Raw genomic sequence first — 115,343 nt, 5'->3', positions numbered from 1 at the left:
CCCAATGCTTGCCGAATGTTTTTATTTAGCAAATGAACGTGTTGTTGCTGAAAGAAAACACAGTGACAAATACCAGGAAATGAGTTGCGTTGCTACTGTTGCACTGGCCGATATATCGACTAACCAGTTTTACTACGCGCATGTGGGCGATACCCGGCTATATTTATTCCGTGATGGTTCGTTAGTTAAAATATCTCATGATCAGTCGTTCGTAGGTTTTCTTGAAGAATCCGGTCGTTTATCTGAACAAGCTGCGATGGAACATCCCCGCAGAAACGAGATTAACAAGGCCCTGGGATTTGAAAGTAACCTAGATCAACATGCTGATTATATTGAAATCGGCCAATCGCCTTTCCTGCCGGGCGACCTGTTGCTTTTATGCAGCGATGGTTTGTCGGACATGTTGAGCAGCACTGAAATGATCTCCATTTTAAGTCGTTCCGGTTCCTTAAAAGAGAAAACCAGGTTACTTATTGACATGGCCAATGAAAAAGGAGGCCGGGATAATGTTACCGTAGTATTGGTGCAAAACGATAAAACACCACAACAGTATGCCGCAAATAAAGTAACGGAAAGCGTTGCTAAACCGCAACCAGTAGTAAAACAATTAGAACAACCCGCGACAGGTGCACCAGTTCATCGAAAAAGAAATAATATTGCTGCTGTGATTTTCGCTATCCTGGCATTAATATTCCTGGCTACCAGCATTTATTTATATCGGTTACCGCCGGTTGTTAAAATAATTGTGCCAGCCAAAAAGATCCTCAGCCAAGCGGAAATTAAATTGCAGCAAATAATAAACAATGCAAAAGGACAATCAATTATACTTACAGATACTTCCTTTGCCGGTCCGATTATTATTAATCAGCCTATCAGGATTGATAAGGACTCATTAGTACTTAAAGCAAAAGGGAATATTATACTGCAATGCGATACCGGTTATAATGGCCCCGCTATTATCTTATCTTCAAAATGCAGGCACATTGTGTTGGATAGCTTATCATTCAGCGGTTTTACTACCGGGGTTGATGTAACAGGAAACGTATTGTCGCTTAAAAACGTGCGGTTCAATAATTGCAAATCAGCAATTCGCCAATCTTTTACACTGGCAGATAAAAAATACTTTAGCGGCCAGCTACCTGTACTATCATTAAAGGCTGATTCATTACCTGTTAAAACCAAATAGACCGATGGCGCAAGCAACACCAACATCAGTGTCACGAAAAAAGGAGCGTTTGTTCCTTTTGCTGGTGAGCGTACTTTTGGGCCTGCTGTTCCTGCGTTTATACCAGGTTAGCCAGGATAGTTTTGCCGATGTAGATAAACGCCTGCAGGATGGCACAATGGTTAACCTGAATGCAAGGGGCGCTGCGGGCAACTTTAAACAACTGCTGCAAAAAGGCTTTTACTTTGACGACCCGAAGGATATAGAACTTATCGGGAACGTTGTTGACAAGCAAATGACCGGTACAACGTTTGATAACATTGGCGATCTGAATAAATCAAAATATAATATTGATGCAGATGAAGCCTTTACTGCCGGTGGCCAATCATTTAAAGACAGAGTTTTAGTATCCCGTGCCTTATTAGGTTATACCGGTGCCGATTCCTTGCGATTTTTACAGGAGAAAAATAGTCCTCCGCAATTGCCGGAGCAAACAGATATAGGTTTAAGCGGCTATAGCATAAGTGGGGAAGTACATGATAAAAGATCGCCAGTTGCGAGTGTCTTGGTACGATTGCAAATGGTTATTCCGCAGGATAGTACATTCAACGATGAGGAAACGGATCAAACTAAAATAAAAAAAATAACTGGTAATGGCTATCAGTTAACCTACGTTGCCGATGCGCAGGGGCAAAATCACCTGCAAACTATTATTGCGTATGCCCGCACAGGTTCAAATGGCGAATATGCATTTCACGATCTGCCTGCAGGTAAAGCATTTGTTATATTGCCGCTACAGCCCGGTTACCAGTTTGGCCGGTCAATGGGTACCGAAAGTTTGGATAAAGACCAGGATTTTAATTTCAGCCGTTCACCACATACCGTCAGGCTGTTATCAACCAAAGATTTCAATATCCTAAAAAAAGAAAAAGCGCTCATCGTTCGCACGCCGGCCGAATTTAACTTTTGGTATATAATTATAGTCGTGGGTTTTTTCCTATGTTTTTTCATTATGCACGGCTTTTTAAGCCTGAAGTTTCCTGCCACCGACCAGGTCATACTGCCGTTAATAATGATACTTACCGGCATTTCGTTTTTAATGCTGCTTAGCATACAGGATCCTTTACGCGACCGTTTTTTTGCTAAAGAGTCACTTATATATTTAGTGCTTGGGTTTGTAATCATGGCCATATTGTTATCCTGCAATATCAGGCGGTTTAATGCCGATTCAGGTGTTTATAGATTGTTTCTGTTTAAGAAAGATCCTAAAGCAGCAAACGGCTGGCCTTGGATAATCCTTGCAATGGCTTTATTGATGCTCACCATTCTTTTTGGTTCAGGTCCTGAAGGTAGTGGGGTTAAAGTGAATCTGTTCGGCTTTCAGCCCAGCGAGATCGTGAAATACCTCGTAATTATTTTCCTGGCGGGATTCTTTGCGATCAACGAAAAATTTATCAGTGAATACGCCACCTGGCAAAAACGATGGTCGTTTTTTTCATTTGCATTGATAGCTATAGGTGCAACGCTTTTCCTGTTCCTTATGCTGGGCGATATGGGGCCCGCGATTATTATTTGTTTCACTTTCATTATTCTCTTTTCATTTTCGCGCGGTGATTTCATCTCAATGGCAATAGCAGTGGTGTTTTATGTGCTGCTTACCTGGCTATTTAAAAATGTTTGGTTATCTACCTTAATTACAACTATAATGTTGGTTGTAGTTATGTTTAAAGGCCGGCGGTTAAGTGAATCTGCTATTATGGCGCTGATCATCATATCCGGATTTTTAACTATCGATAAAATACCGCATCTGAATAAGCTCATTCCGGGCCCGGTAGAGCGTTTGTCGGACCGTAAAGCGATATGGGAAGATGCCTGGAATAACGAAGTTTACGGCGGTGACCAGGTAGCCAACGGTTTATGGGCCATGTCGGGTGGGGGAATCACAGGGCAGGGTGTAGGCCGGGGCTTTGCAAAAACTATCCCCGAGGCACATACAGATATGATATTGCCTGCCATTGGCGAAGAGTTTGGCTGGACAGGCATAGTTGCTATATTTTTATTATTCCTGTTATACCTGCACCGATCCATAATTATTGGCCGGCGAACAGGCACCCCTTTTCTCTTTTATTTGTGCTCGGGTATAGGTATTTGCACATTCATCCAATTTTTATTAATAGCGGGCGGTTCTACCGGGGCGTTACCATTATCGGGAGTAGCATTACCATTTGAAAGCTACGGCGGCTCGTCTCTTGTCGCTAACTTTTTAGCCGCCGGATTTTTATTGTCGGCATCAAGGGTTAAGGGGACGGCTGTACAAATGTCGTTTATTACCAAACAACAGGATCATAACCTGGTGCCTGCTTTATTGGCTGCATGTATAGGTATCATATTGCTGGTAGTTAATATATCAAGTTACTTGTTTCAAAGCAATAAATGGATAGTTAAGCCTGCTTTAGTAGCAGATAAAAGCGGTGCTCGTATGTTTAGTTATAATCCGCGTATAGCTATACTAATGAATAAACTGCAGGCCGGTACGCTCTATGATAGAGCCGGGCGCATACTGGCAACCAGTGATCCCTCATTGATCAAAAAACAACAAAATATACTAAATGAAGCAGGTGCAAGCCAATATGATCTGGATTCGGCCATGCACAAACGGCTTACACGATATTATCCGTTTGATGCGCAAATGTTCTTTTGGACAGGTGATGCTAATACAGGTATTTTTAACGGTAGCATAAACGGTTATTTTGCCGAATATGAACATGCCGCTGAATTGCGTGGCTTTCAAATGCCGGTAACTGATTATAATGTACGGGCCAGTCGTTATCAGGAGGATCGCTTTTTGCCAAGGGGCATAAAGGAAATGTCGGTACAAAAACGGGATTACAGTGCGCTGGCGTCCTTGCTTATTGCAGGTATTAACAGTGATGAAGTAACAGAGTTCAAAAAGCGCAACCGTGATGTACAGCTGTCGGTAGATGCGGAATTGCAAACTGATATACAGCAAAGCATGGCTGCGGATACATCACTTGCGGATAACCGTGTATCGGTAGTAGTGATGGAAGCCGCAACCGGTGATGTGCTGGCCTCCGCTGTATACCCCTTGCCACCAATACATAATTACGACCAGTTGACCATGCCTGTCACCGAACAAAATAAGCTGTCACAATGGATGACGACCAGTGACCTTGGCTTTACTTATGCCACACAGCCAGGCTCAACGGCCAAGGTGCTTACCGCCATGGCATCATTTAATAAACTGGGTATGGCTGCAAATGATGTTAAGTTTAATGTAAGCATGGCTGAGCGTATCAGAACAAAAGGTGTGGAACCGGATGAAACCGGGTTAATCACCCTTGAGCGTGCTATCGCCAAGTCTAATAACGTATACTTTATTAAGTTGGCTAACCAGGAACACCTGGAAGAACAGATGGGCGATCTTTATTTAAAAACGGGAATGTTCCTGCATGGGGTTGGTGGTTATTTTTATACCAAAGCGCCCGATAATGTACAGCAGGAAGAAAAATGGAAGGACTTATGGCGCAAAACAGAATTTAACACCAAACCAAAGTATGATCCTGATAATATCCACCGCACCCGTGCTAAAGGGATATCGGGCATGGCATGGGGGCAGGGCGCATTAATTGCTACACCTGCCGCGGTTGCAAGGATGGTATCGGGTGTTGCCAATAACGGGCTATTGTTGGCCAACAGGTTTGTGCTAAAGGCGGATGGTATCCCGCAGCCTGTAAAATCAGGTATAAAACTGGCTAATGATCCGCAGTATGCGGCCATTATTACTAAATACATGATTGAGCAGAGTGCACCTAAAGCTGAGATTTTAGGCATAAGCGTTGCTGGAAAAACAGGTACACCCGAACGTATCTGGAAACAGCAAAGTATAAATGATGGTTGGTATGTATTTTTTGCGCCTATGGCAAAAGGTACGGGTAATTTAGTGGTTTGTATACGCATCGAGTCTACAAGGGGATCATCAGATGCGGTGCACCTTGCGGGGCGCGATATTATACCATTATTGTTAAAAAAGGATTATATAAAAAGTATTGCAGATAATTGATTTTACCATGTTTGATTTATTTAAGAAGAATGAAAATAAAGGCCCGCAGGATGTAAAAAGTCTGCGCGATGCATTGCTTCGTTTTATAAAGGCCGAATTACAAAAAGCAGAAGGGGGAGAGGGCAGCCACATTAAAGGAGTTAATCTGTTTATCACTGCCAACGGTAATGAAAAACATATTTACGAAGCCGCGGTTTATGCTGGGGAACAAGACAAGTTTAAGCAGGAGATTCAAAAGATAGCGGACGACTACGCCCTTGAACTACCGGCAAACTGGGCATTGGAGATCACCTTTGACGAACCGGTTCCGGACGAGGCTTTAAAATCAAAAGAATTGGATGCTGCCTTATTTATCCGCACAAAAGATCATACGCTGCTCAAAACCGGTTCTGCCTATATTACTATACTAAATGGTGAGGCGGAACAGGCGGGCTATCAAATTACTTCTGATGATGGTAAGATCAATATTGGCAGGGAGAGAAGGGCACAGGTGGCCGGTGGGTTCTTTCGTACCAACCATATTGCTTTTCCCGGTGATAGCGCTAACCCAGGCAATAAATTTATTAGCAGGCAACATGCGCATATTGAATGGGATAATGAGAAAGGATGCTTTATGCTTTACGCCGATGAGGGAGGAGTGCCCCCGGGTAATAAAATTAAGGTTAAAACATTAAAGGATGATAACCTGATCAAACTACATTCGACTGAAATAGGCCATAGTTTGACCGGCGGGGATCAAATTATATTAGGCGACTCAGCCGTACTGGAGTTTAATTATCATCCTGTAAATCACTAAATGCTTAAACAGTTTAAGCATATTGCCGCGAAACTGCTTTATGAAAGTTGGAAACTGTGAGCGAGATAGTTATCTTAGTTTGATGAATTCGCTTATCCGGAAAATATGTTTCCTGTTCCTTTCATTGGTCTTTTCCGGTGCGTCTATTTATGCCATGAAAACAGTTCCTTCAACCACAGTCGATATTTCTACCCTTAATGGTTACCTGTCGAGAACGATTAATATTGCTTTTACTTTTGATGCACCGAAAGAAGGTGCATGGGGGCACACCTTAGCGGCCAGTGATTTTAAACTGATAAAAGCGGCCGGTTTTACCGCGGTAAGGCTTCCAATCCAATGGGTAGCCAGAATGGATACCGTGGCTCCGTATACAATAGACCCGCAATTCTTAGCACGGATAGACTGGGCCATCAGCGAAGCATTAAAAAATCATTTGGCTATTGTACTGGATAACCATTTGGATGCACAATTGATGAAGGAACCAGCGGTTTTTCATGAGCGGTTCCTGAGCCTGTGGAAGCAGTTGTCGACTCACTACAGTCATAAACCACAGCAGGTGATGTTTGAAGTTATGGCAGAGCCGCACGAACAGCTCGATGCGATTTGGAACGATTATTTTAAGGAGGCGCTGGCAATTATCCGGGAAAGCAATCCGACCCGCCCGGTTATCGTGGGCCCACCATTTTATAACCTGGTATACAAACTAAATGATCTGCATTTGCCGCAGGACGATTACCTGATCCTGACGGTTCATTATTATGATCCTATTCAGTTCACCATGCAGGGAGAGGATTGGTTTCCTATGGGCAAACCACGCGAGTGGATCGGGACCCAATGGCTGGGGACCGAACAGGAGAAGCGGGTGATCAGCCATGCGATGGATGCCGTTTCAGATTGGGCAAAAAAGCAGGGGCGACCGGTGTTTTTAGGCGAATTCGGTGCCGGCGATCATGCAGATACGGTTTCCAAGGCACGTTATTTTAGCTGTATCAGAGAACAGGCGGAACTGCACGGTTTTTCATGGGGCATTTTTAATTTCGCAGTGAAATTCAGCCTATACGACCAGAAGGAGAAAACCTGGCATCAAGGTTTGTTAACGGCTTTGATACCTACTGGTAAACGATGATTGGATGGTTTAATAAGTTAAGCCTTAATGGTTTCAATCTCTTGAACAAGTAGTCATAATTCGAGTGGCTTCATATTTCCCAACGAGATTCAAACACAAAAAGTACCTCGGTCGTACAGAAACATAGTATCTAAAGATTGCCTAAAATAAAAACCGCCTATAACGCAATTAGAAGCGGTTTTTGAAATTCCGTGACCCCAAAAAGTACAGATGTCGAACTCTTTTATTGAGGATGTAAAGAAAATTGCTGCGTTAAGGGAAAAATCAATACAATGATGTTACACCGCAAATATGTCCCCCGGAATTTCTATTCAATAAATTTCACACCAATTTTCGGGCGCTTTCAGCTATAGGTTCGTCATTAAAGCTGGCAAAGTTCATTTGTACATATCCATCATCGTCAAACTGAAAAACCTGCACACCGTAACTTCTGTACCATTGTCCGGCAGTATTGTGCCATTCACATTCAAACCTTACAGCCATCCTGCTTTTAAGGGCACCCCACAGATCCAGCTTTAGTTTAAAACTTAATTGCTGTTGCCATTTATTGTTCAGGAATTGTTTAATTTCCTCACGTCCGTTCAAAAATTCTGTACCATAACGAACTTCAGCATCAGGAGCATAACCAGTTATTACTTTTTCAGGATCGAGCGTGTTCCATTCGTTTTCTATGATCTGTAATTTTTGTGCCGCATTCTCCATATCCCATGGTGGCAGCGGAAATCTTTGTTCTGTTTTCATGGTACAAATGTCATTATATGCAGGACTGGATACCATGGATAAACCGTGTTTTGACATGGACAAATGCAATAAGCAATTATGAAATCGTTATAATTTAATTTCAGCTGATCAGTAACCTTTTTAATGAGAATTAGGCGTTTCCGCGATCAAATCCAACAGTATCTCTGAAAAACTGTGGAGATATAGCCACATTACTTTTAAAAAAACGGCTAAAATAAAACTCGTCATTAAAACCCAGTTCATAGGCAATCGATTTAACAGGCTCAGACGTTAGGTATAACTGTCTTTTTGCTTCAATAATTATTCTGTCAGCAATAAGGTTTGACAATGTCTTATTAAAATAAGTTTTACTTAGCCTGTTTAGGGCTGCTGTGGAAATGTTTAGTAATTCGGCATAATCACCAGGACTGTGAAGTGATTTAAAATGTTCATCGATGGCATCTTTCAAACTATTTAAAATAACCGGCGCCTTTTTGCTTGATACCGCTTCTAAATGCCTTTGTTCAATTTTGATCCGGGAAGCGTTGATGAGCAATATTTTTAAATAGGATATCAATACCTCGGGTTGCGAAGGGCCCGGGCGTTCCATTTCAACTTTAAGCCCGGTTATGATAGTTAACAAATACTGCGCTTCATCAACAGTTAAATTGATGACCGGCGACTCATAAATGTTATTAAAAAGAACGCCATTGCAAGAAACTTCGTTCCGGTGCTTATGAAGACAAAAAAACTCAGGATGAAAATTAACCATAATCCCTTTGAAACCCTTTTTGCATTGGATCTTAAATGGCTGGTAAAGAGAAAAGCACATGAGGCTATTTTCTTTAAAACTGTATTCCGAAATATCGGCTATCAGACTTCCTTTACCCGCTAAAATCAAAATCACAGAAAAATAATTATACTTCTTTAAACTATTGAAATATTCATCGCTCCCGAACGGAAAAACTTTAAACACCAAAGACTTACTTTGAGGATTAAACAGTTCTAATGCGTTGTCGTTCATTATAAATTTGTTTAAAATAAAAAAGGCGCAAATCAAACTATAGAATCTCTATGATTAACAAACGTATTGTTTTCATTTTGATTGAAATAAAAACAGCCTTTAGATGTGTCTAAAGGCTGTTTTGAGGTATGGTGACCCGGGAGGGGTTCGAACCCTCGACCCACTGATTAAGAGTCAGTTGCTCTACCGGCTGAGCTACCGAGTCATATTTTTTACGGGTTGCAAATATATAGCAATTTATTAAAATGGCTAATATATTTTATTAATATGATGCCAGTACATTAAAACCAATACCAGCAATGCCTATTTTTTCCCAATTGGCCTGACTTGTTTCTCTTGAAATTATGTTACCGCTTAATACACTTGCCGAAAACATAACCCCTTGTCCTTTACTGTTTTCTATCCACTCAAGGCTTACAAAAAATTTATCTTCAACATAAATGTGGTAGGGCTCAAGGTCGACAGTTATCTTTTCCTGTCCTTTTTTTACCGTGACAAAAATATTTTGGTGCTGCAAAATAGTATCTGGTTTGCCGCTTTTAACGTTGTAAAAGTTGAGCCGTAGTTTTACTGAATCGGTTGCGGGATGGGCAAGCGATGTATTAAATTGTTTAAGGTGAGTGGGTGCCCGTTTTATCCTGATAATGGCGCCTATTTCATTGCCTAGCGCGCTGCTTGTAAAACCAACATCAGTTGTTTTTGATTGGGTTGTATTGCCTAATATGCTTTGTTTGGGTTTGCGGCTGTAAACCTTAACTTCTTTAAGCTGACGATTATCCGGCGATAACGAAATAACTTTAGTCCCGTTATAATTCCTGATAAAATCACTTACCAGGAATGTTTTTGGAACATAACCGATCATTGAAATTCTCAGGCTATCAGCATTGTTATTATTAAGCGTAAGCTTAAAATAGCCATTATTGTCTGTTACAGTGCCGGTAGCTTTACCAATTAGGCCAATATTTACATATTGCAGCTTTTCACTGGTTTTGGCATCATTAATAGAGCCTTCAATTACCTGTGCATGGGCACAGGCAAATCGTAGTACAACCAGAACGGCAATAAATAATATTTTTTTCAAGATTGATCTAGGCTAAGGCATATAACTCGTCTCGTTGTTTTTGTACGGCATCACTGTTAATGTACTCGTCATAATCCATTAGTTTATCAATATAACCGCCAGGGGTTAATTCAATAATACGGTTAGCCACGGTTTCAACCAGTTCATGATCCCGTGAGGTAAAGAGGATAGTTCCCCTATAGTCTTTCATGCCGTTATTAAGCGCTGTGATCGATTCCAGATCAAGGTGGTTGGTTGGTTCATCAAAAATCAACAGGTTGGCTTGTTGCAGCATCATACGGCTAAACATACAACGCATTTTTTCACCACCTGATAGTACATTACTCTTTTTCAACACCTCTTCGCCAGAGAATAGCATGCGACCTAAGAATCCACGGATAAACTGATCATCCTTTTCGCCAGGAGAATATTCACGTAGCCAGTCTATCAGATTTTCATTCTTTCCTTTAAAATAATCCGTATTATCCATTGGAATATCAGCCATATTAATGGTAACACCCCATTTAAATGTGCCCTTATCTGCTGTATCGCGACCTGCTAAAATATCATAGAATGCTGTTGTAGCTAAGCTATTTTGTGAGATAACGGCAATCTTATCTCCTTTATTTGCTGTGAAACTAATATTGGCAAATAAGAGCTCGCCATTAAGCGTTTTTGAAAGATTCTCAACCTGTAATATCTGGTCTCCGGCTTCACGGCCCTGGTTGTTGAATATAATGCCCGGATATTTACGGTTTGATGGCTGTATTTCGTCAAGGTTGATCTTATCCAAAGCTTTTTTACGACTGGTGGCTTGTTTTGATTTGGATGCGTTAGCGCTAAATCTGCGGATAAATTCCTGCAATTCTTTAACCCGGTCCTCAGTCTTTTTATTCTGATCTGAACGCTGTTTTAATGCCAGCTGACTTGATTCATACCAGAATGAATAGTTGCCGGTATAAATGGTCATTTTTGAGAAGTCGATATCAACTACATGGGTACAAACGGTATCTAAAAAGTGCCTGTCGTGCGATACTACCAGTACAATAGCCTCATAGGTCGATAAAAAGTCTTCGAGCCAGCTTACAGTATGTATGTCAAGGTCGTTGGTAGGCTCATCGAGTAATAATATATCGGGGTTGCCAAAAAGTGCCTGTGCTAATAAAACACGTACCTTTTGGGTGTTATCCAGTTCCTTAACCAGTTTATAGTGATATTCTTCTTTGATACCTAGATTGCTCAATAGGGTAGCGGCATTACTTTCGGCGTTCCAGCCATCCATTTCGGCAAAAAGATTTTCAAGCTCACCCGCGCGTTCGCCATCTGCGTCTGTAAAATCTTCTTTCAGGTAGATGGCATCTTTCTCCTTCATTACGGCATACATTTCTTTATGCCCCATCATTACGGTTTCAAGTACCGAATATTCGTCAAAAGCATAGTGATTCTGGCTTAATACCGCCATACGTTCGCCGGGAGTAAAACTTACTGAACCACTGGTAGGGTCAATTTCGCCTGAAAGTATTTTTAAGAAAGTTGATTTCCCTGCGCCATTAGCACCAATAATACCATAACAGTTACCCTGGGTAAATTTCAGGTTAACGTCTTCAAATAATGTTCGTTTGCCGTAGCGTAGGGATAGATTGGATACCGTTATCATGCTGCACCTTATATTTTGTGCAAAAATACGGTAAATTTTACAATTAAACCCTGTAGCTGGCATTATTGCTTATACAGCATCAAATGCCCGATATTTCCCCAATAATATTCCCATGAGGAGTAACATGAGGAGTAAGTTCCTCGTAAATATTTTAGTGCCTGTAAACTAAATGCTTTTTTTTGTCGTTACTGATACATAATTAAGTAAAATTAGCCTTGTTGTGTATCTTTTGGAACAGACTTTGACTTACAATTATTAAACAATTAAACTTTAGAGAAGAAGAGCAAAGTTATGGGAACACTAATTTTAGGCTTAATTATTATCAACGCATTTTTGGTAATAGCCCACGCCATTAATAAACAAAGAAAAGGTACTTACTAAGTATTGAATTTTAATTCAATATACTAAGCAGGTTTGCTGTTTCATCGTCAGCCAGTTTTTGTAACGGGCCCGATGCAACCATTTTCATCATCATATTTAAATCCGCAGCAATGGTGAAGTGTACTTCGGTATAATTTTCATTGCCGGATAAAATCCATTTAAGTTCAAGATCAAACGGGGGCTTTTCAGCAGGGATTATTCTTATAGCTGTGTCAGGGGTACGCTCTTCAATTTTCAGCGCCAGTTTTATCATATTCCTGATAGTAAATCTTGCCTCATCCACAGTCGACGACCAGTCTGAGATATCATCAGGCATTAATTGCTGATGATTATTCATATCAGCCAAAAATTGGTAAACAGTATTTGTTGGTTTATTTATAGAAACGGTACTCTCGAAGGTAGACATATTTTTCAGTTTGCAGTTATCAGTATTCAGCTTGCATTACATTATTAGATGGCCAGGTTACTGTAAAACTGCAAACTGCCCACTGCAAACTGAATTATCTTCCCCATTCAGATGGGTTTTCACGCCATTTTTTTAGCATATCTACATCATCAGTACTAACATACTGGTGCTGTTCAGCATATTTTATTAAAGCGCTATAGTTTGATAATGTAACAAATGGACATTTTGCTTCAGTAAAATTCTCTGTCGCTACATCAAATTGGTAGGTGAATATAGCGGCAAGCCCGGCTACGTGGTAGCCTGCCTCGCGTAAAGCTGCAACAGCCTGTAAGCTGCTTTTGCCTGTCGATATCAGATCTTCAATTACTACAACCCTTTTACCAGTTACAACATCACCCTCAATAAGGCTGCCTGTGCCGTGTTCCTTTGGTTTTGAGCGTACATAAATAAATGGCAAGCCTAATTCCTGTGCAATTAATACTCCTTGTGGTATGCCTGCAGTAGCTACACCGGCAATACAGCCAACAGCGCCAAACTTTTCCTGAATTAACTGTGTTAACTGCTGACGGATGTAGGTGCGTACAGTTGGATGTGACAGTGTTATGCGATTATCACAATAAATTGGCGATTTCCAGCCTGATGCCCATGTAAATGGATTATTAGGTTGTAATTTAATTGCTTTAATTTGCAGCAGGAATTCGGCCACTTGCTGTTCGGCCTCACTATTATTAAACATGGCTCAAAAATACAGAATTTATATTAATGAAAAGGTAATCCTGCTCACAGAATCGGAACCTAAGAAAGTAGAAAGTTATGAACGCCTTGATGCTGAGACTTTTGACTTGAAAATTATATACACCTGGATACTTAAACATCATAGTAATCTTTTTTATATTTTATGCGATGATGCTAAGGTTTTCCTTAAAAGTGTAGTAAATAACACTACACTTATTGAGGCCGCAGGTGGACTTGTTAAGAACGAAAATGGTGATTATCTGTTCATTTACCGTAATAATAAATGGGATCTGCCTAAGGGTAAAATAGAGAAAGATGAGAAAGTGAAAGTTGCCGCTGTGCGCGAGGTGGAAGAGGAGTGTGGTATAAGAGTAAGCAAGCTTGGTAAAAAAATATGCAATACTTATCATGTTTATATCAGCAGGGAAGAGGTAGTGTTAAAAAAGACCTACTGGTTCAGCATGAAATATAAAGGGGCAGGTAGATTAAAACCACAGATAGAAGAAGGCATAACGGATGTACGCTGGTTCAGGAAACATCATATTGATGCTATCCTGATGAATACCTTCCCATCAATATTAGATGTGCTGGTTGAAAAGGACCTGATTAAAGATAAGCCAGTGCCTCTTTCGGAATAAACTGGGCAACATCGCCATTGTACCGCATAATTTCACGTACAATGGTTGAGCTAATGGATGAGTACCCCGGTTTACTTACAATAAAAATGCTTTCTATCTCAGGCACCAGCGAGTGGTTCATTTGTGCTATGGCTTTTTCGTATTCAAAATCTGACACGGTACGAATGCCGCGAATCATATAATCGGCACCAATGGATTTGCAGAAATTTACGGTTAAGCCCTCATAAGCTACGATATGAATTTTGGGCTCGTTCTCAAAAACAGCACGCAGCATTTTCTCACGGGTTTCCACACTTAAAAAACCTGATTTGGAGCTGTTGACGCCTATGCCGATATAAATCTTATCGAACAAGCCGATCGATCTTTTTACAATATCAACATGTGCCTTGGTAACGGGATCAAACGAGCCCGGGAAAAGAGCAATTTTCATATATAACGTATGAGGTTGTTACTGCAAATATAAAAGAAACCGGGAATCTGACAATGTTAAACCATAATGTCATTTCGACCGGAGGGAGGAATCTTCTACAGCATACATTAACGCGGTTAATCCATCGCAGAAGATCTCTCACTATCGTTCGAGATGACATCTGCATTACTGGTTCACTTGAAAAAACGAAAACGACGAATGCCCATATTTTCGTTGCTCGGTAAAAGCCGGGTGATTACTCAGGTTTTGTAAAGATTGGTGCTCAACAATAAGTAAACCGCCTGGCAGCAACAGGTTCTTCTCAAATATGATCTTGGGTAGCTCGGGGATCTGGTTCATATCATACGGTGGATCAGCGAATATGAGGTCATATTGCTCGGTTTCCAGTTGCAGATATTTCAATACATCAGCCTTAAATGTTTTTATCTGCGTTAGCTTATGCTGGCGGGCGGTATCTTTCAGGTAATTGATGCAGTGAATGCTGCGGTCTATCGAAACAACTTCGGCAGCACCCCGCGATGCAAACTCCAGCGATATATTACCCGTTCCGCTGAAAAGGTCGAGCACTTTGATGCCTTCGAATTCAATTTTATTGAGCAGGATGTTAAATAGAGCCTCTTTAGCCAGATCGGTAGTAGGGCGAACAGGTAAATTTTTAGGCGGATTTAATCGCAGCCCCTTTAAAACACCTCCGATGATGCGCATAACGATAAAGCTATAAGTGGCAGTATTTTATGGGGTTTAACTTCAGCTGGATAATCCAGTAAGTTAAAGTCGTTAAGTTCAACAGTTTTGAAAAAATCAGCAAGGCGGATTGCATTACGATCATCCAACTCGATATCGCCGCTTAAAATCAAGTTTAAATTTTGAGGTTGAAGATCGAGTTCTTTAGCAGCAAGCGCTACATAATAAACCAGTTCATCCGGGTTAAAGAAATTGAACCTGTTAAAGAAGCGAACTTTATCACCTATACAATACAATACCTCAACTAAGTTCAGGTTATCTATATTTAAATATAAATTATTAGGCTGCGGATTATAATTGGCTATGGCGGTTATCCAGCCTTTAGCCAAAAAAACAGGATTTTCGAGACTATATGGCTCTGCCCTGTTAATTAACGATTCATCAACTTTATAAATGATGTGATTTTCGTTGTCCAATGGTTGTGCAATTACTTTCTCGTGGGATTGTACATCTAAAAAACGTGCAAGATCAGCCACTCGGTCTTTACTATATAAAAGTGTAGGCACAAGGGTGAAGCCGGTGGAAGGCAGGCCGGTTACGATCTGCCTGAAATTATAATTTAAAAGGTCGTGATTATGCCCGGGCTCGTGTAAAACATCCAGACTGCAATCAATTCCCATAGCAACCAGCCTGTTTTTATGAACAATGGCATATGAGAATGTATCCGGGTACATTTGCAGTACTAAAATATAATTATCAGTAACCTGGTACAGGTGTATATCTTTATCCCGGTAGTAGTTAATATTTTCGCTCATGCTCTTGAACAAAAGTAATATTTTTTAGCAACACTAATTTCACGAATTTAGGAAACACGAAATAGCATTAATTTAACTGGTATGATAGTTTTAATTAGTGCTATTCGTATTAATTCGCTTAATTAGTGTACTTAATTATGTCGTCAGCAGATCATATCCTCAAAGCATTCCCTCATGAACCAACTGCCCAGCAGATGGAGCTGTTTGGTAAACTACATGATTTTATTGTGAGCGATAACGGCGAAGAGTGCTTTATATTAAAGGGTTACGCCGGTACGGGTAAAACCACCATAGTAAGTGCTTTGGTGAAAGCTTTGCGCAATTACAACTACAAATATGTATTGCTGGCACCTACTGGCCGGGCGGCAAAAGTGATCAGCAGTTATTCGGGGCGCAAGGCTTTTACTATTCATAAGCGTATCTATCGTAAAAAATCGGCTTTAAATGTAGATGAATCTTTTTTACCGGGCGATAATATGGCTACTGATACCATATTTATAATTGATGAGGCATCTATGATCTCGGATGAGATCAGCGGAAACAACCGGGATACGCTACTGCACGACCTCGTGAAATACGTTTATAATGAAAAGAATTGTAAGCTATTACTGGTAGGCGACACAGCTCAGTTGCCGCCGGTTGGTTCAGATGAAAGTCCCGCGCTTGATCCAGAGCTGATGAAGGCGCAGTTTGGCTTAACCGTTTTTAGTTACGAACTTACGGATGTGTTGCGCCAGCAAAAGGATTCGGGCATATTGTTTAACGTTACCCGTGTGCGGGATATCATCAGGCAGGAAGAGATCAGCAATCCTCAGATCATCACCAAGGGTTATAAGGATGTGTTCAGAATGGGGAGTGACAAGCTGGAAGAGGGGCTGAACTATGCCTACAATAAATATGGCGATGAAAATACGCTCATTATTTGCCGCTCCAACAAGAATGCTAATTTATACAACCGGCAGATCCGTGGGCGCATATTATGGCGCGAGGAAGAACTTACCGGCGGCGACCAGGTGATGGTGGTTAAGAATAATTATTTCTGGTTGCAGGATCAAGAGGAGGGCAGCACCGGCTTTATTGCCAATGGCGATATTGCCCGAATACGCAAGGTGCGCAAGTTTGAGGAGATTTATGGTTTTCGCTTCGCGGATGTGCAGCTGGAATTTACTGATTATGCTGAAGACCCGGTACTGGATTGCAAGATCATGCTGGATACACTTTATTCAGAAGCCCCGGCTCTGCAGCCTACAGATCAGAAACGCTTTTATTTAGAAGTGATGAAAGATTATGAGCACATCACCAACAAGCGCCAAAAACACGAGGAGTTAAAGTTAAACCCATACTACAATGCATTGCAAATAAAATTTGCCTATGCCATTACTTGTCATAAAGCACAGGGCGGCCAATGGGATGCCGTTTTTGTTGACCAGGGTTACCTGACTGATGAAATGGTGAATATGGATTTTCTGCGCTGGTTTTACACCGCCTGTACGCGGGCCACCAAGGAGCTATTTTTAGTAAACTTTAACGATAAGTTTTACCATGCGAAGAGGGAGGTGGAGTTTTAATCCAAGCAACGTGGGAGAGGTGTCATGCTGAGCGCGAGTCGAAGCATGAGCGTAAAGGCCTGCCCACACACTTCGACTAGCGCTCAGTGTGACACCCTTTGTTTAATGAGATAAGGAAATAATTTGCACATTTGCATATAAGCACATCTGCACATCAAAATACGCACATAAATAAACATGCATCTATTATATCCCGCTTTTTTATTTGCATTGGTTTTACTGGCTATTCCTGTTTTGGTGCACCTGTTCAATTTTCGCAAATACCAGAAAGTGTATTTCAGTAATGTACAGTTTTTAAAGGAAATAAACGAGCAGCAGTCATCCCGCAGGAATTTAAAGGAACGGCTCATACTTGCAGCACGATTATTGGCTCTTTTCTTTTTGGTACTTGCTTTTACCCGGCCGTATATCAGTAATCAGCATACAGAAAATGCGGGCTCACAGCAGGTGGTGAGTGTTTTTGTTGATAATTCATACTCCATGCAAACCCTTAATAGCGAGGGTACATTACTTGATGAAGCCAAACGCCGTGCAAAGGAGATCGCATCAGCTTATGGGATAAACGACCGGTTTCAATTACTTACGCAGGATTTTGAGGGGAAACATCAGCGTTTATTGAACCGGGATGAGTTTAATGATGCGGTGGATGTGGTAAAGATCAGTCCGCAAAGCAGGAGTTTACAGCAGATTATAAACAGACAACAAAGTTTGTTGGGGATGCAGCCGAATGCATTACGATCTATCTATATTATATCTGATTTTCAAAAAAATATAACCGGATCGCAGGCTCTTAAGATAGATACGGGTACACACACCAGCCTGGTACAGCTTAAAGCAAGCAGCCTCCCCAATGTAGCTGTGGATTCTGTTGCTTTATTAAGCGCTGTACACCGCCCGGGCGAAAGTGAGAAGTTAGTAGTGCGTCTGCACAATTATGCTGATGAAAAAGCCGAAAAGATCCCCCTTAAGGTATTGATCAACGGCGAGCAAAAGGCTTTGGGGAGTTATACCATTGCACCACGATCTGCACAAAATGATACGTTGTCGTTCTCGGGTTTACAGGCTGGCTGGCAACGCGGCGAGATCACATTACAGGATAACCCGGTTACGTTTGATAACCAGTTTTATTTCAGCTTTAATGTAAAACAGCAAATGCCTGTTTTATTGATAGATGATGGTATTGCCAATACTTATTTAAAGGCGGTTTTCGCTTCCGACCCATTTTTTAATGCACAACGGGTGCCTGCAGGGAATGTAGATTATGCAGGGTTAAATGCCTATCCGCTTATTGTGTTGAGCGATATTAAATCCATATCAACCGGACTGGCGCAGCAATTAAAGTCTTATGTTAGTAAAGGCGGTACTTTGGTGGTTTTCCCCGCTGTTGATGCGGACTTGTCCAGCTATCATTCCTTATTACAGCCGGTGAATGCCGCTTATCCTGAAAAATTAATTACAGAAGCCACGAAAGTTACGGCTATCAACCTGCAAAACCAGGTGTTCAAAAATATCTTCGATTCTTTTCCTCAAAATCCGGATCTGCCGGTAGTGAAAAAATATTATCAGTTAAGCGCGTCATCCGGCAGGAATGAAAACCTGATGCAATTACCGGGCGGGCAATCTTTTTGGGAAGATAATGCCAGCGGCAAAGGGAAAGTATATGTAGCAGCAGTACCGCTAGATGAGGATTTCAGTAATCTACAGCACCATGCGCTCTTTTTACCGGTAATGTTCCGCATAGCCTTGCTTAGCGGGCACGATCAGCCCTTGTTTTACACACTGGGGCACGATGAAACTATTGAAATAGCACCTGTACAAACCAATGAAAAGCAATTGTTAAAGTTGGTTAAGGGTCAGGTGAGCATTATCCCCGATGTTCGCCAGCAGGAGGGAAGTACCTTGCTTTATATAGCAGACCAGGTAAATGAATCCGGTACTTATGATCTGAAAAAACAGGATAGTAGTCTCGCCGTACTGGACTTTAATGATAACAGGAGCGAATCGGATCTGAGCTATTATAACAAGGCTGATCTGGCTAAAATATTACCTAAAACTGCTGATATATTGCAGAGTAGCAAAGCCTCATTAAAAGGCGAGATAAGTGAATTAAATATTGGCTTACAATTATGGAAACTTTGTATAATTTTGGCATTGATATTTCTGGCTGCTGAAATATTGCTTGTGAGGTACTATAAGCCTGTTAAACAAGTAGTTCAGTAATCAGTATAGATCAAAATAAAACCACTCTTAAAGCTGCGCAAATGAATTTGCTTATCAAATCCGCGACAATTATTGATCCCAATTCTCCATTTCATCAAAAAGTTGCCGATATCCTGATTGAAAAAGGGCATATCAGCTCCATTGCATCAAATATAGATGCCGATGTGGAAACTGTTGATGCGAAAGGCAAATATGTATCCCCCGGTTTTTTTGATCTGAACTGCAACATTGGGGAATTAGGACTAGAAACCAAGGAAGACCTGCAAACCGGTACAAAGGCAGCAATGGCAGGTGGTTTTACCGGCCTGGCTTTAATGCCCAATACCCAGCCACCCGTACATTCAAAAGCCGAAGTGGAATACCTGCTTAACCGCGCTAAAAATAACCTGGTTGATGTTTACCCGATGGGCACCATCTCGCACAAACGTGATGGCAAGGACCTGGCCGAAATGTATGATATGTTCCTGAGTGGCGCAAAAGCCTTTACCGATGGAAACCGCCCGGTACAGGATGCGGGTTTAATGGAACGTGCTTTACTTTACACGCAAGGTTTCGACGCGCTGATACTTTCATATCCTGAAGACACAGCCATAGCCGGCAAAGCAAAGGTACACGAGGGGGAAGTAAGCACGTTATTGGGAATGAAAGGTATTCCATCATTAGCTGAAGAACTGATGATAGCCCGCGATCTTTACCTGGCTGAATATACTGGCTCGAAGATCCACTTCAGCACTATTTCAACCGAGCGCTCTGTTGAATTAATAAAAGAAGCTAAGCGCAAAGGCTTAAAGGTAACCTGCGATGTTGCCGCGCATCATTTGCTCTTAACAGATGAGGCTTTAACGGGCTTTGACAGCCAGTATAAAGTAAAACCCCCACTACGTACCCAAAAGGATGTGAAAGCGCTTATAAAGGGCTTAAAAGACGGTACAATTGACGCTATAGTATCACAACATACACCGCACGAAGTTGAATTTAAAGATGTAGAGTTTGAAGTAGCTGAATTTGGTATGATAGCTCTGCAAACTGCTTTTTCAACTGCATTATCAACCGGACTGGATATTAACCTCCTGGTAGAAAAATTAGCAATAAACCCGCGTACAATATTAAATGTTGAACCTGCAGTAATAGCGGAAGGCAGCAAAGCAAACCTAACCTTATTTGATGTGGATGCTGAATGGGAATATACCCGGAAAAACAACCAGTCGAAATCTTATAATTCTCCCTTTATAGGGCAGAATTTAAAAGGTAAAGTAATGTTAGTATATAACAACAATCACCTTTTTAAAACCAAAACAACATGATCGATTCAAAAATTGAAATAGCGATAGGAGATGCTCTGGTAGCGTTTTCTGAATATAACAGCTTTGATGCAACACAACTTACCGAAGTTTTTGGTGAAGTTTTTGAATCAGACGAAGACTTTTTAACCAAGGTTGATGAACTGGACGAGGTTTTTGATGATAATCCCGAAATTGAAGTTTTGCGCGAGGTGTTTTTCGACCTGTTGCTCATCAACTTTTTCAGTGCTGATGTAAAGAAACTGGAAGATGACTACCTGGAAACTGCAGAATGGGAAGATATTGAAGAACAAACATTGGATAGGGGAACCGAATTGCTAAATCTGCTGCTCTATCTTAATGAGTGCGAAGACGAGGATATTGAACCCGAACTGGAAGATTATCTGAAAGAATTTTTACTGGTTGATGAGGATGAGTTTCAGGATGAATATCGTATTTACGAGCCCGTTATTGCTAACCAGATATTGATTGATAGTCCGCCTGCAGAGATCAACAAAGTGGCCCTAAGCTTGCCCGAAGATTCGGAAGTAAAAGAGCTTTTTTACCCGATGATGTGCTTCTTTCAAAATATTGAATCAACTGAAGAAAGTAGAAAAAATATTGCCGATCATGCTGTAAGTCCGGATTTTGATATGGCAGTTTATGATATATTACAAGCGTTTAATTAATTGATATGCCAGAAGAAAGTATTGATAGCCGGGTTAGAAAAGGTGGTTTAATAAGGGGTTTGATTTTAGGTTTTATCGTATTGGCGCTATCCATAGTTTCATTTTACTTTATAACATCTGCCAGCACAACCCCCGTTATGGCATTAGTGGTGCTTTATGGATTTTCAACCATTATACCGCTTGCTGCTGCTATTTATTTTGCATTTAATTTAAGAAGTACGGTTGGCGGGTACCTCACTTTTAAGCAGGCGGTAACGGGTGCTTTTGTTATGGTACTTACCAGTTATGTTTTGTTAGTTATTGGCAGGGACCTGGCGTTTGTTAAATTGGCTGAGCCTGATATGGCCCCAAAAACGGAAACTGCCATGCTGAAAAACTCTGCAGATATGTACAAGCAACAGGGTATACCACAAGCAAAGATCGATATAAAGATAGCTGAGATGAGAAAACAATTTGGGGATGGGCAGGGGACAAGTGTTGGCGGTATAGTAACAAATTTTGTTGAGAATATTATACTTTTATTTGTACTGGCTATATTAATTGGGGCGATCAGTAAAAAAGAATCACCAACTTATCTAAAGGCATAACAGACCCGCATTTTATGAATTAAAAGGGCCGTTCAACTTGAATGGCCCTTTTTGCTTTTTTACTGCATAATATTTTGTGTAACAATAAATTGAAATATCTATCTTTAAAAATAAACAAACCAATTCACATGGAAACCAAATTACCAAGTTCAAATCAAACAGCCTTTAAATGGGCTATAATTTATGTTATTATTTCTATAGTAATAACGTATACATTCCAGTTTTTAAATATTGATCAAAGTTCATCAGCTAAATATTTGGGATATATCCCTTTTATTGCCTTTATGTTTTTGGCGCAAAAAGAGTATAAAGATCAGCATGGGGGGTACATTACATTTAGTGAGGGGCTTGCAACCGGATTTAAATATGCCGTTATATCAGGCATAATAATGGCGATATTTATATACATATATTTGACCTTTTTAAGTCCACAAATTTTTGATCAGGCATTAAGCACCCAACGGGATGCAATGGTACAAAAAGGAATGTCAAGCGATCAGATTGACAAAGCGATGGATATTGCAAAAAGATTAGGACCAATGATCGGTGCTGTAGTTTTAGCTATTTTAACAGCTATTATTGGTGTGGTACTGGCCTTAATAGGCGCTGCCATATTTAAAAATGAAAAACCACCCTTTGATATCAATGACGAAACCACTTATGTTGACCCCGCAGTTTAGCTCTACATACCTATAAAGCAAAAGGCCCGTTCATTGAACGGGCCTTTCTTGTTTTATCTTGTGTAAGACTTATTTTTTTAACTCCCCATTGTCATCCTGAACGATAGTGAAGGATCTTCTTCACCGTGCAGGGCGGATATGCAAGTCGAAGAAGATTTTTCCGCTGTCATCCTGTGGAAAAAGACTTACAAAGTTTTAAAAACTTCGTAAGTCTGGTTTTTAGTTGTTAATGTTTAACAATCTGTTTTACAATATCGTTACCAAAAACAAATACCATTAAGGTTACCAATAATACAAAGCCAACTATTTGAGCACGTTCTAAAAATTTATCGCTTAGTGGTTTGCCCTTTATCATCTCTATAAGTAAAAATAAAGAATGACCGCCATCCAGTGCCGGGATAGGTAACAGGTTTGTAAACGCCAATACCATTGACAACAGGCCTACGAGGCTCCAGAAACGCACCCAGTTTATCTGACTGCCGAACATGGTTGCTATAGCTACCGGGCCGCTAACGGCTTTATTGAACTTTACATCGCCTTTAAATACTTTGCCTAATCCCTTAGCATCATCAGTAAATGTGCCCCATGCTTTTGAAGCACCTACAGGTAATGAACCAAAAAAACCATAATTTACCGTATCCTGTTTAGGGAAATCTATTTTGGGTGCAAAACCAATTGTGCCCTCAGGTGTCACCTGTGCGGTAAGTTGTTTTAACTCCCCATGGCGTTTTACTGATAATTGTATCTTGCTGTTTTTATCAAGCAATAGTTGTGACTGCAGTTCATCAAAAAATGCAATAGTATGATTGTTTATTGCAACAATACTATCACCTTTCAGTAATCCGGACTTTTGCGCGTTACTGCCAGCTACTACAGAATCGACAGCGAAAGTGGTTCTTGGTACCCTGCTGATAAATTGATCTATGCCGTGATCAGACAAGTCATTCAAAATCCCCGCAGGGACAGGGATATCTAATTTTTGTGTGCCGCGTAATACGTTCAATACAGAGCGGTTAAGCAATACATCGGTACTGGTAAGATCTTCAAAACGTTTAACAGGGATACCATTAACTGCATAGATCACATCGCCGGCTTTCAAGCCCATTTTTTCGCCAACGGTACCGGGTACAATACCATATTTCAAGCTGTCGTTAGGGGTGTAGGTTTCGCCATACTTTACAGTCAGCATCCAGAATATAAATATGCCTAGTACAATGTTAACTGTAATACCCGCAAGCATTACGATTAAACGCTGCCATGCCGGTTTCGAACGGAACTCCCATGGTTGCGGCGGACCTGCCAGTTGCTCGGTATCCATTGATTCATCAATCATACCGGCAATTTTTACGTAGCCACCTAAAGGCAGCCATCCTACACCATATTCAACACCTTTATAGTTAAATTTAAACAGACTAAAGTTCCAGGCATCAAAAAACAGGTAGAATTTTTCTACCTTAATTCCGAATGCCCTTGCAGCTAAAAAATGGCCCAGTTCATGTAAAATCACTAAAATCGAAAGTCCCAGTATTAACTGGCCAACCATTATTACTATACTCATTATTGTTTTATATCAAATTGTAATGCCTTTAACGGCATTTGTTTTATTAAATTTTGTGCAAAGATGCGTGTTTCTTTATCAGTATTCAAATAGTCGTCGAGCGTTGGATTAGCTTTATGCTCTATCTTTTGCATACAAGTTTCAATGATCTCGCTCATGGCTAAAAAACCAATACTGTTATTCAAAAAACCACTAACCGCTATTTCATTAGCCGCATTTATGATACAAGGCATGTTTCCACCCTTGTTCAACGCATCAAACGCTAACGCAAGATTACGAAAAGTTTTTATATCCGGTTTTTCAAACGTAAGGTTAGGGTAACTAGTAAAGTCGAAACGCTTAAAATTGTTTTGTAAACGATTAGGATAAGCAAAAGCGTACTGTATAGGCAGCTTCATATCAGGCAAACCCATCTGTGCTTTTATAGAGCCATCCTGAAACTGAACCATAGAATGGATGATTGATTGTGGGTGTACGATCACATCAATCTGATCGGCATCCAAACCAAATAACCATCTGGCCTCAATAACTTCCAGTCCCTTGTTCATTAATGATGCCGAGTCGATAGTTATTTTGGCACCCATTACCCAGTTAGGGTGTTTTAAGGCATCTTCGCGCAATACTTTAGCCAGAAAATCAAGATCTTTCCCCCTGAACGGGCCACCGGAAGCAGTTAGTATTATCTTTTCAATAGAGTTATTTTCCTCACCTGCAAGGCATTGGAATATTGCTGAGTGCTCAGAATCTACTGGTAGCAGCTTAACGTTATGTTTGGTAGCCAGGTCGGTTATTAATTCACCGGCAACAACCAATGTTTCTTTATTGGCTAACGCGATGTCTTTACCCGCTTTTATAGCAGCGATGGTAGGTTCCAGGCCCGAAAAGCCAACCATAGCCGTTAAAACCATGTTGATCTCGGGATGGGTAACCATATCAGTAATAGCTTCAACACCGGCTAATACCTGTACATCGGTATTAGCAAGCGCGTCTTTTATATACTGGTATTTGTTTTTATTGCAGATGATTACATAAACCGGGTTAAATTGCAGGGCTTGTGCTATAAGCAGATCGGCATTATTTTGGGCCGTTAACACATAAGCCCTGAAAAGGTCAGGATTTCTGCCGATAACATCCAGCGCCTGCGTACCTATGCTGCCGGTTGAACCAAGAATAGCTATGTTTTTAATATTCAAACTCAAAGTTTAATGTTTATATCTTATCAAGTACGCCCTTATATCCTGTCGTAATATATTTTCTATTATCTTTCTTGTCACCAGGTAACGGTCATCCGCCTTTACATCAGTGTATTCATACCAATATACGTTTTCATTTAGCGGGAATATATTTGGGGGTAATACATCCAATTGCGCCACCTCTTTTAAATATAATTCAGGGTTCTTCCTGTCGCTTTTAAATGGTGTGGCCCTGTGAGTGTTAATATAATAAAAGCCCAAATTTGCCTTCTGCGAAAATACGTTTATACGTAAAATTCTATCATTGGGTAACTTATAATTATAATTTATTTTTAGCGATGTATAACCCGCCTTATACATTTCATCTTTTATAATAGGTATTACATCATCGGGCCTTAGCCAGTTCATATTAACAATCCCACCCTTTAAAGGCGGTTTTGTGTTTTCAGCCATGTGATCGTAATAATTATTGCCGTCTATTTTGGTTGCTGAATTTGTTTGGGCAGATACCGACAAGGGTGAAATAAAAAGAAAGTAATAAAAAATAAAAACTCTCATACTATCATTTGATATAACTGCTTAGCCCATCCACAATTTTGCGGTCATTTGCTAGTCTCGGAACTTTATTCTGACCGCCCAATTTTCCCTGCGAACGCATATAGTTTATAAAGGTATCTTTTTTCAAGCTTCTGATCACCAAAGGTTGCAAAATGTTGCCCTCAATAAGGTCAAAGTAGTAAATATTTTTCTTTTGTAAGGCTTTATCCACTTTTTGCCTGAATGCTTCAAGATCATTCGGCTCGTTGCCAAACTCAATAAACCATTCATGATAGGGGAGTTCTCCCGGCGCCGGGTTAACCTGTGGTGCAACCGTAAACTCTACCACATCAATCCCTTCCTCTTTTGCAATGCTCATTAATGAATGTTCAACTTCTTCGCCTATCACATGTTCGCCAAAGGCAGATATAAAATGCTTTATGCGGCCGGTAACCAAAATTTTATACGGGTCTTTTGAAATAAATTTCACCGTATCGCCTAAACTATAGCCCCATAAACCGGCATTGGTGTTTAATATGAGCGCATAGTTTTTATTTAGTTCGATATCTTTTAAGCTGATACGTGTCGGGCTATCATTAAAAAACTCATCAACTGGAATAAATTCATAAAATATGCCTGAATTAACCTGCAGCAACAAACCCTTGTCTTTCTGCGAATCCTGGAAAGCGATGAAGCCTTCAGATGCCGGATAGGTTTCTATAGAATCAATCGCAAAGCCGATACTTTCCTCAATACGTGCGCGGTAGGGTTCGTAGTTTACTCCTCCATATACAAACAGCTTAAAATTAGGGAAGATGTCCTTTATCTTTTTGCCGCCACTTTTAGCTGTAAGCCTGTCGAAATACATTTGGCACCAGGGTGGTATGCCCGATATAAGGCGCATATCCTCGTTTATGGTTTCATCAACAATAGCATCCACTTTTTGCTCCCAATCCTCAATACAATTTACGTTGTAGCTGGGCATACGGTTCTTTTGCAGGTATGTTGGTATATGATGCGCTACAATACCCGATAAGCGTCCCGTATCAAGTCCGCTTTTTTTGCTTAGCACTGGACTGCCTTGTAAAAAGATAAGTTTACCATCTAAAAAATCAGCATTACCGGTTTCATAAACATAGCTCAGCAAGGCATTCCGGGCCGAATCAATATGGCCAGGCATGCTTTCTTTAGAGATGGGGATATATTTTACACCTGATGTAGTGCCCGAAGTTTTGGTAAGGTATAAGGGTTTACCGGGCCACAGCACATTCTCCTCACCATTGGTTACACGCTCAATATAAGGGCGGAGTTCCTCATAATCGCGTACCGGTATATGCTTTTTAAAATCATCATAGTTATTGATCTGTTCAAAGTGATGTGCCTGGCCAAAGGCGGTATTTTTAGCCTGATCAATAAGTTTTAGGAAAGTTTTATGCTGCAATTCAACCGCGTTTTTGCGGATGTTGTTCAGTTGTTTATTAACCAGTTTAGCGTATAATTTGCTCAGTACAGCTTTCAGCCCCATAATCAGTTCGTTTCAGCAAAATCATCATCCACATCAAGGTGACTGTAAACCAGTTTACGATAAGCCACAACCAGTATAATATTTACAAATGGTATTACAAATATTACACCTATAAGTGTTAGGGATGCCAGGAAAAATAATAATTCTACCAGGACAAATAATAGGAAATACTTTAAAAAATTACCCTTTATAAGATAATAACTTTGATTAACTGATTCAAACGGGCCAGAGCTATCATCTACAATAAAGCACGTACAAATGGGAAGTATAAAAAGGAAGAAGAATTCAAAAAATATACCTATACAAATACCTAAAATATTTTTAGTGAATTCATTATTTACTCCTTCAATTAAATGTTGTAAGAAAACCGACAGTGCGCTAACTAATATCAATAAAATGAGGTAGCTGAAGAGCATTTTGATCCTTGGTATGATCTCTTTAAAATCAAAATCATAATACTCTTTATCCATCAGCTTGAAAATAAGTTTTATGTAGCTTAGGAATAAAAAACTTACACTAACAAAGAGGACCGTAATGCCGATGGATGCCAATAAGCTATCGGTGAAAACATAGTATACAACAAAGCCTAGTATGAATACGATAAAAAAGGCAATCAGTGAAAAGATGGCTACAACAGCGAAGTTTTTCTTTAAAACACTCCACGATGTTTTAAGCGTTTCAACAACTGAAAATTCATGATACATATATACTGTTTATGATTTCTTTAATACTATACGCTTCCAAAAATCCTGCATGAAACCCAAGCCATAAGCAGTAAGTTGTATAAAGGCAGCTATGATGCTCAAAAATGCAATTTTTGCCGACTTGTTTTTCCACCACGAGTGAAAAAATATTAACAAAATAAATATAGCAAATATAACATTACATAAAACCGCTATGGGCCAGCAAAATACGTTAGCTATTATTGTAAATATAATATATAATGTAAAAACGGCGGGAAAAAAATGCACTGCCTTTAACCCTTTCGGGAAGAATTTATAAACGTTAATGCGCGCCCTGCCGAAAAAATGCAGTTGTTTGTAAAATTGCAAAAAGTTAGTGCGCCTTTTATGATATACTTTAGCATCAGGTATTAGCCCAATTTCAAAACCCATGGAATGTATGCGGATACTGTATTCAATATCCTCGCCCAGGCGGGTTATAATAAAGCCGCCAGCCTTTTCCCATACCTGGCGGGATATACCCATATTAAAGCTGCGCGGATGAAACTGGCCTATCCCTTTTTTATTGCCACGTATACCTCCGGTGGTAAAAGGGGAGGTCATGGAGTAGCTGATAGCTTTTTGGGTAGCGGTGAATGATGGGTGCGCATCATCGGGACCGCCATAAGCATCCAGCCAGTTGGTTGCAAGGCTATCATTTACTATTTGCAAATAATCAGCCGGTATGAGGCAGTCTGAATCAAAAACTACAAAATAATCACCTTTTGCACGTTCGAAACCGAAATTGCGGGTAAAACCCTGGCCTTCATTAGCTTTTACAAAGTATTTAATATCTAGTTTATCAGTAAAGCTTTGTACAATTTCGGCAGCATCATTTACCGAGCCATCCTCAATCACTAAAACTTCAAATTGCTTGTACATTTGCAGCGTAAGCGTTTCCAGCAATTCTTTGATCTCCTGAGGGCGGTTGTATAATGGAATGATGATGGAAAAAAACATTCTTATTTTGTGATGTGCAGATGTGCAAGTATGCAGATGTGCAAATTGTTTGTATTATTAAAATTAGAAATGGTAAAGTGCTTTTAGCATCTGCACATTTGCACATCCGCATATCTGCACATTTAAATGGTTTCCTCAACCTGGTATCTGTTGCGTTCGCTGGCGCTGCGGGCTACCAGTTCGGCAACAAAGCCGGTTAAAAATAATTGCGATCCTAATATGATGGCTACAAGCGCTATATAAAATAATGGCTGGGCAGTTACATCCCGGCTGTATTTTAAATGCATTTCTATATCATACAGCTTTTCAAATATCAGCCATAGGGCAATAATCGTTCCTGTTAAAAAGCTCAATACACCCATGGTGCCAAAAAAGTGCATAGGGCGCTTGCCAAATTTGCCAACAAAGAATATAGATAGCAGATCTAAAAAGCCATTTACAAAACGGCTCATCCCGAATTTGGTTTTGCCGTATTTGCGTGCACGGTGCTCAACTACCTGTTCTCCAATTTTGGTAAAGCCAGCCCATTTAGCTAAAACGGGTATATAGCGGTGCATTTCGCCATAAACCTCAATATTTTTTACTACTGTGCTGCGGTAAGCTTTCAATCCGCAGTTAAAATCGTGCAGGTTATGTATGCCCGACATGCTGCGCGTAGCAGCGTTAAACAATTTGGTAGGGATGGTTTTGCTTATCGGGTCGTACCGCTTAGCTTTCCAGCCCGATATCAGGTCGTATTTTTCTTCGGTTATACGGCGGTATAATTCAGGTATTTCATCGGGGCTATCCTGCAGGTCGGCATCCATGGTGATAATAACATCGCCTTTGGTAGCATCAAAGCCAGTATTTAAGGCAGCCGACTTACCATAATTACGCCTGAATTTTATGCCTTTGATGTATGGATTATTAAGCTGCAGTTTTTTGATCATATCCCATGATCCATCCTTGCTGCCATCATCCACCAGGATGATCTCATAAGTAAAATGATTTTCATCCATTACACGGCTTATCCATGAGGTTAGCTCTGGTAATGATTCTACTTCATCATATAAAGGTACTACAACTGATATATCCATGTATAGTGAATGCAATTGGAGCAATATTTGTTATAGCTACTCCAAGCCGCTGCAAAAATATAAAAAATACTAATGCTTTGCGATGGTGCGTTATTTAATAAAACCAGTATAAAAAAACACGCCTAAATATATTTTTATATATTTATCGCCTTATAAATCTAATAAATGAACTATTGTAGAATAGCTATGGTGCTTTTAATGTGTGCCTGCATACATAGCGTTAATGCCCAGAACACCGAAGAAGTAACAACTAAATATGATCAGTATAAAGTATTTACGCCTACCTTTTACCCTGATAAAGGGAACGAGTACAGAACCGCCAGCGGTGCGCCCGGATCAAAATACTGGCAAAATCGTGCCGATTATAAACTTAATGTAACGCTTGATACAGCTAATCATAGGGTTAGTGGTACTGATATAATAACTTATACCAATAACAGTCCGGATGGGCTATCATTTTTGTGGTTGCAAGTAGATCAGAATATTTATCGTGAAGACTCGCGTGGTACGGCAACAACCTTGCCCGGTGGTCGCTTTACCAATAAAAATTTTACTAATGGCGACGAGATAAAAGCTGTTTACGTTATAAAAAACGGCAAAGCCGAAAAAGTCGATTACTTGGTTACAGATACCCGGATGCAGATAAAGCTAAAGGATACCCTACGATCAGGCGGCAGCAAAATACAGGTGAAAATAGAATATGCTTTTACTGTACCTGAGTATGGTACCGACAGGATGGGCCGTATGCTTGCCCATGATGGCTGGATATACGAAATAGCCCAATGGTACCCCCGCATGGAGGTTTATGACGATGTTACCGGCTGGAATGTAATCCCATATATGGGTGGTTCTGAATTCTATTTAGATTATGGCGATTTTGATTTTACCATTACCGCTCCGGCAAGCCTTGTAGTGGTAGGTTCAGGTGAGTTACTTAACCCAACTGAGGTATTAACCCCAAAAATTATCAGTCGTTTGGATGCTGCTAAAAACAGTGATAAAACCGTATTTATTAAAGCTGCGGGCGATGTTAATGATAAGGCATCCTATCCGAATAAGCCATCTTTAACCTGGCATTTTTTCTGTAAAAACTCGCGCGATGTATCATGGGCTGCATCAAGGGCATTTATATGGGATGCCGCGCGTATTAATTTACCGGGTGGTAAAAAAGCATTGGCACAATCAGTTTATCCTGAAGAATCTGTTGGGCAGAATGCGTGGAGTCGTTCCACCGAATATACCAAAGCTGCTATTGAATTATACTCAAATAAATGGTTCCCTTACACTTATCCTGTTGCTACAAACGTTGCAGGCAATGTAAGCGGTATGGAGTACCCGGGAATTGTATTTTGTGGCTCTGACACTAAGAATGGTGAACTGTGGGATGTTACCAATCACGAGTTTGGCCATAACTGGTTCCCAATGATAGTAGGATCAAATGAACGCAAATATGCCTGGATGGACGAAGGTTTCAATACCTTTTTAAACGAGGTTGATACCAAAGTTTTTAACAACGGGGAATATTATAAGAAACCAGATGAACAAAAGGCTGCACCCGGCATGTTTTCACCAGATGCGAATACGATAATGACATTGCCTGATGTTACGCCGGATGAGTTTTCCGGAATGTCAGAATATGAAAAACCTGCCCTGGCCTTAACCATATTACGCGAGCAGATATTGGGTGAAGAGCGTTTTGATTATGCTTTTCAGACCTACATTAAACGCTGGGCATTTAAGCATCCTACGCCATGGGATTTTTTCCATACGATGGATAACGCAGCAGGAGAGGACCTCAGCTGGTTTTGGAACGAGTGGTTCTTTACCACGTGGAAATTAGACCAGGCCATAAAAGGGATAGATTATATAAACGGGAACCCTGCCGAAGGGGCAACCATAACCATTGATAACCTGGAAGAAATGGCCATGCCGGTAACCATTGCTGTAAAAGAAGAGAATGGCAAAACAGGTATTGTAAAATTACCTGCCGAAATATGGCAAAAAGGCAACGAGTGGACTTTTTCTTATAAATCAACCTCAAAAATAATATCGGCGGTAATAGATCCTGATCATACTTTGCCTGATATTAACCCCGATAACAATGCTTACAGCGGTTTGGCTGTTCCTGATGGTACGACAGCTAAAAATGTAGTTAAGAAATACCTTGATGCCATAGGTGGCGAAGATAAACTGGCAGCCATTAAAAGAATAAAAATAACTGCTGTTGCCAGCATACAGGGTTTGGATCTGCAACAAACGGATACCTATAGAGCTCCTAATACATTTTCACAAGAAGTTATAGTGCCTAATTATGATAACAGTGTTTTTTCTCATATCGACATTAATGGCGATAGTGTATTAGCCAGTGAGAAAGATACCCGCCTGCAACTTGGTAGCATTGATAAAAGCATTCTGAAAGAAAAGCATAAAATATTCCCCGAGCTGGATTACAATAAACCGGGTTATAGTTTGCAGTTAGCACCAATGCTGCAAATACTCAATAACCAGTTTGTCTACATGGTAACAGTTACCACACCGGTAGGCGTGAGGATAAAAAATTACTACGATCAGAAAACCGGTTTCAAATTGAAGTCAGAAGTAGCTGTTCCGGGCAATACACCTACTGGTTTTGAAGATTACCGCGAGGTGAAGGATGGAATTATGATCCCGTATACTGAACAAACACAGTCATTTGGTCAACCGATTGATTTTAAGGTGAAGAATGCGGAGATAAATTAGTTTTAGACTATCTATAATATTCGATTATATAGCGATGGGTTTCAAATCCATCGCTATTTTTTTGCTTTACACGTTCGGGTAACTCAATAGCCTAGATATCGCTCCAATTTGATAGATCGGACAAGATAGGCAGTAATGCCTCGCCTTTGGCTGTTAGTTGATATTCTACCTTAACAGGCACTTCGGCAATGATATTTTTGATGATCAGTCCGGATGCTTCAAGCTCCTTTATTTGCTTGCCCAGTGTTTGATCAGATATAGAATGCAAAGCAATCTTTAATAAACTAAACCTGTTTGTATTTTCTGATATGTGTATAATTATCAAGGCTTTCCATCTGCCTGATATGATATCAAGGGCACCATTTATTCTGCAAGATTTTAACAGGAAAGCTTTATTCACGGCATTTGAAGACGTTTCTTTGATCATTTTATATGGTACTCCCTTTTTTGTGAGTTACTCCCAATAAGAGGAGTAAAGGTTATTTTGTTTATGAAGCTATAATTTTGACGCTTTACAAATTTATACTTATAGCGCTATGAAAGCAATAATATTGAATGGTTTTGGCGATGTATCTAACTTCAGTTTAGCTGAGATTGATGTGCCTGTGATAAAAGATGACGAAGTTCTGATTCAATTAAAGGCCGCGGCCTTTAACCCCATAGATTACCAGATGCGGCTTGGCTTACGGGAGAGCAGGATCATGAAATCTCCTGTTTTAGGCAGAGAGCTTTCAGGGGTCATTGTTGAAATTGGCAAAAATGTGATAGGATATCATGTTGGTGATGAAATAATCGCGGCTTCAGGCAGCAGGGGATCAAATGGTAGCTATGCTGAGTTTATGGCATTGAACAGTAGTTTTATAGCACATAAGCCAGCCAATATTAGTTTTGAAGCAGCCGCAGCAATACCCTCAGCAGGATTAACGGCCTGGCAGTGTTTTAACAGGATGCCTATTGAAACTAATAGCAGCGTTTTTATATCAGGAGGAGCAGGAGCGGTTGGGCGTTTCCTGATAAAATTACTGCTGATAAACGGTTGCACAAATATTGTAACAACGGCAGGGAGTGAACAAAGCATTAATGCACTTATTGCGCTTGGACTTAAATCCTCACAAATTATAGACTATAAGAAAGATAACATGGAGCAAAATATTTTAAATGCCAATAATGGTCGCGGGTTTGATTTTGCTGTCGAAATTGTGGGTGGTGTACTAGCCGAAACAGCAGCTAATGTGCTTGATATTAATGGTACCTATGTTGATGTTACGTTTTTAGGAACAGAATTAACGCGTGAAACATTATTTGATAAAGGCTGTGTTATAATTAATATAGCCAACTATGCACAAGCCGCAAAGAATGCTAATTGGTATGGACAGACATTAAATGAACTAACTGATTTAATCAGGCAAAATAAGATGTCGCCACCAGAAATTAACAGGGTAGGTGATCTTAGCGTTGAAACCGTGCGGTTGGCCCATACACTGATGGAAACAAACCAGATTTTCGGTAAAAAATTAGTGATGTCGATCTGATAGTTTACTCGTATCTCAAAGCCTCGATAGGATCAAGTCGTGATGCTTTTTGTGCAGGATAGTAGCCGAAAAAAATCCCTGTAAGCGCACAAACTACAAAGGATAGTACTACTGATGATTGAGATATAATGGTAGGCCAGCCAAGTATCAATGTTACCAGCCGGCATGATATTATCCCTAAGCACACACCTATAACGCCGCCTGTTATACTAATCAATACTGCTTCAGCTAAAAACTGGAGCAGTATATCTTTACCTCTGGCACCTATAGACATGCGCAGACCGATCTCACGTGTACGTTCGGTTACTGATACATACATGATGTTCATGATACCTATACCGCCAATAACCAATGATATACCGGCAATTACTGTAAGTAGAACGGTAAGCAAACTACTGGTTGAGCTCAAGGTGTTGATCAGCTCAGCCTGGGTACGCACCTGGAAATCATTATCCTCGCTAGCCGTTAAACGGTGGGAGGTGCGCAAAATATTGGTCATTTCAGTTACCGCGGCATCAGTTACCTGTTCATTGGCTGCCGACGCGTAAATATTCTGGTAATAAATAGTAGCCAAAATCCTTTTTTGTACAGTGGTATAAGGCGCTATCAATATATCATCCTGATCCTGACCAAAAGCGTTTTGACCTTTGGGGTTTAATATACCGATGATCTGGAAAGGGATATTACCAAAACGGATCACTTTACCAATAGGATTTGTATTTGGGAACAGGTTATCAATTACAGTTTGTCCTATCAGGCATACTTTGGCCGATGTTTGTACATCCTGCTCGGTAAAGGCGATACCATCTTTTAAGGTCAGCTTTCTGATGTCAAGATAAGCAGGATCAACTCCCTGCATACTGGTAGGCCAGTTCATTGCGCCATTAATAGCCTGGCCTTTGGCTGTCACCGATGGTGAAACATCAGTAATGTATTGCGCGTCACGTTTTAAGGCGACTATATCCTTACTAGTGAGGGTCTGGAAGCTGGAGCCTGAAATTTTCACACCGCCATTTAAATTACTGGCAGGCATCACGGTTATCATGTTCGACCCCATGTTGGAGAGCGAATCATGTATGCTTTGCTTTGAGCCCTGCCCAATAGCCACCATAGCAATAACCGAAGCCACACCCATAATAATACCGAGCATGGTTAAAAATGCCCTCAGCTTATTACGCTGCAACGCCCTTAATGCTATCAGTATCAGGTTATAGAAACTCATATTTCAATATTAATAATCATCAGTAACCGGTAAATTATCCAACACTTCACGTGCCGAGCGGATGTTTTCATTCGGGGTGTCTTTTTGTATGATCCCATCGCGCAGCAAAATGGTACGGCTGCTGAATGAGGCTATATCCGGCTCATGGGTTACAAATACTATGGTTTTACCCTGGGTTCTATTCAGTTCCTGCATCAGCGCCATAATCTCGTATGAAGTACGACTGTCAAGGTTTCCGGTTGCTTCATCGGCAAGTATCATAACCGGCTCGTTTACCAATGCCCGCGCTATGGCCACACGCTGCTGCTGCCCGCCCGAAAGCTGACTGGGCGTGTGATCGTGCCTGTCGGCCAGTTTAACAGCTTCTAATGCATGTATAGCACGTTTTTTCCGTTCTTCTGAACTGATCTCTTTATTATATAATAAAGGCAATTCTACATTCTCCAATGCAGTAGTGCGCGGCAACAAGTTATAAGCCTGAAATACGAAGCCAATTTTATGGTTGCGCAATTGGGCAAGCTCATCACGCGATAGTTTCTTTATATCCACGCCATCCAGTAAATAATCACCGATGGAGGGTTTATCCAAGCAGCCTAAAATGTTCAGCAAGGTTGTCTTTCCCGAGCCGCTGCTGCCCATAATGGTAACAAACTCACCGGCCTCAACCGTAAAGCTGATGCCTTTAAGCGCGCGCACGGTTTCAACGCCCATAACAAACTCGCGTTTAAGCTCGCGTATTTCCAAGATTCTTTTGCTCATCGGCCTTTGCCTCCTCCACCACGTTTTGGTAAAAACGGACTGCCGGTTGATGCAGCCGGCGTTGCTGATACACTTCCGGAAAGCGCTATGCCGGTTATTACATTATCGGTAGTATCTAAACCTTTGAATACCTCAACATGTGTATTATCATTTAAGCCGATCAAAATATGTTTATAGGTTATCGTTTTGCCTTTCAGCAGCCATACAACGGCGCCTTGTTTTGGAATGGCACCAACGCTATCCTTCCGGCTTTTTACGGTATGGGTAACCTCGGCAGAATTACCTCCTGCGCCGCTTTTCTTGCCCTTACCTGTATGTGGGACTTTACCTACAATGGTATAATCCTTCATTAATGATGAATCCGGGGTGAATTGCAGTGCTTTGGCTGGTATGAGCATAGCGTTATTTACTTCTTTTGTATAGATGATGATGTTGGCCGTCATGCCCGGCTTTAATTTCATATCCGCATTTGGCGCATTAATAATTGTGGTGTAGGTAACTACGTTGGCTGATACATTCGGGCGCAGCCTAATATCTTCAACAGTGCCTGCAAACTGATCGTTTATAAAGGCATCAACAGTAAATGAAACGCGCTGGCTTTTGCTTACATCGCCAATGTCAGCTTCGTCTACATTAGCCTCAACCTGCATTTTTGTAATGTCTTTAGCTATGGTAAACAGGGTAGGTGTGCTGAATGACGCTGCAACCGTTTGCCCTACACTTATGCTTCTGTTTAGCACAACGCCATCAATAGGAGAATAAATATCAGCATAAGATAAATTCTTTTGAGCCGACCGTACCGTTGCCGCAGCAGCATCAACATTTGCTTTTGCTGATGAGTAGGCTGATACGGCGGAATCGTAATCAGCTTTGCTGATGGCATCTGTTTTAAAAAGCAGGTTCTGGCGGTTATAGTTGTTTTTTTGCAAGACCAGCTGACTTTGTGCATTCAGCAGGTTGCCCTTGTTTTGATCAAGCGCTGCCTGTAACAAGGTTTTATCAAGTGAAGCTATCAATTGCCCTTTTTTAACTTTTGAGTTGAAATCAACATATAAATACTGCAATGTGCCCGATACCTGGGTGCCCACACTTACGGTATCAACCGGTTCAATTTTGCCGGTAGCCGTTACGCTGGTTGATATGTAGCCGTAAGTTGGTTTTTCCGCTTGCAATACCACAGGCACATCGGGTTTTCTTATAAAAAAGAACCAGATCAGTAATAGCGCTAAGGCTATTCCTGCTATGATCAATATTTTTTTGTAATTACTTTTCATGATGGCCTGAGGTTATAATTTAATCGGGATACCCTTATAGAAATCATATATTTTTAATGTTAATATCACATTGTACTTAGCCTGCACAAAGGCCTGCTGCGATTGTATGAACAGGTTTTTTTGTAACAGAAAATCAACAATGCTGGCAACGCCCACCTTTAACTGTTCGCTGGCAATACGGTAGCTTTCCTGGTTGTATTTGTATTCAACCTCGGCGGCATCGTACTGGCTTTTTGCATTTTGGAAATTCAGATAGGCCCGCTCTACGGTTTGTGATAGTACTATTTTTGTATCGCTAAGGGTAAGATCTGCCTGCTCAACATTTATCTTGGCCTCTTCAACCTGGGTTTTAACAACCCGTTTAGTGAAAATGGGTATAGATAAGGTAAGCCCTATATCCTGGTAAAAGTTACTGTTCAGTTGTGAAAAATAACCTGCCTGATTGCCACTAACATAACCTGATGATAAACCTGCTCCGGCAACCAAACTTGGTAAATAACCCGCTTGTGCTATTTTAACGCCATACTGCGCAATTTGTACACCCAATTGGCTGTTCTTTACTTCGGGGCGATTCTTTAATGCGATATCCTCAGCTTCGCGAAGCGGGGAGGCGGTAGTATCATCAGGGGCGATGCTATCTGGTTTGAAAATATCAAAGTGGCTATCTGTTGGTAAAAGTAAAAGTTGTTTCAGGGTTAGCAGGTCGCCGCGCTCGGTGTTTTGCTGGTTAACTAAGGTATATTGATCGGCTGCTTGCTGAGCCTGTAATTGTATCAGATCCTTACGGGCCACACTGCCTACGTTGTACCGTTGTTGCTCAAGCTTGGTTTGTGCTATTGATGTGTTTACCAGATCGGTATCATAGATGAGATTTTCCTTATCGAGCAGTATAGCTAAATAAGCTTGTGTAATTTGCAGTGTAATATCATTTTCCTGCTGTACAATGGCATAATTGGCTTGCTGAACGGATAGATTAGCCTGTGAAATGGTATTGGTGATAGCGTTGCCATTATATAAGGTTAAGTTAGAGTTTAAACCATACGAGCCCTGTGTAGTAAAGCGTGAACCAAGTGTTCCATTATAAGAAGTTACATTGTTGCCATGCGCGAATGTTTCACTGGCCGAAGCGGAAAGATTTGGTAAACGTGCTGCTTTTGCTAATAAATACTGCTGCTGACTGGTTTGCTGGTTAAGGCGGATACTGTTGATCTGGATATTGTTCTTTTTGGCGTAATCAATACATTTAACCAGGTCCCATTGTATGGTTTTGCCAACCAAAGTGCTGTCCTGTGCATAAATATTAAAACAACCAAAAAGTAATAGCGGGAGCAGTATTATGTTTTTTGTTTTGAATAGCATATTCTGTATCGATATCGGCACGGTTTAATATTATTGCTATGATGGTTAATGCAGTTTAAGCATAAATGTTTGATTTATAGCAGATATTTCTTGTAATATTTTAATTACCCAGCCTTAAATCAGCCTTATTAATGCCTGAAAGCTAGTTTTTAATACTATTTAATACGCTATTTCTTTTATTCATTTTTTAAGACTAGCGAATGCATTTGTTATATTTAGGACCTGATTAATGATTATGCTTAAACCTATACTTATCTTATTCTTCGGATTATTTATTTTTCAAAGTGCGAGGGCGCAGAAGCAGGATACTTTGTTGTATTATGTGAAGAACTCAGGCGCAGTAACACCTAATAAGGACAGTGCGGATTACTTTATATTTATTATGCCGCTCGATAGCGCTACTAAATTATATCCAGTTAATGAATACTATCCTAATGGGAAGCCTAAACTGATTGGACTATCACAAACTAGGCATTACAATGCACTTATTTTTGAAGGCTCATGTATTAGTTTTTTTAGTAATGGAAAAAAACAAAGCATAGTTAACTACACTGATAATTCGCCAGGCGAGACAACTAGATATTATCCAAATGGTAAACTTTATACTATAGAAAAATACGATGCTATAAAACTCCATTCTCTATTAACTGAATGCAGAGATTCTACTGGCAATATTTTAACTGATAATGGAAATGGGAAATGGATAGAGTTTGATAAGGATATTAAAAATGAAGTAGAGGAAGGACAGGTTAAAAATAGTCTTCAAGATGGGGAGTGGCATGAGATTATTAACGGAGTTGCTAAATATGTTATTGTTTATAAGCAAGGTGTATTCGTTTCTACAACAGATACAAGCAGGCGAAGTGGGGAGGGGATATTTATTGCTGTAGATAAAGAGCCAGAATATAAAAACGGTGGACTACCTGGTTTGTATGCATTTTTGGGTAAAACTATTAATTATCCACCTGATGCAAAACGAAATGGTATTCAAGGAAAAGTGCTCATTACATTTGTTGTCGAAAAAGATGGTAGTCTAAGCGATGTTAAAGCCTTAAGGTCACCTGATAAAAGTTTAGCAGATGAAGCAATTAGAGCCGTTATGTTATCACCCAAATGGATACCAGGAATGCAAGGTGTCAGGCCTGTCAGAGTGCAATATACTATACCAGTATCTTTTAGATTATAAAGATAGTACCTCAAAACGAAAAACGGCTTCCTTTTGAGAAGCCGTTTTTTATTATAGTTAGATATAACTCTTAAATTACTCCGGTATCACTCAATACCTGGTTCATGTTTCTAACAGCATCAGCGCTTTTGTTGAACTCTGACTGCTCGCTGTCGCTCAGTTTAAAGTCGACGATTTTTTCCCAGCCGTTTTTACCTAATATAACAGGTACAACTAATGAGATATCTTTCTGGCCATATTCGCCATCAAGGGCAACACCGCATGAAAGTAATTTTTTCTGGTCGCGTACAATGGCTTCAACCATAAATGCAGTACCTGCACCCGGTGCGTACCATGCTGATGTACCAATAAGGCCGGTTAATGTAGCACCGCCAACCATAGTAGCTTTAACAATTTTATCCTGTTGCTCCTGGCTCAGGAACTGTGTAACCGGAATGCTATTCCAGGTAGCATGTTTAATCAATGGGATCATGGTAGTATCACCGTGACCGCCAATAACTACCGCGTTCAGGTCGGCAGGAGAGCAGCCTAATTCCTGACTCAGGTAGTATTTAAACCTTGATGAATCAAGCGCGCCACCCATACCTAAGATACGGTTTTTAGGTAAGCCTGAAGTTTTCAGGGTTAAGTAGTTCATGGTATCCATCGGGTTTGAAACCACAATGATAATGGTATTTGGTGAATGCTTTAAAATGCTTTCAGTAACAGTTTTTACAATACCTGCGTTAACACCGATCAGTTCTTCACGGGTCATGCCCGGTTTGCGCGGCAGACCAGAGGTGATTACTACAACTTCTGAATCTGCAGTTGCTGCATAATCATTGGTAACACCTTTTATTTTGGTATCAAAACCCAGCAGGGCCGATGTTTGCATCATATCGATAGCCTTGCCTTCAGCAAAACCTTCGCGGATGTCTAATAAAATAAGTTCTTCAGCTAATTCTTTTCTTGCGATGTTATCAGCGCAAGTAGCGCCAACGGCTCCGGCACCAACTACTGTGATTTTCATATGTATTATTTAATTTATTATAGATGGAAACATTTGTTGCATGGTATAAGCAATAGTATAAGATATTGCTGTTTTGATCTGTCTTTGAAATAGAAATTTAAAAACAGGGCAATTTTAAGAAAATTTTATAACAGGAGCTTTAATTAAATTAAAATATAACAATGTGCGGATGGTAGTTGGCGATTTGCAGTTAAACCAGTAGGATGAAAAAGTTCTATTCAATTGAGGTTAAGGGTAAAAAAGCTGCAAATTGCTAATAATCAACTGTAAACTAAACTTGCTCTTTTACTTAATTATATTAATTTTTTCGACAAGATTTAACACATTTTTAACGTTTTGATTTTTCTGTGGTATGATATTGAGCTTTTACGCAGATAAAATGCCTCTTTTTGAAAAAAAATATAATTTTTTAATATTTTTATGATGGAATTTGTAAAAATAATTTAAATTCGCCTTCATAATTGAATTTAATATCAGAAAAACTATTTTTTGGACCAATCATTAGAAAATAATTAAAAATGGCAGCAGCAAAATTAGAGTACATCTGGCTTGATGGCTACAAACCAACACAGAGCCTCCGCAGTAAAACAAAAATTGAAAAAGATTTTAGTGGTAAATTAGAAGATTGTCCGCTTTGGAGTTTTGATGGTTCATCAACCGAGCAAGCACCAGGTGGTTCTTCAGATTGTATATTAAAACCGGTTTTTATTGCTATTGACCCTCAAAGAAAAGATGGCTATTTAGTAATGTGCGAAGTACTTGATTCAACAGGTGCACCACACGAATCAAACGGCCGTGCTTTGATCCAGGATGATGATAACGATTTCTGGTTCGGTTTTGAGCAGGAATACTTTTTATGGGACCCAGAAACCAACAAACCGCTTGGTTTCCCTGCATCTGGTTACCCAGCGCCACAAGGCCCATACTATTGCTCAGTAGGTGCTAAAAACGCTTACGGTAGAGATATCGTTGAAGAGCACTTAGACGCTTGTTTAGAGGCTGGTTTAAATGTTGAAGGTATCAACGCTGAAGTTGCTGCTGGTCAATGGGAATTCCAGATCTTCGCTAAAGGCGCTAAAGAAGCTGGTGACCAAATCTGGGTTGCACGTTATTTATTAGAAAGAATAGGCGAAAGCTATGATGTTGCCATCAACTGGCATTGCAAACCATTAGGTCAGCTTGACTGGAATGGTTCAGGTATGCATGCTAACTTCTCAAACACTACATTGAGAACTGCAGGTAAAAAAGAAATCTATGATGTAATCTTAGAGGCTTTCCGTCCCGTTGTTGCTGAGCATATCGCAGTTTACGGAGCTGACAACGATCAGCGTTTAACAGGTAAACACGAAACCGCTTCAATCCATGATTATAGCTATGGTGTATCTGACCGTGGTGCATCTATCCGTATCCCGCTGTACACTGTACAAAAAGGATGGAACGGTTACTTAGAAGATCGTCGCCCTAACTCAGCTGCCGATCCATACAAAGTAGCTGCTGTGATCATTAAAACTGTTAAATCAGCAAAAGTTTAATACCTCAATAAAATTTGAATATGAATCCTCCTGGTGTAAACCGGGAGGATTTTTTGTTTATAGCTGTCGGTGGGGACACCGACAGAAGGGAGAAATGGGCTTTCTCATAAAAAAGTAAGTCATGCTGAACTTGTTTCAGCACCTCACAGCACAAGCGGATTGAATGGAGTAGACCCAGCAAGTGGGATCCCGAAACAAGTTCGGGATGACGGTATGGTTATTTATGATCTATACTTCAAATAATCTCCCGACTCAATCAAAACCAATCCCTCAACCGGCAGATTATATAAATACACCCAGCAATCAATGGAACCTTCAGCAGTTTCGATCTCCATCATCTCACGTATAAATAAATTGGGCTGCTGCTGATCATCGCCAAAACCTTCATAATCATCAAGCTGTTTTAATACGGTTGGGTTATGAATCAGAACTATATCGCCATAAATATAACTACGGGAATTACTATCAGCTACTGCTCCCGGATATTCACCAATATCATACAAACGACCTTTTAATTTTCCTTTACCATAGAAATTGCAATTATTAGTCAGATAAGTAGCAAATGAATTACCTGCATTTAATAACGTTCCGTATACAAATAAATAATTGCCTGTTTGTTTCATTAAAAATAATCTGCTACGACAAAGATATCGTATCAACTTAGAGACGCAATATTTTGCGTTTCATTACGTCTCAATCCTGGGCAGTGAATTAATAAGACGCAAAATATTGCGTCTCTACACTTATTATTTATTAAGATGCTTAACTTGCCATTGAAAAATATCTACGCCTTATGAATGAAGATCAGATCATAACCTATTTAAAAGAGAACGATATACAGAAAATAAAATTCGCGTTTGCTGATACCGATGGCATATTACGGGGGAAAGTTATCCATCATAAAAAATTTATCGATGGCATGCGCAATGGTTACGGCTTTTGCGATGTGGTTTTTGGTTGGGACAGCAGCGATGGTACCTATGATAATGTTGAGGTTACAGGCTGGCACACCGGTTATCCCGATCAGCAATGCCGTATTGATCTTTCTACTTTTCGTACTGTGCCATGGCAGGATAATATCCCGTTCTTCTTAGCCGATTTTAGCAAAGCAGATGGGAATGATTTGGCAGTTGATACCCGTAGTTTGTTAAAACGTATTGCCAAAGATTGTGAAAGTATGGGTTATCATCCTGAATTTTCGCAGGAGTTTGAGTGGTTCAATTTTAAGGAGACGCCACAATCATTACAGGAAAAAGACTTTACAAAGCTGCAAACCCTTACGCCGGGCATGTTTGGCTATTCCATCTTGCGTATATCACAACAGAGCGAATTTTATTACGACCTGTTTAATCTGTTAATGCAGTTTAATATCCCATTGGAAGGGTTGCATACAGAAACCGGTCCGGGAGTATACGAAGCGGCTATTCTGCATGACCATGTGGTTAGCGCAGCTGATAAAGCGGTACTGTTTAAAACCGCAGTAAAGGAAATTGCCTATAAGCATGGTATAATGGCATCTTTCATGGCTAAATGGACCGAAACCCTGCCGGGTTGCAGCGGCCACATTCATCAAAGCTTATGGAGCAAAGATAAAAGCGAAAACCTATTTTATAGCGCCGATGAAACCAATAATATGAGTGATCTGCTTAAACATTACCTTGCAGGTCAGCTACATTGTATGCCATATATTTTGCCTATGTACGCGCCTACGGTAAACAGCTACAAACGTTTAGTTGAAGGTGCCTGGGCGCCAACAACCGTAACCTGGGGATTGGATAACCGTACTACAGCATTGCGCGTTCTGAATACATCAGCTGCCTATACCCGCTTGGAGACTCGTATCCCCGGCTCTGATACAAACCCATATCTGGCTATGTCTGCAGCGCTGGCATCAGGTTTATATGGAATTAAGAATAAGCTTGAATTAAATATTGAGCCTACCATCGGTAATGGCTATCAGGATACTAAAAATGGCAGGTTAGCATCTAACCTGCATGATGCTGCCATGCTCATGAAAAATTCATCCATCGCCAAAGAATTATTCGGCGAAGCCTTTGTTGAGCACTATACCCAAACCCGTCTTTGGGAACACCGTCAGTTTGCTAAAAGTGTTACTGATTGGGAATTGAAGAGATATTTTGAGATAATATAAGAGAACCAGGATTAAACGGATTTATTTGATTTTAGGATGATTGCTTTTTATAATGGCTGATGGCTTGGTTAATGATGCATTGACACATAAGATTATTGGATGTGCAATGCGGGTTCATACAACTTTAGGTAGCGGTTTTCAGGAGCTAATCTATCAACGGGCGATGGAACTTGAATTGTCCTTTGAAACTATTGTTTTTGTTCTAAAAAGGAGATGCCGATTTATTATCGGGATGTAAAGATAGGCATGCGCAGAGTCGATTTATTTATAGAAAATTTGATAATGGTTGAACTCAAGGCAATAATTCAACTTGAAGATGTACATTTGGCGCAGGCAATAAACTATCTTGAAGCATACAATATGCAAACAGGATTGCTTATAAATTTGGGAGCCAGTCATTAACTTTCAAACGCCTATATAACAAAAAGTATAAACCAATTTAATAAACAGGTAAAACGGAAGTATATACATCATGTAAATCAAATAAATCTGTTGAATCCTGGTTCACTATGGACTATTCATTTATAATAAAAAAAGCGTGGGAAGGATATGATGCTTCAAAAACGATAAAAAGTATTGAAGATATCAGTGCGATGGTTTCAACAAACCATGTATACCGTGTAACATTTGATGATGATGATATTATCATCGCCAAGCTTTCAAACTTTGGCAAGTATGAGCATTTTAAGGAAGATCACCGTATCATCCATAGTCTCTCCAACAACCTGCTTTATCCTTTTGAAAATCTGTTGGCAAAATCGCTGCTAAAAAATAACCGGGTTTACATCTATCGGCATAAACATGCCCGAACTGATGTATGGGTGGTGTTCTATAACCCAACTCGTATTATGGACCGCTTGCCAAGTCGGCTGGATGAGCACCATATCCGCAAATTAGGGCAGCAGATAGGCAAGTTTCATAAAGCCTGCTCACGGATCAAGAACGTATTGCCAAAGTCATCAAAAACATTGCGGACTGATATTTATGCTTTGCAGCAACAGTTGGAAGTAAATGAAAAACACTTCGGCACAGCTATGCAGGCTGATTTTTTGAAATATCACTGTGATCTGTTCCTCAAAAATCGGTCAAACTATAATTTGAAATCTTTTGAGATCATCCCTGTTTTTATCGACTGGAATATAGGGAATTTCTCGGTAGGGCCAAATTTGGAGCTTTATTCCCGTTGGGACTATGATTGGTTTAGGATGAGTTACCGGATGCTTGATTTTTACTTTTTAAGCAGGGTAGTATCTGATATCGGTGATAAAACCGTATTCAGCTATGTGATCAATACCATGATGGAGGATAGGTTCATCCTGTTTTTAGAAGAATACCATAAGGTAAACCCGCTAACTGCTGATGAGATTCGCTTTTTAAAGGAGAGTTATCGTTTTTTTATTCTAAATTATGTGATAAAGGATGGCAAATACTTTTTTAATGAGCAATATGCCAAAAAATTACAAGCCGAGGCATTTGACATTTATTTGCCATCGGTCGACAGGGATTTTGATGCCGAAAAGATCATATCAGCCTTAAATTTAAAATAACGCACTTAACAATAAGCCCATGCAGCGTATAGATAATTTCAAATCCATCATCGATAAATATAAAGTAGTTTTCTTTGACGCTTTTGGGGTGCTTAAAAACTATGAAGGCTTATTGCCAGGTATCGAAAGGACTTTTGCTTACCTGGAAGAACAGGGTAAGGAATACTATATAGTTACCAATGATGCCTCGCGCAGCCCGGTAGAGCTGGCAGAAAGCTACCATAGGGGCGGCTTGAAGTTTATTAATCCCAACAGGATCGTATCATCGGGGATGCTTACCAAGGAATATCTTGATCTTAAGGTAAAAGAGGGCATAGTAGCTTATTTAGGCACGAGAAATTCTGCACATTATATTGAAAGCTCGGGTTTAAAAACATTGCCGGTAAGCGAAATAAACGAAAGCAATATTGATAAGGTAAACGCCCTGGCTTTTTTGGATGATGAAGGTTTCGATTGGTCGAAAGATCTGAATAAAACCGTGAACCTGATACGTAAACGTACTATTCCGGTTATTGTAGCCAATACCGATCGTGCTTATCCGCTTACAATAAGCGATGTATCCATTGCTATTGGTGGTATTGCAGCAATGATTGAAAGTGTTGTAGGTAAGCAGTTTATAAGATTCGGCAAGCCGGATTCGCAAATGTTCATGTTCGCCTATGATCTTGTACGTGCACAGAGGCCGGTAAGCAAAAGCGAAATTGTAATGGTAGGCGATACATTGAATACGGATATATTAGGCGGTAATAAATTCGGATTGGATACGGTATTGGTGTTATCAGGTAATACATTATCAAAAAATCTGGATACCGTAATAACGGCTACCGGTATTGTTCCCACTTACATCTGCGAAAGTGCGGTGATCGATAACGATGGCCTGGGTTTTTAATTTAAACAATTATTTTACAGGCGTCAATATTATCTTTGGTAGCCTGTAATCATCTTCATCTAACATAAATCTATAATTATGACATATACTGCCGGGCACGCGCAATTACCACTTGCCACAGCCTTTGAAAAAACGATTGACGGTAAACAAACGCATTTATACCTATTAAAAAATAAAGCCGGTGCTGAAGCTGCAATTACTAATTACGGCGGTCGCATAGTGAGCATACTGGTGCCCGATAAAACTGGTAAGCTGGTAGATGTTGTAGAAGGCTTTGAAAGTGTAGAGCGCTTCGAAAAATCAGCTGAACGTTATTATGGAGCGCTTATAGGCCCTTTCGCAAATCGTATAGCTAACGGTAAATTTACCTTAGAGGGACAAGAGTACGCGCTTGTTACCAACAACGGCACCAATACATTGCATGGTGGCAAGCCGGGTTTTGAATCGGCAGTGTGGGATGGAGTACTGAGTGATTCATCAACACTGGAACTTACTTACTTGGCGAAAGATATGGAAGCAGGTTTCCCCGGTAATGTGCATGTTAAGGTTATTTACCGTTTAACAGATGATAATGGTTTAACAATACATTACGAAGCCACTACGGATAAAACCACGGTGATAAATTTAACCAGTCACCCGTATTTTAACTTAAATGGGATTGGTAATGGTACTATCCTGGATCATGTAGTACAAATAAATGCTGATGCTTACACTCCGGTAAATTCTAAGTTAATACCGATAGGGGAATTAGAAGCTGTTAAAGGCACGCCATTTGATTTTAATCAACCTGCAAAAATTGGTGCAAGAATAGGTGACGATAACGTGCAATTAAAAGAGGGTAACGGCTATGATCATAATTATGTGTTGAACAAACATCATGATAAAACACCGGTAGCTATTGCCATTGGCGATAAAACAGGTATTGAAATGAGCGTGTTTACCACAGAACCAGGTATGCAGTTTTATACAGGTAATTTTATGCAGGGTAAAAACGTGATGAAATATGGCCATACGGATGATTGCAGAACTGCATTTGCTATGGAAACTCAACATTATCCTGATTCGCCTAACCAGCCAAATTTTCCTTCAACAATCTTGAAACCGGGAGCGGTTTATAAAAGTTATTGCGAATACAGGTTTGCGGTTGTGAAATAAGGCTAATTTTAAGTATATTAAATCCCGGTAATAGCTTTTGCCGGGATTTTTGTATTTAAATACATTTTACAGACTTTGCTGTGAAAGGTATTGCCTAATTTTACGACAAACCTCAACTTAAGAGGTTGAAGTTTGTTAAGTATAGATATTATTTAAACATTTACCAGCTTGCTAATAGATAATCACGGCAGACCCATTAATTACCTTCGCCTGGCTGTAACAGACAGGTGTAACCTGCGCTGCTTTTACTGTATGCCCGAGGATGGCTTGAATTGGCTATCTCGAAAGGAATTAATGAGCTATGAGGAGATGCTGCGTGCCTGCACTTTGCTGGTAAGTATGGGCATTCAAAAAATACGCATTACTGGAGGCGAGCCATTTGTACGCAAGGATATTATGTCGCTTTTGACTTCAATTTCTGAGCTAAACGGACTGGATGAGTTAAGCCTGACTACAAATGGCGTGCTTACAGCACCTCACGTAGCGCAGCTGAAAAATATTGGAGTAAAATCGGTAAACCTGAGTCTGGATACATTGGATGCCGGCAGATTTTTCGCAATTACACGCCGGGATGAGTTTGCAGCAGTAATGACAACCTTGGATGAATTACTAAAGCACGACATCGAAGTAAAAATAAATGCCGTGGTAATGGATGGCAAAAACACACAGGATATTATACCGTTAGTTGAGCTTACCAAAGAACTGCCTGTGAGTGTTCGATTTATTGAAGAAATGCCTTTTAATGGCGATGGGCATATTTATACTGGTTTAAATTGGGATTACATCCGTATACTGGACGCGATAAAAGATCATTTTCCGGAGATTAAGAAAATGGAGGACCCTGCATACTCTACTGCGTATAATTATCATATACCGGGGCATATGGGGAGTGTGGGGATAATTGCGGCTTACTCCCGTACTTTTTGCGGTACTTGTAACCGGATTCGTATCACACCACAGGGCACATTAAAAAATTGCCTGTATGATAATGGCGTTTTAAATGTGAAAGATTTAATACGGGAAGGAAAAAGTGATGAAGATATAAAAGAAAGCCTGTTAAATGCGTTTAATAACAGGGTGAAGGATGGATGGGAAGCAGAAAGCTTAGTGAGCACAGGTATACATGAATCAATGGCCACAATTGGCGGATAAAAAATAATAACACATGATAACCGTAGAAGAAGCCGAAAAAATAATACAGGCAGAGCTAAGAGATTATGGTGTAGAGATTATGTCATTTGAGCTTACTTTAGGCAGGGTATTAGCCGAAAATATTAAAGCAGATCGTGATCTGCCGCCGTTTAACCGCGTTACCATGGATGGGGTAGCGGTTAATTATAATGCTATTGAAAATGGGGTTAGCTCCTTTCATATTAAAGCGACACAAGCAGCAGGCGACCCTCCGGCAGAGGTGCATGAGGCAGATCATTGTATTGAGATTATGACCGGCGCGGCATTACCATCATCAGTTGATACGGTGATAAGGTATGAGGATCTGGAGATAAGGGCTGGTTTAGCTAGTGTTTTGGTTAGCCATAACCACATAAAGAAAGGCCAGAACATACATTTTCAGGGTCGCGATAAGAAGCAGCATGAAATTGTTGCTAAATCCGGGCAGATCATATCCCCGGCAATAATTAGTCTGGTTGCATCGGTTGGGGAAACTGAATTAAGGGTAAAGAAATTACCCAGAGTTGTAGTTATTTCCTCCGGCGATGAATTGGTTGAGGTTGAGCAAACACCATTAGTTTACCAGATCAGGAGATCAAATAATTACACTGTAAAAGCTGTTTTACAACAGCATGGTATTGAAGCTGCTATGCTGCATATTCCGGATGATCCGGAGATCACAAAAAAGCTCATTCAGCAATGTTTGCTTAATTATGATGTGATATTGCTTAGCGGCGGTATATCCATGGGTAAGTTTGATTATATCCCCAAGGCGCTGGAAGAATTAAATGTTCAGCAACTTTTTCATAAGGTAGAGCAAAGGCCTGGTAAGCCACTCTGGTTTGGTAAGCATGAAAATGGGGTAGTGGTATTTGCCTTCCCGGGCAATCCGGTAGCTACTTTTATGTGCCTGCATCGGTATTTTCTAACCTGGCTACAGGCAACACTTGGTTTAAAGCCACAAGTTCCCGTATATGCCGTGTTGGATAGAGATTTTAACTTTCTACCATCGTTGAAATATTTTTTACAGGTACATCTGCAGGTAAACGAAAGCGGACAATTAACGGCTATACCCATTGAAGGGAATGGGTCAGGTGATTTTGCTAACTTAGCTGATACCAATGCTTTTATGGAACTGCCTTTAGAGAAAAATCATTTTGCAAAAGGTGAAATTTACGAGGTGTGGATGTTTAAAGGTTTATTTTAATATGAGCGAGAAAATTTTAACCCATCTGGATGAACAAGGGCGCGCTACTATGGTAGACGTTAGCGGGAAAGTTATTTCACAACGTACTGCTACAGCTCAAAGCATAGTTTCATTACCTGATGAGGTTTTAGCTCAGCTGGAGAATGGAGATCTTAAAACTAAAAAAGGCTCGGTATTTCAAACAGCTGTTATCGCAGGCATCATGGCGGCAAAAAAAACCGGCGATCTGATACCGCTCTGCCACCCACTGGGTTTAGATAATTGTAAAATTGATATCCAACTAAATGATGATAACGATGTTGTTATTAATTGTACCGCAACTATCACAGCTAAAACAGGGGTGGAGATGGAAGCCTTGGTAGGTGCATCAATTGCAGCTTTAACAATTTATGATATGTGTAAGGCCCTGAGCCATGATATAGTAATTAAGGAAACCAAACTGATAGCAAAAACAGGAGGTAAACGTGATTTCAAAAGGTCATAGAAAACATGCGGATCTCGCACGGCCATTAAATGGAAACTTTGGGCGTAATGAGTGGGCTATTATTGGTGCGCCATGTACAACTATAAAGGTATTAGCTGATAATATTATTCAGGCTTTATCGCCTAAATACAAATGTGCTTATGCTGATACCTCGCATAATGATGATGAGGTTTTATCGCCTGGCCGTTTAGCAAGTGGTGCCATTCTGGAATATACCGATCAGTTGAATTATCAACAATTCAATTATAATGCACTTGTTACCCCGTTTAAACAAAGACAATTATTTGCTGAAGCTGATTTGGTGTTGATCAATGGTAATCATCAGCAGGCAAAGGCGCAGGTGGTTATTATCGATCTTAATAAAGAAGCATCGTTACAGAAAAGGATTGAGCAATTAACTGATGTGCAATTGATTTTATTAGCTGATAATGTTAATGATATTTTCGATTTTGTAAAAGAAGCTATACCCAACTGGCAGCAGATCCCGCTTTATGCTTTAGGTGATACCGAAAAGATTATCGGCTTTTTTGCTGATAAAATGCAACAGGCAAAGCCGGGTTTAAACGGTCTGGTATTGGCAGGTGGGAAAAGTATGCGTATGGGTTTTGATAAAGGTGCAGTTAAGTGGTATGAAAAAGAGCAGCGCTATCATATGGCTGATATGCTAAAACCACTATGTAATGAAGTTTATATTTCCCGTAATTCCGACAAACAGGATGTTGATGTAAGTTATTCATCTATCACAGATACTTTCCTTAATTTAGGCCCGTATAGCGGTATTTTATCAGCATTTCGTGAAAAACCAGATAGCGCATGGTTGGTTGTAGCTTGTGATCTGCCTTTGCTGGATACAGATACGCTGAATTATTTAGTCGCTAATCGCGACACGTCGGCTATAGCCACGGCATTTCATAGCGAAACGAGTGAATTTCCTGAGCCTTTGATCACCATATGGGAACCGAAGAGCTACCCGGTACTGTTGTCGTTTTTGGCGCAAGGCTATTCATGCCCGCGCAAGGTTTTGATAAATGCAGAACCCAGACTATTACATGTTCCTAATCCAGGAGCTTTGACCAATGTTAATACACCGGAAGATCTGGAAAAAATTAAGAAAGTACTTCACCAAAAAATCGCGACAGCATGATTACCGAAGACTTTACACGTTATAGCTGCCAAATGGCTTTACCCGGTTTTGGTGAAGCTACACAAGAGCTTTTGCAAAAGGCAAGGGTGCTGGTGGTTGGTGCAGGCGGACTGGGTTGCCCTGCAGCGCAGTATTTAGCGGGCGTAGGTGTTGGGACTTTAGGCATAGCCGATTATGATGCTGTTTCATTAACCAACCTGCATCGCCAGATACTATATACACCTGCTGATGCGGGGTTAAAAAAAGCGGTAATAGCAGCTGATATCCTGCAAAAACAAAATCCGGGAATTAAATTAATAGCACATGATATTAAGATTACTTCGGATAATGTGATGGATCTCATCGCTCCATATGATATCGTGGTTGACTGCACCGATAATTTTGAAACCCGTTACCTGCTTAATGATGCCTGTGTTTTGAGTGATAAGCCGATTGTTTACGGTGCTATTTACCAGTTTGAGGGGCAGGTAGCTATCTGGAACGTGAGAAATTCCTGTGGTGTGCCATCGTCTAACTATCGCGACCTGTTTCCCCAAGTAAATGCCGCTCAGATCCCTAATTGTGCCGAAGGAGGTGTAATACCTACCCTGGCCGGTATAATTGGCTGTATGCAGGCTAATGAGGTAATTAAATACATTACCAAAGCCGGCGATCTGCTGGCGGGCAGGGTGTTGATCTTCGATGCACATAGCATGCAAAGCCGGATAATTAAGATAGGCTATGCAAGCAAAACAAATATTACAGGATTAACAGGCACTATTATTATTCCTACTATGTCGGTAATTGAGGTAAGAAGAGGTCTACTAGATGATACCATAGAACTGGTTGATGTACGCACCGACCAGGAACGCGATGTTATTGACATTGGCGGCATACACATGGAAGCAGATGAGGTAGAAGATAACCGGGATTACTTAACCAGCGGAAAACCCAAAGTGCTATACTGCTCATCTGGCAAACGCAGCGGTGAGGTGGTAAAGGCCATCAAACAGAAATTCCCGGATGCGAAGATTTATTCGTTGGAGGGTGGCTTACAAAATTGGTTTCTGAATCAATAAATCCGTTTAATCATGGTTCTTACGGATGTGCTGCAACCCAAACCTCACCATCCTCAAAAATCTCTTTTTTCCAGATAGGTACGGTTTGTTTCAGCGTGTCAATAACGTAACGACAGGCTTCAAATGCTGCGGCGCGATGTGCTGTTGATACGGCTATGATAACAGGTACTTCGCCAACTGCTAAAGTTCCGGTTCGGTGATGGATCAATAACCTTTGTATGGGCCATTTGCTGATAGCTTCTGCAGCTATCTTTTCCATTTCAGTGATGGCCATTTTTTCATAAGCCTCAAACTCTAATCGTATCACGGCTTTGCCCTTGGTTGCATTACGCACTGTGCCGATAAATACGTCTATTCCGCCGGATTCAGGCAGCATCACCCAATCAATACATGATTGGATGTTAAGCGGCTCGGATGATATTTGAATTTGAGTTTGCAAGGTTTCTATAAATAGTTTATCACCCTCCGCTCACCGGCGGTATTACAGCAATTTCATCGCTCTCGTGTATCGTATCACCCAAAAGAGCATACTCATTATTAACTGCTATCATATATGATGCCAGCTGTTTCAGTCGCGGGTATTGATTTTCGAGAGAATATTTTAAATTATATACAGTGGCATCATTGGCCAATTCCAACCTAACAGTTGAGCCCCCGAATATATCCTTTGCTATCCCAAATGCCAGTACGTTGATGTTCATTTGCTTTGTTTATTTGATGTTGACAAACTTGAGCACCGTTTGTTTAAAATTAAACAAATATCGCATTTTTTATGCGTTAAAAGCAGAACAATAAGCTTATATGAGTTGTATATTTGATATATGCCAGCCAGTTCAATCACACATTTGCCGATTACTAAGGTAAGTCGCGTTGTAAGCACAGAAGCATTAGATGCGCTTGCCATTGAAGAACCTTTGGAGATAAGGCTGGAACATGGTACTAAAGAAAATCGCCAGGTACAAAATATCTCCGTTACTATGCGTACACCCGGCCACGATGCCGAACTGGCTTTAGGTTTTCTGTTTACAGAGGGTATTATCCAAAAACAGGAAGATATCGCCAAAATAGATCATTGCTTTATAGCCTGCGCTGAGAATAAGGAAAATGTAATACAGGTAACATTAAGTGAAGAAACTATACCTAACCTGCGCAATACCGAACGCAATTTTTATACAACGTCAAGCTGCGGCGTTTGTGGTAAGGGATCTATAAATGCTATACGCACGGTAAGTGCTTATGATCATCAGCCGCAAATAGATAATTTTATTAATGCTGAACTATTACACCAATTGCCCGCAATATTAAGCCGGCATCAAAAGGTCTTTGCAGATACCGGTGGATTGCATGCCTCGGCACTATTCACATCAACAGGCGAATTGCTATTGGTACGCGAGGATGTTGGCCGGCATAATGCTTTGGACAAACTTATTGGCGCAGCTTTAAATGAAAATTGGTTGCCTTTAAATAAGCATATCTTATTGTTAAGTGGCAGGGCAAGTTTTGAACTAGTGCAAAAAGCAGCTATGGCAGGTATAACCATCATTGCCGCAGTAGGGGCTCCATCAAGTCTGGCAGTGCAATTAGCTGAAGAATTTAATATTACGTTAATAGGATTTTTACGCAACGAACGTTTTAATATTTATACAACCGCACACCGAATCTTAATCACAGAACATGAAACTACGCATTAAAAGCAACTCGTTACGCTACAGGCTCACACGTACTGATGTTGATAGTTTAGCTAGGGAGGGATACCTGGAAGAACAAGTGAGTTTTGCAGGGAATCCTCTCATTTATGCATTGCAATTAACTGAAGGTAAAGAGCTTACATCCAGTTATATCGACAATAAGATCACTATGTGCATGTCACGCAAAATGATCAGCGAGTTGATAAATACCGACCGCGTTGGTTTCGAAAACAAGTATGGAGCGCTGGAATTACTTGTAGAAAAAGATTTTGTGTGTTTGGATGAGGTTGATGAAGATCAAAGCGATAATTACCCAAACCCGCTCACCCAAAAGAAGAAAGGATAATGTCATGAACAAGAACGTAGAACAACCCGATGCTGAAAATCCCGAAGAATTGCTGGATCTGAAAGTAACGGAACCTAAAAAATGGGCGGCTGGTATCCCAGCTGTTACAGCTGCACTGACTGATGTTTTTCAGGAAGCAGGCTTGGTGCGTGGTATGGAAGGCCTGTTCCACATGAATAAAAAAGGTGGGTTTGATTGCTCCAGCTGTGCATGGCCTGATCCGGATGATGACCGCTCTCCAGTTGCGGAATATTGTGAGAATGGCGCTAAAGCACTGGCTGAAGAAGCGACCACTAAAAAGCTGACAGGCGAGTTCTTCGCCCAAAATTCAGTTGCTGAATTGGCAAAATTGAATGATTATGAAATAGGTAAAAAGGGCAGGATTGCAGAACCTGTATACTTACCAAAAGGCGGCACGCATTACGAACCTATTAGCTGGGATGATGCCTTTAAAAAGATTGCATATCATTTAAATAGACTCTCATCGCCAAATGAGGCTGCATTTTACACTTCTGGCCGTACCAGTAACGAAGCTTCGTTTACTTATCAGTTATTCATAAGGGAATATGGTACCAATAACCTGCCCGATTGTTCGAATATGTGTCATGAGTCATCAGGCTCAGCGCTTACGCCAACTATTGGTATAGGCAAAGGCACCGTAACGCTGAATGATTTTTACGATACAGATGTGATCATCATTATTGGACAAAACCCGGGTACAAATCACCCGCGTATGCTTACGGCTTTGCAAAAAGCTAAAGATAACGGCTCAAAGATTATCGCTATAAATCCACTGCATGAGGCTGGGTTAATGGGCTTTAAAAACCCGCAGAATGTTAAGGGAATACTGGGCATTAAAACACAACTGGCCGATCTTTTTTTGCAGGTAAGAATAAACGGTGATATGGCCCTGTTAAAAGCTATTGAAAAATTGCTGTACGAAGCGGAAGTTAAAGAACCCGGTAAGGTATTCGACCAGGATTTTATAAGGGATAATACGTTAGGCTATGCTCAATTTCTGCATAGTTTACAACAGCATAAAGTAGACGAACTTGCAGAAAAATGTGGCGTACCGCTATCGCAAATACAGGAGACTGCGGAAATGCTGAAATATAAGAGCCGCATCATTATTTGCTGGGCAATGGGTGTTACACAGCATAAAAATGGGGTTGATACTATAAAGGAGATCGTTAATTTAACAATCCTCAAAGGCAGTATAGGTAAGCCGGGAGCAGGATTATGCCCGGTGCGCGGGCATAGCAACGTACAGGGCAACCGCACCATGCTGATATTTGATAAGCCAACAGAAAAGCAACTGGATAAACTAAAAGAGGTTTATGGCTTTGAGCCACCTCGTGAACACGGACTGGATGTAGTGGAATCCATCAAAGCGATGCACGAAGGCAAGTTGAAAGTATTTTTCTCGATGGGAGGAAATTTTCTTTCGGCTACACCGGATACCAATTATACAGCTGACGGGTTGCGTAAAATGAAACTTACGGTAAGCGTTTCAACTAAACTTAACAGGAATCATTTAGTGCATGGTGAGGAATCTATCATACTGCCAACACTTGCCCGCAGTGATAAAGATATGATAAATGGTGAAGCGCAATTAATTAGCTGTGAAAATTCAATGGGTGTTGTACAGATGTCGAAAGGGATATTGGAACCAGTTTCAAAGGATTTACTAAGTGAAAACCAAATAGTATGCAGGTTGGCGAAAGCTACTTTGGGTGATAGAACAGTTGTGGATTGGGATAAATATGCCCAAAGTTATGATGCTGTACGCGATGATATGGAGAAGGTGATCCCCGGGCTTGAAAATTACAATAAACGGGTACGGGAACCCGGAGGCTTTTACCTACCCAATGCTCCGCGAGAAGGGAAATTCACTGGTGAAAATATGGGGGGTAAAATACCTTTTACCGTAACTGAATTAACCGAGCATAAACTGGAAGATGATGAATTTATAATGATGACCATCCGCAGTCACGACCAGTTTAATACCACTATTTATGGTTTAGATGACCGCTACCGTGGTATCCATAATGAGCGCCGGGTAATATTCATGAATGAAAAGGATATACATAAAGCCGGCTTTAAAGCAGGGGATAAGGTTGACCTGTTCAATTATCATAGTGGTAAGGAGCGTGCTGCACGCCTATTTGTGATCGTAGCTTATAATATCCCGGAAAGTAATACTGCAACCTATTATCCCGAAACCAATGTGCTGGTGCCGATTGATACGGTGGCTAAGACGAGTAATACACCGACATCTAAGATGGTTATTATTAAGATTAAGAAGCATGAATCCTAAACGTGTGTCATTGCGAGGAGGAACGACGAAGCAACCTCGTCGCGTTCAATATATAAGCGACGAGGTTGCCACGCTATCACTCGCAATGACATTATGAATAAATTATTTTTATTTGTAAGTCCAATATCATATAAACTATCATTTCCATAGGATTAATAGTAAATGTAAAAAATTACTACATTTGCTTAAGCGTTATAGGCTTGTACAAAATTTAATACCATAAATATAACATATCATGAGTTTACGATTAGGTGATGATGCACCAAACTTTAAAGCACAGACTTCACTAGGTGAAATCGATTTTTATGAATTTTTAGGCGATAGCTGGGGCGTATTATTTTCGCATCCTGCGGATTATACACCGGTGTGTACCACTGAGTTAGGAAGAACAGCTTCATTAAAATATGAGTTCGAGAAACGTAATGTTAAGGTTGCTGCTTTGAGCGTTGATTCTGTTGAATCGCACAAGTTATGGATCAATGATATTAACGAAACACAGAATGTTGAAGTTAACTTCCCCATCATAGCTGATGAGAACAGGGCAATAAGCGAAGCTTATGACATGATTCACCCGAATGCTTCATTAACAGCTACAGTTAGGTCATTATTTATTATCAGCCCGGATAAGAAGATCAAACTGATCATTACTTACCCTGCTTCAACAGGCAGAAATTTCCAGGAAATTTTAAGGGTGATTGATTCATTACAATTGACCGCTAACCACAGCGTTGCCACACCGGCCGACTGGAAAGACGGGGAGCGTGTTGTAGTATTGCCATCTATCAAAACAGAAGATATCCCGGCTAAATTTCCTAAAGGGTTTGAATTGGTAAAACCTTACTTAAGGTTAACACCACAGCCGAATAAATAAGAATCTGAACCAAGATTTATTGGATTTAAAGATTTACATGATGTTATTATAATGGCCATCTTTAAATCCGATAAATCTTGGTTTTAGTTTAGCTTTGTAATATGAATTGTCCGATTGATTTTGTTAGTATAAATGAAAACAAGGCCCGTTTAACGGCTTTTTTTGTTTTGGTATTGTCTGTTGTTTATTTGGTAACAGGCTTTTGGCTGATCATCGCTTTTTTACTATTTGATTTTGCTTTAAGATCTTTTAACCTGGGCAAATATAGCGTGCTTGGCTTTTTGAGCGATGCCATTATCAAGCAACTCAAAATAAAAAACAAGCCTGTTGACCGCGCCCCTAAAAGATTTGCCGCCATGGTAGGGTTGGGCTTTACTGTAGCTATACTTATTTCGATTTTTTTCGATCAAACAATTATTGCTGTTTCCCTTGCAACAGTATTATCTTTATTCGCCTTATTGGAGGCTTTCTTCGCATTTTGTGCGGGGTGTCATGTGTATTCCATAGGGAAAACAATCGCTAATAAATTTTAATTAACTGAAAATTAATGTATTATTAAAAATATTCAATTATATACTACTAAATATATAGGCATTATAGTATATTTGTCTTATTAATACTTCAATATCAATGCAACAACGTAATTCAATCATAAGCGCTCGCCAATTTTTAAAGTCAGCCGACTTCAAAAATATGATGATGCCTATATGTTGTTGCTGTTATAGCTTATAAGCTATACCTCCAGAATCTCCATTAATACTTCCTGAACTTTTAACTGATCTTATTATAAAATTATGTACTATTTATTTACCAACCTGTTAAAATACTACAAAGTAGTATATGGCTTATATCGCTGTTGTTAACCGCTTAACCCCAAATTAATTAATACCGCTGAGCGGTACGCGTTTTAAACCTTTAATACTATAAGCATGTTAGCAACAACAAATAAATATCCATTTTTTGAATTGGCGGAGATTATTCCTGAACTGAATTTTGAATTTAAATCATACAAGCCTTTAAAACCTGTAAAATCAGGAAACTATATTCCCGATTTTACTTTGAACAACCTACATGAGCAATGGCAGCAGTTTTATAATGGTGCCGAAACACATGGCCCGGTATTGTTGAGGCAGTTGTTGAATAAACCGCTGGTTATCAGCTTTTATTCGCATCACTGGAAAGAAGCAGGCTTGGATCAGCTAAAGCAGTTAAATGCCCTGCAGCATGAGATAAGAGCCAATGGCGGTAATCTGCTGGTCATCAATGATGAAAGAGAAAGCGGCCTGCAAAAACTGGCATGGGAAAACAGTCTGTCGTTAAATTTTTATTTCGACAAGAATAATCACATCGCTAAAAAGTTCAGGATCTATTCTGAAAGTAACCCTGCCTGGAACAGGTTTTCGGGCATTGATGCCAATATCCCTTTGTTAGCTACTTATGTGATAGATCCATCGCAGCGGGTTGTTTATGATTATATTGATGAAGATTTTATTAAACCTTTTCCGTCAAAAGAGATCCTGTCAGCGGTATATGAATCTGCATTGATCGTTAATAACAAAAGATCTGCATAAGAATTAGTCCCCCAATATCCGTAGAGACGCAATACTTTGTGTCTCTTTTTTGTTTATACACCGCAAATCTTTATATTAGCAGCAGGAAATGGTGTCTTCCTTTTAAAAACCGCGATTGCTGATGGCGCCTGCAAATTCATCTTAAAGCTATGCTTTAGGATATAAATTATTATGCAGGTGAAAAAAAGCAACATTATCCTCTCAAATCTATCACAGTATACCGGTGAATTGAAAAACAAGATCTTCACTTCTGAACATTTCGGCATTATAAAATATACGCTCCGCTGGACGATATTGATAGCTCCCGTTGCTATAACAATTGGCAGTATGGTCGCATTGTTTTTGTGGCTGTTAACTACTGCTATTCATTTTCGTTTTGCACATACCTGGTTATTGTTTCTGTTGCCTGTGGCGGGTGTTCTTATCCATTTTATTTATAAGTGGGCCGGCAAATCTGCTGAAAAAGGGAATAACCTAATCATTGACGAGATACACGAACCTGGTGCAGGCGTACCTGCGCGTATGGGGCCAATCATACTTATAACTACGGTTATTACGCATTTATTCGGTGGTTCTGCGGGGCGGGAGGGTACGGCAGTACAGATAGGCGGCAGTATTGCAGCTTTGTTTGGCAAATGGTTTAAATTAACCAATAGCGATATGCGCATGCTGCTTACAGCAGGTGTTGCGGCAGGCTTTGGTGCTGTGTTCGGTACGCCTTTAACCGGAGCTGTGTTTGCAATAGAAGTGCTTACTATTGGCCGGCTAAAATATGATGCTTTGTTACCCGCACTTATTGCAAGTATCATTGGCGATATTACAGTCGCGGCCTGGGGTATTCACCATACGGCTTATCATATTGATATAATAGCTAAAATGCCCTATTTCCTATCGGACTATTTGCCTGTGGATTTGTTGTTATTTGTAAAGGTTATTATCGCCTCGGCAGCGTTTGGTTTGGCCAGTTATCTTTTTGCTTTGATGGTGCATGAGATAAAAGCCATGTTTACGAAGCTTTTCAGCATAAAATGGCTGATTCCAGTTTTTGGTGGATTGATCATCATAGCGCTTACTTATGCTATTGGTAAGCCAGATTATTTAAGTTTAGGTGTAGATGCGCAATATCCCGGGGCGGTTACCATACCATCGGCATTTCATGCTGGTGGATCCGATACCTGGAGCTGGTTGTGGAAAACCATATATACAACCTTGACACTCGGAACCGGGTTTAAAGGAGGGGAGGTAACGCCTTTGTTTTATATTGGAGCAACATTGGGCAATACTTTATCGGGCTTATTAAATGCGCCCGTGAGCTTGTTTGCGGCATTGGGATTTATAGCTGTATTTGCCGGCGCGACCAATACGCCTTTAGCCTGTACCTTTATGGGGATTGAACTTTTTGGCGGCGAGCATGCATTACTATTCGCTATTGCATGTTTTACGGCTTATTTTTTCAGTGGTAATTCAGGCATCTATACATCACAGCATATTGCGGTGCCCAAAATATTTGGCGGTTATTTCTCGGATGAGAAGTCGTTATCTGAAGCTAATAAACGGCGCGGGTACTTATACAGCAAGTTATATAAATATAGTCGTCATAGTAAAAGCAAGGAAACAGGAAGTAAATAGCCTTTACGTTTTAAGCGTTTTTTGTTTGTTGCGCAGCATGATCATTGCTTTATCAGCCCGCACTTTCCGGGTATCTTCCTGTTTGGCAGACCCTACCCAATCACAATAACCTTGTTTGTATGATTTCGACAGGCTTTCAAAAAACTCATTGGCTTCCGGCTCTTTGTCAAGTAAAATCTGTAATTCGGCCGGTGTGCCTTCAATATGTTCTCCTTTTTTCAGCATGATATTTTTGATTTAAATATAAAGGATGGAAACAATATTGGCAATCAAAAAAAAACTCTGTGAACTTTGTGAAAAGCCTCAGTGTCCTTTGTGGTTAATTTTTACCACAGAGATCACAAAGAAATGGCACAAAGTGCACAGAGCAATTATATTTTATTAATAAGCGGCAGTAAAGCGTTCGCGGCTGTGTTTGTGTTGTTCAATTTCATCAACAATAACCAAAGCCAGGTCTTCAACCGACAATATGCTCCGGCCTTCGGCATTAAATACGGGATTCTCATTGCCTAAGCGGTAAGTGCCTTTGCGTACACCCGATGTGCCATGGTGCATTTCAATTGCCGGACTTAAAAACACCCAATCGAGTTCAGTTTCCTTCTTAATTTCACTCAGGTAATCACGCGCTGCAGTTGCACCGGCCTTATATTCTGCCGGGAATTGTGGTGAATCAACAAGCTGTTTGCCATCAATAAACAAGCTGCCCGCGCCACCAACAACCAGCAAGCGCTTTACGCCCGATTTTTTAACGCCTTCCTGAATAGCTTTTGATCCTTTAAGAAAATCATCGTAAAGATTTGGGTTTGCCCAGCCGGCATTGAATGTGTTTATAGCTATATCCGCTCCTTTAACAGCTTCGGCAAGTTCATCAACATTGGTTGCGTCTGCCTTAACAATGGTCAAACCCGCTTGTGCTTCCAGTTTTTCAGGGTTACGAACTATGGCTATAACGTCATGACCTTTTTGCAGTAATTCATTTAATACCGCTTTTCCTACGAAGCCTGATGCTCCAATTAATGCTACTTTCATTTTTTTTAATTTATTTAGATATGATAGAATTGAAATACTGTAATGTTATTTATTACAGTATTAGTTAAATTTTTTTATTTGAATTTCTTTACAAAATCAGCCAGTGTTATGGTGCTTAATTTATTGATGAGTGCATTATCCGCCTGCGTGTATAGCTCGATCAAATGATCGTTAATTTGTTTGCCAACCAGGCAATCAGGATTCGGTCTATTGGCCTTACCAAGCAGGGGAGTAGAGTTTACTGCGTGGTAAACATCCGAAAGCAGGATCTTATCAGCTGGTTTGGCTAATATTGCTCCGCCGCCTTTTCCTTCCTTAGTTTCAACTAAGCCGTGTGTACGTAAGGTGATTAATGCTTTGCGTACCATAGCCGGATTAATGTTAATGCTCCCCGCCAGATAGGCAGATGGGACAACACCCTCGGTTACGGTTAGTAACGTGAGTATATGTGTAGCAGTAGCAAATTGAACATTATCCATTCTGTAATTATTTTTATTACAGTACAAATGTACGGCTTAATTTACTTTCAGCAATAGATAATAGAAAATAAGAGATTGAAATGACCAATCAATATTCAGCAAATGCTTCATCCGGGTAGCACCATAGCCAACGTTCGCCTTCTTCGGCCGAGGCTATAACAGGGTGGTGAGTGGCATGATAATGCTGGGTCATATGTTTATGTGGGGAATCATCGCAGCAAAGTGTTATGCCGCAGGTTTGACAGGTACGCAGGTGTACCCAGTCCTGGTTATGTTTAATACATTCCTCGCAAACATGATCGTCGCTGAGTTTTACAGTTTTTATTGCAAGAAGGTGCGCGCAAAGTTCCTGATCTGCCATGTAGTAAAAATAATAAAATTATACTGAAGATTTATATCAAACAGAAATGACGGGACTATCAGCCAAAAAGAACAATTGATTAAAAAACGATTTTATCTTTTCCAGTAAGCCCTGTGGCTTGTTTTCTTTTGCAATGATAGTATCTTGCTGTCCCGATTCATCAGGAGGTGTATCAGTTCCTTCTATCTCCTCCAGGATAATATGCCGGATATCTGGTACGCGGTTTACGATCTCGTCAAGTTCAACAAGATCAGAAAAAGATGCCTCGCCATTCTTTTGTTTCTTAATTAATATCTCAAAACGTTCCTGTGAAAAGGTAACGCGCCTTAGTCCTTTACGATGTTTCATGCTGACATCCTTATATATTGTTATTGCATGCTCAAATAGAATGCCACGGTGATAATGTGCTGATTATCATTGAACTTTAAATTATTAAACAAAGCTACAGTACAATATTGATACAATCAACTGTTCGCTTTCGTGCAGCTGATTATATATAATTATCAGGTACGCGGTTTAAGACTATAGCCGAGCCAAACATTAAAAAAACCTGTAATAATAAAGCCTATGGCAACAAACAGGATAATGGTCATGGAGCCGAAAACTACATCAAACAATATCAGCAGGCCAAAAATGACGGTTACAATGCCACCTAATTTGTTTACCCATGATGCGCCAAGAATACGGGAGAGATTAAATAAGGCGATCCCCCTGAAAATGAACCACAGGCCTACCAGTATACGCAATATTGCCACGCTGGTAGCTATATGGCTCATAAATACAATGCCTAATATCACTTCTAATATCCCCAGGCCCAAATGCCAGTTGCGATTGCCGGAACTGCGACTGTTTGATACGTGCAATAGCTCAGAGATACCTGCCAGCAATATCATCAGCCCAAATAAAAAACCTAGGGCTACAACGCTTGTAGCAGGAGAGGCAATCATGTAAATACCTACCAGGATAAACAATATCCCTCTTATTAAAAGCAACCACCACTGGCGGAAGCCACCATCGACTGATAATTCCATGTTTTTTCTTTTTAACAGGAACTTACGGAGGTATGAAAATGTTTTGATTACCTATTTAATTATTAGCTAGTTAACTAACCACCATTGCTATGAATGATGCAATAGCGGTTAGTAAAAATTATACAGGTGGTCAACGATAGAATTTATCTACACTAACACAGCTCCACCGTCAACAATAATGTTTTGGCCTGTACCGTATTGTTGTTTCATGAGGTAGATAAAAGCAAGGGCAATGTCGTCAGCTTCGCCTACACGTTTTATGAGTTGCGCATCAGCCATCGTCTGGTATAGGTTTTCCCGGTCGGCGGCAGGCATGCTGTCCCAAAGATTGGTATCTACCACGCCCGGTACCACACTATTTACCCGTATTGGGGCAAGCTCAACAGCCATCGCCCGTACAAAACCTTCCATTGCACCGCAAATACTGCTGGCTACCGACCAGCCTTTGCCCGGCCTTGCACTGGCAGTACCGCTGGTTAAAGAGATTGATCCGCCTTTATTAACATTGGGTGAACCATATTTCACTGCCGCAAAAGCTCCCCAGTAACGTATATTAAAAAAAGTACGAGCCTGCTCAATATCAGTTTGATCGATAGTATTGAGATTTAAATTTTCCCCAGCCGAATAAACCAGGTGGTCGAAATTGCCAATTTTATCAAAAAATGCTTTGATGTTTTGTTCGCTGCTAAGATTTACGGCATAGCCCTCTGTACCTGATGGCAGACCTTTCAGCGCGTTATCGATACGCTGCTGGTTACTCGATACGATGACAACATTTGCACCTTCATTAGCGGCTGCCATTGCAGTTGCCAGACCCAGTCCCGAACTTCCGCCTAAAATGATCACTCTTTTTCTTGTTAAGGATGAATTGTTTTTATGTGTTTCCATGAGATTATTAATTCTTATGCAAAATTGCATGAATCATAAGCTAACACACTTAACAAATGGTAAAAACGAAAAGTTTAGCGAATATTTTTGCGGATACGGCTGAGCGACTGAGGGGTGATGCCGAGATAGGAGGCAATATCCTTTAAAGGCACGCGCAAGGCTATATCCGGGTTTTGCACCACGAATAGCCTATACTTGCCTTCGGCATCTTCGCCCAAAAAAGTATTGCGGATGTTTACTTTCTCAATTAATCGCAGTTGATTAAGCTCATCAATTATTTCTTTCATGTAGGGTAATTGCTTGTACAGGTCGAGCAGTTTGCTTTTAGTAATCACCAATACTTCAGCATCGCAAGCCGCGTGTATGCCTGCTGTAGCTGGTGTTTCATCGGTAAAGCTTTGCAGTATGGTACAAAACTGGTTCTCTTTACAAAAGAAATGCGTTAGTTCAATCCCTTTATCATTTATTGATACAATGCGTATTACTCCCTCATAAACAAAAAACAATTCCCGGCAAATTTTCCCTTCCTTAAAAAGTATATCACCTTCTTTGAAAGTTTTATGTGCAAAGTAACTAGCGATGATATTTTCATCTTCTTTGGGGATGTTTCTTAACAGCTGTAAGTAGGAGATGAGTTGCATATACATTAAACAAATATAAGGTTTGCTAATAACAGACTAATAAATGATATATACCTAAAACAATCTTGCCACATAAATATTAACTAAGTAGATGAAATCGAGGTCATTCATTTTTATTTCGCTGGCGGTTGATCTACTGATCGCCATATCAAAATTTGTCGCGGCTGCGGTAACAGGCAGTTCATCAATGCTGGCTGAAGGGATTCACTCGGTTATTGATGCGATCAGTCAGCTTTTGTTGATATGGGGAATAAAAACAAGCAAACGATTACCTGATGCTGATCGCCCATTTGGTTATGGTAAGGAGCTGTATTTCTGGTCGTTCATAGTATCGCTGGTTATTTTTATTGTAGGTGGTTGCATTTCGGTTTACGAGGGCTACATGCGCCTGCAACGGCCCGGATTTGAAGGCCACCCCGGCTTGAACTACCTGATATTAGCTATTGCATTTGTTTTTAATTTGGTTTCTATGTTTTCGGCTTTAAAAGCATTTAACCTGCAGCGGGGTAAAACTTCATTTTGGAAAGCTGTTATCGGCACTAAAGATCCATCAACTATAATTGTATTGCTTGGCGATTTTGGTGATCTGTTTGGGCTTGTTATAGCTTTTCTGGGTGTTTATTTAGGCAGGTTGTTTCATAATCCTTATTACGACGGCGTTGCGTCAATGATCATTGGGGTAATGCTTATCATTATATCCGGCTTCCTGGCCCGCGAAAGTAAAAGTTTGCTGATGGGTGAAACTATCAGCACCAAATCATTACGCAGGGTTGTGAAACTTACAGAAGAGGATGCGGCGATTATAAAAGTAAAAAAGCGTTCATCCATGTATATGGCTCCCGAAGAGATTTTATTACAGATGGATGCTGTTTTTAAAGATGATTTAACCACCAGGCAGATAACCGATGCTATTGAACGGATAACTAAGGCTATACAAAAGGAGTTTCCACGGATGAAGCAGATATTTATTGAGCCGGTGGCGAAGTGATTTTTAGTTAGAAGAATTTTTATCAAAACATAAGGTTGGTAAAACGGGTTCTAAACAGAATCATACTAAATTATGAAGCGTTTATTTTTAACATTATCTATAGTACTTACGTATTGGGTTGCTTATTCTCAGCAGCTTTCGCCGCGGCAATTGTATCCGGGGCTTTTTGAGGCGGTACAGCTTTCATCTGTTTATGCTGATAATAAAACTTTTGTCGACGCGATACCAAGGCAGCCGGTCAAAGTTATTATGTCCCATTACCAGGCTGAGAAGAATAAACCGGGATTTGACTTGAGCAGGTTTGTTAATACCTATTTTACAGAACCACAGGTTGCAAATAGTAACTTTAAAAGCGATGTATCAGCAGGTGTCAGGAAGCATATTGATACGCTGTGGCAGGTATTATCCCGCCAACCGGATACCGCTAAGGGATCGTCATTGCTGGATCTGCCGCATAGTTATATCGTACCAGGTGGGCGTTTCCGTGAGATCTATTACTGGGATTCGTATTTCACCATGCTTGGCTTGCAGGAGAGCCATAAAACCAGGATGATTGAGAACATGGTAAGCAACTTTGCTTACCTGATTGATAAATATGGCTTTATCCCTAATGGAAACCGTACTTATTACTTAACACGCTCACAACCGCCATTTTTCTCGCTGATGGTTGAGCTGCTTTCGCGTGATGATGGCGCTAAAATCCTCATAAAGTATCAGCCTGAAATGTTAAAGGAATATGCTTACTGGATGAAAGGCGCAGCGGGTTTAAAAAAGGGTAATGCCAGCAAACATGTTGTAAAGCTAACGGGCGGTGAAGTACTGAACAGGTATTGGGATGCATCCGATCAGCCGAGGGAAGAGTCTTATAAAGAGGATGTGTTATCAGCAAAGCAAACCAAAGAAGCGGCTCCTGTTTTCTATCGAAACATCAGGGCGGCCGCTGAATCAGGATGGGATTTTAGTTCGCGCTGGTTTAGTGATCCGGCTAAGCTGGCCACTATCCAAACTACTGATCTGATCCCTGTCGACTTGAACTGTTTACTATATCATTTGGAGCAGACCATCGCCCAAAGTTATAAGTTGAAGGGGGATAAGGCCAACTATAATTTATATCAAACTAAAGCTTTACACCGTAAAGCTGCCATACTAAAATATTGCTGGGATAATAACCGCGGTTGGTTTGTGGATTATAACTGGCACAAAAAACAGGTAAGCGCTGCTAAAACCTTAGCTGGTGTTTTTCCGCTTGAATTTCATATAGCTGACACTGTACAGGCGGTAAGCGTAGCTGTGCATCTGCAGACCGAGTTTTTACAGTCGGGTGGATTGGTAACAACCTTAAATACAAACGGGCAGCAATGGGATAGCCCTAATGCATGGGCACCACTACAATATATAGCCATTTACGGGTTGATCAATTATCATCAATCCAGGTTAGCCAGGGATATAGCTATGGCATGGATTAAAACCAATATCCGCACATTCAAAAAAACAGGAAAGCTATTGGAAAAATATAACGTAGTAGATACGCATGCACAAGCAGGCGGCGGCGAATATAATTTACAGGATGGCTTTGGGTGGACGAATGGGGTGCTGTTGAATTTGATGGATTATTATCAGGTGAAACGGTAGTTGGATAAGAGTATTCTAAACCAAGCGTCATTGCGAGGAACGAAGCAATCCCCGACTTTGCAAGTTAAAGTGCGTAAGCCGTCATGCTGAGCGATAGTCGAAGCATGTGGGCAAAGGCCTCTACGCTCATACTTCGACTATCGCTCAGTATGACATCCTCGCCATCATGTAATTATTAATAATGCGCGGTGATGGTGAATTGTGTTTAACCTATTTTGTCACCAACACCCAATCAACCAACATTTGGGCCTGGCCTTGTTTTATTTTGTTTACGGTGCTTTGCGGCATGCCGTAATATGGTGTAGTAACTTTGTTTACGCCGGCGGGGTAGCCACCGCCTAGGGCAAAATTCAGGATAATGTATTTGGGATTATCATAGGCCCAGCGACCGTAATGCTCAACCATTGCACGGGTTACGGTATAGGTTACTTTATCATCCACACTAAAAATAAGGCTGTCGGCACTCCATTCAACCTTATATATATGCCATTGGTCTACAGTGATTCCTTTCGGAAAAAAGGAGCGATGGGCTAATGGCGTATTACCAAAATAGCCTGGCCCATGCAGCGCATGGCTAACCCATGATGAATCGCCTACGGTTTCCATCATGTCTATTTCGCCACAATCCGGCCATTTACCCTCACCTAAGGCCCAAAAGGCAGGCCATAATCCAGCACCACCGGTCATTTTTATCCGGGCTGATACTGTGCCATAGGTAAACTCAAATTTACCACGTGTATTTATTCTTCCTGATAGAAAATCATACTGTTTTTTCATGTCACTCACATATCCGGGATGGTAGACTGGTTTTATAGATAAAAGTCCATTCGCCTGTGAAAGTACGCTGGCTGAATCAACATATGCTTGCTGCTCATTATTCACTGTATGACCGGTAACCTCCACATTCCACACAGTACGGTTAAGTGTTTTGCCGTTAAAGTTTTCAAAAAATACAGTATCGGGTTTATGCTGAGCGGTTGCAACAGATGAAATGGAAATTACGATAGCAAATAATGATAGAAATTTCATAAAATAGTTAAAGAGTAGTACGAAGTTAAGTTAAACTTAATTAATGATTTTGAAAATTGTGGAGACAAAAATTTACAGGTACCCACATCGCGCAGGTACCTGTTTAAGCAGCCAACTATTATTGATTAACCCCGAAAGATTCCCATCCTGACGCAGTTGTGCGATTACAGGTCATGGCTTGTGTGCCATCCTCACTGGATATGTAATCGCCATTATTGCCCTGCAGTGTTATTGTACCGTCGGCATTTACGCCCCAGGTAAATTCTTCCCATGCACCATAAGTTGTGCGGTTACAGGTAATAGGCATAGTGCCATTCTCGCTGCTCACATATTTACCCTGGCTTTCCAATGCGATCTTTCCATTACCTGCATCAACTACTAAAAATTGTTCCCAGCCTTGCGCAACGGTTCGGGTGCAGGTCATGGCTTGTGTTCCATCCTCGCTGCTCACATAGTCGCCGTTAAAGCCTTTTAAAGTAATGGTTTGGCCAATAGGAGGGCCACCTGTAGTTACGCCTTTGTACACACGTACATAATCAACCAGCATACTGGTTGGCAATGAGCCATTATCAATGTTATTGCCGGGCAGATCGCCACCTATGGCCAGGTTCAATATCAGGTAAAAAGGTAATTGGAACGCGCCCGTATTGTTAATGTTATTGGCAATATTGCCTGTTACGTACAAAGTATTATCAACATACCAGTTAATGCTGTTATTATCCCACTCAACAGCATAAACATGAAAGCTGCCAGGGGTTGTAGTTGTACTGCTGCCATATTGAACATGACCGTTACCGCCATTCCAATGCATGGTGCCTAAAATGGTATTTGTAGTGTTTACGTGTTCCATAATATCAATTTCGCCGCAATTTGGCCAGCCAACTGTGCTAATGTTGTTGCCAAGCATCCAGAAAGCGGGCCAGGTGCCATTTACCATAGGCAGTTGAATACGCGCCTCGATACGTCCATACTGGGTTGAGAACTTACCCGAAGTTTCCAGTTTAGCCGATGTATAAGGTTGGCCGCCTACGCTTTGCTGTTTCGCGGTTATTACAAGGTTACCACCTGTTTCGGTAACATTGGCTGCCTGGTAATATTCCTGCTCATTATTTACGCCGGGGTTGCCATTGTCAATATTCCATTTAGTTTGATCAACACTGGTGCCGTTAAACTCATCCGACCATACTAATTGGTAAGTTACGGCTTTGTGATTTGCCATAGGCTTTACCATGTTAACGGCTTCAGGTGTTTTTGACGTGTTAGTGCTGCTGATATCCTTTTTGCAGGATGTAACCATTAAGCCCAACGCCAGTACTACGCCGGCGACGGTTAAAAAACCAGGGAATTGTTTTTTCATAATTTGGAGGTTTACTAAAGCTATCATCCTTAAGGACGATAGCTTTATGGTTAGTGATTATTGTGATATAAGTTTATTTTTCTATTTGTTTACACCGAATGATTCCCATCCTGAAGCTGAAGTGCGTGTACAGGTCATGGCCTGTGTACCATCTTCACTTGAAATATAATCTCCGTTATTGCCTTGCAGTGTTATGGTGCCGTCAGCATTTACGCCCCAGGTAAACTCTTCCCAGGCGCTATAACTGGTACGGTTACAGGTAATTGCCTGTGTGCCATTTTCGCTGCTTACATATTTGCCCATACTTTGCAGTGCTATTTTACCATTACCGGCGTCAACCACTAAAAACTGCTCCCATGTACTTGCGGTTGTGCGGGTACAGGTCATGGCGGTAGTACCATCTTCGCCACTTACATAATCGCCATTAAAACCTTTAAGAGTGATTGTTTGACCGATAGGAGGGCCTGAGGTAGCGCTTGATTGCGTGCCAGCCCATTTAAAGGTAGCAACAGCTCCGGCAGGCAGTGTATAAGTGAAGGATTCGGTGCCCCATTTTATTTTAAATGTTTGGCTTGATGATGCGGTATTAAGCGCTATTACCACTTTAGTACCGTCAGGGTTTTTAAAGGCAACGTTCTGGATACTGCTTGAGAATGTGTTTGATGAAATGCGCACTGCACCTGCATTTACAAATTCAGATGCATGAGCTATAATATAGTAAGCCGTGTTTCGTGTATAGCGATTACCTGATATGGTTACCGCACCCAAACAATTAGAGCATCCTCCTGCGGTATGCGGGTTATAATTCGGATCAGCGGCAAGGTTCCATTCAAGTACCACGCGACTCCAGTTACGCGGGGCACCAATGATGAGGTTGTTTACATGCCATGACAGGTCGCCACCAAAATTACTCGGACCGCCGATGAACTGCTCTGTGAAATAAACGTTTTTGGCAGGGTAAGCATTATGCACCGTTGTTAAAGCGCTGATATCACCGGCGTATAAGTGAAACGCAGAACCATCAACATATGGGTTTGCGCTTGCATCCCCCAAAACAGCTTCAGGATAGCCTGGCTGATCGCAATTATGGTCATAGCATATAATTTTGGTAGTGATGCCATTAGAAGCGAACTGCGGACCCAAATTGTTTTTAATGAAGTTGGCCTCCTCGTTTGATTGCATGGTCATGGCGGGGTTATTATTGGCATTTAAGGGTTCGTTTTGAGGCGTTACCGCATAAATGGTGATTCCTTGTGCCGCCATTGCCTGTATGTATTTTACAAAATAACGGGCATAAGCATCATAGTAAGCTGTATTTAAGCTACCTCCGGTAAAGCCGCCGTTACCTGTAGTATTGCTTTTCATCCAAATAGGGGCGGTCCACGGTGTGGCCAGTATTTTTACAGATGGATTTATGGCGATGATCTTCTTTAAAACCGGTATCAGGTCGGTCATTTCCTGACTGATGCTGAAGTTGGTTAGATTAACATCTGTTTGTCCTGATGGCATATCGTCATAAGTAAAATCAGATGCGCTGAGGTCAGATGCACCTATGGTAATACGCAAAAAGCTGGAACCCATATGGCCCGCTGCTGTAGAAAAGATCTCATTCAGAAAAGTGCTTTGATTTGCACCCAGTCCATTAATCAAAGAGGCACTGCCACCGGTAAGGCAATAGCCAAAGCCATCAATAGTTTGGTAGGTAGTAGTTTCATCAACGGTGATAGTTGTGGCGTTTGTGCCCGCATCAGCCGCGAAGTTTATGCCGGTTTGCTGTGCCAGCAGTTGGGATTGATCCGCAGTAGTTTCCCATACACTTACCCCTTCGTTTGCTGCAAGGCTGGTTTTACCAGCTTTGATAGTTGATTTGGCATAAGCTGCATTAGATGAAGAGTTTGAGAGATCCTTTTTACAGGACGAATACAACAATGCAGGCAATATTATCCATATCGCCATGAATTTAAAATAGGTACTTGTGTTCATAATTGTTTATTTGGTTTTGTTGGTTTAGATTTTTTTGACCAAATAAAAGCACGTAACTATCCTTAAAAACAAATTTTGCTATAACCTTATTAACCTGCACTTAAATATATAATGCAAGATATTATAACACTAAAGCAATTTTTTAATAAGTAAGTCTGTAATCAAGGTAGTGGTAATGATTCTATAGTTGGTGACACAAATCTAGGTTATTTAAAATGGTAAAAACAAATAAAAAATTCATAAATAATTGATTTATAGATAATTATATAAATTTCAATACGCTTTAAACGCAGGTTGGATTTTTAGTAAAAAAACGTTTTATTATATTGAAACACCGTTTTTGAGTGTGCTTATAAAATATTGAATGATACGCTTGCTTCACATATGATTTATTATGAAAATATTGCATTAATCAATATGAAATGATAGTGTGTGAAGTAATAAATGCTGTATAATAATGTATTTTACCTGTTACCTGTCTCAAAACCTTTGGATAATTAATATAACTTTACCCCAATAAATTATATCCTATGACATTAGTTATAGTGTTGTTATGTATTGCAGGCCTTGTTATCCTGATATCCGCCTGTAAGATCAACGCATTTTTATCCTTTTTAATCATCTCCGTAATAGCAGGTATAGCCTTAGGTGTACCGGCAGCACAAATTCCAAAATCAATTGAAAAAGGTATTGGTGATACTTTAGGTGGGTTGGTTATTATCCTGTGCCTTGGCGCTATGCTGGGTAAACTATTGGCCGAAAGCGGTGCTGCCCATAAACTGGCAGACGCATTAATGCATGCCTTTGGGCCCAAATATATTCAATGGGCTATGGTAGTAACGGGGTTTGTAATTGGTATCCCATTGTTTTATGGGGTGGGTTTTGTATTGGTTATACCGCTTATATTTTCCATCGCTTACCAATACAAAATGCCGGTGATATACATTGGCCTGCCTATGCTGGCAGCTTTATCGGTTACACATGGTTTTTTGCCCCCGCACCCGTCACCATCGGCTTTAGTTATGCAATTTAAAGCCAGTATGGGGCTTACGCTGTTATATGGTATGGCCGTAGCTATACCAGCTATAATTATTGCAGGGCCACTTTTTACCAGAACCTTAAAAAATCTGGAAGTACACCCCCTTCAAATTTTTGAACCAACAAAGGCCGCTGTTGAAAAAACTCCCGGTACGGCAACCAGCTTTTTTACCGCTTTATTGCCTGTGCTACTGTTAATGCTTACTACACTTTATCCTTATATTGATAACCATCATTTGCCTTTTCAAAGCACGGTGGCGTTAATAGGCCAGCCATCAGTAGTAATGATCATTTCTATAATTTATGCCACCTATTCATTAGGCCTTAAAACAGGCAGGGGTATGGCAGAGATCATGACTATTTATGAAGATGCTGTAAAGGATATTGCAATGATCGTTTTGATCATCGGTGCATCGGGCGCGTTAAAGCAAATTTTAACTGATAGCGGTGCAAGCGCGCAAATAGCGGGAATGCTGCAACATGTTGATCTGCCACCGCTTGTACTTGGGTGGCTAATGGCTACCATTATAAGGGTATGCATAGGCTCTGCAACAGTAGCGGGCCTTACCACAGCAGGCCTAATTGCCCCTTTAATGCTGCAAACCCATACCGATCCCAACCTGATGGTGTTGGCAGTTGGAGCAGGAAGTTTAATGTTTTCGCATGTTAACGACTCCGGTTTTTGGATGTTTAAAGAGTATTTTAACATCAGCGTTAAGGATACTTTGCGGTCATGGTCGGTAATGGAAACATTGGTGGGGACTGTAGGCATTGTAGGAGTTTTGATCTTAAATCAGTTTGTAAAATAATATATATTAGTCCAATGAACACACCTGAAGAAAACTTTGCAAAAACAGGCCTTACACTTCCGCCTGCGCCCACACCACTTGGTGTTTATAAACCATGTTTGGTTGATGGTAAATACCTTTATGTATCAGGCCATGGTACGGTTCAAAATGATAAAAGCCTTATCATCGGCCGTATTGGAATAGACATTGATATGCACGATGGGAAATTGGCTGCCAGGCAGGTTGGCCTTGCCATTTTATCAACAATAAAAGCTAATCTCGGTAGTTTAAATAAAGTAAAAAGGGTAATAAAGGTATTAGGCATGGTTAATTGTGTACCTGAGTTTGAAAAGCACCCTTATATTATTAATGGCTGTAGTGAGCTTTTTGCCGAAGTGTGGGGACCTGAAAATGGTATCGGCGTGAGGAGTGCGGTTGGTTTTGGATCGCTGCCTGATAATATTCCTGTTGAAATTGAAGCTCTTTTTGAATTAGAGCAATAAAATAGGCTAATGGAAGACTGGTTCAGTATTTCGGATGTAGATCAGGTAGATACCCCTTCACTGGTAGTTTATCCCCAAAGGGTAAAATACAACCTCGATCTGCTTAAAACACATATAGATAAGGTTGATCGGTTAAGACCGCATGTGAAAACGCATAAGTGTATAGAGGCTGCTCTTTTAAACATCGAAGCAGGGATAAATAAATTTAAATGCGCCACTATTGCCGAAGCCGAAATGCTAGGCATGTGCAAGGCAATGGATGTTTTATTAGCTTATCAGCCAATTGGGCCCAAAATAAACCGGCTGATTAGTCTAATAAAACAGTACCCGGATACAAAATATTCCTGTTTGATTGATAGCCTTGTATCGGCACAAAATATCAATACGGTAGCCGTTACAAATGCACTTTCTATTGATGTTTATATCGATATTAATGTTGGTATGAATAGGTCTGGCATTCATCCGCATGAGGCGTTTGAATTATATGAACAGAGCTCTAAATTATCAAACCTTAAAGTTAAGGGCTTGCATGCATATGATGGACATATTCATGATGCAGATTTTGAGATTCGTATCCAGCGTTGTAATGATTCTTTTGCCCCGGTTGAGGAATTAATAGCTCAATTAAATGATGCCGGGTTTAATCCCATAACTATCGCCGGTGGTACACCAACCTTTCCAATCCATGCCAAAAGGAAAGATGTGGAATGCAGCCCCGGTACATTTATTTATTGGGATGAGGGGTATGGAAAATCATGCAAAGAACAAGAGTTTTTACCGGCAGCTTTGGTAATAAGCAGGCTAGTGTCTATGCCCGATGAAACAAGGATCTGTGTCGATTTGGGACATAAATCCATCGCATCTGAAAATACATTGGATAAACGGGTTGTATTTTTAAATGCACCTGAACTAAAACCGGTTGGCCATAGCGAAGAGCATCTGGTTTTGGAAGCCGGCGCAGGTCATAATTATAAAATTGGCGACCTGCTTTATGGATTGCCTTATCATATTTGCCCAACCATAGCGCTATACGAACGGGCTATAATAATTGAAGATAAAAAGGTGATTGGCGAATGGAAAACCATAGCCCGCGACCGTAAAATTAATATTTAAAGAACTATGTTTATTGTAGATGCCCACCTCGACCTAAGTATGAACGCGCTGGAATGGAACCGCGACCTAACGCAACCCATCGCAGCAATTAATGAGCGGGAGGTAGGGCTTACAGATAAACCTGATCGTGGTAAGGGCGTTGTATCGTTACCAACACTTCGCAAAGGAAACATTGGTTTGGTGGTAGCAACGCAGATTGCGCGTTTTGTAGCACCTGATAATCATTTGCCCGGCTGGCATTCACCGGAACAGGCCTGGGCGCAAACACAAGGGCAGCTGGCATGGTATAAGGCCATGGAAGACATCGGCGAAATGGTGCAGATCAATAATCTTGAAACTTTGGAGCGCCATTTACAGCTTTGGAACGATGGTACGGGTAATGAGCATAAGCCCGTAGGCTATATTTTAAGCTTAGAAGGGGCAGATTCATTGGTTACTGTTGGGCATTTGGAACGCGCCTATAATAACGGACTAAGAGCCGTTGGCCCTGCACACTACGGTCCCGGTCGGTACGCACAAGGAACTGACGCAACGGGATATATGGGGCCTAAAGGCCATGAACTGTTAAAAGAAATGGAGCGCCTGAACGTGATTTTAGATGCTACCCATTTATGCGATGATAGCTTTTGGGAAGCGCTTGATCATTTTAACGGGCATGTTTGGGCCAGCCATAACAATTGCCGGGCTTTAGTAAATCATAACCGCCAATACAGCGATGAGCAGATCAAAATATTGATAGAAAGAAGTGCGGTTATCGGTGCTGCTTTAGATGCCTGGATGATGGTGCCTGGATGGGTGAGAGGTGTATCAACACCAACAGGCATGGGCTGTAATTTGGAGGTGATGATAGATCATATAGATCATATTTGCCAGATAGCCGGAAATACTTTGCATGTAGGTATCGGGTCAGACCTGGATGGTGCATTTGGCCGCGAGCAATGCCCGTATGATCTGGAGACAATTGCTGACCTGCAAAAACTAACCGAGTTGTTTACAAAACGGGGCTACAACCTAACCGACATTGAAAACATGATGCACGGCAACTGGCTCCGGTTTTTAAGAAAAGCCTGGAAATAGTTAACCGGGCTGAAATTGGTTTATCTATTACTAAAATTATAATTCCGCTTATGTAAATTTACCACTACATAAGCCCTGCAAGGCCTTGTTTTGCGTTAAAAATAAGCGATTTAATATTTTTATCTGTATTTTAGGATTTCAATATTATTTCATGCAACAACTTCCCAGTCGCCTTTCATCTATTGATGTTCTCAGGGCTATTACCATGTTATTAATGATATTTGTTAATGACTCAAGTGGTTTAAAATTAGTGCCCGTATGGATAGATCACGCCAAGGAATATGAGGATGCATTGGGCTTTGCCGATACCATATTTCCGGCCTTTCTTTTTATAGTAGGTCTATCGCTGCCATTCGCCATAAAAAACCGGATGAAGAAGGGCGATTCACAAATTTCTATACTATTCTATATACTTACCCGTAGCGCGGCGCTACTTATAATAGGCTTTTATCATGTAAACCTGGAGGAATATAACAGTGTATCGGCACCATTACCTCATGCTGTTTGGGAACTTATCATCACATTCAGTTTCTTCCTCATCTGGCTGGATTACCCGGAAACCATGCAAAAGGCGAAAAAAAACATATTGGTGGGTATAGGTATTGCCGCGCTTATTGTGATGGCCATACTATACAAAGGAGGCACTCCCGATCATCCAACATGGATGCACACTTCATGGTGGGGTATATTGGGCATTATTGGTTGGTCGTACCTGGTTTGCGCGCTTGCCTTTTTTATATTTAAAGGCAGGTTAAATGCTATGCTGATAGTTTACGTAATATTTGCAGGCTTAAATATAGCGTTGCATTCAGTTTTTAAGCATGATAGTTTGTGGGTGATTGGTGATGCTGCATCCGTAACCTTAACTATGGGCGGTGTGGTTATCTCCGGGGTTTACGCCTACCTGGTTGAAAAGAATCGTACACATCGCTTGTGGACTATTTTTACAATTGCTGGCACCGGGTTAATTATACTAGGCTTAGTGCTTCGTCCTTATACCGAGGGGATCTCAAAAATACGTTCAACACCGGGCTGGGTATTTATTTGCAGCGGCATTACCATATTGATGTTTGAGCTGTTGATCTATGTGGTTGATATGAAGGGTAAAAAGAACTTCTTCAGGATCATAAGTCCGGCCGGTACCAGCACTTTAACCTGCTACTTATTGCCCTATATACAGGTAAGTTTAATTGAATTATTTGGTATTGAATACCCACATATATTTAATTATGGCTTTACAGGTTTGCTGCGCTCTATGGCAACTGCATTTATAATCATCTGGATAGGCGGCCTGCTCGAAAAGAAACGACTAAGACTAAAGATCTAACAAACAAAGTTTATATGAAACTGAATTTTAAACTCATTAATAATGAAGTATATACTGCTGTATTGCTTTGTTTATCGCTCATTATTGGTTTTAACCTGTCTGCCAATGCCCAGAGGAAGAAATATGTGGTTATTGGTTATGTAGGCGGTTACAGAGGGTTAATTGATACTACTATGGTCGATCCGAAAAAGCTAACCGTTATCAATTATGCCTTTGTTAACGTATTGAATAATAGGGCCACATTAAGTAAGCTTAATACTGATACTATTAATTTAAAATATCTTGCCGGCCTTAAAAAAAGAAATCGTGATCTTAAAATAGTAATCTCTATAGGTGGATGGACATGGAGTGGGAATTTTTCAGATGCTGTGCTTACCGATACTGCCCGGCAGGCATTTGCAGCCAGCGCAGTTGATATTGTAAGGAAATATCAGTTAGATGGTGTTGATATTGATTGGGAGTATCCCGCACAAAAAGGTCTTGGCAATATTAATCGCCCTGATGATAAGCACAATTATACATTGATGTTCCAGGCGATAAGGCAGGATCTGGATCAGTTAGAACAACAAACCGGCAGAAAGATGATCCTGAGTACAGCAGTAGGTGGTTTTAAGGGTTTTATAACACATACGGAGATGGATCAGGTGCAGAAATATGTTACTTATATTAACCTGATGACCTATGATTATGCACAGGATAGTTTGGGCGTTGCAATACATCACACCGGATTATACGGCTCTAAAAAATATAACGCGACTGAATATTCTGCCAAAGCAGTTACTGATTTTATCGCAGCAGGAGTGCCTCCTGGTAAACTAGTAATAGGCATAGCTTTTTATGGTCACGGGTTTGAAACTGCTGATACAGTTCAAAACGGATTGGGTAGCAAGGTTGTTAAGTCGATGCGTGGCGGTGGATATACTTTTATAAAAGACAGTTTGATTACCAATAAGGCATTTAAATATTACCGTGATGAGGATGCAAAAGCGCCTTACCTGTTTAATGCTACCACCAAACAATTCGTAACGTTTGATGATGAATGGTCGGTTAAAAATAAATGCCAGTATGTGAAGGATAATGGCATGGCAGGGGTAATGTTTTGGGAGTATTCGAGTGATAAAAAGGAGTATCTGTTAAAAGAAATAAATCACGACCTTAAGTAATTGATTAAAAAATATATAGATTTATTTTTTGGAGTTTTCGAAAGAAGCGTGAGCCTTGGGCGATTCCCCTCTTGAAAGGGGTGTAGGGGTGTGTCATATATACAGAATAACACACCCCTGCAACAGCACAGTCGGCGCGCCCCCTCTCAAGAGGGGAATTTTGTTGTTTCGAGTATTCAAAAATTATTTTCACTCAAAAATAAACCACATAAGCCTGATGAAACGTAACTACTACATCGTAGCATTAATAATGCTCTCCTTTTTTGTGATCTCGTTCCTTACCAATGTAATTGGTGCCTTAAATCCCGATTTTATTAAGGGGTTTAATCTCAGCCTTACACTGGCGGCATTTTTACCATTCGCGTTCTTTATTGCTTATGGTTTGGTATCTATTCCCACAGGTATCCTGCTCGAAAAATACAAGGAAAAGAAGATTATGATCGCAGGGTTTGTAGTTGCCTTTTTTGGCTCGCTGCTTTTGGCGATGGTGCATAATTATTTAAGCGCTATTATCTCCTTATTTTTAATTGGCAGTGGTATGGCAATGCTACAGGTGGTAATAAATCCATTGCTGCGTACATCAGGCGGCGAAGAGAATTATGCTTTTAACTCTGTACTGGCACAATTAATTTTCGGTGCGGCATCTTTTGTAAGTCCTATGGTGTATTCTTATTTCGCCCTGCACCTTAATGATAATGGCGGAACAGGTTTTATGACCTTTTTCCATACCATTGTGCCATCAAATTTACCATGGATCTCGCTTTACTGGATCTTTTCTGTGATCTCCTTATTGATGATCCTTATTATCAGATTTTCAAAATTCCCGGTTGTAGAGTTGAAAGAAGATGAAGAAGTAGGATCAATCAGTACACACTTGATGCTTTTTAAAAGGCCTGTGGTTATTTTATTCTTCCTGGGTATATTTTGCTATGTAGGTACTGAACAGGGCTTAAATAATACCATATCGCTTTTTTTGGAGAAATACCATGGTTATGATTCTAAAACTACGGGCGCTGATAGCCTGGCTTACTTTTGGGGCTTAATGACACTTGGAGGTATTGTCGGTCTGTTCTTATTGAAAATAATGGATAGCCGTAAGGTATTAGTTGCTTTTTCTATTCTGGCTATTATCTCCTTTGCAACAGGACTTTTTGGTCCGGGCAATATTGCTTTGATCGCTTTGCCTTTGGTTGGTTTCTTCGCTTCGGTAATGTATCCTATCATTTTCTCGCTGGCTTTAAATTCTATTGATGAACATCATGGTTCATTTGCAGGTATTTTGGTTACCGCTATTATTGGCGGGGCTGTTATCCCGTTAATTATTGGTGGCATAGGGGATGCAATAAGCCTGCGGGCAGGCATGTTTGTGCTGTTCATAACTATGGGCTATATTTTAAGCATCGGTATATGGGCGCGCCCGCTTATTGTTAACAAAACCATCGACCTGAAAAAGAAAGCTGAATAATATGAGTACTACAACTATAATCGGGATAGACCTGGGCGCTACCAATATCCGTGGGGCTTTGGTTACCGATGAGCTGCATTCCGATATTGTTTCCCGCCGCATAAAAAGTGATGGTACTCAGGAAGAAGTATTGGAGGATGTTTTTTGGGTGGTTGATCAACTCATCGACTCAACAGTAAAAGCGATTGGCATTGGCGTACCCAGCGTTGTTGATGTTGCCGAGGGTATTGTTTATGATGTACAGCATATTCCATCGTGGAAGGAGGTGCATTTAAAAAGCATAATGGAAGCCCGCTACAAAATCCCGGTGTATGTTAATAATGATGCGAACTGTTTCGCCCTGGGTGAGTTTTATTTTGGTAAAGGAAAAGGTAGTGAATCGTTAACAGGCTTAACCCTAGGCACGGGTTTAGGTGCAGGTATTATAACCAATGGTAAACTGTATTCAGGCTATAACTGCGGTGCAGGTGAGATAGGTTGCATTAGTTATTTAGATGAGAACTTAGAGTTTTATTGCAGCGGTTCATTCTTTCAAAATGTTCATCAATTAGATGGTTTGAAAGTATATGAAGCAGCGCAAAAAGGCGAGGAGCAGGCATTAAAACTGTATGATGAATTAGGCAAGCATATTGGCGAAGCTATAAAAATAACCATGTATGCCTATGATCCGCAGGTGATCATTATGGGAGGCTCTGTTAGTCAGGCTTATGGATATTTTCACGAGGCTATGTGGGCGCAGCTTAAAACCTTTGCTTATCAAAAATCAGTTGAACGGATACGTATTGAGATCTCTGAACTTGAGAACAGCGGGGTATTGGGAGCTGCTGCTTTGTTTTACGATGCCGGCAAATAATTAGAAGACTAAATACATTATACCATGAAAAAATACTTGTTAATTGTATGTTGTCTTCTATTTATCTGGCAATCATATGGGCAAAGCCGGAAAGAAAACTTTCAAATGATATTGAAGGACGACTGGAAGATGCAATCTGCAATTACAGATCCATCGGCAGGTGAAAAAGTATCCCAGGATTCATTCAAAACAAAAAGGTGGTATAATGTAAGTGTTCCTACAACTATTATTGCCGGTTTACTGGCTAACAAAGTATATAGTTTCGATCCATTTTATGGACAGAATTTCAAGAAGTTGAATGATCCAAGATTAGATCATCCCTGGTGGTTCAGGCGGGTTTTTGAATTGCCTTCATCTCAAAATGGAAAAACGGTGATACTCCGTTTGCATGGTATCAATTACAAGGCGAATGTGTGGTTAAATGGTGTGTTGATAGCTGATTCATCCCAAATAAAGGGCCCTTTCCGCATTATTCAGATAGATGTAACAAAGCATATCACAAATGGTAACAACACACTGGCTATTGAAGTGCTAAGGCCATTCAACCCAGATGGCGAAAACGGCGATCTGGCTATTGATTATGCTGACTGGATCCATTATCCGCCCGATTATAATGGCGGTATAGTAAACAACATCGAAATAAAAACTTACAATAAAGTGGGTGTGCAATACCCGTTGGTGACTACCAAATTTGATTTGCCATCTATCCACATTGCTCACTTATCGGTTGATGCGCTGGTTACCAATTATACAGGAAAGGAGCAGGATGTAATTTTAGAGGGTACTATTGATGGTAAAATTAAGTTTGAGCAAAAGGTTCACTTAAAACCCAACGAATCACGTAATGTAAGCTTCTCTCCGGCAGATTATCCGCAGTTGAATATTACTGATCCCAAAATATGGTGGCCGTGGCAATATGGCAAGCCGGAACTGAATCGCATTAAACTGGCTATTTTAACAGGTAACGAGGTTAGTAATACCATTGAGGAAGATTTTGGTATCCGTGAGATAACTTCAAAAATGATTGATACCGCTTCAAGAATGTTTATTGTAAATGGCGAACCTATTATGCTGAGAGGCGCGGCCTGGTCGCCTGATATTTTTCAGCGCAGATCGGAAGAGCGTCAGGAGCAGGAGGTAAGCCTTGTGCGTGATATGCACATGAATATTATCCGTTCAGAAGGAAAACTAGAAGACGATCATTTTTACGACCTGTGCGATAAATACGGCATGTTGGTAATGACCGGCTATATGTGCTGTGGTACATGGCAGCATCCCGAAAACTGGGATGCCGACAAAAGGAAAGTCGCCATGGCATCTGATAGCAGTATTATGTACTGGTTCCGTAACAAAGCCTGTATGATGACCTGGCTCAATGGCAGCGATATGCCGCCTACTGATAGCAGCGTTGAAAGAGGGTATCTGAATATTGAAAAGACCTTAAAATATCCCAATCCCATACTGTCAACCGCTAATGAGGGAAAATCAAAAGTATCCGGGTATAGTGGTGTGAAAATGGCCGGGCCATATGAGTGGGTGCCACCTATTTATTGGGAAACCGATACTACCCACAGATATGGCGGTATGTACAGTTTCGCTACTGAAATTTCTCCTGGCCCATCTATCCCGCCGTATGAAAGTTTGATCAAGTTTATACCTAAAGATTCCTTATGGTACACTTCAGCCGATTGGCAGTACCACTGCGGTACGCATGATTTTGGTACCACCAATGTGTTCAATACAGCCTTAAATTCAAGGTATGGTCAGGCATCAACCATAAAAAATTACCTGGCTAAAGCACAGGCGCAGAATTACGAGGCGCACCGTGCCATGATGGAGGCTTACGGCTTAAATAAATACCATACCACGACTGGTATAGTACAATGGATGCTTAGCAACCCATGGCCGGGTCTGATCTGGCATACCTACGATTACTATCTATACCCGGCGGGTACTTATTTCGGCATGAAGAAATCTATGGAACCGTTGCATGTAATGTACTCGTACAGAGATAATGAGGTTGATGTAACCAATTCCTTATTGCAAAACTTTACAGACTTAACGGTTCAGGCTGATGTTTATAATCTGGATGGTACGTTAAAATATAACCATTCAGCACAGATAGCTGTTAGCAAGGATAGTATAGCCAAATGTTTTAAGATACCTGCCATCGATGGTTTATCTGATACTTATCTACTGCGTTTGCAATTAAGTGATAAAGGCGGCAGCGTAAGAAGCATTAACTGGTATTGGTCAGCTAAAACAATGGATAAGCTAAACTGGCAAAAATCAACCTGGTATATTACGCCGCAATCAGGCTATGCTGATTACAGTGCTTTGCAAACCATGCCCAAAACTCCTGTAAATATGAATTTTTCGACCATTGCAAGTAAGGATAGCACCATTCACCAGGTTATATTAACTAATACAGGTAAAACAGTTGCATTTTTTGTACACCTGCGTGCATTAAAGGGTAAGGATGGCGATGATATATTACCGGTAATTTTCAGTGATAATTATATCTCTCTTGCTCCGGGCGAAAGAAGGATAATCAAGGTTACTTACGCAACAAAAGATGCGCATGGGGTGCCGCCATACTTTATTACCTCGGCCTGGAACCTGGATGTTGCATTAAGTAAAGGAGGAGATCATACCGCGTTTGAAAACGGTTTGCCTGTTAACTGATTATCACTATCTTGTTTAATATTTATAAATGCTTAATATGAAGAAGATTCTTTTTTTTGTTGGAATATTAGCAAGTACTATTACAGGTGTAAATGCTCAAAAATATAACGGGTTAAACCCGGGATTAAATAATATATACCAGTTATCTGATGCGCAAAGCCGCTCTATAAGTCCTGAAAATTTTACAGGTGAAAAAGGTAAAGGTGGCATGGCTATAACCGGGAACGGACAGGAGGCAGCACGGGACCTCGGTCAGGGCTGGAAGGTTAGCCCCAGCGTAACCATTAAAAAGCATACTACATTTACAGTTGCTGAAATAACCGGGCCGGGTGCTATACAACATATATGGATGACACCTACGGGCAACTGGCGTTATTCTATTCTCCGTTTTTATTGGGATGACGAAACTACACCATCGGTTGAAGTACCTGTAGGCGATTTCTTTTGCATGGGATGGGGGCAGTATTCGCCTGTACAGTCATTGCCGGTGGCTGTAAATCCTGGAAGCGCGTTTAATTGTTACTGGCCAATGCCATTCCGCAAAAAATGCAGGATAACCATGGAGAATATTGATGATGAGGACATGGTACTTTATTATCAGGTTGACTATACCTTAACCTCGGTGCCTAATGATGCCGCTTATTTCCACGCACAGTTCAGGAGGGTTAACCCGGCAACCTATAAAAAGCCCGTTATTTTGGTTGATAGCATACAGGGTAAAGGCCAATATGTAGGTACTTACATTGCTTATGGATCAAACAAAAACGGCTGGTGGGGCGAAGGAGAGATTAAATTTTATATTGATGGTGATACACAATTCCCGACCATTAATGGCACTGGTACGGAGGACTATTTTTGCGGATCATATGACTTCGATACCAGGAAAATTGATAAAAATGGGAATGAAACTTCAGCATATACAGAATTTTCGGGCGCTTATTCCGGCTTACCGCAGGTGATAAAGGGTGATGGTCATTATAACAATGCGCAGCGCTTTGGCATGTACCGCTGGCACATAACTGATCCTATCCGCTTTGAGAAAAACCTGAAAGTTACGATACAGGACCTCGGCTGGCGGCATGATGGCCGTTATATGCCGCTGCAGGACGATATTGCGTCAACGGTGTTCTGGTACCAGGTTGGCCCGCATGGACCTTTTCCTAAATTCCCGTCGCGCGACGAACTGGAAGTTAATTAGCGATCAGATCCTTAGCGGCTTTCATACTCAGGCCGAAGTAAAACTTTTGTCCGGCATGGTAATTTTCACGCAGTTCGAAATTTTCAAATGCCGGGCCACCGGGCACATCCATATATTTACTTTTATCAGCGCTGTCGCCTCCCCAGTATTTTGCCCTGCCATTCACCCTCACTAACAAAGATGGGTCATAATCCGCCGAATCTACCCGCCAATATTGGGTAAGCTTATAAAACGGGCGATAATGCCATCCCCAGGCTGATAGATATTTTTGTTGCTGTGGCCATGAGGCCAGCTCATTAAATGTTTCGTTAGATTCCGCATATACAACATAATCACCCTTGCTGTTCCTGATCATTTCTTTGGCAGGATAGGGCTCTTTCTCGGCAAATTCAATATCATTATAGCCCGCAAACAATTGCCTGGAATCAACTACTTTATCTTTTAGGTATAACAATCTCAACCTTGAATAATTTCCCATAGTTGCCGTTAGCGCGCAACGCTCTATTTTTGCGCTGCCATCGTGATTAAATATTTGCAGGCAAAGTTCGCCGGAATTATCACTGCGGATACTTAATTTAAGGTAGGGGTGGGCGCCATCCAAAAACTTTTCCATAAAAACATATAAAGAGAGTTCTTCAACTTCAGGATGTTTACTGTCAGGATGAGTTATTCTACCACGAGTAGATGCATATGGAGAAAAGCCCTCATTATCGGTACTATCGGCTGCCCAAAACAATTTACCCCATTTACCATCCACCCGCGATTCAGTTACCTCGCTGAATTCCATATCGCCATTAACAACAGGTTCAACCGCGATGTAATTTATTAAATAAACCGTGCCACCATATTCATAACCTATGCGCAGTAAACCACGAGGCCCGCCTTCATAGCCCGGCCCGCCTTTTTCAATTGACGCGGGCCATAAGCCAACAACAATACCGTTATGAATACCCCATATGGGCGGCGATTTTTCATTATCGGGTCTTATCCATTGTGGTTTAGCGGATGTGTTTTGCGCTTTTATAATGTTAGTAAGCATTATAAAGCCAAATATAACTGTTATGGTTTTGATGCCGGATATGCTCATAATATCACATATTATTAAAAAAGCGCATAGGTTTAACTATGCGCTTTGGGTAAACTGGGTTTATATAATCACACAGATCAAGAGTTATTTATTACTTATCCCACCATACACGGCTAGTCATTTTATCGCCCCCGGTTAACCGGGCTACAGCGGTATTGTAATTAGCCAGGTTAGAAGTTTTTTGGCTTGGTGGATAAGTAAGCCTTCTAGGTATTGTACCACTGGTTACATTACCAGGGTAATTTGTAGGTGTTAAGGCCGGGTATCCGCTGCGTCTGAAATTGGCGTAACATTCATATTCATCCATAAGCGTACAAAGCCAATATTGTGTATTAATTTGCTCCAAAGCATCGGCGGCATTATATTTAACATTTGCATAATAAGCAGCTATCGCCCCATCAGTAATGGAAGGGAAGGTACCATAAGTTGATAATTGATTTATGGCGGCTGTTACACCATTTTTATAATGAGCGGCCGCAGTTAAATCGCCGGTAATACCTGGCCATCGCACCGCGGCCTCTGCACGCAGAAACTCGGTTTCGGCATAAGTAACTACTAAACTGGGGGCTCCTATATTAAGGATATTGTCGCTTAGCCGGGAATATCCAGCGAGGCCATTTGCAGGATAATCGGAACGTTTAGTAATGTCTACCTTGGGGTTATTACCGCCTATTATATAGCCAGGAGGAAGCCCAATCTGGTTTGCAGAAGTACTATCGGCGGTAACTCCATCATATAGCCATGCCACAACTGCAAGTCGTGGATCATTATATTTTTTCATATTGTTTACAAGCGTATCCGATAAACGAAGATCGAGACTATCATTACCAAAAATTTGTACGGCATCCTGGTTTGATGTGAGCGCGTTTCCGCTTTCAATGTGCTCAACAATGGCGTTGTCATTATTGCTTTGCATTGTTGTGCCGGTTATTGCTTTTGTAGCATAAGTTTGCGCGGTTGCAATATCTATTTTGGTTAAGCGCATAGCCATACGCAGGAGAAGTGAGTTGCCAAATTTTTTCCATTCGCCTATTTGGTCACTGGATAATGAATAGAAAATATCGCCGGTGGGTTTATCTCCATCCTCGGTGAGGCTATCTGTAGCCTGCGATACTTCTTTCAATAAGTCATTATAAATTGTTTGTTGTGAATCGTACACGGGTGTGTAAATGCGATCGTAATACCCTAAGCCTGCCTGAAAGTATGGGATATCGCCATAAAGGTCAGTTATTTGTTCAAATATTAAGGCTTTCATTATTCGTGCCATTTGATGCAGGTTTCTGTATTGAGGTTTATTTGCAGTAAGTTGATACAATTCAATCACAGGTTGTACATCAGAAGTATAAGAATCCTGGAACATCTCACCCATAGCGCCAATATTGTTTATGTATTTGTCGCCATAGTAAAATGCGCTGCTTGTTGAAGCTACGTGCTGAATAAAACAACCAACGGCTCCCCATTTAGTTGCCCATGCACTACCGCCAACATTAGTGGCTCCAGGATAAGCAAGCTGCGCGGTGGTTAGTAAAAGATTGGGGTCATATTTGGCTGAAGTAATTTGATCTGGGTTTACATTTGCATTGGCAAGATCCTTTTTACAGGAAGCGGTAACAATGATCATAAAAGCGACCGCTATTAAATATATAGTATTAAATTTCATAATAATATTTTTATAGTGTTTGCACATGTTCTACTTATAATTTTATGTTAAGGTTTAATCCCAATGTCCTTGAATAGGGAACCGCAGGCGCTTCAAGTCCTTGTGAATACACCGAAGCAGAGTATGTTGATTCAGGATCAAAATTTGGCGTATGTTTCATAATAGTAAATACATTATGGCATACAAAACTTAGCCTTAACCCATGTATGATCTTATTATTAAATAAAGTAGATGGGAAATCGTAACCGAAAATCACCTGTCTGAATTTGATAAAGCTATCATCATAAACGAACATTCCCTGGTCGGCAAATGCCCAATCATTATAATATGCCGAAGCCGTTTGCTTGTCAGTTCCGTACAATAGATCCCTGCCGGCTAAAGTTGCTTTAGAAAGCCCTTGTTGATAGGCTATGATGTTTGTATTTGAAAATATTTTACCTCCAAATTTACCATCGATTAGGAACGACAGTGTGAAATGTTTGTATTTGAATGAGTTATTAATGCCACCTGCCCATGGGTTTTCTGCTGAGCCGAAATCCTTGGGTTGTGAAAGGGTCTGGTCTGGTGCGCCAAGTCCCGGGTCGATAATGATTTTGCCATTAGCATCAAGGGCGGGACTGGGAGCAAATATTTGCGATGGCTCTTTACCTACAACTTGTGCAGTGTAAGCGCCTGATCCCCAGTCCTGAGCCTCAGAACCCAGGGTGATTTGCGGCTGGCCTCCCAATGATATTACCTTACCTTTGATATAAGCTGCGTTAAAATCCACATCCCAGGTGAAATTCTGGCTTTTAACAGGTGTCCCTCCTAATTCCAGCTCAACTCCATTATATCTTAAAGTACCTACATTAAGCAGTGCCGATGTATAACTTGATGTATAATCAATAGTTACCGGTATAATATCATCAGTAACTCTTTTTTGAAATATGGTAAGGTCAAACCTTAACCTGTTTTTAAAAAAATCCATTTCTGTTCCAGCTTCTATCTCACGCCTGGATGATGGTTTCAAAGCACTGTTCGGAACCTGCAAGCTTCCGGCTACACCTATTGGATAGATGCCACCGCCAGGGGGAGTATATGTACCTTGTATACCATATGTTTGTAAAGTTTGATAAGGATTATCAGCCGCACCACCTACATCAGCGTAGCTTAATCTTAACTTGCCAAGGTCCATATCAGGCATGTGCAGTAATTCAGAAAAAACAAATGAACCACTAACGGAAGGATATAAATAAGTTATTTTCCCAGGCGATAATGTCGAATACCAGTCGTTACGGCCGGTTACTGTTAAATACAGAAAACTTTTATAGCCAACATCAGCACTACCGTATAAAGATTGATATTCCTCATTATTGGTTTGTAAGCTCTCTATTGGATTTTCAAGGTTGCCTATAGTATATAAAAAGGGTATAGCAAAGTTGTTACCCTTTGCAGTAAGATATTCTTGTTGCGATTTCCTGTAATTTCCACCCAATAGCAGATCAAGTGTAAAATCTTTACCGAATTTGAATTTTTTTCCACCTGTCAGATCAATGTTTAGTTCTGTTTGCTTTACATTTTCCTCCATCATATCGCCGGTTAAACCTTCATCAACCACATAGCCTGTTCCGGCGGGTTCTATGTTGGTAGTACGGTCATTAGTATAGTCATCAGCAACTTGCAAACCAATAAAAAAGCCATCGTCAAAAGTGTATTTCGTGTTAGCAGAACCGGTAAAACGATTGCGATGAATAGCCCCTTGCAATTCATACGCTGCAAAATACGGGTTGGTGGTATATGGGTCACCAAAAGCGTTTAATTCAACACCACTATCACCTGCTACCGTTCCGTTCCCATTAGGGCCTTTTAACGTAGTAATATTAATATTGGGCGGCACAAACATAGGCGCCCAGTTTAAGTTTCCAATAGCATCAGATATATTGGGTGCATTTTTTGTATACTCTGATACATATTGTGATGAAAGATCCAATGTTAAATGTTTACCAAATTTAAGATTGGTAGTCTGATTAAAAGTTAGCCTTTGCAGGCCAGCATTCGGAACATAGCTTTCATCATTCAAGTCGCTTACTGAAAAACGTGTAGCACCATCGTCACCAAAGCCTTTGCTAAATGAAACCGTATTAGTGAAATTATTACCCGGGCGATAAAAGCGTGAAAGATTACCTTTGGCAGCTTCAGAGTATGGCCGTTCAACCCCATCAAACTGGTAAGTATTTGAACCATCTAATTTAGCTCCCCAACTTGATTCCATTGATGATAATGCATCCGCAGCGCTAACGGGTTTAGCACCATTGGATCCCTGTCCATATTCTGTTTGAAAATCTGTTTCATCAATCACATTTTCACGTACAAAATTTGAATTTATTTCTACGCCGAGCCCTTCGCCGGTTTTACCTTTTTTTGTAGTAATAAGTATAACACCGTTTGATCCACGATAACCATATAATGCGGTAGCCGCAGCACCTTTTAATATAGATATAGTTTCAATATCATCAGGATTTATATCGCCAATACCGTCGCCGCCGTCTTTACCACCATATCCATCATGACCTTGATCTCCTGTATTATAGTTGTTGTTAACTAGGGGTATGCCATTTAATACGTATAGTGGCTGGTTATTACCGGTCATGTTGGTAATACCGCGTATGACTACGTTACTGGCACCGTTCGGGCCTGTAGCTACACCGCTAACATTTACACCGGCAACCCGGCCTTCAAGGCTGTTTACAAAGCTGTTTTGCCGTGCTTCAGTAATAGTTGCGCCTTTTATAGTACTAACCGAGTAGCCTACTGCCTTATTTTGTTTAGTAATACCTAATGCTGTTACAACCACATCTTTTAATTCAGTGGTTTCCGGCTGTAGTTTAACATCAATTGCGGTTCTGCCAGCTATAGCTATTTCTTTAGGGGCATAGCCGATGAATTTGAAAACCAATGTAGAGGTACTCCCGGCAGTAATAGAGTAGAGCCCATTAGCATCGGTAGATACTGCATTAGCGGTGCCTTTTACCTGTATGGTAACACCCGGGAGTGTTTCATTTGTTACACCATCGGTTAGTTTGCCTTTAATGTTAATGTTTGCCTGGGCTGCAGCAAAATTGCTGAACAGCACCATGAACAATAAGTTTAGTGCGGCAATTTTTAAAACAAGATTGATTTTTTGTGTGTAGAAGTTTTTTTTCATAGTTTGAATTTTAATAAAAAAACAATTGACCAGTAAGCAAAAAACAGTTTGTGAAATTTAAAGAGCGATAAATATTTGGTAGAACTTAAAGTTCTGGCAGGGGCTAGGCTTGTATAATCAATGTAAGTTACAACAAAAAGTATTCTTTCCCTAATGTGAGAACAACATTAAATTTACTTTAATAAATGTATTTTTATAATCAATAATGAAATTTTATTAAGGTTTTTATGTGATATGCCTTTTTAAATTTTGCTTACTCTACAGTATTTAAAATATGATAAAAAGATTCTTAGTCCAGGTATTGCTTATTACCAGTGTTTCTTTTACGGTCCTTGCTCAAAATTTGAATCAGCTAAATAGTTTTAAAACAAGTGTTTACGATGGTAAGCATTTGCTGATAGCCACAACTAAGGGCTATATTGAAATAACAGCCTTTGCCCCTGATGTAATACGCGTTACTTATAAAACCACCCCCAATAAAACTGTTAAAAGTTTTTCAACTATTGCTAAACCGGGAAGAGTAAGAATGCAATACATTAATAACAATTTTGTTACAATATTGAAAACCAGCTTATTAAAGGTGGTTGTAAACAAAAAGGATCTATCGGTGAGCTTTATTGATCTTAAAAATGATACACTATCCAAAGCATTTAATTACATACAAACAGCTGATAGTTCTGCAATCGGTTTTCATTCAGATGGTAAAGAGGCGTTTTATGGCGGCGGTTCAAAAGCAATCGACCTGGATAAAAGAGGGCAGATACTGCAAAATTACAACCAGGCACATTGGGATTATAAGTTTGGCCAAACCGATCTGAATATTTCTATCCCCTTCCTTATATCAAACCGTAAATATGGCATATATATGGATAATGCCGCCAAAAGCAGCTTTGATGTTTGTAAAAGCAACCCGAATGTGCTTGGGTACAAAGTATCATCGGGCCCGGTAAGCTTCTTTTTTATAGGTGGCGAAAGTGTGGATAAGGTAGTCTATAATTATACACAATTAACAGGCCGACAGCCACTGCCACCACGCTGGGCACTGGGTTATATATCGTCAAGGTATGGCTATAAATCAGAAAGAGAAGTAACCAATGTAATTGATAAAACACAGGCAGCAGGTATACCGCTTGATGCTGTGGTGTTTGATTTGTTTTGGTATAAGGCTGATACTTTAATGGGTAACCATAATTGGTATCGTGATAGTTTTCCCGATCCGCAAAAAATGCTGCATAATTACCTGAATAAGGGTGTAAAGGTGGTTACCATAAGCGAAACCTATATCACGCAGAAATCAGAGAATTATAAAACTACAATTAAACAGCATTTGCTTACGCCCGATTATATTACCAAACCTGCGCCGCACATTTTTAAGGATTTTTGGGCTAGTCCCGCTGGTTTATTGGATATTTTTAAGCCGGAAGCACAACAGTTTTACTGGAACTTTTACAAAGCCCGTATAAAGGAAGGCACCGCAGGTTGGTGGTTTGATCTGGGTGAACCAGAATCAAGCTCTGATAGCTTACGCTTTGCCGCAGGCCCGGATAGCAAGGTTCATAATGTGTACGCACTAATCTGGGCAAAAACAGCTTTTGATGGTTATCGCAAGGATTTTCCTGCGAGCCGGATACTTTTATTGCCACGATCAGGCTATGCGGGTATGCAGCGTTATTCGGTATTCCCGTGGTCGGGTGATATTGACCGGTCATTTGAGGGCCTGAAAGCACAGATACCAATAATTACCACCATGGGTTTAGATGGTGTGGGCTATATGCACATGGATGCAGGCGGATTTACCACCGGACAAACAAAATTAAAGGGCGATCCGGAATTGTACTCGCGCTGGCTGGAGTTTGCCGCTTTTTGCCCGGTAATGCGTACCCATGCCGATGCTACTAATTATTCACCCGAACCCATCTTTTGGGATGATAACACACGTTTAAGGGTTACTAAATATATAAAACTGCGATACCAGCTATTACCTTATAATTATACGCTGGCTTATACTAATACAACAACAGGTCGCCCGCTAATGATGCCGCTTAATTATTTCGACGATAGTAAACAGCTATCCAACATAAATGATGAGTATTTATGGGGCGAACACCTGTTAGTCGCCCCTGTTATTATAAAAGGACAAACAGTAAAAAAGGTCATATTCCCGAAAGGGGAATGGATAGGTTTTAATGATCTGGAAGTTTATAAAGATTCCGCCAGCGTATCTGCGCCATTAGATAGCCTGCCTTTGTTTGTTAAGGCAGGTAGTATTATAACAATGACAGCGCCTACTACAAATACCAGCCAATACGATGGTAAAAGCCTGATCCTGAAATATTATATGGGTAACGCTAATGTAACCGTTAAATCACAGTGGTTTTATGATAACGGAATTGACCCTAAATCGCTTGTGAAAAGGCAATATGACCTGGTTACGTTCACCAGTACCGGCACAGGTAACGAACATTATATCAGTATAAAACCTGAGCATTTGACCACCAGGCAAAAGAAATTTAAACTGGAAATCCCAGGCAAAAGGGTTAGACGGGTTAAATTTTCTAATAGAACCAAATACACAGTGGTTGGTAACGAGATTTATTTTAGTTGGAACGGGCGTCCTCTACAAATAGATATTAAAACCTTATAAAATATTATGAATAAAGGTATAATCCAGCTATTGGCTTTGAGTTTATTTTGTATCAGCGTAAAAGCGCAGGACCCATGGATAATTAAGGCCGATAAAATTGACCCGGCAAATTACTATGGTGTTACGGTTGCCAACGGTATGATAGGGATCGTATCATCATCAGAACCATTTCAGGTAAAAAATGTAGTGCTGGCGGGTGCTTATGATATGTATGGCAGGGGTAGGGTAAGCAATTTTCTGAACAGCTTTAATTTGCTGAACATGTATCTGCTATTTAATGGCGATGACTGGGATGCCAGCAAGGTGAAGAACATGAAGCAGGAACTGGATATGCAGCATGCCTCGTTCACCACTACTTTTGATTATGGCGATGTTGCTTCCATAAAATACACCTATTATTCGCTCAGACAATTGCCTTTTTGTGTGTTGATGGATGTATCTGTTACTGCAAAAAAGACGGTAAATATTACCGCTGCAAGTGTAATGCAAACTCCTGACGCTTTGCGTGATGTGCAGAATTATTATAATGAGGTTGACGGGCCAACAGGTCGTATCAGTTTGCTTACCTCTACAGCTAAAAGTCCGACAGGTAAGCTGCAATTATGCGCCTCTAATGCTTTTATATTTAATGAGGCAGATTCATTAGCGCCAAGGCTGATGCATGAGATGCTGGATAATAATATGCATTCCATGCGGTTCAGTAAGGAATTAGCTGCCGGGCAAACTTATAGTTATAGTGTAGTAGGTTCATCCATAACCTCCGCACATACCACTGATCCATTAAATGAAGCAGAACGCCTCACCATTTTCGCCCGTTTACAGGGCCGTGATGGTTTGATAAAGGCGCATACAAAAGCTTGGGCCGAGCTTTGGAAAAGCGATATACAAATTGATGGTGAACCACAGGCGCAGCAGGATGTGCATAGCATGCTGTATCACCTATATTCATTCTCGCGCGAAGGTACAGCTTACGCGCCATCGCCAATGGGATTATCGGGATCGGGTTATAATGGGCATATATTCTGGGATTCTGATCTATGGATGTTTCCGGCTTTGTTAGTGCTTCACCCTGAAATTGCCAAATCACTAATTGAATACCGTTATGAACGCCTTGCTGCCGCGAAGCAAAATGCTTTTGCGCATAGTTTTAAGGGAGCGATGTACCCGTGGGAGAGTGCGGATAATGGTACCGAGGAAACGCCTGTCGGTTCATTAAGTGGCCCTTTTGAACACCATATTACCGCTTGCGTGGCATTAGCTGCGTGGAATTATTACTGTGTAACCCAGGATAAGCAATGGCTGCAGGAAAAAGGATGGCCGATCATATCAGCCTGTGCCGATTTTTGGGCGAGCAGAGTTGAGCGCAATGGCCCCGGCCAATACGACATTAAAAACGTGATAGCTGCTGATGAATGGGCCGAAGGGATAGACAATGATGCTTTCACCAATGCAGCGGCAAAGGCAAATTTGCAATGTGCCGCTTTAGCAGCCAAGGTTTTGAACGTGAAAGCTGATCCCGATTGGCAATTGGTAGCGCAAAATATCCCGATATTAAAATTCCCGGATGGGGTAACTAAAGAGTTTGCAAGCTATAAAGGCGGCGGTATTAAGCAAGCCGATGTAAATTTGCTGGCCTATCCATTAAAAACGATAACCGACCCGGCACAGGTTAAAAAAGATTTAGAGTTTTATGAAAGCCGGATACCAAACGAAGGTACACCAGCAATGACACAGGCCATCTTCACTTTGTTATACTCCAGATTAGGCAATGGCGATAAAGCATATCATTTTTTCAAGGATGCTTATGAGCCGAACCTCAACCCGCCATTCAGAGTAATAGCTGAAACAAAGGGTGGTACAAACCCATATTTTGCAACCGGCGCAGGTGGGATCATTCAAAGCTTATTGATGGGTTTTGGTGGATTGGATATTACACCAAACGGAATTACCCAGGTTAAAAGCACGCTGCCATCAAACTGGAAATCAATCACAATAACAGGAGTGGGGCCAGAGAAAAAAACTTATGTGGTTAAATAAACCTATTGAAAATTTGGTGCGGCAGGTTTATCAGTCATGGTAAATACCAAGTTTCCACCGCTCATAATATCTTTATAAGTGATATATGGTTTAGTATAGATGCGGCCATTTAAACTAATACTCTCCACATATTTATTTGCTTGCGACAGGTTTACCGCCTGAATTATGAAATGCCTGTTATTCGGTAAGGTAATATCCATATTCCTCATCTGCGGAGCACCAAAAACGAATTTGCCATCTACCGGATTAACCGGGTAAAAGCCCATGGTTGTAAAAATATCCCAGGCCGACATCTGTCCGCAATCATCATTTCCAGACAGGCCGTTCGGTTTATTTTGATAGAACTGTTCGTGCACCTGCCTTGCATATTGCTGTGTTTTAGCCGGATTGCCTGCCAACGTGTACAAATAAGCCACATGGTGCACCGGCTCGTTGCCGTGTGCATACTGGCCGATTAAACCCGTAACATCCAGCGTTGATCCTTTGCCAAATACCTTTGCCGGCATAGTAAATAATGAATCCAGCTTATCAGAGAATGCTTTATTGCCACCCATCAGCTTGATTAATCCTGGTATATCATGTTGCACCTGCCAAACATATTGCCAGGCATTACCCTCAGTATAATCGCCCCCTATAGCTAATTGACCACTATCCAAATGTGCAAATGGCTCAACCCATTTGCCGTTTGCTAATTTACCGCGCATCAGGTTGGTTGATTTATCAAACAGGTTAACGTAAAACTTTGACCGCCTGGTGAAATAAGCGTAATCAATCTGTTTGTGCAGCGCTTTGGCTAATTGAGCAGCGCACCAGTCATCATAAGCAGCTTCTAATGTCCTTGATACCGCTTCACGTTTTACTATATCCGATGGCAGGTAGCCATAGCGCATATAAATGCGCCAGTCGTATTTTGGATTTACGTTTGTAGTTAACGTTTTCTTTATAGCGGCGAATGCTTTTTCTTTATCAAAACCCTTTATCCCCTTCAAACTGGCATCAACTATAACAGGTATGGAGTGGTTGCCGATCATGGCATAACTTTCCTTTCCCCATAAAGTCCAAATGGGTAATGCTTTGGCTATGTCGAAATGCTGCAGCATGCTTTCTACCATTTGCCCGTCACGGTTGGGGCAAAGGATGGTGTACATGGGATGTGCCGCGCGATAGGTGTCCCATAAGGAAAAAGTTGAATAAAATACCTTATCAGCAGATTGATGGACTTTTCCATCCGCGCCCCGGTATTTGCCATCAATATCAGCGATATTATTGGGTTGGATGAACAGGCGGTAAAGACTGGTATAAAGATTGGTCTTTTCATCATCAGTTCCTTCAGCCTTAATAATACTCAAGCGGTTTTCCCATGCTTGTACAGTTTCGCTTTTAACGATTTCGAAGGATTTATTTATGGTTTCTGAAAGATTCAATTTAGCGCCTTCAATACTTACTGCAGATATAGCCACTTTTGCTTCTACCTGTCCGCCTGCTTTGTTGTCGAAGTCAAGTATCAAGCGTCTTTTGTTTTTGCCGTCAATAAAATGATAGCCGGTGAATGGTTTATTGAAAATTGCTGTGAAAAACATCTTCCTATCCACCCATACTGATGTAGAAGTATAGCCACTGATAGAGTTGTTGCTATTAATTGTGATCGATCCGTCTAAAAGATGGCTTTCCAATTCTTCTTTGGAATCAACTAAACTGCTCTGGATATCCACCAGAATATGCGAATCGCCTTTGTTGTTAAAAGTATAACGGTGCAACCCGGTATGCGGCGATACAGTAAGCTCAGCTTTTATATTGTCGCGGTTTAATACAACGGTATAGTAGCCAGGAGATGCTTTTTCTGTCGACCTTGAAAAACCGCTTACAAAATTTGCAGGTGCTTTGCCCTGGAAAGGGAAGAAGAGCACATCGCCCAGGTCAACGCCACCTGTTCCGTTTAAATGGGTGTGGGCAAAGCCTGTGATCACACTATCTTCATAACGATAACCAGAGCAATAATCCCATCCAAAATTACCTGTCTCCGGACTTAACTGCACCATGCCAAAAGGAACTGTAGCGCCGGGAAATGTATGCCCTGTTTCTGCTGTACCTATGAATGGGTTTACGTATTTGGTGTAGGATTGGGCGTTGGAATAGTTGAATGAAAGCAATGTCAATAAAAGCAGTAATAGCGTAGGGCTCGCGCGATTCCCCTCTTGAGAGGGGGGTAGGGGTGTGTTTATACCGCATGAAGAACACACCCCTGCAGTCGCACTGCCTTTCGCGCCCCCTCTCAAGAGGGGAACTTCTTTTATGCTGTTTATATTTTTTATCATTTAAACTCCACCGTTTTTTTCAATACCACATCTTCGGCCGAACGGGCTATCATAATATCAAATGTTCCGGGCTCGGTTATATGTTTCATTTCTGTGTTGTAAATAGCAATATCATCAGGTGATACGGTAAATTTAACCGTTTTAGTTTCGCCGGGGTGTAATGATATTTTATCAAAGCCTTTTAACGCCATAACTGGCGCGCTTACGCTGTTTATTTTATTGCCGAGGTACATTTGTACCACTTCTTTACCCGTAACATTGCCTGAATTTTTTACATCAACGCTAACTTCGATTTTATCATTTATGCCGAATTGCTCTGCTGATACTTTTATGTTTGAGTAATCAAACGTGGTATAACTCAACCCAAAACCAAACGGGAACAGGGGAGCGGTAGATGAAAAGACATAATCCTGCCCCGGTTTATCAGGTGTGCCCGGGTTATGGTAAAAACCTTTATTGGAGTTTACCATATTGTAATACACTGGTATATGCCCGGTTGATTGCGGGATGGATACATTTAACCTGCCCGATGGGTTTACCTTGCCGAAAAGTATATTGGCAATTGCTGTTCCGCCTTTTTCGCCGGGGTACCAAGCTTCCAATATGGCGGGGATTTTTTCTTTTTCCCAGGTTATACTCCATGGGCGGCCGTTTACCAATACTAAAATCACCGGTTTGCCTGTTTTGTATAATGCCTGGAGCAAATCACGCTGTACACCTTGCGGGTTAATGTCGGTAACATCATAACCCTCGCCGCAGGTGAAAGGATCTTTAGGTTCGTTGGCAGGTAAATGCCCATTCCAGCCCACACCCTGGAAAATCACACTTGTAGTACCTAATACCACCACAACGGCATCGCTATTATTAGCAGCGTTAATGGCTTCATCAAAGCCGCTCTTATCATTCGCTATCAGATCGCAGCCTTTGGCATAGTTGACCTTTACTTTGTTGCCAACCAACTCCTTAATACCAGCCAATACGGTAGTACCCGAAAGATTATCTCGGGTAGGACTATAATCGCCATACTGAACCTGGTTTGCATTCGGGCCGATAACTGCCAGTGATTTTATGTTATTGATGTTCAAAGGCAGCAGCTGCTTGTCGTTTTTTAACAGTACAATTGATTCTTCGGCTATTTGTTGTGATAGCGCGATATGCTGCGTTGTATGTACCCGCGCTTTTAGTTGTAATGTATCAGGTGCTGCCTTTTCAAACAGGCCTGCTTTAAACTTTGCTGTAAGGATACGTGCTACTGCGGTATCTATCAATGATTCCTTGATCGACCCTGATTTTACAAGTTCTATCAACTTAGGATAAACATCCGGCTGTGGTGACTCCAGATCTACACCGGCTTTCAGGCCCATCATGGCTGCCGTTTCCTTGTCTTTAGCCACTTTATGAAAGGTGTTCAGCATGATGAGGCCATCATAATCAGAAAATATATAGCCTGTAAAGCCCCATTCCTTTCTTAATATTTGGTTCAATAAAAAGCTGTTGGCATGGGCGGGTATGCCATCAATCTCGTTATAAGCGGGCATTACCGAGTAGATATTTGCCTGTTGTATAGCTGCCTTAAACGGTGGCAATATCATAGAGCGTAACTCACGTTCGCCAATTTCAGCAGGGGATAGGTTAATGCCCGCCGTGGTAATACTATACGCGGCAAAATGCTTGGCGGTACACATTACTTTATCTTTGCCAATGCCTATCCTGCTTTGAGCGGCATCGCCCTGCATGCCTCTTACAAAGGCAGTTCCCATTGCGGTTACGAGATAGGGATCTTCAGAATAACATTCTTCAACACGACCATACCTCGGGTCGCGGATGAGGTCAAACAGCGGAGATAGTGCCTGGTCAACACCTGATGATAATGCTTCATAGGCAATCACCGAGCCCATTTGCTGAATCAGGGCAGGATTAAAAGTACAGCCCTGGTTTATGGCCTGTGGAAATATGGTAGCGCCTGCGGCCAGTTGCCCGTGCAAACATTCGCCAATTTGAATAGGGGGTATGCCCAGTCTTGATTTTTTACGCACCTCTTTTTTTGCAGCGATAGATTGTTTAGCTACATCTCCTACAGATAAAAACGGACTGGCACAAACACCGTAAGCGATATCGCCATTCAAAGGTTTATCCAGATCAGAAGCTGTCATTTGCCCTATCTTTTCCTCCAGCGTCATCCGCCTTAAAAGATCCGTTACACGTACCGGGATCGGCGCTTTTGGATCTTTATAAACCTGTGCCTTTGTTATAGTGGCTAACCCAAGCATTAATATTAACAGTTGTATTCTCTTGCCCATCATTGTCACAAATTAATGAAACAGGTATGAGGTTTCAAGCGGTTTGCCATCAGTGGTTTTTATGCTGATAAGCGTTTGCTCACTATTTGTAGCATCAGCCAAATAATAACCGCCTATTGGGTATATGCCTTTTTGCAGGTGCAAAATTGTTTCCTGTGGTTCAACGTATTTGTTTTCATTGCTATTGATGATGACAAGGTTACCCAGTAGTACCAAAGGACTATTTTCAAAATCCGATGTGATCAGATAATCGCCCTCCGTATCAATTTTAAGGTATCCGTTTAACTTAACCCAAGTGTTAAACTGACCCGGGAATGGCTTGATAAAGTCGCCCACTTGCCATGCGCCGGTTACGAAATTTTTAGCTGTATCCAATGTCGGATAGTTATTGTACGTGGTTCTGTACGCAAAGTAGGCCAGGCCGGGTTGCAGATCAGGCGTATTTGTTAAAGGTTGCGGCACATTAACATGTTTTATCGTGGCAATTTGTGTAATAGGTTTTGCAGGCGGTCGGGTAATGTATAACCTGATGGGTAAACTATCTTTAAATGTTGATCTCAATAATAACGGAAATGAGTTAAGTACAGCATTCGTATCAGTCTTCCCGGTAAACGTATACCGCACTTGGGCATCGTTTAGTGGGTAAGTTATGGTTTGCGAATAGTTGTTTTTATTGGTGATCACATCCTTCAATCCATCAGCATTTGGGATTCGTGCATTTAAATCCCATAAATTAAACAAGCGATAATTGGCATACATGCTTTGTTCAAACCGTTTAATATCCTTTTCGGCTTTTGGCGTCCATGTTAGTTCAGCTACACCGAGTAAACGGGGATAGATCATGTACTCCAGATGCTTATATGTGCCAATTTTCTCTACCCAGATATTGGCCTGCGCACCTAATATGTATTTTGCTTCATCAGGCGTCAATTGTTTTGATTGCGGCTCATAGTTGTAAACCATTTGCCAGCTTACCGGGTCGTTCCAGCCGATAGGCTCGGTTATGGCGTTGGCCTGCGGGGCATCAAAATACATTTGGGGCAGGGGAGTCATGATTACCTTGTGGTGCATTTTTGCGGCTATAATACCGCCTTCTTCACCTTCCCAGCTCATTACAGTAGCCGATGGGGCTAATCCGCCTTTTAAGATCTCATCCCAGCCGATCAGTTTTTTGCCGTTAGTATTCAGGAATTTTTCAATCCTTTTAATAAAATAGCTCTGCACCTGTCCCGGTTCGGTAAAGTGCTCCCGTTTCATCAGGGCAACTGCAGTAGGACTTTTAAGCCAGTCGGTAACCTCAGCTTCATCACCACCGATGTGTATATATTGATTAGGAAACAATTGCATTACCTCGGTAAGTACGTTTTCATAAAAGGTGAATGTATATTCGCTTGGATCAAGCATGCGCACTCGGTGTGCCGCGCCTGTCGAATCCTTGCAACCCAATTCCGGATAAGCAAAAATTGCCGCCTCGCTATGGCCCGGCATTTCAATTTCAGGCAAAATGGTAATAAACCTGTCCTGCGCATATTTTACTACGGAACGGATATCATCTTTAGTATAAAAACCGTCCCTACCGTCGTCATTCAGGTTATCCAGCTTTCTGAATTTTCCTTGCTTTGCATAATACGCTATTTTGGCACCAACTTCAGTCAAAAGGGGGTATTTATCAATTTGTATGCGCCAGCCTTCATCGTCGGTTAAATGCCAGTGCAAAATATCCAGTTTGTAATGCGCCATCATATCGATGTATTTTTTCACTTCATCAACCGTAAAGAAATGGCGACTAACATCAATGCTCAAGCCGCGCCATTGAAAGCGGGGCTCATCTGCTACCTGGCAGGCAGGAACGGCTAATGATTTGCTTATAGTACCAGGTAATAATTGGATCAGCGACTGCACACCATAAAATAATCCCGGCCCGCTGCCTGTTATGATTATGCTTTTAGTGGATACCAACATAGTATAAGCACCTTTGACCGTATCGGTAGCCTTGCTCACTAATTGTATGGCTGCGTTTTGCGGAATTTGATCGTACTTCTTAACCTTTACATTTAACTGGTAAGTATCTTTTAAATACTGCTGTAAATAACTTCCTACAATTTGACTCTCTGCATTTACTGCAATTGTAGCCCCATCTTTCACACTAAAAGAACCCTTTTGCTGAACAGCACTAACCGGTTGTGGAACGATATGTAATTGAGCAAACAGATCACTGTTTGTTGTCAATACGATAGCTGTTATATATAAAAATACTTTTAGCAAACAACGATATTTAAAGCTCTTTTCGGCAGGGTGGTTTTCAGATAGGATCATATGTTAAAAATAGATTTAATATCGCATTTAAATGTATATCAATAACAATACATTAAGTTGTAGTGCTTTTTTAGTGCTTAACCACAGGTACAATTGGTTTATAGGTATAAACAAAAGTGTAATCACCAGAGCCTATTGTTAATTGCATTCCCGTACTGCTTTTTTGAATATTGCTGATCTCCGGTACTGTGAAAATATTATTACCGCTCTCTGTTATTAAACCCGAAACTGAGGGCAAAACAATGTTTGCCGTTGTATTTGGTGGGATAATTACATTAAGTGTATAAGTACTGTCGGCAATGCTCCATGATGATTTTACTTCGCCATACATGGTTTCCAGTGTGCCCTGGGCTGATGTAAGGTGCCCGCCAACATGCGGAGTTATCCATATTTTGTGAAAACCCGCTGAGCTTTCATCGGTACGTATGCCCGCGATATCCTTATACATCCAATCGCCTATGGCACCATAGGCATAGTGATTAAATGAATTCATAGCCGGGTCCTGTAAAGTGCCATCCGGTTTTATTCCATCCCAGCGTTCCCATATGGTGGTGGCACCTTTGGTAATCGGGTAAAGCCACGATGGGTATGATTTTTTCATTAGTAACGAAAAGGCAACATCGGTATACCCAAACCTGGTCAATACCTGGCATATGTAGGGTGTACCCAAAAAGCCCGTGGTAATGTGTCCGTCATAGTCATCTATATTTTGTACTAATCTTTGTATGGCTGACGCCCTTAAATTTTCGGGCAGCAAGTCAAAATTAAGCGCGAGTACATAAGATGTTTGCGTACCCGAGATCATCCTGCTGCTTGGAGTAACATATTCTGTTTGAAAGGCTTTTTTTATGCTGTTTAGTAATAAAGTATAGATCCTTACATCTTCATCACGACCTAAAACCTTGGCCGCGTTGATCAGCAATTGGGTTGAATATGCATAGAACGCCTGCGCTATCAGGTTTTTGTCAGTTAGGGCAGCGCCATCTTCATAATCGGTGCCGGAATAAAAAAGCCAGTCGCCAAAGTGGTTGCCGGTATCCCACAGGTTATTCCTGCTGTGCGATTGTATGTAGCTCACCCAGCTTTGCATGCTTGCATATTGCTGCTGTAATAATTGCTTATCGCCGTAGGCTAAATAAATAGTCCAGGGGGCAATGGTAGCCACGTCGCTCCAGCCGGAGGCGGCAACATAAGTGCTATCCAAAACATTGGGTATTACATAAGGCACAGCACCATTTTTAAGCTGATCGGCAGAGAGATCCTTTAACCACTTGGTGAAGAAGCTTGCTACATTCATGTTGAAAGTTGCGGTGCTACAAAATGCCTGTGCGTCACCAGTCCAACCCATACGTTCGTCGCGTTGAGGGCAATCTGTGGGGATATCAATAAAGTTGCCTTTTTGTCCCCATTGAATATTGTGCTGCAGCTGGTTTACAAGTTCATTTGAGGTAGAGAAGTTGCCTGTTTGCCCCATATCGGAATATAAAGCATAAGCCACAAAGTTTGTTGAATCAATAGGGCCGGTATAGCCCTGGATTTTCACATATCTGAAACCCTGAAAAGTGAAATGAGGTTCATAAGTTTCGGCATCATCGTCCTTGAAAACATAAGTGATCTCCTGTTTTGCTGTGCGCAGGTTTTTATTGTAGAAGTTTCCTTTTTGATCGAGTACTTCACCGTGAAATAAGCGGAGTGTATCACCTGCTTTTCCTTTTAACTTGAATTGCACCCAGCCAACCAGGTTCTGCCCGAAATCAACCACGCGGTCGCCTTCGGGTGTTGTTAATACCTGTATAGGCACAAATTTTTCATGCTTGGTAACAGGAGGGCCGTACATAGCGATCAGATGATCTTTTATGCTATCGTTAGTTTGTACATTATCCCATTGGCTAACGTTATAGCCTACACCCGACCAACCCGGTTTTTCATTGCGGGCATCATACAGTTCACCATCAAAAAATGATGATTTAAGGATTGGCCCATAAGTAACGCGGCAATTTTTATCGGAAGTAATAATTTGTCGGTTACCATTTTCGTAGATCACTTCCAGCTGAAAAAGAAGTGCCAGTTTGCTGCCATATACATTTTTTTTACGATCATAGGTATAGCCGCGGTACCAGCCATCACCCAAAGTTACACCAATAGCGTTATCGCCTTTTTTTATAGCAGATGAAACATCGTATACCTGGTATTGTAAGCGCTTTTTATAGCTGGTAAAACCGGGCGTGAAGTAATCGTTGCCAACTCTTTCATTATTCAGTTGCGCTTCGTAAACGCCGTGGGCGGTGATATAAAGATATGCAGCTCTTACTGGTTTTTTGATGTTAAACTCTTTCCGGAACATTGGGCTTGGGCCGCCTGTAGTGTCGGACTTATAGGTGTCCTGTATCCAGTGAGCTACCCAGTCGCTGCGGTTCAGTAAGCCCATTTTCCAGTAATTAACCTCGCTCCAGCCCGATGCCTGGTTTTTATTGTTCCATACCCGTACCTGCCAGTAACATTTCTCGCGTGAGGTCAGCGCCGGGCCTTTATAAGGCACCTGGATAGACTGATCAGAATTAATACGGCCCGATTCCCACAATATTTTTTTGCCTTTGGTTAGCAGCAAGGCATTACTCCCAACCCTTATCTCATAGGCACTTTGCTTGGTGCTTCTTATAAAAGTATAAAGCTTCCAGCTTAAACGCGGATTGCTCACATCAACTGATATGGGATTTGTTTTATATTCACAAACCAAGCTGCCAACGTTTACCGGGTAGGTGACTGTTTTAGCCCGGATGCTAAAGGGAATAAGTATTAGCAGTAATACTTTTGCACTTAGGGGTATTTTGTTGCGCATAGTAATAAATTCAGCTCGCTTTATGTAGTATTATACTATGCATATCACTATGGATTATACGTATGGGTAATAATACAAAAAACAATTATTTAAAAAGAAGTTGTAACACGTTTTGTTTTATTTTAAGCGTAAAAAATCTTTATATAGTACTTTTATTAGCCTCGGAAACTATATTGTTACATTATAATGAACAAGCCGACTATTGCACTATATAAGAGTTACGTTACACGGCGGTATAAGGTTTTAATAGCTGGATATTAATTCATAAAAATGCACCTATAAAGCGATCAAGCAACAGGATTTTGCCCGAATATGAGGCTTAGCTGCTCATAAATTTCAGGATGCTTATGCTGCAGCTGATCTGGTTTCTCAAAAAAGTATTCTGAGGCTACTGCTAAAAATTCGGCTTCATTGGTTAGGGCGTAAGGATTGATGTCGGATTTACCCTCTGCTATGCGGTGCATTTCAACATGCATCATGTGCAGCCATGGGGCGGCATATTCATGGGCCATCAGGTTTTCCGGTATGCCGTCTGTTGCCCCGTCTGATTTATCGAGCAGGTGTACAAATTCGTGTATGGCTGTGTTTTCCATCCCGGCAGTGGGTGAAAATCCTTTTGTTAACGCTGCGCGAGATAATAGCATTTGCCCGTTCATATAGCCCGAACCTACCATACCCAATATACTGCGGTTCTCGCCCTCAAACTGAAATTCCTGGTCGAATGTGTCAGAGTAGAGGATTACATTGGTGAGGTTCTTATATTTCCAGTTGGGGAAACCAAAGATGGGGATCACTGCGCTGGATGCGACCAACACGCGATCGGTATCAGTAACTTCAGTGCCTACACCTTCAATATTAATGTCATTTAAAAAAGCATCCACCAATTTCTCAAACTGGACTTTACCTGCTGCATCCAATTTGCGATAATAAGCAACGTTAACTTCAAGTAATGCCTGGTATTGCTGTGGTTGGATACTTATCTCAGGTTTGTTTTTTGGTCGGAGGATAAAATAGCCAGCCAGGCCGATTACGATGAATGCAATTATATATATCATGTTTTTAATGCAACTTACAAATATTAAGCTATCAAAATTGCGATATTTATAAAAAGATATATTTTACTTTAAATCTAATTCTGAAATTTGATAAAATAATTTCCATCTTTGTATTGTAACAAGCAAATCACAATGACTAAATTATTTGTCGTGGGTTTCCCGCGCGATATGGATAAAACCGAACTCCTGGAGCTATTCAGTCTTCACGGGCTTGTTGATCTTGTTACTGTGGTTACTGATAAGGAAACAGATGTAAGCCTTGGCTATGGCTTTATTCATATGAATGACGAAGCAGGCGCACGTCGGGCCATTGCCGCGCTTGACGGCGCTGAAATTGATGACAGGAAGATAAGTGTGCGCGTAGCTGATAACAAAAATGCTCCTGTAGCGCCAACTCCACCTCCTGTGAAAAAGAAAAGGCCAAGAAGGACATTTTAAGGCTTATAGAAAAGAATATTCCCAGGCACTTTTATAAGCACCCAGATCTTCTGCATAAGTTATCATATCTGCATAAAAAGGCAGCCTTGTTAAGGTAGAGCTGTCACCAATAACTACCAGTTTTTTCTTTGCACGGGTCATAGCTACATTCATTCTGCGGATATCCGAAAGGAAACCAATCTCGCCCTCGCTGTTACTCCTTGTCATGCTGATCAATACCATGTCCCGTTCCTGTCCCTGGAAACTATCGATAGTATTTACAGAAACGTAGTCTAAAAATGGTAATAATGCCGGTGTATTTGCCAGTTGTTCTTTTAATAACCTGATCTGCTCACGATAGGGTGATATTATGGCGATGGTTGGGAACGGATCAATACCGGTAACAAATGTTTCAAGATATTTAAACAGAAATGCTGCTTCTTCGGGATTGGCAACGCTTGTGCCTATTGGTTTCTCTTCAAAACCACAACCGGCAGTATCAATAAAATTTAATGGTGAATCGCCCTCAAAAAGTAACCGAGAGGCAACTGATGCATGTGCCTTTAATTCGTTATTATAAAATACTTTTGATGAATAGCCCATGATCGCCTCATTCATGCGGTATTGTTCATTTAACAAAACAACAGCTTCGGGGTATAATGCCACACATTTTTCTAAAAGTGTAGTACTCAATCCACTTTTAGCTGCTGCGGCAGATTTTATAGTAGGTGGTAGCTGACAATGATCACCCGCAAGAATAACTTTTTGTGCTTTTAAAATGGGTATCCAGCAGGCAGGTTCCAGTGCCTGCCCGGCTTCGTCAATTACTACTGTGTTAAACTTTTGTGCTTTTATAGTCCAGTTATTGGCGCCTGCTAATGTAGCAGTGATCACTTGTGCTTTACTTACCAGATCATCAATAATAAACTGTTCGGTTTTGGCAACTTCCTTCATGATCTTGTGCGCCTCATCAAAAAGTGCCTTGCGCTGGTCGCGTTCGGCTTTGCCAAAATTGCGCTTATACTTATGTGCCATGTTCTTATATTCCGAAGCCTGCTTTTTAAGCTTTTTGCTCTCCCTCATATAACTGTGTTCCGCCATCTGGCTATCCAGCGTCAGCGACATTAGCCTGTCCGATACCCTTGCCGGGTTACCGATACGCAATACATTCAAGCCTTCCAGAGCCAGTTTTTCACTGAGCAGATCAACCGCGGTATTACTTGGGGCTACCACCAGCACCTGCTCACTTGCCGCCATTAGCTTAATAGCCTGTACCAACGTAGTGGTTTTGCCAGTACCCGGGGGGCCGTGAACTATTGCTAAATCATGTGCCGAAATGATCTTTCTTACTGCTGCCTGCTGGCTCACATTTAAATCATTTATAGGAAGATCAGCTTCAGGAGCAAAAACAGGAGATTTAAGGCCGGTTAATACTTGTATCCGCCGGTCTTCGGGTATGGAAGCAGCCAGTTTCAAGGCCACATTCATGTCGTCATAGCTGTTATCATCAAACAACAGTTCAACGCCCAGCTTGCCGTCACGACTCCAATCAGGCAGTTCTTCGGTAAAAAGATTGATCTTTAGCCTATCGCCACCCTGGTAGGAGATAACACCCTCAACGCGGTCGTTTTTTGGGTCATGGTTTGAAAAAAGTATTGCAGGACTACCAAAACGCAGTTGATGCGCGATATCCTGGTGAGCTCTTCGCTCAATTTCTACGTTCAGATAATCCCCTCTGCTGGGTTCAGTACCTGTAATTGAAATAGGGTACCAGCACAAGCCTGCGGCCCTGCGGTCAGTTACTGATGTGGATGCTGTAAGCTTCAAATAAGCCTCACGATCTTCGGTACGTTCAATTTTTAGCAGATCCTGCAGCTTTTTGAAATAGTCCATCGGTCAAAGGTAATCATAAGCCTATCTTTGTTGTAAGTCCACGCTAAACTTATGACCTATATTTTATTATTTATTGCTGCTGCGCTTAGTTATTTTCTTCGCAAACTCACGCTTACAGGAGCTATCACCGGGTGGGTAGTTGCCGCGGTAATTTATACAGGTGCAGGTTATACAAGTATAAGTTTGTTGGCAGCATTCTTTATGCTGGCCTCATTGGCAACAAAAGGCAAGGGTTCAAAAAGAACATCCGGGCAGGTATTAGCCAATGGGGGAGTATCCGCTATTTTGGGTCTATGTGCTTGTATATGGCCACAAAATCAAACCTTATTTCAATTGATGATAGCGGGTAGCCTGGCATCTGCTACTGCTGATACGCTATCGTCGGAGCTTGGAACAGTGTATGGGAAACGATTCTTCAATATCATCACTTTTAAAAATGATGAACGAGGACTTGATGGTGTAATTAGTTTAGAAGGTACAGTGATTGGTTTGGCAGGCGCTGCAATTATTGCAATAACGTATTGTTTATTAAAGAGTTGGGGCATGCAGCTTTTTTATATAATTGCAGCAGGTTTTATGGGTAATATTATTGATTCTGTGCTTGGGGCGACGCTTGAACGTAAAGGTTTTATAGGTAATAATGTGGTAAATTTTTTAAATACCACTGTCGGCGCAGTAGTCTGTTTGTTGTTATTTAGTTTATAAAAACGGAAACTAATCAGCTAAAACCCTGTTATCTGATTAAAAGTAGCCAAATGCGATCAGATAATATTGAACTAGTTGATCCGGATGAGGATTACATCACCGAAGAGGAAGATTTTGATGCAGAGGAAGAAAATGACCTGCACGAAATACAAGTTGATGATGACATCAATGAACCAGATGCTGAAGATATTGATTTGGATGCCGAATGGATAGCTGGGGATGACGAAGAAGATGAATAAGGTCGATTATATCAGGCGTCCTGATTTATTCTGAAACCGCTCCCAAAAATAGAATCTTTATTTGTTTCTTGTTGTTTTGCTTTTTCTCCGGCCGCGGCATTATCCCTGCTAACTAACCTGTTGTAGTATATTTTTGAGATAGCTCTTGAGCGTTTAAAGGTTTGATCGGTAAAAATTGATACCAATATATCAAGGAAATAAACGTATGGCCATAATATAGTTGCCTTTAATTTTGTCATATCAAACATTGGTTTGGCTTTGTAAATATAACTAATAAGAAAAGCATTTGTTGTATTATTAATTAACAATGCGTAATTTGATTTTAGGTTATATGGTAAATGAATGTTATGAGTTATGTTTATTTGTTGTATAATTCTGTAGATTAATGATATATGAGTATTTAAAGCTTTAAAGTCAATTTAAATTATAATAACTATAAAAAATCACATTTGTATATATTAGGCAATTATTTATATCTTTAAAGGAAATGATTTACCTATCACCTGTATACGAATGCATCCTAGTGAAATAACATTCATGCGAAAATATTGCACTGATGATGAATGTTTACCTCTGACTACCCGGATTAAACAAAATATTACTCCTCAGGATGTTTATGAGCCTGTTCAAATGTATTTTAACCTCAATAAGGCGGGGACATTCACCGTCAAAGTAAAATATAAAATAAACGGAAAGCTACATGAATCCGTAGCCTATGTTAACCGATTTGGTAACGTGGTGCACTTGGAGCATGTTTGATTTGTACCTGGTTTGGCTTTTCAATCTGCTTAAAACAAAAAATCAGCTGTTTTCTATCCCTTAAATACAATTCTTTAATATTTTTTCTTGAAAAATTGCGTAGTTAAATAACTACGCATATATTTGTAGTCAAATAGCTACATAATGAATTTAAGACGAGACGTATTCCAGGCCATAGCAGACCCGACAAGGAGGGCTATACTGCTGTTGGTAGCTTCGCAGTCCCTAACAGCGGGTGCAATAGCAGCCAATTTCGACACAGCCAGGCCTACAGTTTCAAAACACTTGCAAATACTTACTGAGTGCGAGTTACTTGATCAAAAGCAAACCGGCAGGGAAATTTACTACCACATTAACGCGAAAAATATGAAACAAGTAGCCGATTTTATTGAGCCATTCCGCAAAATGTGGGACGACAGATTTAATAAACTGGAAGATATAATGAAAAAACACCAATCAAAAAAATAAACCACTATGGAACAAAAAACAAAAGTTAATGCCGAAGATGGCAAACAGGATCTGGTGATCACAAGGGAATTTGATTTGCCGGTAGAATTGCTTTTTAAAGCGTATGCAGAGCCAGAATTTATCGAACAATGGATGGGTACCAAAGTGCTGAAGCTTGAAAGTAAAAAGCACGGCAGTTATCAATTTGAAACAAGCGACGGCAAAGGGAACGTCGCGTTTAAAGCCAGCGGAGTAATTCATGAGTTTAGCCCGAACAAGAAGATCACAAAGACATTTGAAATGGAGAATATGCCGTTCGGCGTACAGCTTGAAGTTTACGAATTTGAACAGCTTTCCGCAGGCACAAGTAAACTCAGTATGCATGTAATATATGAATCGGTTGCACAAAGAGACCAGGTGCTGAAGTTACCTTTTGCTCAAGGCATAAATATGGCACATAACCGGATACAAGACATCATAAGCAAATTAAAATAACATACCATGGAAAAGAGAAATAAAATTATCTATTGGGTTGCCACAGCATTACTGGCTTTTGGCATGCTGGTAAGTGGCTTGCAGCAAATATGTCATACAAAAGAGATGACAAGTATGGTTGCTCATTTGGGGTATCCGCCTTATTTTATGAATATACTTGGCGTTTGGAAAATTCTTGGAGTTATAGCTATTTTAATTCCGAGGTTTAAACTAATTAAGGAATGGGCCTATGCAGGTTTCTTTTTTGCTATGACAGGGGCACTGGTTTCGCATCTGGCAATCGGCGATGATGGCTTAAAAGAAATTATCGGGCCATTTATGCAAACTGTTTTTATTATTTTGTCCTGGTATTTCAGGCCTATGGATAGAAAGATTTCAGTTAATTAGCCAATAAATATTTAATATGATAAGTAAGAAATATAAGGGCAACGAAATTACAGGCCATTTGGACATTTTTGTTGCAGATAAAGAAGACGAGTTTGAAGGTGAAATAGAAAAATGGAAAGAAGTATTAATTCATGGCAACCCCGAAGGGTTGAGATCTTTTGCCAAACTTTTAATGACAATAGCCGACTTAAATCAAGAAAATCGGGCAGACCTTCCTATGGGAGCAAGAGAACATTACCATTTACGACCGAATTTTGAATTAAGTAAAAGTTCGGTGGAGGCAATTGTAGGTAGAATGGATGCAAAGGGCACTGGCAGTTTTTATGATCGATTTGTTGCAAAAGACGCTACGAAAGCATAAATACATAGGTATGAATAGCAATAAAAAGAAGTTATCATCAGAAGAACGTGAAGAACTACTCAACGTGTTAAAAGTCCGTTTTGAGAAGAATATGAACCGCCATAAAAACCTTGAATGGACTAACGTGCAGGCAAAGGTGGAAGCTGATACTGAAAAATTGTGGTCGGTAAATGAAATGGAACAAACCGGTGGCGAACCGGATGTTGTAGGTTATGATACAAAGACTGGTGAATATATTTTTTATGATTGTTCAGCGGAAAGTCCAAAAGGCCGCAGGAGTCTTTGTTATGACCGTGAAGCGCATGCGGCAAGAAAAGAATTTAAACCGGAAAATACCGCTGTTGATGTGGCAAATGGTATAGGTATTGAGCTTTTATCGGAAGAACAATACCAGGAATTACAGAAACTTGGAAAATTCGATACAAAAACATCGAGCTGGGTGAAAACGCCTGCTGATATAAGAAAACTTGGCGGGGCTATCTTTTGCGATCGCCGGTACGACACTGTTTTTGTTTATCATAACGGCGCAGAATCGTACTACGCTGCCAGGGGCTTCCGCGGCTCATTAAGGGTCTGAATTTTGTATAAACAACATACTATAACAAAGAGTACAATGAATCCTAAAGTTGATTTTTATTTTAACAAAGCCAAAAAATGGCAGGAAGAATTGGAGCAATTGAGAATGATTGCCCTTGATTGCGGACTGGACGAAGAATTGAAATGGGGTTGCCCTTGTTATACGTTTCGGGCAAGCAATATCGTATTGATACATGCTTTTAAGGAATACTGTGCATTTTTGTTTTTCAAAGGAGCTTTGTTAAATGATGCTGAGGGTATTCTGATCCAGCAAACAGAGAATGTGCAGGCTGCGCGCCAGATCCGGTTCACCAATATCCGGGAAATCGTTGAGATGGCACCTACTCTGAAAGCCTATATTTATGAAGCCATTGAAGTGGAAAAAGCTGGCTTAAAAGTGGAGTTAAAAACGACTACAGAATTCACAATGGCTGGAGAATTTCAATATAAGTTAGATAAGATCCCCGCCTTAAAAACTGCTTTTTATGCATTAACACCAGGGCGGCAAAGAGCATATCTGCTGCATTTTTCTGCACCTAAGCAATCTAAAACCCGAGAGGCAAGAGTTGAAAAATATATACCGCAAATTCTTGATGGAAAAGGGTTGGATGATTAGGTGATTGAAGCGATTTTTTAACAACAAAGCCTGATATTTTCATACCAGGCTTTGTGTCGATTACATTTTTGAAAATATTCCAAAAGTTACGACTTTAGGAGCGCTTTTTAGAAGATATTGAGCTTTTATTGCTGTTAACTGCATGAAATGGCAGATTATAAAAAGGCGATGGGAAGATTACCCAATCGTTTTTTAATTAACGTTAACATATTTTTTTCTGTTATGAACAG

Annotated in this window: 101 protein-coding genes, 1 tRNA gene, 1 pseudogene and 1 riboswitch (2 of these 104 cut by a window edge); of the genes and pseudogenes, 55 read left to right on the top strand and 48 right to left on the bottom strand. The window is 40.8% G+C overall.

Going from position 1 to position 115,343, the window contains the following annotated elements:
* The 4 genes from BLU33_RS12405 to BLU33_RS12390 form a co-directional block, all read left to right on the top strand.
* A protein-coding gene (locus BLU33_RS12405) for a PP2C family protein-serine/threonine phosphatase (protein WP_091373084.1) crosses the window boundary here: on the top strand, positions 1-1,186 show its 3' portion. 209 nt of this gene lie to the left of the window's left edge; the window shows 1,186 of its 1,395 coding nt (coding positions 210-1,395); its start codon lies beyond the left edge, outside the window; its stop codon occupies positions 1,184-1,186.
* A 4-nt stretch (positions 1,187-1,190) separates the two neighbouring features.
* Positions 1,191-5,246, top strand: coding sequence for an FtsW/RodA/SpoVE family cell cycle protein (locus BLU33_RS12400; RefSeq protein WP_091373082.1), 4,056 nt, complete (start codon positions 1,191-1,193; stop codon positions 5,244-5,246).
* A 7-nt stretch (positions 5,247-5,253) separates the two neighbouring features.
* On the top strand, positions 5,254-6,042 hold the full coding sequence (locus tag BLU33_RS12395) for an FHA domain-containing protein (protein WP_091373080.1): 789 nt from the start codon (positions 5,254-5,256) through the stop codon (positions 6,040-6,042).
* An 82-nt stretch (positions 6,043-6,124) separates the two neighbouring features.
* Entirely contained in the window at positions 6,125-7,168 is a 1,044-nt protein-coding gene (locus BLU33_RS12390; protein ID WP_157682132.1) for a glycoside hydrolase family 5 protein, read from the top strand.
* A 321-nt stretch (positions 7,169-7,489) separates the two neighbouring features.
* Here BLU33_RS12390 and BLU33_RS12385 read toward each other — a convergent pair whose 3' ends face one another.
* The 7 genes from BLU33_RS12385 to pyrE form a co-directional block, all read right to left on the bottom strand.
* Positions 7,490-7,909 carry a DUF1348 family protein gene (locus tag BLU33_RS12385; RefSeq protein ID WP_091380473.1) on the bottom strand — a complete coding sequence of 140 codons (420 nt, stop codon included), beginning with the start codon at positions 7,907-7,909 and terminating at the stop codon, positions 7,490-7,492.
* A gap of 130 nt (positions 7,910-8,039) precedes the next feature.
* A complete protein-coding gene (locus BLU33_RS12380) occupies positions 8,040-8,912 on the bottom strand; it encodes a helix-turn-helix domain-containing protein (protein ID WP_091373076.1) in 873 nt (290 codons plus the stop codon).
* A gap of 129 nt (positions 8,913-9,041) precedes the next feature.
* Positions 9,042-9,117: transfer RNA gene (locus tag BLU33_RS12375), tRNA-Lys, on the bottom strand.
* 57 nt (positions 9,118-9,174) lie between these two features.
* The gene (locus tag BLU33_RS12370) at positions 9,175-9,993 is read right to left on the bottom strand and encodes a carboxypeptidase-like regulatory domain-containing protein (RefSeq protein ID WP_157682131.1); all 819 of its coding nucleotides are present in this window, start codon (positions 9,991-9,993) and stop codon (positions 9,175-9,177) included.
* Positions 9,994-10,000: 7 nt separating this feature from the next.
* Positions 10,001-11,629 (bottom strand): ABC-F family ATP-binding cassette domain-containing protein, encoded by a 1,629-nt coding sequence (locus BLU33_RS12365; protein WP_091380470.1) that lies wholly within the window; start codon positions 11,627-11,629, stop codon positions 10,001-10,003.
* Between the two features lie 391 nt (positions 11,630-12,020).
* Positions 12,021-12,416, bottom strand: a complete 396-nt coding sequence (locus BLU33_RS12360) for an SRPBCC family protein (protein ID WP_091373072.1) — start codon at positions 12,414-12,416, stop codon at positions 12,021-12,023.
* A gap of 94 nt (positions 12,417-12,510) precedes the next feature.
* A complete protein-coding gene (gene pyrE / locus BLU33_RS12355; protein WP_091373069.1) occupies positions 12,511-13,152 on the bottom strand; it encodes an orotate phosphoribosyltransferase in 642 nt (213 codons plus the stop codon).
* On the opposite strand from pyrE, the gene BLU33_RS12350 reads away from it, so the two are divergent.
* Positions 13,151-13,789, top strand: a complete 639-nt coding sequence (locus BLU33_RS12350; RefSeq protein WP_091373066.1) for an NUDIX hydrolase — start codon at positions 13,151-13,153, stop codon at positions 13,787-13,789. The genes pyrE and BLU33_RS12350 overlap by 2 nt on opposite strands.
* On the opposite strand, the gene coaD is transcribed toward BLU33_RS12350, so the two are convergent.
* From coaD to BLU33_RS12335, 3 genes are all read right to left on the bottom strand, one after another.
* A complete protein-coding gene (coaD, locus tag BLU33_RS12345) occupies positions 13,758-14,219 on the bottom strand; it encodes a pantetheine-phosphate adenylyltransferase (protein ID WP_091373064.1) in 462 nt (153 codons plus the stop codon). The two genes, BLU33_RS12350 and coaD, sit on opposite strands and share 32 nt — an antisense overlap.
* Positions 14,220-14,384: 165 nt before the next feature.
* A complete protein-coding gene (gene rsmD / locus BLU33_RS12340; RefSeq protein WP_091373061.1) occupies positions 14,385-14,924 on the bottom strand; it encodes a 16S rRNA (guanine(966)-N(2))-methyltransferase RsmD in 540 nt (179 codons plus the stop codon).
* On the bottom strand, positions 14,900-15,718 hold the full coding sequence (locus BLU33_RS12335) for a DUF3822 family protein (RefSeq protein WP_091373058.1): 819 nt from the start codon (positions 15,716-15,718) through the stop codon (positions 14,900-14,902). Before BLU33_RS12335 ends, rsmD begins: the two co-directional genes overlap by 25 nt.
* A gap of 137 nt (positions 15,719-15,855) precedes the next feature.
* On the opposite strand from BLU33_RS12335, the gene BLU33_RS12330 reads away from it, so the two are divergent.
* The 6 genes from BLU33_RS12330 (at position 15,856) to BLU33_RS12305 (ending at position 22,742) form a co-directional block, all read left to right on the top strand.
* A complete protein-coding gene (locus tag BLU33_RS12330) occupies positions 15,856-17,286 on the top strand; it encodes an ATP-dependent DNA helicase (RefSeq protein WP_091373056.1) in 1,431 nt (476 codons plus the stop codon).
* Positions 17,287-17,463: 177 nt separating this feature from the next.
* Positions 17,464-19,506 (top strand): BatA domain-containing protein, encoded by a 2,043-nt coding sequence (locus BLU33_RS12325; protein ID WP_091373052.1) that lies wholly within the window; start codon positions 17,464-17,466, stop codon positions 19,504-19,506.
* A 41-nt stretch (positions 19,507-19,547) separates the two neighbouring features.
* On the top strand, positions 19,548-20,810 hold the full coding sequence (locus BLU33_RS12320; RefSeq protein WP_091373049.1) for a dihydroorotase: 1,263 nt from the start codon (positions 19,548-19,550) through the stop codon (positions 20,808-20,810).
* Positions 20,807-21,475: a hypothetical protein gene (locus BLU33_RS12315; RefSeq protein ID WP_091373046.1), complete on the top strand. Its 669-nt coding sequence runs from the start codon at positions 20,807-20,809 to the stop codon at positions 21,473-21,475. The genes BLU33_RS12320 and BLU33_RS12315 overlap by 4 nt, the downstream gene beginning before the upstream one ends.
* A 5-nt stretch (positions 21,476-21,480) precedes the next feature.
* Positions 21,481-22,062 carry a DUF4199 domain-containing protein gene (locus BLU33_RS12310; protein WP_091373043.1) on the top strand — a complete coding sequence of 194 codons (582 nt, stop codon included), beginning with the start codon at positions 21,481-21,483 and terminating at the stop codon, positions 22,060-22,062.
* Between the two features lie 128 nt (positions 22,063-22,190).
* On the top strand, positions 22,191-22,742 hold the full coding sequence (locus BLU33_RS12305; RefSeq protein WP_157682130.1) for a DUF4199 domain-containing protein: 552 nt from the start codon (positions 22,191-22,193) through the stop codon (positions 22,740-22,742).
* Positions 22,743-22,968: 226 nt separating this feature from the next.
* Here BLU33_RS12305 and rseP read toward each other — a convergent pair whose 3' ends face one another.
* The 7 genes from rseP to BLU33_RS12270 all read right to left on the bottom strand — a co-directional run bounded on the left by rseP (position 22,969) and on the right by BLU33_RS12270 (position 30,313).
* Positions 22,969-24,300 carry an RIP metalloprotease RseP gene (rseP, locus tag BLU33_RS12300; protein WP_091373036.1) on the bottom strand — a complete coding sequence of 444 codons (1,332 nt, stop codon included), beginning with the start codon at positions 24,298-24,300 and terminating at the stop codon, positions 22,969-22,971.
* Positions 24,300-25,493 carry a 1-deoxy-D-xylulose-5-phosphate reductoisomerase gene (locus BLU33_RS12295; RefSeq protein ID WP_232009450.1) on the bottom strand — a complete coding sequence of 398 codons (1,194 nt, stop codon included), beginning with the start codon at positions 25,491-25,493 and terminating at the stop codon, positions 24,300-24,302. Before BLU33_RS12295 ends, rseP begins: the two co-directional genes overlap by 1 nt.
* Before the next feature lie 9 nt (positions 25,494-25,502).
* Positions 25,503-26,051 (bottom strand): hypothetical protein, encoded by a 549-nt coding sequence (locus BLU33_RS12290; protein ID WP_091373033.1) that lies wholly within the window; start codon positions 26,049-26,051, stop codon positions 25,503-25,505.
* 4 nt (positions 26,052-26,055) lie between these two features.
* Positions 26,056-27,555 carry a GH3 auxin-responsive promoter family protein gene (locus BLU33_RS12285; protein ID WP_091373029.1) on the bottom strand — a complete coding sequence of 500 codons (1,500 nt, stop codon included), beginning with the start codon at positions 27,553-27,555 and terminating at the stop codon, positions 26,056-26,058.
* A gap of 2 nt (positions 27,556-27,557) precedes the next feature.
* Entirely contained in the window at positions 27,558-28,259 is a 702-nt protein-coding gene (locus tag BLU33_RS12280) for a hypothetical protein (protein WP_091373026.1), read from the bottom strand.
* A 9-nt stretch (positions 28,260-28,268) separates the two neighbouring features.
* The gene (locus BLU33_RS12275; protein ID WP_091373023.1) at positions 28,269-29,237 is read right to left on the bottom strand and encodes a glycosyltransferase; all 969 of its coding nucleotides are present in this window, start codon (positions 29,235-29,237) and stop codon (positions 28,269-28,271) included.
* A 122-nt stretch (positions 29,238-29,359) separates the two neighbouring features.
* The gene (locus tag BLU33_RS12270; RefSeq protein WP_091373020.1) at positions 29,360-30,313 is read right to left on the bottom strand and encodes a glycosyltransferase family 2 protein; all 954 of its coding nucleotides are present in this window, start codon (positions 30,311-30,313) and stop codon (positions 29,360-29,362) included.
* Positions 30,314-30,478: 165 nt separating this feature from the next.
* On the opposite strand from BLU33_RS12270, the gene BLU33_RS25505 reads away from it, so the two are divergent.
* Positions 30,479-33,052: a M1 family metallopeptidase gene (locus tag BLU33_RS25505; protein ID WP_172829247.1), complete on the top strand. Its 2,574-nt coding sequence runs from the start codon at positions 30,479-30,481 to the stop codon at positions 33,050-33,052.
* Positions 33,053-33,143: 91 nt separating this feature from the next.
* Here BLU33_RS25505 and BLU33_RS12260 read toward each other — a convergent pair whose 3' ends face one another.
* On the bottom strand, positions 33,144-33,479 hold the full coding sequence (locus BLU33_RS12260) for a winged helix-turn-helix transcriptional regulator (RefSeq protein WP_091373017.1): 336 nt from the start codon (positions 33,477-33,479) through the stop codon (positions 33,144-33,146).
* Between the two features lie 109 nt (positions 33,480-33,588).
* Here BLU33_RS12260 and BLU33_RS12255 point away from each other — a divergent pair, with 109 nt between their 5' ends.
* Positions 33,589-34,584, top strand: coding sequence for a quinone oxidoreductase family protein (locus BLU33_RS12255; protein WP_091373015.1), 996 nt, complete (start codon positions 33,589-33,591; stop codon positions 34,582-34,584).
* 4 nt (positions 34,585-34,588) lie between these two features.
* Here BLU33_RS12255 and BLU33_RS12250 read toward each other — a convergent pair whose 3' ends face one another.
* From BLU33_RS12250 to BLU33_RS12235, 4 genes are read right to left on the bottom strand one after another with little or no spacing between them, the layout of a single operon-like run.
* Positions 34,589-35,806 (bottom strand): ABC transporter permease, encoded by a 1,218-nt coding sequence (locus BLU33_RS12250; protein WP_091373014.1) that lies wholly within the window; start codon positions 35,804-35,806, stop codon positions 34,589-34,591.
* A gap of 9 nt (positions 35,807-35,815) precedes the next feature.
* Entirely contained in the window at positions 35,816-36,565 is a 750-nt protein-coding gene (locus BLU33_RS12245) for an ABC transporter ATP-binding protein (protein WP_091373012.1), read from the bottom strand.
* The gene (locus tag BLU33_RS12240; protein ID WP_091373010.1) at positions 36,562-37,839 is read right to left on the bottom strand and encodes an efflux RND transporter periplasmic adaptor subunit; all 1,278 of its coding nucleotides are present in this window, start codon (positions 37,837-37,839) and stop codon (positions 36,562-36,564) included. Before BLU33_RS12240 ends, BLU33_RS12245 begins: the two co-directional genes overlap by 4 nt.
* 12 nt (positions 37,840-37,851) lie before the next feature.
* A complete protein-coding gene (locus tag BLU33_RS12235) occupies positions 37,852-39,198 on the bottom strand; it encodes a TolC family protein (RefSeq protein WP_091373007.1) in 1,347 nt (448 codons plus the stop codon).
* 235 nt (positions 39,199-39,433) lie between these two features.
* Between BLU33_RS12235 and BLU33_RS12230 the strand changes: the two genes are divergently transcribed.
* Positions 39,434-40,384 (top strand): energy transducer TonB, encoded by a 951-nt coding sequence (locus tag BLU33_RS12230; protein ID WP_172829246.1) that lies wholly within the window; start codon positions 39,434-39,436, stop codon positions 40,382-40,384.
* A gap of 70 nt (positions 40,385-40,454) precedes the next feature.
* On the opposite strand, the gene mdh is transcribed toward BLU33_RS12230, so the two are convergent.
* Positions 40,455-41,393: a malate dehydrogenase gene (gene mdh / locus BLU33_RS12225; protein WP_091373001.1), complete on the bottom strand. Its 939-nt coding sequence runs from the start codon at positions 41,391-41,393 to the stop codon at positions 40,455-40,457.
* Between the two features lie 518 nt (positions 41,394-41,911).
* Between mdh and BLU33_RS12220 the strand changes: the two genes are divergently transcribed.
* Complete coding sequence (locus BLU33_RS12220; RefSeq protein ID WP_091372997.1) at positions 41,912-42,925, top strand: glutamine synthetase beta-grasp domain-containing protein; 1,014 nt, start codon at positions 41,912-41,914, stop codon at positions 42,923-42,925.
* A gap of 221 nt (positions 42,926-43,146) precedes the next feature.
* On the opposite strand, the gene BLU33_RS12215 is transcribed toward BLU33_RS12220, so the two are convergent.
* On the bottom strand, positions 43,147-43,548 hold the full coding sequence (locus BLU33_RS12215; protein WP_091372993.1) for a gamma-glutamylcyclotransferase family protein: 402 nt from the start codon (positions 43,546-43,548) through the stop codon (positions 43,147-43,149).
* Between the two features lie 170 nt (positions 43,549-43,718).
* On the opposite strand from BLU33_RS12215, the gene BLU33_RS12210 reads away from it, so the two are divergent.
* From BLU33_RS12210 to BLU33_RS12165, 10 genes and pseudogenes are all read left to right on the top strand, one after another.
* Complete coding sequence (locus BLU33_RS12210) at positions 43,719-45,077, top strand: glutamine synthetase family protein (RefSeq protein ID WP_091372991.1); 1,359 nt, start codon at positions 43,719-43,721, stop codon at positions 45,075-45,077.
* A 52-nt stretch (positions 45,078-45,129) separates the two neighbouring features.
* Positions 45,130-45,479 (top strand): annotated as a pseudogene (locus tag BLU33_RS12205) (GxxExxY protein).
* A gap of 107 nt (positions 45,480-45,586) precedes the next feature.
* Positions 45,587-46,624, top strand: a complete 1,038-nt coding sequence (locus BLU33_RS12200) for a hypothetical protein (RefSeq protein ID WP_091372988.1) — start codon at positions 45,587-45,589, stop codon at positions 46,622-46,624.
* A 19-nt stretch (positions 46,625-46,643) separates the two neighbouring features.
* Positions 46,644-47,513, top strand: coding sequence for an HAD-IIA family hydrolase (locus BLU33_RS12195; protein WP_091372985.1), 870 nt, complete (start codon positions 46,644-46,646; stop codon positions 47,511-47,513).
* 78 nt (positions 47,514-47,591) lie between these two features.
* A complete protein-coding gene (locus BLU33_RS12190) occupies positions 47,592-48,668 on the top strand; it encodes an aldose epimerase family protein (protein WP_091372982.1) in 1,077 nt (358 codons plus the stop codon).
* A 168-nt stretch (positions 48,669-48,836) separates the two neighbouring features.
* Complete coding sequence (moaA, locus tag BLU33_RS12185; RefSeq protein WP_091372979.1) at positions 48,837-49,820, top strand: GTP 3',8-cyclase MoaA; 984 nt, start codon at positions 48,837-48,839, stop codon at positions 49,818-49,820.
* Positions 49,821-49,833: 13 nt separating this feature from the next.
* Positions 49,834-51,045: a molybdopterin molybdotransferase MoeA gene (locus BLU33_RS12180; protein ID WP_091372976.1), complete on the top strand. Its 1,212-nt coding sequence runs from the start codon at positions 49,834-49,836 to the stop codon at positions 51,043-51,045.
* A 1-nt stretch (position 51,046) separates the two neighbouring features.
* Positions 51,047-51,529 carry a cyclic pyranopterin monophosphate synthase MoaC gene (gene moaC / locus BLU33_RS12175; RefSeq protein WP_091372974.1) on the top strand — a complete coding sequence of 161 codons (483 nt, stop codon included), beginning with the start codon at positions 51,047-51,049 and terminating at the stop codon, positions 51,527-51,529.
* Positions 51,510-52,673, top strand: a complete 1,164-nt coding sequence (locus tag BLU33_RS25385) for an NTP transferase domain-containing protein (protein ID WP_197684605.1) — start codon at positions 51,510-51,512, stop codon at positions 52,671-52,673. The genes moaC and BLU33_RS25385 overlap by 20 nt, the downstream gene beginning before the upstream one ends.
* Positions 52,670-53,731 (top strand): HesA/MoeB/ThiF family protein, encoded by a 1,062-nt coding sequence (locus BLU33_RS12165; RefSeq protein ID WP_197684604.1) that lies wholly within the window; start codon positions 52,670-52,672, stop codon positions 53,729-53,731. Before BLU33_RS25385 ends, BLU33_RS12165 begins: the two co-directional genes overlap by 4 nt.
* 19 nt (positions 53,732-53,750) lie before the next feature.
* On the opposite strand, the gene BLU33_RS12160 is transcribed toward BLU33_RS12165, so the two are convergent.
* Complete coding sequence (locus tag BLU33_RS12160) at positions 53,751-54,170, bottom strand: molybdenum cofactor biosynthesis protein MoaE (protein ID WP_091372971.1); 420 nt, start codon at positions 54,168-54,170, stop codon at positions 53,751-53,753.
* Positions 54,171-54,189: 19 nt separating this feature from the next.
* Complete coding sequence (locus BLU33_RS12155) at positions 54,190-54,432, bottom strand: MoaD/ThiS family protein (RefSeq protein ID WP_091372968.1); 243 nt, start codon at positions 54,430-54,432, stop codon at positions 54,190-54,192.
* Positions 54,433-54,552: 120 nt separating this feature from the next.
* Between BLU33_RS12155 and fdhD the strand changes: the two genes are divergently transcribed.
* The 7 genes from fdhD (at position 54,553) to BLU33_RS12120 (ending at position 62,153) form a co-directional block, all read left to right on the top strand.
* Positions 54,553-55,422 (top strand): formate dehydrogenase accessory sulfurtransferase FdhD, encoded by an 870-nt coding sequence (fdhD, locus tag BLU33_RS12150; RefSeq protein ID WP_091372965.1) that lies wholly within the window; start codon positions 54,553-54,555, stop codon positions 55,420-55,422.
* Positions 55,406-55,765, top strand: a complete 360-nt coding sequence (locus BLU33_RS12145) for a DUF7009 family protein (RefSeq protein WP_091372962.1) — start codon at positions 55,406-55,408, stop codon at positions 55,763-55,765. The genes fdhD and BLU33_RS12145 overlap by 17 nt, the downstream gene beginning before the upstream one ends.
* A gap of 4 nt (positions 55,766-55,769) precedes the next feature.
* A complete protein-coding gene (locus BLU33_RS12140; RefSeq protein ID WP_091380459.1) occupies positions 55,770-58,082 on the top strand; it encodes an FdhF/YdeP family oxidoreductase in 2,313 nt (770 codons plus the stop codon).
* A gap of 235 nt (positions 58,083-58,317) precedes the next feature.
* Positions 58,318-58,953 carry a peroxiredoxin gene (locus BLU33_RS12135; protein WP_091372960.1) on the top strand — a complete coding sequence of 212 codons (636 nt, stop codon included), beginning with the start codon at positions 58,318-58,320 and terminating at the stop codon, positions 58,951-58,953.
* Between the two features lie 101 nt (positions 58,954-59,054).
* Positions 59,055-59,486, top strand: coding sequence for a DUF4395 domain-containing protein (locus BLU33_RS12130; protein WP_091372957.1), 432 nt, complete (start codon positions 59,055-59,057; stop codon positions 59,484-59,486).
* A gap of 396 nt (positions 59,487-59,882) precedes the next feature.
* Positions 59,883-60,524 carry a redoxin domain-containing protein gene (locus BLU33_RS12125; RefSeq protein ID WP_091372954.1) on the top strand — a complete coding sequence of 214 codons (642 nt, stop codon included), beginning with the start codon at positions 59,883-59,885 and terminating at the stop codon, positions 60,522-60,524.
* A gap of 75 nt (positions 60,525-60,599) precedes the next feature.
* Positions 60,600-60,662: riboswitch (Fluoride riboswitch) on the top strand.
* A gap of 33 nt (positions 60,663-60,695) precedes the next feature.
* Positions 60,696-62,153, top strand: a complete 1,458-nt coding sequence (locus BLU33_RS12120; protein ID WP_091372951.1) for a voltage-gated chloride channel family protein — start codon at positions 60,696-60,698, stop codon at positions 62,151-62,153.
* 3 nt (positions 62,154-62,156) lie between these two features.
* Here BLU33_RS12120 and BLU33_RS12115 read toward each other — a convergent pair whose 3' ends face one another.
* From BLU33_RS12115 to BLU33_RS12080, 8 genes are all read right to left on the bottom strand, one after another.
* Positions 62,157-62,378 (bottom strand): YdeI/OmpD-associated family protein, encoded by a 222-nt coding sequence (locus BLU33_RS12115; protein WP_091372948.1) that lies wholly within the window; start codon positions 62,376-62,378, stop codon positions 62,157-62,159.
* A 156-nt stretch (positions 62,379-62,534) separates the two neighbouring features.
* Positions 62,535-63,182 (bottom strand): NAD(P)-dependent oxidoreductase, encoded by a 648-nt coding sequence (locus BLU33_RS12110; protein ID WP_091372945.1) that lies wholly within the window; start codon positions 63,180-63,182, stop codon positions 62,535-62,537.
* Positions 63,183-63,256: 74 nt separating this feature from the next.
* The gene (locus BLU33_RS12105; protein ID WP_091372942.1) at positions 63,257-63,661 is read right to left on the bottom strand and encodes an Rrf2 family transcriptional regulator; all 405 of its coding nucleotides are present in this window, start codon (positions 63,659-63,661) and stop codon (positions 63,257-63,259) included.
* An 88-nt stretch (positions 63,662-63,749) separates the two neighbouring features.
* Positions 63,750-64,022, bottom strand: a complete 273-nt coding sequence (locus BLU33_RS12100) for a UBP-type zinc finger domain-containing protein (protein ID WP_091372940.1) — start codon at positions 64,020-64,022, stop codon at positions 63,750-63,752.
* Positions 64,023-64,058: 36 nt separating this feature from the next.
* On the bottom strand, positions 64,059-64,370 hold the full coding sequence (locus BLU33_RS12095; RefSeq protein ID WP_091372937.1) for a hypothetical protein: 312 nt from the start codon (positions 64,368-64,370) through the stop codon (positions 64,059-64,061).
* Between the two features lie 155 nt (positions 64,371-64,525).
* Positions 64,526-65,053, bottom strand: a complete 528-nt coding sequence (locus BLU33_RS12090) for an HdeD family acid-resistance protein (RefSeq protein ID WP_091372935.1) — start codon at positions 65,051-65,053, stop codon at positions 64,526-64,528.
* 147 nt (positions 65,054-65,200) lie between these two features.
* Entirely contained in the window at positions 65,201-65,941 is a 741-nt protein-coding gene (locus tag BLU33_RS12085; RefSeq protein WP_091372932.1) for an SDR family oxidoreductase, read from the bottom strand.
* Positions 65,942-66,015: 74 nt separating this feature from the next.
* A complete protein-coding gene (locus BLU33_RS12080) occupies positions 66,016-66,588 on the bottom strand; it encodes a Crp/Fnr family transcriptional regulator (RefSeq protein WP_091372930.1) in 573 nt (190 codons plus the stop codon).
* An 85-nt stretch (positions 66,589-66,673) separates the two neighbouring features.
* On the opposite strand from BLU33_RS12080, the gene BLU33_RS12075 reads away from it, so the two are divergent.
* Both BLU33_RS12075 and treF read left to right on the top strand, forming a co-directional pair.
* Entirely contained in the window at positions 66,674-67,570 is an 897-nt protein-coding gene (locus BLU33_RS12075) for a cation diffusion facilitator family transporter (protein WP_091372927.1), read from the top strand.
* Between the two features lie 72 nt (positions 67,571-67,642).
* On the top strand, positions 67,643-69,202 hold the full coding sequence (gene treF / locus BLU33_RS12070; protein ID WP_091372925.1) for an alpha,alpha-trehalase TreF: 1,560 nt from the start codon (positions 67,643-67,645) through the stop codon (positions 69,200-69,202).
* A gap of 210 nt (positions 69,203-69,412) precedes the next feature.
* Here the strand turns inward: treF and BLU33_RS12065 are convergent, their stop codons facing one another.
* The 3 genes from BLU33_RS12065 to BLU33_RS12055 form a co-directional block, all read right to left on the bottom strand.
* Complete coding sequence (locus tag BLU33_RS12065) at positions 69,413-70,231, bottom strand: glycoside hydrolase family 16 protein (protein ID WP_091372923.1); 819 nt, start codon at positions 70,229-70,231, stop codon at positions 69,413-69,415.
* Positions 70,232-70,349: 118 nt separating this feature from the next.
* The gene (locus BLU33_RS12060) at positions 70,350-71,588 is read right to left on the bottom strand and encodes a family 16 glycosylhydrolase (RefSeq protein ID WP_091372921.1); all 1,239 of its coding nucleotides are present in this window, start codon (positions 71,586-71,588) and stop codon (positions 70,350-70,352) included.
* 81 nt (positions 71,589-71,669) lie between these two features.
* The gene (locus tag BLU33_RS12055) at positions 71,670-73,571 is read right to left on the bottom strand and encodes a glycoside hydrolase family 30 beta sandwich domain-containing protein (RefSeq protein ID WP_232009444.1); all 1,902 of its coding nucleotides are present in this window, start codon (positions 73,569-73,571) and stop codon (positions 71,670-71,672) included.
* 530 nt (positions 73,572-74,101) lie between these two features.
* Between BLU33_RS12055 and BLU33_RS12050 the strand changes: the two genes are divergently transcribed.
* The 10 genes from BLU33_RS12050 to BLU33_RS12005 all read left to right on the top strand — a co-directional run bounded on the left by BLU33_RS12050 (position 74,102) and on the right by BLU33_RS12005 (position 86,781).
* Positions 74,102-75,418 (top strand): gluconate:H+ symporter, encoded by a 1,317-nt coding sequence (locus BLU33_RS12050; RefSeq protein WP_091372916.1) that lies wholly within the window; start codon positions 74,102-74,104, stop codon positions 75,416-75,418.
* 14 nt (positions 75,419-75,432) lie between these two features.
* Positions 75,433-75,900, top strand: coding sequence for a RidA family protein (locus BLU33_RS12045; RefSeq protein ID WP_091372912.1), 468 nt, complete (start codon positions 75,433-75,435; stop codon positions 75,898-75,900).
* 9 nt (positions 75,901-75,909) lie between these two features.
* Positions 75,910-77,013 carry a D-TA family PLP-dependent enzyme gene (locus BLU33_RS12040; RefSeq protein ID WP_091372909.1) on the top strand — a complete coding sequence of 368 codons (1,104 nt, stop codon included), beginning with the start codon at positions 75,910-75,912 and terminating at the stop codon, positions 77,011-77,013.
* Between the two features lie 6 nt (positions 77,014-77,019).
* The gene (locus BLU33_RS12035; protein ID WP_091372907.1) at positions 77,020-78,090 is read left to right on the top strand and encodes a dipeptidase; all 1,071 of its coding nucleotides are present in this window, start codon (positions 77,020-77,022) and stop codon (positions 78,088-78,090) included.
* A 151-nt stretch (positions 78,091-78,241) separates the two neighbouring features.
* Complete coding sequence (locus BLU33_RS12030; RefSeq protein WP_091372904.1) at positions 78,242-79,417, top strand: DUF5009 domain-containing protein; 1,176 nt, start codon at positions 78,242-78,244, stop codon at positions 79,415-79,417.
* A gap of 14 nt (positions 79,418-79,431) precedes the next feature.
* The gene (locus BLU33_RS12025) at positions 79,432-80,580 is read left to right on the top strand and encodes a glycoside hydrolase family 18 protein (RefSeq protein ID WP_091372902.1); all 1,149 of its coding nucleotides are present in this window, start codon (positions 79,432-79,434) and stop codon (positions 80,578-80,580) included.
* 217 nt (positions 80,581-80,797) lie between these two features.
* Positions 80,798-82,045: a sugar MFS transporter gene (locus BLU33_RS12020; RefSeq protein WP_091372899.1), complete on the top strand. Its 1,248-nt coding sequence runs from the start codon at positions 80,798-80,800 to the stop codon at positions 82,043-82,045.
* Between the two features lies 1 nt (position 82,046).
* A complete protein-coding gene (locus BLU33_RS12015) occupies positions 82,047-82,898 on the top strand; it encodes an ROK family protein (protein WP_091372896.1) in 852 nt (283 codons plus the stop codon).
* A gap of 24 nt (positions 82,899-82,922) precedes the next feature.
* Positions 82,923-85,583 carry a glycoside hydrolase family 2 protein gene (locus BLU33_RS12010; protein ID WP_091372893.1) on the top strand — a complete coding sequence of 887 codons (2,661 nt, stop codon included), beginning with the start codon at positions 82,923-82,925 and terminating at the stop codon, positions 85,581-85,583.
* A gap of 37 nt (positions 85,584-85,620) precedes the next feature.
* Entirely contained in the window at positions 85,621-86,781 is a 1,161-nt protein-coding gene (locus tag BLU33_RS12005) for a glycoside hydrolase family 172 protein (RefSeq protein ID WP_091380456.1), read from the top strand.
* Here BLU33_RS12005 and BLU33_RS12000 read toward each other — a convergent pair.
* The 3 genes from BLU33_RS12000 to BLU33_RS11990 all read right to left on the bottom strand — a co-directional run bounded on the left by BLU33_RS12000 (position 86,774) and on the right by BLU33_RS11990 (position 92,712).
* Positions 86,774-87,868 carry a hypothetical protein gene (locus tag BLU33_RS12000; RefSeq protein ID WP_091372891.1) on the bottom strand — a complete coding sequence of 365 codons (1,095 nt, stop codon included), beginning with the start codon at positions 87,866-87,868 and terminating at the stop codon, positions 86,774-86,776. The two genes, BLU33_RS12005 and BLU33_RS12000, sit on opposite strands and share 8 nt — an antisense overlap.
* A 91-nt stretch (positions 87,869-87,959) precedes the next feature.
* A complete protein-coding gene (locus BLU33_RS11995; RefSeq protein ID WP_157682129.1) occupies positions 87,960-89,528 on the bottom strand; it encodes a SusD/RagB family nutrient-binding outer membrane lipoprotein in 1,569 nt (522 codons plus the stop codon).
* Positions 89,529-89,562: 34 nt separating this feature from the next.
* Positions 89,563-92,712, bottom strand: a complete 3,150-nt coding sequence (locus BLU33_RS11990; RefSeq protein ID WP_091372886.1) for a SusC/RagA family TonB-linked outer membrane protein — start codon at positions 92,710-92,712, stop codon at positions 89,563-89,565.
* Between the two features lie 274 nt (positions 92,713-92,986).
* Between BLU33_RS11990 and BLU33_RS11985 the strand changes: the two genes are divergently transcribed.
* On the top strand, positions 92,987-95,356 hold the full coding sequence (locus tag BLU33_RS11985) for a TIM-barrel domain-containing protein (RefSeq protein WP_091372883.1): 2,370 nt from the start codon (positions 92,987-92,989) through the stop codon (positions 95,354-95,356).
* Between the two features lie 6 nt (positions 95,357-95,362).
* Entirely contained in the window at positions 95,363-97,393 is a 2,031-nt protein-coding gene (locus tag BLU33_RS11980; RefSeq protein WP_091372880.1) for a glycoside hydrolase family 65 protein, read from the top strand.
* 2 nt (positions 97,394-97,395) lie between these two features.
* Here BLU33_RS11980 and BLU33_RS11975 read toward each other — a convergent pair whose 3' ends face one another.
* The 5 genes from BLU33_RS11975 to BLU33_RS11955 all read right to left on the bottom strand — a co-directional run bounded on the left by BLU33_RS11975 (position 97,396) and on the right by BLU33_RS11955 (position 108,218).
* Entirely contained in the window at positions 97,396-99,549 is a 2,154-nt protein-coding gene (locus BLU33_RS11975) for a GH92 family glycosyl hydrolase (protein WP_197684602.1), read from the bottom strand.
* 155 nt (positions 99,550-99,704) lie between these two features.
* A complete protein-coding gene (locus BLU33_RS11970) occupies positions 99,705-102,011 on the bottom strand; it encodes a glycoside hydrolase family 3 N-terminal domain-containing protein (RefSeq protein ID WP_091372874.1) in 2,307 nt (768 codons plus the stop codon).
* Positions 102,012-102,020: 9 nt separating this feature from the next.
* A complete protein-coding gene (locus tag BLU33_RS11965) occupies positions 102,021-104,324 on the bottom strand; it encodes a beta-N-acetylhexosaminidase (RefSeq protein WP_091372871.1) in 2,304 nt (767 codons plus the stop codon).
* 70 nt (positions 104,325-104,394) lie between these two features.
* Positions 104,395-107,163 carry an alpha-L-rhamnosidase gene (locus tag BLU33_RS11960; protein ID WP_091372868.1) on the bottom strand — a complete coding sequence of 923 codons (2,769 nt, stop codon included), beginning with the start codon at positions 107,161-107,163 and terminating at the stop codon, positions 104,395-104,397.
* A 287-nt stretch (positions 107,164-107,450) separates the two neighbouring features.
* A complete protein-coding gene (locus BLU33_RS11955; RefSeq protein WP_091372864.1) occupies positions 107,451-108,218 on the bottom strand; it encodes a M90 family metallopeptidase in 768 nt (255 codons plus the stop codon).
* A 132-nt stretch (positions 108,219-108,350) separates the two neighbouring features.
* Here BLU33_RS11955 and BLU33_RS11950 point away from each other — a divergent pair, with 132 nt between their 5' ends.
* The gene (locus BLU33_RS11950) at positions 108,351-108,656 is read left to right on the top strand and encodes an RNA recognition motif domain-containing protein (RefSeq protein WP_091372862.1); all 306 of its coding nucleotides are present in this window, start codon (positions 108,351-108,353) and stop codon (positions 108,654-108,656) included.
* 3 nt (positions 108,657-108,659) lie between these two features.
* Here BLU33_RS11950 and BLU33_RS11945 read toward each other — a convergent pair whose 3' ends face one another.
* Positions 108,660-110,528, bottom strand: a complete 1,869-nt coding sequence (locus BLU33_RS11945; protein WP_091372859.1) for an AAA domain-containing protein — start codon at positions 110,526-110,528, stop codon at positions 108,660-108,662.
* 51 nt (positions 110,529-110,579) lie between these two features.
* Between BLU33_RS11945 and BLU33_RS11940 the strand changes: the two genes are divergently transcribed.
* Together BLU33_RS11940 and BLU33_RS11935 are read left to right on the top strand one after the other, a co-directional pair.
* Positions 110,580-111,233 (top strand): DUF92 domain-containing protein, encoded by a 654-nt coding sequence (locus tag BLU33_RS11940; RefSeq protein ID WP_091372857.1) that lies wholly within the window; start codon positions 110,580-110,582, stop codon positions 111,231-111,233.
* A gap of 50 nt (positions 111,234-111,283) precedes the next feature.
* Positions 111,284-111,472, top strand: a complete 189-nt coding sequence (locus BLU33_RS11935) for a hypothetical protein (protein WP_091372854.1) — start codon at positions 111,284-111,286, stop codon at positions 111,470-111,472.
* 11 nt (positions 111,473-111,483) lie between these two features.
* Here the strand turns inward: BLU33_RS11935 and BLU33_RS11930 are convergent, their stop codons facing one another.
* Positions 111,484-111,711 carry a hypothetical protein gene (locus BLU33_RS11930; protein WP_157682128.1) on the bottom strand — a complete coding sequence of 76 codons (228 nt, stop codon included), beginning with the start codon at positions 111,709-111,711 and terminating at the stop codon, positions 111,484-111,486.
* A 664-nt stretch (positions 111,712-112,375) separates the two neighbouring features.
* Between BLU33_RS11930 and BLU33_RS11920 the strand changes: the two genes are divergently transcribed.
* From BLU33_RS11920 to BLU33_RS11895, 6 genes are read left to right on the top strand one after another with little or no spacing between them, the layout of a single operon-like run.
* Complete coding sequence (locus tag BLU33_RS11920; RefSeq protein WP_091372845.1) at positions 112,376-112,699, top strand: ArsR/SmtB family transcription factor; 324 nt, start codon at positions 112,376-112,378, stop codon at positions 112,697-112,699.
* Positions 112,700-112,705: 6 nt separating this feature from the next.
* Positions 112,706-113,173 carry an SRPBCC family protein gene (locus BLU33_RS11915; RefSeq protein WP_091372842.1) on the top strand — a complete coding sequence of 156 codons (468 nt, stop codon included), beginning with the start codon at positions 112,706-112,708 and terminating at the stop codon, positions 113,171-113,173.
* A 6-nt stretch (positions 113,174-113,179) separates the two neighbouring features.
* Positions 113,180-113,560, top strand: coding sequence for a DoxX family protein (locus tag BLU33_RS11910; protein ID WP_091372840.1), 381 nt, complete (start codon positions 113,180-113,182; stop codon positions 113,558-113,560).
* Between the two features lie 16 nt (positions 113,561-113,576).
* A complete protein-coding gene (locus BLU33_RS11905) occupies positions 113,577-113,921 on the top strand; it encodes an Imm32 family immunity protein (protein ID WP_091372837.1) in 345 nt (114 codons plus the stop codon).
* A gap of 10 nt (positions 113,922-113,931) precedes the next feature.
* The gene (locus BLU33_RS11900; RefSeq protein ID WP_091372835.1) at positions 113,932-114,498 is read left to right on the top strand and encodes a DUF4256 domain-containing protein; all 567 of its coding nucleotides are present in this window, start codon (positions 113,932-113,934) and stop codon (positions 114,496-114,498) included.
* A 36-nt stretch (positions 114,499-114,534) separates the two neighbouring features.
* On the top strand, positions 114,535-115,113 hold the full coding sequence (locus BLU33_RS11895) for a YdeI/OmpD-associated family protein (RefSeq protein ID WP_091372832.1): 579 nt from the start codon (positions 114,535-114,537) through the stop codon (positions 115,111-115,113).
* Between the two features lie 192 nt (positions 115,114-115,305).
* On the opposite strand, the gene BLU33_RS11890 is transcribed toward BLU33_RS11895, so the two are convergent.
* Positions 115,306-115,343: the final stretch of a DUF2306 domain-containing protein gene (locus tag BLU33_RS11890; RefSeq protein ID WP_091372829.1), read on the bottom strand. It continues 619 nt past the right edge of the window; only the last 38 of its 657 coding nucleotides appear in the window; the start codon falls outside the window, past its right edge — the gene reads right to left on this strand; it ends in the stop codon at positions 115,306-115,308.

This window comes from Mucilaginibacter mallensis (assembly GCF_900105165.1).
GTDB lineage: Bacteria > Bacteroidota > Bacteroidia > Sphingobacteriales > Sphingobacteriaceae > Mucilaginibacter > Mucilaginibacter mallensis.
This window is presented reverse-complemented; position numbering and strand designations above follow the sequence as displayed.

What these genes read in the sequence shown, in the direction of transcription:
- BLU33_RS12400 (WP_091373082.1), top strand. Translation starts at nt 1,191, where the DNA reads ATGGCGCAAGCAACACCAACATCAGTGTCACGAAAAAAGGAGCGTTTG.
- BLU33_RS12395 (WP_091373080.1), top strand. Translation starts at nt 5,254, where the DNA reads ATGTTTGATTTATTTAAGAAGAATGAAAATAAAGGCCCGCAGGATGTA.
- BLU33_RS12390 (WP_157682132.1), top strand. Translation starts at nt 6,125, where the DNA reads ATGAATTCGCTTATCCGGAAAATATGTTTCCTGTTCCTTTCATTGGTC.
- BLU33_RS12385 (WP_091380473.1), bottom strand. Translation starts at nt 7,909, where the DNA reads ATGAAAACAGAACAAAGATTTCCGCTGCCACCATGGGATATGGAGAAT.
- BLU33_RS12380 (WP_091373076.1), bottom strand. Translation starts at nt 8,912, where the DNA reads ATGAACGACAACGCATTAGAACTGTTTAATCCTCAAAGTAAGTCTTTG.
- BLU33_RS12365 (WP_091380470.1), bottom strand. Translation starts at nt 11,629, where the DNA reads ATGATAACGGTATCCAATCTATCCCTACGCTACGGCAAACGAACATTA.
- BLU33_RS12360 (WP_091373072.1), bottom strand. Translation starts at nt 12,416, where the DNA reads ATGTCTACCTTCGAGAGTACCGTTTCTATAAATAAACCAACAAATACT.
- BLU33_RS12350 (WP_091373066.1), top strand. Translation starts at nt 13,151, where the DNA reads ATGGCTCAAAAATACAGAATTTATATTAATGAAAAGGTAATCCTGCTC.
- pyrE (WP_091373069.1), bottom strand. Translation starts at nt 13,152, where the DNA reads ATGTTTAATAATAGTGAGGCCGAACAGCAAGTGGCCGAATTCCTGCTG.
- coaD (WP_091373064.1), bottom strand. Translation starts at nt 14,219, where the DNA reads ATGAAAATTGCTCTTTTCCCGGGCTCGTTTGATCCCGTTACCAAGGCA.
- rsmD (WP_091373061.1), bottom strand. Translation starts at nt 14,924, where the DNA reads ATGCGCATCATCGGAGGTGTTTTAAAGGGGCTGCGATTAAATCCGCCT.
- BLU33_RS12335 (WP_091373058.1), bottom strand. Translation starts at nt 15,718, where the DNA reads ATGAGCGAAAATATTAACTACTACCGGGATAAAGATATACACCTGTAC.
- BLU33_RS12330 (WP_091373056.1), top strand. Translation starts at nt 15,856, where the DNA reads ATGTCGTCAGCAGATCATATCCTCAAAGCATTCCCTCATGAACCAACT.
- BLU33_RS12325 (WP_091373052.1), top strand. Translation starts at nt 17,464, where the DNA reads ATGCATCTATTATATCCCGCTTTTTTATTTGCATTGGTTTTACTGGCT.
- BLU33_RS12320 (WP_091373049.1), top strand. Translation starts at nt 19,548, where the DNA reads ATGAATTTGCTTATCAAATCCGCGACAATTATTGATCCCAATTCTCCA.
- BLU33_RS12315 (WP_091373046.1), top strand. Translation starts at nt 20,807, where the DNA reads ATGATCGATTCAAAAATTGAAATAGCGATAGGAGATGCTCTGGTAGCG.
- BLU33_RS12310 (WP_091373043.1), top strand. Translation starts at nt 21,481, where the DNA reads ATGCCAGAAGAAAGTATTGATAGCCGGGTTAGAAAAGGTGGTTTAATA.
- BLU33_RS12305 (WP_157682130.1), top strand. Translation starts at nt 22,191, where the DNA reads ATGGAAACCAAATTACCAAGTTCAAATCAAACAGCCTTTAAATGGGCT.
- rseP (WP_091373036.1), bottom strand. Translation starts at nt 24,300, where the DNA reads ATGAGTATAGTAATAATGGTTGGCCAGTTAATACTGGGACTTTCGATT.
- BLU33_RS12290 (WP_091373033.1), bottom strand. Translation starts at nt 26,051, where the DNA reads ATGAGAGTTTTTATTTTTTATTACTTTCTTTTTATTTCACCCTTGTCG.
- BLU33_RS12285 (WP_091373029.1), bottom strand. Translation starts at nt 27,555, where the DNA reads ATGGGGCTGAAAGCTGTACTGAGCAAATTATACGCTAAACTGGTTAAT.
- BLU33_RS12280 (WP_091373026.1), bottom strand. Translation starts at nt 28,259, where the DNA reads ATGTATCATGAATTTTCAGTTGTTGAAACGCTTAAAACATCGTGGAGT.
- BLU33_RS12275 (WP_091373023.1), bottom strand. Translation starts at nt 29,237, where the DNA reads ATGTTTTTTTCCATCATCATTCCATTATACAACCGCCCTCAGGAGATC.
- BLU33_RS12270 (WP_091373020.1), bottom strand. Translation starts at nt 30,313, where the DNA reads ATGGATATATCAGTTGTAGTACCTTTATATGATGAAGTAGAATCATTA.
- BLU33_RS25505 (WP_172829247.1), top strand. Translation starts at nt 30,479, where the DNA reads ATGAACTATTGTAGAATAGCTATGGTGCTTTTAATGTGTGCCTGCATA.
- BLU33_RS12260 (WP_091373017.1), bottom strand. Translation starts at nt 33,479, where the DNA reads ATGATCAAAGAAACGTCTTCAAATGCCGTGAATAAAGCTTTCCTGTTA.
- BLU33_RS12255 (WP_091373015.1), top strand. Translation starts at nt 33,589, where the DNA reads ATGAAAGCAATAATATTGAATGGTTTTGGCGATGTATCTAACTTCAGT.
- BLU33_RS12250 (WP_091373014.1), bottom strand. Translation starts at nt 35,806, where the DNA reads ATGAGTTTCTATAACCTGATACTGATAGCATTAAGGGCGTTGCAGCGT.
- BLU33_RS12245 (WP_091373012.1), bottom strand. Translation starts at nt 36,565, where the DNA reads ATGAGCAAAAGAATCTTGGAAATACGCGAGCTTAAACGCGAGTTTGTT.
- BLU33_RS12240 (WP_091373010.1), bottom strand. Translation starts at nt 37,839, where the DNA reads ATGAAAAGTAATTACAAAAAAATATTGATCATAGCAGGAATAGCCTTA.
- BLU33_RS12235 (WP_091373007.1), bottom strand. Translation starts at nt 39,198, where the DNA reads ATGCTATTCAAAACAAAAAACATAATACTGCTCCCGCTATTACTTTTT.
- BLU33_RS12230 (WP_172829246.1), top strand. Translation starts at nt 39,434, where the DNA reads ATGCTTAAACCTATACTTATCTTATTCTTCGGATTATTTATTTTTCAA.
- mdh (WP_091373001.1), bottom strand. Translation starts at nt 41,393, where the DNA reads ATGAAAATCACAGTAGTTGGTGCCGGAGCCGTTGGCGCTACTTGCGCT.
- BLU33_RS12220 (WP_091372997.1), top strand. Translation starts at nt 41,912, where the DNA reads ATGGCAGCAGCAAAATTAGAGTACATCTGGCTTGATGGCTACAAACCA.
- BLU33_RS12215 (WP_091372993.1), bottom strand. Translation starts at nt 43,548, where the DNA reads ATGAAACAAACAGGCAATTATTTATTTGTATACGGAACGTTATTAAAT.
- BLU33_RS12210 (WP_091372991.1), top strand. Translation starts at nt 43,719, where the DNA reads ATGAATGAAGATCAGATCATAACCTATTTAAAAGAGAACGATATACAG.
- BLU33_RS12200 (WP_091372988.1), top strand. Translation starts at nt 45,587, where the DNA reads ATGGACTATTCATTTATAATAAAAAAAGCGTGGGAAGGATATGATGCT.
- BLU33_RS12195 (WP_091372985.1), top strand. Translation starts at nt 46,644, where the DNA reads ATGCAGCGTATAGATAATTTCAAATCCATCATCGATAAATATAAAGTA.
- BLU33_RS12190 (WP_091372982.1), top strand. Translation starts at nt 47,592, where the DNA reads ATGACATATACTGCCGGGCACGCGCAATTACCACTTGCCACAGCCTTT.
- BLU33_RS12180 (WP_091372976.1), top strand. Translation starts at nt 49,834, where the DNA reads ATGATAACCGTAGAAGAAGCCGAAAAAATAATACAGGCAGAGCTAAGA.
- moaC (WP_091372974.1), top strand. Translation starts at nt 51,047, where the DNA reads ATGAGCGAGAAAATTTTAACCCATCTGGATGAACAAGGGCGCGCTACT.
- BLU33_RS12165 (WP_197684604.1), top strand. Translation starts at nt 52,670, where the DNA reads ATGATTACCGAAGACTTTACACGTTATAGCTGCCAAATGGCTTTACCC.
- BLU33_RS12155 (WP_091372968.1), bottom strand. Translation starts at nt 54,432, where the DNA reads ATGAACATCAACGTACTGGCATTTGGGATAGCAAAGGATATATTCGGG.
- fdhD (WP_091372965.1), top strand. Translation starts at nt 54,553, where the DNA reads ATGCCAGCCAGTTCAATCACACATTTGCCGATTACTAAGGTAAGTCGC.
- BLU33_RS12145 (WP_091372962.1), top strand. Translation starts at nt 55,406, where the DNA reads ATGAAACTACGCATTAAAAGCAACTCGTTACGCTACAGGCTCACACGT.
- BLU33_RS12140 (WP_091380459.1), top strand. Translation starts at nt 55,770, where the DNA reads ATGAACAAGAACGTAGAACAACCCGATGCTGAAAATCCCGAAGAATTG.
- BLU33_RS12135 (WP_091372960.1), top strand. Translation starts at nt 58,318, where the DNA reads ATGAGTTTACGATTAGGTGATGATGCACCAAACTTTAAAGCACAGACT.
- BLU33_RS12130 (WP_091372957.1), top strand. Translation starts at nt 59,055, where the DNA reads ATGAATTGTCCGATTGATTTTGTTAGTATAAATGAAAACAAGGCCCGT.
- BLU33_RS12125 (WP_091372954.1), top strand. Translation starts at nt 59,883, where the DNA reads ATGTTAGCAACAACAAATAAATATCCATTTTTTGAATTGGCGGAGATT.
- BLU33_RS12120 (WP_091372951.1), top strand. Translation starts at nt 60,696, where the DNA reads ATGCAGGTGAAAAAAAGCAACATTATCCTCTCAAATCTATCACAGTAT.
- BLU33_RS12115 (WP_091372948.1), bottom strand. Translation starts at nt 62,378, where the DNA reads ATGCTGAAAAAAGGAGAACATATTGAAGGCACACCGGCCGAATTACAG.
- BLU33_RS12110 (WP_091372945.1), bottom strand. Translation starts at nt 63,182, where the DNA reads ATGAAAGTAGCATTAATTGGAGCATCAGGCTTCGTAGGAAAAGCGGTA.
- BLU33_RS12105 (WP_091372942.1), bottom strand. Translation starts at nt 63,661, where the DNA reads ATGGATAATGTTCAATTTGCTACTGCTACACATATACTCACGTTACTA.
- BLU33_RS12100 (WP_091372940.1), bottom strand. Translation starts at nt 64,022, where the DNA reads ATGGCAGATCAGGAACTTTGCGCGCACCTTCTTGCAATAAAAACTGTA.
- BLU33_RS12095 (WP_091372937.1), bottom strand. Translation starts at nt 64,370, where the DNA reads ATGAAACATCGTAAAGGACTAAGGCGCGTTACCTTTTCACAGGAACGT.
- BLU33_RS12090 (WP_091372935.1), bottom strand. Translation starts at nt 65,053, where the DNA reads ATGGAATTATCAGTCGATGGTGGCTTCCGCCAGTGGTGGTTGCTTTTA.
- BLU33_RS12085 (WP_091372932.1), bottom strand. Translation starts at nt 65,941, where the DNA reads ATGGAAACACATAAAAACAATTCATCCTTAACAAGAAAAAGAGTGATC.
- BLU33_RS12080 (WP_091372930.1), bottom strand. Translation starts at nt 66,588, where the DNA reads ATGTATATGCAACTCATCTCCTACTTACAGCTGTTAAGAAACATCCCC.
- BLU33_RS12075 (WP_091372927.1), top strand. Translation starts at nt 66,674, where the DNA reads ATGAAATCGAGGTCATTCATTTTTATTTCGCTGGCGGTTGATCTACTG.
- treF (WP_091372925.1), top strand. Translation starts at nt 67,643, where the DNA reads ATGAAGCGTTTATTTTTAACATTATCTATAGTACTTACGTATTGGGTT.
- BLU33_RS12065 (WP_091372923.1), bottom strand. Translation starts at nt 70,231, where the DNA reads ATGAAATTTCTATCATTATTTGCTATCGTAATTTCCATTTCATCTGTT.
- BLU33_RS12060 (WP_091372921.1), bottom strand. Translation starts at nt 71,588, where the DNA reads ATGAAAAAACAATTCCCTGGTTTTTTAACCGTCGCCGGCGTAGTACTG.
- BLU33_RS12055 (WP_232009444.1), bottom strand. Translation starts at nt 73,571, where the DNA reads ATGAACACAAGTACCTATTTTAAATTCATGGCGATATGGATAATATTG.
- BLU33_RS12050 (WP_091372916.1), top strand. Translation starts at nt 74,102, where the DNA reads ATGACATTAGTTATAGTGTTGTTATGTATTGCAGGCCTTGTTATCCTG.
- BLU33_RS12045 (WP_091372912.1), top strand. Translation starts at nt 75,433, where the DNA reads ATGAACACACCTGAAGAAAACTTTGCAAAAACAGGCCTTACACTTCCG.
- BLU33_RS12040 (WP_091372909.1), top strand. Translation starts at nt 75,910, where the DNA reads ATGGAAGACTGGTTCAGTATTTCGGATGTAGATCAGGTAGATACCCCT.
- BLU33_RS12035 (WP_091372907.1), top strand. Translation starts at nt 77,020, where the DNA reads ATGTTTATTGTAGATGCCCACCTCGACCTAAGTATGAACGCGCTGGAA.
- BLU33_RS12030 (WP_091372904.1), top strand. Translation starts at nt 78,242, where the DNA reads ATGCAACAACTTCCCAGTCGCCTTTCATCTATTGATGTTCTCAGGGCT.
- BLU33_RS12025 (WP_091372902.1), top strand. Translation starts at nt 79,432, where the DNA reads ATGAAACTGAATTTTAAACTCATTAATAATGAAGTATATACTGCTGTA.
- BLU33_RS12020 (WP_091372899.1), top strand. Translation starts at nt 80,798, where the DNA reads ATGAAACGTAACTACTACATCGTAGCATTAATAATGCTCTCCTTTTTT.
- BLU33_RS12015 (WP_091372896.1), top strand. Translation starts at nt 82,047, where the DNA reads ATGAGTACTACAACTATAATCGGGATAGACCTGGGCGCTACCAATATC.
- BLU33_RS12010 (WP_091372893.1), top strand. Translation starts at nt 82,923, where the DNA reads ATGAAAAAATACTTGTTAATTGTATGTTGTCTTCTATTTATCTGGCAA.
- BLU33_RS12005 (WP_091380456.1), top strand. Translation starts at nt 85,621, where the DNA reads ATGAAGAAGATTCTTTTTTTTGTTGGAATATTAGCAAGTACTATTACA.
- BLU33_RS12000 (WP_091372891.1), bottom strand. Translation starts at nt 87,868, where the DNA reads ATGAGCATATCCGGCATCAAAACCATAACAGTTATATTTGGCTTTATA.
- BLU33_RS11995 (WP_157682129.1), bottom strand. Translation starts at nt 89,528, where the DNA reads ATGAAATTTAATACTATATATTTAATAGCGGTCGCTTTTATGATCATT.
- BLU33_RS11990 (WP_091372886.1), bottom strand. Translation starts at nt 92,712, where the DNA reads ATGAAAAAAAACTTCTACACACAAAAAATCAATCTTGTTTTAAAAATT.
- BLU33_RS11985 (WP_091372883.1), top strand. Translation starts at nt 92,987, where the DNA reads ATGATAAAAAGATTCTTAGTCCAGGTATTGCTTATTACCAGTGTTTCT.
- BLU33_RS11980 (WP_091372880.1), top strand. Translation starts at nt 95,363, where the DNA reads ATGAATAAAGGTATAATCCAGCTATTGGCTTTGAGTTTATTTTGTATC.
- BLU33_RS11970 (WP_091372874.1), bottom strand. Translation starts at nt 102,011, where the DNA reads ATGATGGGCAAGAGAATACAACTGTTAATATTAATGCTTGGGTTAGCC.
- BLU33_RS11965 (WP_091372871.1), bottom strand. Translation starts at nt 104,324, where the DNA reads ATGATCCTATCTGAAAACCACCCTGCCGAAAAGAGCTTTAAATATCGT.
- BLU33_RS11960 (WP_091372868.1), bottom strand. Translation starts at nt 107,163, where the DNA reads ATGCGCAACAAAATACCCCTAAGTGCAAAAGTATTACTGCTAATACTT.
- BLU33_RS11955 (WP_091372864.1), bottom strand. Translation starts at nt 108,218, where the DNA reads ATGATATATATAATTGCATTCATCGTAATCGGCCTGGCTGGCTATTTT.
- BLU33_RS11950 (WP_091372862.1), top strand. Translation starts at nt 108,351, where the DNA reads ATGACTAAATTATTTGTCGTGGGTTTCCCGCGCGATATGGATAAAACC.
- BLU33_RS11945 (WP_091372859.1), bottom strand. Translation starts at nt 110,528, where the DNA reads ATGGACTATTTCAAAAAGCTGCAGGATCTGCTAAAAATTGAACGTACC.
- BLU33_RS11940 (WP_091372857.1), top strand. Translation starts at nt 110,580, where the DNA reads ATGACCTATATTTTATTATTTATTGCTGCTGCGCTTAGTTATTTTCTT.
- BLU33_RS11935 (WP_091372854.1), top strand. Translation starts at nt 111,284, where the DNA reads ATGCGATCAGATAATATTGAACTAGTTGATCCGGATGAGGATTACATC.
- BLU33_RS11930 (WP_157682128.1), bottom strand. Translation starts at nt 111,711, where the DNA reads ATGACAAAATTAAAGGCAACTATATTATGGCCATACGTTTATTTCCTT.
- BLU33_RS11920 (WP_091372845.1), top strand. Translation starts at nt 112,376, where the DNA reads ATGAATTTAAGACGAGACGTATTCCAGGCCATAGCAGACCCGACAAGG.
- BLU33_RS11915 (WP_091372842.1), top strand. Translation starts at nt 112,706, where the DNA reads ATGGAACAAAAAACAAAAGTTAATGCCGAAGATGGCAAACAGGATCTG.
- BLU33_RS11910 (WP_091372840.1), top strand. Translation starts at nt 113,180, where the DNA reads ATGGAAAAGAGAAATAAAATTATCTATTGGGTTGCCACAGCATTACTG.
- BLU33_RS11905 (WP_091372837.1), top strand. Translation starts at nt 113,577, where the DNA reads ATGATAAGTAAGAAATATAAGGGCAACGAAATTACAGGCCATTTGGAC.
- BLU33_RS11900 (WP_091372835.1), top strand. Translation starts at nt 113,932, where the DNA reads ATGAATAGCAATAAAAAGAAGTTATCATCAGAAGAACGTGAAGAACTA.
- BLU33_RS11895 (WP_091372832.1), top strand. Translation starts at nt 114,535, where the DNA reads ATGAATCCTAAAGTTGATTTTTATTTTAACAAAGCCAAAAAATGGCAG.